The organism is Aquamicrobium soli (assembly GCF_042646345.1).
In the GTDB taxonomy this organism is placed as follows: Bacteria; Pseudomonadota; Alphaproteobacteria; order Rhizobiales; family Rhizobiaceae; genus Mesorhizobium; species Mesorhizobium soli_A.
In genome coordinates this window covers 1-110,445 of sequence record NZ_JBHRTK010000006.1, presented here as the reverse complement: position 1 = coordinate 110,445, position 110,445 = coordinate 1, and the positions used below count along the sequence as shown (strand labels likewise).

The window sequence follows — 110,445 nt, the reverse complement described above, 5'->3', positions numbered from 1 at the left end:
TCGCCGTCACGCAGGTTCCGGCTGACGGAACCCCAGCCGTCCCGGATGAAAAAGGCACGAGTTTCGTCATCGCCCTGCGCGACGATCGTTTCACCTGCCCGGTAACGCCTTAGCCCAAACCTGCCCTCGGAAATGAGCACCCGGACGCATTCTTCCTGTTCACGTCGAAGTGCCGACGCTACTGGAAAGGGGAGGAAGTCTGTAGACATCAATGCCGCCCCACTTTGAATGTACGTATCTGCCCCCGTATCGCAGATAATCAAGGTAGCCCCCCACGAATTTTCCCAAGCCTCATAGAGCAATTGCCAAATGCGCTTTTTTTATGCGGTAGGGTAATTGCTGGCCTACCTAATATGATATCAGGCCGGGATACCGCTTTTGGCGTAGCCCTGTCCGACAGGGGCGCTGGCGGTTGCGGTCGGACATACCCTTCGGCCGCTGAAAGGCGATACGCACGCAACGGCCCGAAACGTCGCCTTGCGCCTACCGCCGGCAGGCCGGTTCAAGCCGGCATCCAGCCATAAGGCGTAAGCGCGCTTCCAATCGGAGGACGCCCGTTTTGGGCTCGTTTCATCCCCCAGCAAAGCCGGTACTGGAAACGGTGCGCGGGCCAGAACTGCGCATTGACGGTTCATGGCAGCCCGGGGAGGCATTGCAGCATGCCGATCACTTCAAGCGTCATCGCTGGCGATGTCGTCATTCTCTATCCCGACCTGGTCAACATCTATGGTTGCACCATCGCCGCCGGCACGCGCGTCGGGCCCTTCGTCGAAATCCAGAAGAACAGCCGCATCGGCGCGCGCTGCAAGATTTCCTCGCACTCCTTCGTCTGCGAAGGCGTGACCATCGAAGACGAGGTCATGGTGGCGCATGGGGTGATGTTCACCAACGGGCTTTACCCGCGCGCCACCAATGAGGACGGCTCGCTGCAGCGCGACGGCGACTGGGAATGCACGCCCACGCTGGTGCGGCGGGGAGCGGCGCTCGGCTCCAACTCGACCATCGTGTGCGGCGTCACCATCGGCGAAAACGCGCTGGTCGGCGCCGGCGCGGTGGTGACGAAGGACGTGCCCGACTTTGCCATCGTGGCCGGCGTTCCGGCGCGCGTCATCGGCGATGTCCGCGGCAAGTCCTTCGGCTCCAGCCCCAATGTCCCGCTCGCAAATGGAGAAAGCCAGTCATGCCAGGCATAGGCGTCATCGGCTACGGCTACTGGGGTCCCAATCTTGCCCGGGCCCTGGTCGAGGTCGACGCGGTCGCGCTGCGCGCGATCGCCGATTTTTCCACCGCCGCGCTGGAGCGGGCAGGGCGGCGCCATCCTTCGGCGCGTCTGTTGACCGACTGGCGCGACGTCATCGGCGACCCGGGGGTCGATGCCGTCGTCATCGCCACCCCGGTCAGCACGCATTTCGACATCGCGCTGGCGGCGCTGAAGGCCGGAAAGCACGTACTGGTCGAAAAGCCGATGACCGACAGCACCTTCAAGGCTTCGCTGCTGGTCGAGGAGGCGGCCCGCCGCTCGCTCATACTGATGGTCGACCACACCTTCATCTACACCGGCGCGGTGCAGACCATTCATGACCTGATCGAGGCCGGCCGGATCGGCGAGGTCTACTACTACGATTCGATCCGGGTGAATCTCGGCCTGTTCCAGCGCGACGTGAACGTCATCTGGGACCTGGCGGCGCACGATGTCGCCATTCTCGATTTCCTGATCAAGGCCAAGCCGGTGGCGATCACCGCCAGCGCGGCGGCCTTCCTGCCCGACCGGCCGGAGAACATGGCGCATCTGTCGGTCTATTTCGACAACGGCGCGCTGGCGCATCTCAACGTCAACTGGATGGCGCCGGTCAAGGTGCGGCAGACGCTGATCGGCGGCAGCCAGCGCATGATCATTTATGACGACATGCAGAACAGTGAGAAGGTGAAGATCTACGACCGTGGCGTCGACCTTGCCGGAAGCGCCGACAGCCTGCGCGAAAAGCTGATCTCCTACCGCATGGGCGAGATGTCGGCGCCTGCGATCTCGCCCAAGGAAGCGCTGATCACCGAGATCGAGCAGTTCCTGCGCAGTGTCGAGACGGCCGAGCGCGCGCCTTCCGACGGCGAGAGCGGGTTGCGGGTGGTGGAGATGCTGGCCGCCGCCTCACGCTCGACGGCCCTGCGCGGCCAGCCCATCGAACTCGGCTCCCTGAGAAACGCATCATGATCCCCTTTCTCGACCTGCGTGCCCAATACCGCATCATCGGCCCGCAACTGGAACACGCGGTGCTCGACGCCATGCGCGAATGCAATTTCGTGCTCGGCGACAAGGTGGCCGACTTCGAGGCGAGCTTCGCGCGCTATTGCGGCACCGGCCATGCGGTTGCCCTGAATTCCGGCACGTCGGCGCTGCACCTGGCGCTGCTTGCGGCCGGCATCGGGCCGGGCGACGAGGTGATCACTGTGCCGACGACCTTTGTCGCCACCGTGGCGGCCATTCTCTATACGGGCGCCACGCCGGTCTTCGTGGATGTCGATCCCGCGACTTGGACGATGGACCCGACGCGTATTGCCGAGAAGGTGACCGGCCGCACGAAAGCCGTCGTGCCGGTACACCTGCACGGGCGGCTGGCCGACATGACCTTCATCTGCGCGGCCGCCCGGCGCTTTGACCTCGTGGTGATCGAGGATGCCGCGCAGGCGCATGGCGCCGAGCGCGACGGCGTGCGGGCCGGCGCCTTCGGCGATATCGGCTGCTTCAGCTTCTATCCCGGCAAGAACCTCGGCGCCTGCGGCGAGGGCGGGGCCGTCACCACCGACCGGGCCGATCTCGCCGCCGCCGTGCGCTCCCTGCGCGACTGGGGGCAGGAGGGCAAGTACAACCACGTGCGGCACGGCTTCAATTTCCGCATGGATGCGGTGCAGGGCGCGGTGCTCGGCATCAAGCTCGGCTATCTCGATGGCTGGAACGCCCAGCGCCGGCGCATCGCCAACCTCTACAACGACGGATTGTTCGGGGACCTCGGGTTGCCCACCGGGCCGTTCGGGCTCGACCATGCCTGCCACGTCTATGCCGTGCAGGTGGAGGAGCGCGACCGCGTGCGCGGCCTGCTCGCCGATGCCGACGTGGCGACGAATATCCATTATCCGGTGCCGGTGCACCTGCAGCCGGCTTATTCCGGGCTCGGCTACCACGCCGGCGATTTCCCGGTCAGCGAGGCGCTGGCGCGGCACACGCTCTCGCTGCCCCTGTATCCGGAACTGGCGGACGCCAGCGTGGCCAAGGTCATCGCCGCGCTGAACGAGGCGACCGCGCAGCCGCTGGCCAGGACGGCCTGATTCCCGACGCATGGAGGTTTGCTTGACCGTTCTTCGTGGAAAACGCGTTCTGGTGACCGGCGGCGCCGGTTTCATCGGCTCGCACATCGTCGACCAGCTCGTCGCGGCCGGATGCGGCGAAATCGTCGTCATCGACAACATGGTGCGCGGCAGGGTCGCCAACCTGGCGTCGGCGCTGCCGTCGGGGCGGGTCGAACTGGTCACCGGCGACATCCGCGACCGCGCGCTGATGCGCTCGCTGGTGGCGGGCTGCGATACGGTCTTCCACCAGGCGGCCCTGCGCATCACCCACTGCGCGGCCGAGCCGGACGAGGCCATGGCAGTGATGGTCGACGCCACCTACGACCTGCTCAGGCAGTGCGTGGAGGAGAAGGTCCGCAAGGTCGTGATGGCGTCCTCGGCGTCGATCTACGGCATGGCCCAAAGCTTTCCGACCGGCGAGGATCACCACCCCTACGGCAACCGCACGCTCTACGGCGCGGCGAAGTCGTTCGGCGAGGGATTGCTGCGCTCCTTCAACGACATGTACGGGCTCGATTACGTGGCGCTGCGCTATTTCAACGTCTACGGGCCGCGCATGGACATCCACGGCCGCTATACCGAGGTGATGGTGCGTTGGATGGAGCGCATCGAGGCCGGCGAGCCGCCGCTGATCTTCGGTGACGGCTTGCAGACCATGGACCTGATCCACGTCACCGATGTGGCGCGGGCGAACATGCTGGCGGCGACCTCGTCCGCCGGCGACGCGGTCTTCAATGTCGGCTCCGGCACCGAGACCTCGCTGCTCGATTTGGCCGATACCTTTGCCCGCGCCATGGGCCGGCCCGCCCTGAAGCCGGTGCATCAGGACGCGCGGGCGATCAACCCGGTGCCGCGCCGGCTGGCGTCGGTCGAGGCGGCAAGGGACAGGCTCGGATTCGAGGCAAAGGTGGCGCCCGACGAGGGCATCGCCGATCTCGTCGGCTGGTGGCGCGGCGAGATGCGGGCGAATGCCGTGCGGGAGATGGCGTCATGATCCCGATCGCCAGGCCGTTCCTCGGGCAGGAGGAGGCGGGTGCGGCCGCCAGCGTCGTCCTGTCGGGCTGGCTGACGCAAGGCCCGCAGGTCGCCGCCTTCGAAAAGGAGTTCGCGGCGCGCGTCGGCGCCGACCATGCCTGCGCGGTCGCCAACTGTACGGTAGCGCTTCACCTGGCATTGCTGGCGCTGGGCGTCGGCGAGGGCGACGAGGTGGTGACCGTCAGCCACACCTTCATCGCTTCGGCCAACGCGATCCGCCAGTGCGGGGCAACCCCTGTATTCGTCGACATCGAGGCCGACGGCTTCAACATCGACCCCGCGCTGATCGGTGCCGCGATCACGCCGCGCACCAGGGCGATCCTGTGCGTGCACCAGATGGGCATGCCGTGCGACATGCCGGCCATCCTGCGGGTCGCGCGCGCCCACGGCATTCCCCTCATCGAGGACGCGGCCTGCGCGATCGGCTCCAAAATGCGCGTGGACGGGCGGTGGAAGCCGATCGGCACCCCGCAAGGCGACATCGCCTGCTTCTCGTTCCATCCGCGCAAGGTGCTGACCGTCGGCGACGGCGGCATGCTGACGACGAACAACCCTGAGTGGGATGCGCTGTTCCGCCTGTGGCGCCAGCATGGCATGTCGGTTTCCGACGCGGTGCGCCACGGCAGCCGCGAGGTGATCTTCGAGACCTATCCGGTGCCCGGCTTCAACTACCGCATGACCGATATCCAGGCTGCGGTCGGGCGGGAACAGCTGAAGCGGCTGGACGACATCGTTTCCCACCGCCGTGCACTGGCGGACGTCTATGCCTCGTGCATCGCCGGCATCGACGGGCTGGGCGCGCCAGTCGAGCCCGAATGGGCGCTGTCGAACTGGCAGAGCTATTGCGTCCGGCTGGGGCCGGGCATCGACCAGCGCGCCGTCATGCAGACCATGCTCGACCACGGCATCGCCACGCGGCGCGGCATCATGTGTATCCACATGGAGCCGGCCTATGCCGGGCTGCCGCTGGCGTTCGCCTTGCCGCGCTCGGAAGCGGCCCGCGATCGCTCGATCATCCTGCCGCTCTATGCGCAGATGGCGCATGAGGACCAGATGCGGGTGGTGGAAGTGCTCGCGGCCGCCGTCGCGCCGCCGCGCCGCGCGCGCAACGTGGCCTAGGATATGGCGATGCTGGAACTGGTTCGGCCCGCCGGCGACGTTCCGCAGACGATGCTGGAGAGCATCGAGCGGCGCATCCGCATCCTGGACCTGGACCTTGCCGGGCTCACCGTGGTGACGGAGGCAGCGACCGGCGCCTATGCCTCGACGGCGGTGATCGCCGCCCTTGCCGGGGCGCGGGTCCATGCCTGCGCCCGCCACACCCGCAACCATGGCAGCGCCGAGGAGGCGATCGCGGCCACCCGCCAACTGGCGCAAATGGCCGGGGTCGAGCGCCGCATCACCTTTGCCGACACCGTTTCCGCTTCATGCCTGCGGCGCTGCGATATCCTGACCAATTCCGGCCGCCTCCGACCGATCACCGGCGACATGGTGGACCGTTTGCCGCCGCAGGCCGTCATCGCGCTCATGTTCGAGGCGTGGGAGTTCCGCGGCAGCGATCTCGACCTGGCCGCCTGCCGCGAGCGCGGCGTTCGCGTCGCCGCCGTCAACGAGCGCCACGCCGATGTCGCGGTGTTTCCGTTCCTCGGCCCGCTGCTGGTATGCCTGTTGCGCGATGCCGGAATGATCGCGGCCGGCAAGCGGATCGCAGTGCTGTGCGACAATCCTTTCGCCGACTTCCTCGTCGGCGGGCTCAGCGAGGCGGGCGCCGCCGCGAGCCTCTTCCATCGGGTTGCCGACCTGCCGGGGGCGCCCTGGGACGTCGTCGTCCTTTCGCTTCAGCCGCGCGACGAACCGCTCGGCATCGCTGCCCTGAAGATAATCGCCGCCAAGGCGCCCGGGGCGCTGCTGGCGCAGTTCTGGGGCGACGTGGACCGGCCTGTGGCGCGCGCGCTCGGATGCCGAATCTGCCCGCAAGCCGAACCGGGACGCGGCCATATGGGCATCCTCCTCAACCGGCTCGGCCACGAGCCGATCGTGCGCCTGCAGGCGGGCAGCCTGAAAGCGGCCGAAATCGTGCGGCGCGGCGGCGCGCTGGAACCGGACGGCATCGCCTCGCTGCTTTGAGGCTCGACGCGGGTACGGGGCAGGCGTTGCGCGCGGTTACTGGACGAGGCTGGTCGTCGTCGGGCGCTTGGTGAAATCGCACTTGCCGGTGACGTTGTAGAAAAAGTCGGCGTTGGAAGAAGCGGCCGGAACGTCGTTGCCGCCGTCCTCCCAGGCCTGGTTGCTGGTTTCTCCGCAAGGCACCGCCGTGAAGATGTCGACGACCTTGCCCTTGATGACTTCGACCAGCTTTTCCGGATCCTTCGGGTCGCCGATATAGAGCCGGTTGGAGGTTCCGGGGTCGTTGGACTTCAAAAGGGTAGGTTGCTTTGGCGTTCTGGTGGCTGCGGCAGGCACATCCATCTGCAGGTAAAGGTCGCTCATGTTGCTGACATCGACCGACGCTCCCGTCGTCGCGGGGCAGGTCACCGAGAAATATACGGTCGGCTTCTGCGGGTCGCTGCCGTCATATCCGGAGCTCGTGTAGATTCCGGCCGCCGGCTTCGGGGCGTCAAAGGAGGCGGTTGTCGTGCATGTCTGCTGGCCGACTTTCGTGGCGGTGCTGCCGTTGTAGGTATAGATGGTGGACGTCCCGTAGCCCTTCGGCTCGTTGACTGAATAATTTTTCTTCTTGTTTCCCGTGCCGACAGAATAAGTGAATTTGAATTCCCTGTATGCGTACTCGATTTTCATGAGCGGGCTGGCGGTCGTGCTTCCGATCGGTGTTCCGTAAAGGGTCATGGTCTTTCCCCAGTACCCGGAAACATGATCGATGTTGAACTCGGCGTTCACCAGTCCCGGCTTCTTCCTGACGGAGGTGGCGACGTCGATCCTCACGTTGTTGATGTTGGCGAGGCTCATGAAATTGGTCGGCATGGCGTAGCTGGCCGATGTGCTGGCGTGCATCGTGTTGTCGGCGTCGAAGCTGACGGATTCCAGCCTGGCCGTGCCGCGGCCGCCATTGGCCGTGTAGACCTTCTGCAAACTGACCTGCCGCTCGGCGTCGGTGGCGCTCCGATCCATCGTGGTGATCGAGATGATCGCCGAGTCGAGTGCGTTCTGCATGCGCGCGCGGTCCGTCGTTGCCGAGGTGTAGTCCACCGCGATCCCCAGTGCCAGCAGCAGCGGCATCACGCTGAGCGCGAACGCCGGCACGAACGAGCCTTCGTCGGAACGGAGGAACTTGCGGCAGATAGGCATAAAGACCCCTGGTCGGAGATAACCGAGTGGGCGCTCTATACCGTCGAGAAACGAAGGCCCCGCTAAGCGGATCGTTAAATTTCTAGCGGCCGGTATCGGCTGCCCGAAGGCGGGGATTGGAACGGAACTTCACCGATCGCGCCCTCACCGTCATCGCCCTGTCACGCAGGCGTGATCAACAGCCTTGGCATGACAGGCACGCTTCATCCAGATTCGAACGGCGGGGAACGCCGCTACCGCACGCTCTTTCTTTCGGACGTGCATCTCGGCACCAAGGGCTGCCAGGCCGAGGCGCTGCTGGAATTCCTCAGGCATCATGACGCCGACACCATCTACCTGATCGGCGACATCGTCGACGGCTGGCGGCTGCGTTCGGGCTGGTACTGGCCGCAGAGCCACAACGACGTGGTGCAGAAGCTGCTGCGCAAGGCGCGCAAGGGCAGCCGCGTCGTCTACGTGCCTGGCAACCACGACGAGTTCCTGCGCGAGTTCTACGGCACGCATTTCGGCGGGATCGAGGTCTGCGAGACGGCGCTGCATGTCGCCGCCGACGACAAGCGCTATCTCATCATCCATGGCGATGTGTTCGACGTGGTAGTGCGCCATGCGCGCTGGCTGGCCTTCTTCGGCGACTGGGCCTATGTGACGGCGCTGGCGCTGTCGACGCGCATCAACGCTGTTCGCCGCTTCTTCGGGCTTACCTACTGGTCGCTGTCGGCCTGGGCCAAGCACAAGGTCAAGAACGCCGTCAGCTTCATCGGCCGTTTCGAGGAGACGCTGGCTGCGGAAGCGCGGCGCCGCGGCGTCGACGGCGTGGTCTGCGGCCATATCCACAGCGCCGCGCAGCGCGACATAGACGGGCTCGCCTATCTCAACACCGGCGACTGGGTCGAAAGCTGCACGGCGATCGTCGAGCATGACGACGGCCATATGGAACTCGTCCACTGGGCCGACCGAAGCGAGAAGCTCAACACCGGGCCAGTTCCGCTGCCGCTGCCATGGCGCAGGAGGGCGGCATGACGGCGGGCGCCCGCGTGCTCATCGTCACCGATGCCTGGCATCCGCAGGTCAACGGCGTGGTGCGCACCTTGTCCAAGCTTGCCGAAATGCTGGCCGGCCTCGGCATCGAGGTGACATTCATCACGCCGGACGGGTTCCACTCCTTCCCCATGCCGTTCTACCCGGATATCCGCCTGGCGCTGGCGACGCCGCGGCAGGTTGCCCGGCAGATCGCCGAGGCTGCGCCCGATTTCATCCATATCGCGACGGAAGGGCCGCTCGGCCAACTGGCGCGCCGGGCCTGCCTGGCGCAGGGCCTTGCCTTCACCACCAGCTACCACACCAAGTTCCCGGAATATCTCAGCGCGCGCCTGCCGTTCCCGGAGCGCTGGACCTATCGCAAGCTGCGCGAGTTCCACAATTCCGGACAGGGCGTCATGGTGGCGACCGCCTCGCTCGGCGACGATCTCGCGCGCCGGGGTTTCCGCAACATCCGGCCGTGGACGCGCGGCGTCGATGCCGAGCTGTTCAACCCCGGGCGGCGTCGCGAACTCGACCTGCCGCGCCCGATTTTCCTCAGCGTCGGCCGGGTGGCGGTGGAAAAGAACCTGCCGGCCTTCCTCGACCTCGACCTGCCGGGAAGCAAGGTGGTGGTCGGCGACGGCCCGGAACTGCCGGCCCTCAGGAACCGCTATCCGGGCGCGTATTTCCTGGGCGCGCTGCCCACCGGGGAACTGGCGCAGATCTATGCCTCGGTCGACGTGTTCGTGTTCCCGAGCCTCACCGACACGTTCGGCAACGTCGTGCTGGAGGCGCTGGCCAGCGGTTGCCCGGTCGCGGCCTTCCCCGTCACCGGCCCCAAGGACATCGTCGGCAGCGGCGGCGTGCTGGCGGCGGACCTGCACACTGCGGCGCTGGCGGCGCTCGAGGTGCCGCGCGAGGCGGCGCGCGCCACTGCGCTGGCCTTCAGCTGGGCTGCCTGCACGCAGCAGTTCCTCGACAATCTCCGGCCGGCCGGAACCGTCGGCTGCCCTGCCGGGGTAAGCACCGTGGCGGCGGCCATGCCCTGACGCGGCTCAAATCAGGTCTTTTCCATCAGGAGCATGCCGATGTCGGCACTGGAAGCGGAAGTCGAAGTCCCATCATCCCGCAAGCTCGCACGCCGGCGCCTGCTCGGTGCGGTGCGCCGCCACCGGACCTTGTCGGCGGCGGGCCTTTCCGAGCGGCTGTTCGCCCGCCTGTTCACCGGTCTGGTCTACCCGCAGATATGGGAAGACCCGGAAGTGGACATGGCCGCGCTCGAAATCCGGCCGGGCGACCGCATCGTCACCATCGCTTCGGGCGGCTGCAACGCGCTGTCCTACCTCCTTGCCGACCCGGCCGTGGTCGAGGCCGTCGATCTCAACCGGGCGCATGTCGCCTTCAACCGGCTGAAGCTTGCGGCGCTCGCCCACCTGCCGGACCATGAGCGCTTCTACCGCTTCTTCGGCCATGCGGGCCTGCGCGACAATGTCGATGCCTATGAGCGCTTCCTGAAGCCGCATCTCGACCGCGACACGCGCGCCTATTGGGAAAAGCGCGAGCTGTCGGGGCGCCGCCGCATCTCGATCTTCTCGCGCAACCTCTACCGCCATGGCCTGCTGGGCAACTTCATCGGCATGGGCCATCGCGTCGCGCGCCTTTACGGCATCGATCCGCGCGGCCTGCTCGCCACCGCCACGCCGGAGGACCAGCGCCGCTTCTTCGACAGCGAGATCGCGCCGCTGTTCGAGAAGCGCGCCGTGCGCTGGGCGCTGAAACGCAAGTCCTCGCTGTTCGGCCTCGGCATCCCGCCGCAGCAATATGACGCCCTGGCCGGCCACGGCGACATGGCGTCGGTGCTGAGGCAACGGCTGGAAAAGCTCGCCTGTGGCTTTCCGCTTTGCGACAATTATTTCGCCTGGCAGGCGTTCGGGCGCGGCTACGACCCGGCGGGCAACGGGCCGCTGCCGCCCTATCTGTCGCGCGCCAATTTCGACACGATCCGAGCGCGCGTGGCACGCCTGGCGGTGAGCAACGCTTCCTATGTCGAATTTCTCGCCGCCAAGCCGCCAGCGTCGGTCGACCGCTTCGTCCTGCTCGACGCGCAGGACTGGATGAGCGATGCCCAGTTGAATGAACTCTGGCGCGAGATCACCCGCACGGCCGCACCTGGCGCGCGCGTCATCTTCCGCACGGCGGCTCCCGAAAGCCTGCTGCCGGGCCGGGTCGACCCGGCGGTGCTGGCGAACTGGGCCTACCGCGAGGAACAGTCCAGGGCGCTGCATGACCGAGACCGCTCGTCGATCTATGGCGGGTTCCACCTTTACATGCTGGCGGGCCGGCGATGACCGTCCTCGACCATGGCGGGCTGATGGACCGGGTGTACCGGCACCAGCGACACTTCTACGACGCGACGCGGAAATACTACCTGCTCGGCCGCGACCCGATGATCGCGGGCCTGAAGCCGCCGCCCCGCGCGGCCGTGCTGGAGATCGGCTGCGGCACCGGCCGCAACCTCGTGCAGGCGGCGCGGCAGTACCCGCACTCGCATTTCTTCGGCATCGATATTTCGCAGGAGATGCTGGAGACGGCAGGCAGGGCGGTGGTCAGGGCCGGGCTGCAAGGGCGCGTGCGCCTTGCCTTCGCCGATGCCGAGCGCTTCGACCCGCAGCGGGTCTTCGGGCGGTCCGATTTCGACCGCATCTTCATCTCCTATGCGGTGTCGATGATTCCCTCCTGGCAGGCGGTGATGGCGCAGGCCTTCACCCATCTGGCGCCGGGGGGTGAACTGCACGTCGTCGATTTCGGCGCCCAGCGCGGCTTGCCGGCGTGGTTCCGCCACGGCCTGCGCACCTGGCTTCGCTGGTACCATGTGACGCCGCGGGCCGACCTTCCTGCGGTTGCCGGCCGCATCGCTTCGGCGGGCGGCGGCACCTGCGCCCACAGCCGCCTTTATCGCGATTTCGCCGCGCTGGTCGTGGTCGCCCGGGCGGCCTGACCGTTTACGTGCCTTTAAACCGCCGCAACTACTGTCCAACCGGGGATAAAACGGGGGACTGAAGTCGCAGCGGATGGCGAAACGCACGAACACACGCATCGAGCCCAGCTTTGAAGGGCCGTCCAGGGCGCGTTCGGCGAACGGCTTTTCGGTCAGCGAGGAGGATCGCGTCGTGCCGTCTGGCCGCAGGAATTCCCGGGGAAAAGCGAAAGCGAAATCCGGCCGCCGCCGTGCGAGAGGCGGGCGCGGCCTGTTCGGCGTCTTCGGCCGGCTCGTCTACTGGTGCTTCGTGCTGGCGATCTGGGGCGGCATCGCCGCTGCAGGCGTCGTCGTCTATTACGGCGCCAAGATGCCGGCCGCTACCACCTGGGCCATCCCCGACCGGGCGCCCAACATCAAGATCATGTCGGTGGACGACAAGCTGATCGCCAATCGCGGCATGAGCGGCGGCGAGGCGGTCGGCCTGCACGAAATGTCGCCCTATATCCCCGAGGCCGTCATCGCCATCGAGGACCGCCGTTTCTATTCGCATTTCGGCATCGACCCGATCGGGCTTGGCCGCGCCATGGTCACCAATGTGCTCGGCGGGCGCTTCAGCCAGGGCGGCTCGACGCTGACCCAGCAGCTCGCCAAGAACCTGTTCCTGACGCCCGACCGGACGCTGGAGCGCAAGGTGCAGGAGGTGCTGCTGGCGCTGTGGCTGGAGCACAAGCACAGCAAGGACCAGATCCTCGAAATGTACCTCAACCGGGTCTATTTCGGCTCCGGCGCCTATGGCGTCGAGGCGGCTTCGCGTCGCTATTTCGGCAAGAGCGCACGCGACGTGACGTTGTCGGAGGCGGCCCTCCTGGCCGGGCTGCTCAAGGCGCCGTCGCGGCTGTCGCCCGCGCGCGATCCGCGGGCGGCGGAAGAGCGCGCGCAGCTGGTGCTGGCGGCGATGCGCGACGAGGGCATGATCAACGACAAGCAACAGGCCGGAGCGCTCAGCGCACCCGCGACGCGCGCGCCCTCCTATTGGACCGGCTCGGAAAACTACGTCGCCGACACCGTCATGGAGGAACTGCCCGACCTGATCGGCGACGTGCGCGGCGACATCGTGGTCCAGACCACCGTCGACCTGACGCTGCAGAAGCTGGCGGAAAAGTCGATCCGCCGCCTGATCGACGAGAGCGGCCGGAAACTCGACGTCAGCCAGGGCGCGCTGGTTTCCATCGACAATTCGGGTGCGGTGCGTGCGATGGTCGGGGGCTACGACTATTCGACCAGCCAGTTCGACCGCGCCTCGGAAGCGCGGCGCCAGCCCGGCTCGGCCTTCAAGCCGTTCGTCTACATGGCGGCGCTGGAAGCCGGGCGCACGCCCGACAGCGTGCGTAACGACGCGCCGATCCGGATCGGCAAATGGACGCCGGACAATTACGGCGGCAAATATTACGGCAAGGTGACGCTGGCCACCGCGCTCGCCAAGTCGCTGAACTCGGTCGCGGCGCAGCTTACCATGGAAGTCGGCCCGAAGGCCGTCGTCGAGGCGGCGCATCGCATGGGCATCGATTCCGACCTGCGGAGCGACACCTCGATCGCGCTCGGCACCTCGGAGGTAACGCCGCTGGAACTCACCTCCGCCTATGTGCCGTTCGCCAATGGCGGCTTCCGGCCGGACGTTCATTTCATCAGCAAGGTCACCGACGCCAAGGGCAAGGTACTCTATCAGAGCAAGGGCGGCGGCGCGCCGCGCGTGGTGAGCGCCGATGTCGTCGGCATGATGAACTCGATGATGGCCGGCACCGTCGCAACCGGCACCGCCCGCAAGGCCGCCTTCGCCTGGCCTTCCGCCGGCAAGACCGGCACCAGCCAGAACTCGCGCGACGCCTGGTTCATCGGCTACACCGCCAATCTGACGACCGGCGTTTGGTTCGGCAACGACGACGGCAAGCCGATGAAGAAAGTCACCGGCGGCTCGCTGCCGGCGCAGGCCTGGCACGAATTCATGGTCGCCGCGCATGAAGGCGTGCCTGTCCGGCCACTGCCGGGGACGTGGAAATCCGCACCGTCGAACACAATCGTGCCGGACGACGTGCCGTCGGCCGCCGTGCCCAATGCGCCTGTATCGGACGCGCCTTCCGCCAAGCCCGTGCCGCCCGCTTCGGTCGGGCAGCAGCCCGTTGCGGCCGCGCCTGCGCCAGCGCGCCGTGTCCAGGCTGCCGAGACGATGCCGGACAAAAAGAGGGTACGCGATGCCGACTCCACCGCTTCCATCCGGCGGCCGGTGCCGCCGGGCGATGTCGGCGGGCCGCTGAAGACGAAGAACATCTCCATCCTCGATATCCTGACCGGCGGTTAGGTCGCGGGGCATCGTCCGGGAAGGGCCTCGCAACCGGCTCCGCCTTCGGCTACATGTGCCGGCGGAGACCGAGACATGGCCGAGACCGATACCAGGAAAACCATCGTGCTGACGGGAGCGAGCCGGGGCATCGGCCACGCCACCGTGAAGCGCTTCTCCAGCGAGGGATGGCGCGTCATTACCTGTTCGCGCCAGCCGTTCGCCGAGGACTGTCCGTGGCCGGCGGGCCCGGAAGACCATATCCAGGTCGACCTTGCCGACCAGGAGGACGTCGGCATCGCCATAGCCGAAATCCGCCACCGCCTCGAAGCGCAGGGCGGCCAGTTGCATGCGCTGGTCAACAACGCCGCCATTTCGCCCAAGCTCGCCGACGGCAAGCGGATGAACTCGATCGATACGCCCATGCATGCCTGGCGCGACGTATTCCAGGTCAACTTCTTCGCCCCGATCATGCTGGCGCGGGGCCTGTTCAAGGAACTGGCCACCGCCAAGGGGTCGATCGTCAACGTGACGTCGATCGCCGGGACGCGGGTGCACCCGTTCGCCGGCACCGCCTATGCGACGTCGAAGGCGGCGCTGGGCTCGCTGACGCGGGAAATGGCGCATGACTTCGGCCCGCACGGCATCCGCGTCAACGCCATCGCGCCGGGCGAGATCGACACTTCCATCCTGTCGCCCGGCACGGAGAAGATCGTCGAGGCGATCCCGCTGAGGCGGCTCGGCGCCACGGCCGAGGTGGCCGACATCATCTTCTTCCTGTGCTCCGGGCAAGCGTCCTATGTCACCGGGTCCGAAATCCACATCAACGGCGGCCAGCACGTCTGACGGGGCGATTTCGCCGCCGGGGAATAGTTTTCCCGCGGCTTTGTCCGTTTCAGAAAAGCGATTGCCTGCCGCGATGCACGGCGCGAGCCCGTTTCTTCTGGTTTTTCGGGCGCGCGGCTAAAAATCCTGCCTGTTCAGGATTTCGCCGCATGCTGTACGCCAAGCCAAAGCTCAATGCCTTTCCCGTGTTTTTCCGCACCGAGGGAAAGTCCGTGGTCATCGTCGGCAACGGCGAGGAAGCGCTGGCCAAGGCGCGGCTGATCGACCATTCGAGCGCGGTCCTGCGCATCGTGGCCGATGCTCCCGAGGCGCGCCTTGCCGCATGGATCGCCGGCAATGCGGCGGTCCATATCGAAGATTCCTATCGGCCCGAACATCTTTATGGCGCGGCCCTGGTGTTTGCCGCGACCGGCGACGAGGCGCTGGACCGCCGCATCGTCGCCGACGCGCGCCGGCTTGGCCTGCCGGCCAATGCCGTCGACCGGCCGGAGCTCTGCGACTTCTTCACGCCGGCGCTGGTCAACCGTGCGCCGGTGGCGGTGGCCATCGGCACGGAAGGGGCAGGGCCGGTGCTGGCGCAACTGATCCGCGCGCGCATCGACCAGTTGCTGGCGCCCTCATTGGGGCCGCTTGCGACTCTGGCGGCCTCGCTGCGCGATGCGGCCGAGGCGGCGCTGCCCAAGGGCGACGCCCGCCGCCGCTTCTGGCGTTCCTTCTTTTCCGGCGCGCCGGCCCGGGCGCTCGCCAGGGGAGACGCCGCGCGGGCAAGAGACGCCGCGGCCGAATTGCTGCGCGAGGGCGCGCACGCTGGCGGCCATGTCGCGCTGGTCGGCGCGGGACCGGGCGCGGAGGATCTTTTGACGCTTCGCGCGCAGCGGCTTCTGATGGAGGCCGACATCATCCTCTACGACGCGCTGGTCCCGGAGGCGGTCGTCGCCATGGGGCGCCGCGACGCCGAGCGGCTGCCGGTCGGCAAGCGCAAGGGCTGCCATTCCCGCACACAGGCCGAGATCAATGCGCTGCTGGTCGAGCTCGGCCGAAAGGGCAAGCGGGTCGTGCGGCTGAAGAGCGGCGATCCGCTGGTGTTCGGCCGTGCCGGCGAAGAGATGGCGGCGTTGCGCGAGGCCGGCATCTCCTACGAGGTGGTGCCCGGCGTCACCGCCGCCTTTGCCGCCGCTGCCGATTTCGATCTGCCGCTGACGCTGCGCGGCGTCAGCTCGTCCATGGTGTTCACCACCGGCCACGACCTCAAGGGCGATGTGCTACCGGACTGGGCGCGGCTTGCCATCTCCGGCGCGACGGTCGCCGTCTATATGGGCCGCTCGGTCGCGGCCGACGTTGCCGGCAGGCTGATCGGCGCCGGCCTTTCCCCCGATACCGCGGTGGCAGTGGTGGAGAATGCCAGCCTCGAGAACAGCCGGCGCTTTCACGGCACGCTGGCCGACCTGCCTTCGCTGGAAGGCCGGCACGATCTCGAAGGCCCGGTCATGACCCTTATCGGCGACGCCGTTGCCGGCGCCAACTTCGCCGGCTCCGAGCCTTTGGCGCGGCGTCGCGCCGCCCCGGCCGCCGCCAGGGGAAAACACTCATTCGCGCCGGCTTTGGCGCACAAATCCGCCTGAGGGCGAGCATACGGGAAGAAACTGGCCCAGCGCACCCGGCAGGGTGCTTTCGAGGGACGACCATGTACCGTGACGATATATTCGAGCCTGCCTCGATCGAGGCCCGCCTCGCCGAGTTCAGCGACCAGATCGAGCGGCGACTTGCCGGCGAACTGACCGAGGCCGAGTTCGAGCCGCTCAGGCTGAGGAACGGCGTCCACCTGCAGCCGCATTCCTACATGCTGAACATCGCCGTTGCGCACGGCACGCTCGATGCGCGCCAGTTGCGGACGCTGGCCCATGTCGCGCGCACCTATGACAGGGGCTACGGCCATTTCACCGCATCTGGCGACATCCAGTTCCAGTGGCCCAGCCTGAGCGACGTGCCGGCCATGTTGGCCGACCTCGCCACGGTCGGGCTGTACGCCAGAGACCTTGATGAAACGCGCACCGACGGGGTCGCCCGCGAGAACGCTACGATCCGGTGGCCCCCGGACCAGGTGCCGGTGACGATTACGCTCAAAACTGTCGGCGGGACCTCCGGCGATATCAGCGATGGCCAGATGGAGGCGGTCGCGGAACTGGCCGAGCGCTACGGCTCCAGCGAGATACGCATCACCGGCGACCAGGCGCTCGTGCTGCCGCATATCGCGCGCGCCGACCTCGAGGTTGTCCATGAAACCCTTGCCGAAATCGGGCTGGAGGCGGCGGATGCCAGCCTGGTCCCCGGCTTCGACCCGGAACAGATAGTGGCGGTCGACGCCGTCATCGAAACCTACCTTTCCATTCGCAACGATCATTCGGAACGCTTCCTCGACGTCTATCGCCGGGTCGGGCCGGCACCGTTCAAGGAGGCGCTTCATGGAACAGAAACCAGGGTCGCTTGACCAGGTATCCGGGGTCGAGGCCGGGGCGGCGGCCGATGCCGCCGGGCTCGACGCGCTCTATGGCCACCTGCCGGCCGCCGGCATCATCGAGCGCTCGGTAACGGAGCTTTTTGCCGGCGGGATCGCTGGTGTTTCGTCTTTCGGGGCGGATTCGGCGGTGCTGCTGCACCTGATCGCGCAGGTCGACCGTCACCTGCCGATCGTCTTTCTCGATACCGGCAAGCATTTCGAGGAGACGCTTTCCTATCGCGACGCGCTCGCCGCCGATTTCGGACTGACCGATATCCGCGTCGTCGAGCCGGATGCGGCGGCGCTGGCGCGCATCGACCCCGACGGGCGGCTGCACGAGACGGACGTGGACGCCTGCTGCGACCTGCGCAAGGTCGAGCCGATGGCCAGGGGCATCGCGCCCTTTCGCGCCTGGTTCACCGGTCGCAAGCGCTTCCAGGCGGCGACCCGCGCCGAACTTCCCGTCTTCGAGGCGGTGGGGCCGCGCATCCGCATCAACCCCTTGGCGCGATGGACCACCGCCGACCAGGCCGACTACATGCGCACGCACCGGCTGCGCGAGAACCCGCTGGTCGCCTATGGCTACCTGTCGATCGGCTGCTTTCCCTGCACGAAGCCGGTGGCACCAGGCGAGGATGCGCGCAGCGGCCGCTGGGCCGGACAGGCCAAGACCGAGTGCGGCATCCATCTTTCAGGCCTGGAAAAGTCGCTGACCGACGCTTCGCTGTAGTGTCTTGCGCGCCTGCTTCCGGTGCGTTCAGGAACCGCCGTTCCCGTCCCGCTCGGCCTCTTCTAGGCGCTTGAGCAGTTCGTCCAGGTGATCCGGCAGTTCGTGGACGACCCGGAAGGTTGGCAAGGTGCGCAGGAAACGGGTCGTAGAGCGGTCCCCGAACGGATGCCGTTTCGGGCCGCTGTGACGTTCTCGCCTTTTTGCATTTTGCTGGGTCGTCATCTCAAAATCCTTGATTGGCTTCGAAACTCTCCCAAGCACGGAATGGTTCCTCTCTCGCCGGCCGTTTGCAACGGCTGTTCGCATTTACGGTAAAATTTGAATTAAAGTCGAAGTAACGGTCGGCCGGGCAAAGCCAGCCAAACCCCTTGATTTTTAGGTGCCGAACCTCGATATCGGCTGCAAATCCGACCCATGCGAATACAGGGAAGTGGCGATGAACGACCAGCCGAAAGACGAACGCGCGCCCGACGAGATCGAAGTCGAGGATGTAGCCGCCGAGCGGTCCGAGGGCGGCGTCGACGGCGACTATGAGGCGCTGGTGCGCCTGCTCAAGGAAAACGAGGAACTGAAGGACCGTGCGCTGCGGGCGGCGGCCGAAATGGAGAACCTGCGCCGCCGCACCGCGCGCGACGTGGTCGATGCGCGTACCTACGCGGTCGCCAATTTCGCGCGCGACATGCTGCAGGTGGCCGACAACCTGCAACGCGGGCTCGACGCCATCCCGGCCGAGGCCAAGGCCTCCGGCGACGTCGGCTTCAAGGCGCTGATCGACGGCGTCGAGATCACGCTGCGCGGCATGCTGGCGGCGCTGGAACGGCACGGCGTGAAGAAGCTGGCGCCGGAAGGCGAGAAGTTCGACCCGAACTTCCACCAGGCGATGTTCGAGGTTCCCAATCCCGATATCGCCACCGGCACCGTGGTGCAGGTCGTGCAGCCGGGCTATTCGATCGGCGAGCGGGTGCTGCGCCCGGCCATGGTCGGCGTGTCGAAGGGCGGGCCGAAGGCCAGCCCCGCCGAGACGCCCGCCGAACCCGGCCCGGTCAACGAGCAGGCCGAAAAGGACGCGTAAGAGCTGGCGCGGAACAGCGCCGGCGAATACGAGGATGGATAAGCGCTGAAAAGTCCGGAGAGGGCTTTTCATGCGCCCCGCGTCGGGTAACCTAGGCGCTTTCACCGTTCACCGGCGGGTCCATGAACGCCATCACGCTTCTCGACTATGCCGGTGTCACCGTTTTTGCGGCCACCGGGGCGCTGGCTGCCTCGCGCAAGCAACTCGACATCATCGGCTACCTGTTTCTGGCCAGCGTCACCGGCATCGGCGGCGGCACGTTCCGCGACCTCATTCTCGGCGTGCCGGTATTCTGGGTCGGCAACCGCGTCTATGTGCTGATCTGCGCGCTCGTCGCCGTCCTGGTGTTCTTCACCGCCTACCGCATCGAGTCCCGCTACAAGCTGCTTTTGTGGCTGGATGCCGTCGGCCTTGCCGCCTTCTCGGTAATGGGGGCGGCCAAGGGCCTGGCCATTACCGGCTCGCCGGTGGTGGCGATCGTGACCGGCGTGCTGACAGCCACCTTCGGCGGCATCCTGCGCGATCTTCTGGCGGGCGAGCCCTCGGTGCTGCTCAAGCCCGAAATCTATGTGAGCGCCGCCCTTGCCGGCGCGGCGGTCTTTACGCTCGGCGCGCTTGTCGGGCTGCCGCCTTATGCGGCCGACCTTGCCGGGTTCGTGGCGGCTTTTGCCGTGCGCGGCGGGGCGTTGAGGTTCGGCTGGGCCTTTCCGTCCTATAAGAGCCGGCCCGGCCGCAAGCCCGAGGACATTCCCTGAAGCTTCCCGCGATATTGCCCGCTCAGGCCGCGAAGCGCTGGGCCTCGGCGCCGTAGTAGCTCACATAGCGCTCGGCGATCTGCTTGACCGGCAGGACGACGAAGACGTCGACCGTCGAGAACTCATGGTCGATGACGCAGCCGTCGCCGATACGCGCGCCGACCCGCAGATAGCCCTTGATCAGCGGCGGCATGGCGCCGATCGCCGCCTTGGCGTTGACGTCGTTGGCAGGCACCAGGTCCATCGCGTGGTAGCGGCCGGCAACCGCCCGCACGTCCCACGCTTCCTCGGTACGGCAATGGTGCGCGAGATAGGCCAGCGCCTCGGCATGGGCGGCGGGCGCGGTTCCGTGGAAGGAGGCGCAGCCGGTCATCACGCCGATGTCGTAGTGGTTGACATAGGCCCATATGCCTTGCCACAGCACTTCGATGGTGCGCCGGGAGCGGTAGGCGGGCAGCACGCAGGAGCGCCCGAGTTCGAGGAAGCGCTTGTCCGGGTGGCGCGCCACCAGCCCCGGCAACTCGAACTCGCTCTCCGAATAGAAGCCACCGGAAGCGACCGCCTGTTCCTGCCGCAGCAGCCGATAGGTGCCGACGATGCGGCGATGTGCGGCGCCCGGCAGGCTGGTGTCGAGCACAATCAAATGGTCGCAGATGTGGTCGAATCGGTCGGCATCGCTGCATTCGGTCTGCGAGGCATCCTTCCTCGCGCCGAGTTCCTCGTAGAAGACGCGGTAGCGCACCTCCTGGGCGGCGGCGACTTCCTTGTCGCTGCTGGCGAGGCGGACCTCGAGATTGCCGATTCGGCCAAGAGGGCGGCCCATGGCGACGGCGTCGAGCTTGTTTGCGTCGATCAAGCCGTTCCCGACCTTCGCGTAAGCCTCGCCTTCCGATGTTGCTGCCTGCACGGGCGATTCTCCTTCGAGCCATCCCTTTGGCACGGGGATACGAGTGTGGTGCAACAAGATTGTGACGGCAAGGTTATAAAGCGTGAGGCAGGTTGCAAATACAACCCTGGGTTACTTCTGGGTGATCGTCAGGCGGCGACCTGCTGCTCGACGGCCAGGACCAGCGCCTCGGGGTCCAGCGGCTTGGTGAGGAAACCGCTGGCGCCGTGGGCCAGCACCCGGTGGCGGGTGTTTTCCTGGCTGTCGGCCGACAGCACCATGATGGGCAGCGGCGGCAGGCCGCGGTCCTCCTCGTGCCGGCGCACGATGGAGATGGCGTCGAGGCCGTCGAGCAGCGGCATGTGCAGGTCCATCAGCACCACGTCGTAGCGGTTCTTTGCGCTGGCGTTGACGATCGCGTCCACGGCGGCCGTGCCATTGCCGACGACCTCGACCCGATGCCCGGCCTTCAGCAGCGTGGCGCGAGCGAGCATGGCGTTGATCTCGTTGTCCTCGGCGATGAGGATGGACAGGCCGGGCTGCCGGCTCGCCGGCCTGGCGGTTGCCGCCCGGCTGCCCGGGGCGGGTGCGCTCGGCGTGGCCGCGCCGCCGCTCACCAGCACGCGCAGCAGCGTTTCGCCGCGTATCGGCCGTGCCAGGAAGGTGGAGTAGCCGTTTATGCGCAACTCTCCCAGCAGGGCGCGGTCGGTCGGCGCAATCAGCGTGATCGCCTCGCAGGCCGGAAAGGCGGTCTGGCGCAGGTGTCTTAGCAGGCGGGCGTCGCTGGATTCCAGCGCCGCGTCGATCAGGATCGCGCTGCAGCCGGCGGCAAGCGTCGCCGCCTGCGCGGCGGTGACGGCGATCTCGGCCGTGCCGCCGTGGGCCTCCACCGTCCTGGCGACGGCGGTGGCCTCGACGGCGTTTTCCGAAAGAATGACCACGCGCTTGCCCGCAAGCATGGCCTGGCGGCTTTCCAGGGTTTCGCCCGGCGCGGCGGCGGGTATCTCGAACGTGAATTCGGACCCCTTGCCAAGCCTGCTCGACACGGACATCGAGCCGCCCATGGCGGCGATCAGCCGCTTGGAGATCGCCAGCCCCAGCCCGGCGCCGCCATGGGTGCGGGTGGAGGTGCCGTCGGCCTGCTCGAACTCCTCGAAGATGCGTTCCCGGTCGTCCTCGCGCAGGCCAGGCCCGGTGTCGGCGACGGTGAAGCGGATGCGATCACTGCTTTCGCTGGTGATGCGCTCGATCGATACCAGCACGCCGCCTGCCTCGGTGAACTTGATGGCGTTGCCGATCAGGTTCAGCAGCACCTGGCGGATGCGGCCGGGATCGGCGACGATGGTGCGCGGGACATTGGGTGCCGCGTAGCAGGCGAGGCCGATATCCTTGCCGTAGGCGCGGGCAGCCAGCAATTCGACGATGCCGTCGCCGATCTCGCGCGGCGACATGGTCTGCGGCTCGGGCTTGAAGCGGCCGGCTTCGATCTTGGAATAGTCGAGCAGGTCCTCGATCAGCGCCAGAAGCGCGCTGGCCGAGGTCGAGACGGCGCTGACATAGGTGCGCTGCTCGGGTGTCAGGTCGGTATCGGCCAGCAGCTTGGCCATGCCCATGATGCCGTTCATGGGCGTGCGGATCTCGTGGCTGACGGTCGCCAGGAAGCGCGATTTGGCCTGGTTTGCGAATTCGGCGCGCTCGCGGGCGTTGATGAGCGAGGATTCGGCGCGCTTGCGCGCGGTGATGTCGCGGGCGATGGCCCGGTGCGAGACGGCGCCGCTTTCCTTGTCGCGGACGGAAAGCTCGATCCAGGAGAACCAGCGCGGCCCGGCCGGGGTCTGGACCACGACATCCGTAGAACTCAGGCATTCGTGGTCGCAGAAGGCGGCGTCGGGAACGACGCCGATGTCGATGCCGAGGTCGCCCAGCGTCTTTTCGGGCAATTCCGCCGGATCGACGCCCAGAAGGTCGGTGAAGACCTTGTTGGCGTAGACGATGTAGCCGGCACGGTCGCGGTGGACGACGAGGTCGCCGAGCGCATCGATCAGCCCGTGGAAGCGTTCCTCGCTCTCCTGCAATTCCCACATGCGGTCGGCAAGGGTCTCGATTTCCGTCCGGTCCTTGCGCGCGCTGTCGCCCAGTCGCGCAAAAGCCCGGTTCAGGGCGGCGAGGGCAGCGAAGCCGCAGGCGCCGATGACGAGCAGGGCGATGCTGACGAAAAGCGGTGCACCGGTGAGGTAGGCGAGGCCGGCGACGGCGAAAATGGCGCCGAGCGTCAGGAACGGCAGGAGGTCGCGGTCGGCAAGCGCGAGGTCCGGCTCCAGCGGCGGCGCCTCGATGCGCAGCCGCGCGATCGCCGCTTCGTCGGTGGCGGTGTCGGGCAGCGGCGTAGGGGCGCGTCGATCGGATTGCGCAGTCATGCGGCAATCCATGCCAGACAGAGATTATGGAAGCTTGTGGCGGATCGTTCGCATTTTAGCGAACGGCCGGTCTTGCCTTACATATCAACCACGATGCGGCCGCGCACCTTGCCGTCGACGATGGCGTGGGCGGCCTCGACGATGCCGTCGAATCCGATGGTGGTCGAGAGCGCGGCGAGCTTGGCGGGGTCGAGGTCGGCGCCGATGCGCCGCCAGGCCTCCAGCCGGATTTTCTTCGGCGCCATGACCGAATCGACGCCGAGCAGCGACACCCCGCGCAGGATGAAGGGGGCCACGGTTGCCGGCAGGTCCATGCCGCCGGCGAGCCCGCAGGCGGCCACCGCGCCGCCATAGGCGGTCATCGACAGCACGTTGGCGAGCGTGGCGGAGCCGACCGTGTCGACGCCGCCGGCCCAGCGCTCCTTGCCGAGCGGCTTGCCGGGCTGCGAAAGTTCCTCGCGCGCGATCACTTCGGCCGCGCCCAGTTCGGCGAGATAGCCGCTTTCCGCGCTGCGCCCGGTGGAGGCGACGACATGGTAGCCGAGGCCGGAGAGCAGCGCGACGGCGACCGAGCCAACGCCGCCCGCAGCCCCTGTCACCACCACCGGGCCGCGATCCGGCGTAATGCCGTGGCGTTCCAGCGCCATCACGCACAGCATCGCCGTGTAGCCGGCGGTGCCGATCGCCATGGCGTCATGCGCGCTCATGCCTTCGGGCAGCGGCACCAGCCAGTCGCCGTTGACGCGGGCGCGCCCGGCGAAGGCGCCGTAATGGGTCTCGCCCACGCCCCAGCCGTTCAGCACGACCCGGTCGCCCTTGCGCCAGTCGGGATGGTCGGAGGAAAGCACGGTTCCGGCGAAGTCGATGCCGGGCACGAGCGGCCAGCGGCGCACCACCGGAGCCTTGCCGGTGATGGCGAGGCCATCCTTGTAGTTGATCGTCGTCGCCTCGACGGCGACCGTCACGTCGCCGTCCATCAGGTCGGCCTCGGTCATTTCCTCCACCGTCACCGACTGCTTCTTGTCGGCGTCGCGGGAAACGAGAATGGCTTTGAAGCTTTCCGGCATTTTTCTGTCCTCCGTCCCCAATGTGCGGCGGCGGCCAGGCGGAATCAATCGCCCGAAGGCGGTTGTTGTTTGCGCCAGGCGATGAATTCGTCGAACACCACCATCACGGCGCCCACGGTGATGAAGGCATCGGCGAGATTGAAGACCGCGAACGACCAGACGGGCGTGTGGAACAGGATGTAGTCGATGACGTGACCATAAACGGTGCGGTCGATCAGGTTGCCGAGCGCGCCGCCGACGATCAGCGCGAAGCCGATGCGGGCCAGGACCTGCCCAGGTGCCGTCTTGGCGGCGAGGTAGAGCACGAAGGCAACGACGACGACGGATACGGCGATCAGGCCGGTGTCGCCGAAGGAATCCAGCATCGAGAAGGCGATGCCGGTATTGTAGGTGCGGAAAAGCGCCAGGAAGGGCAGGATATCGACCGGCTGGTGCATGTCGAGGCCGGTTTCGACCAGGTACTTTATCCACTGGTCCAGCGCGATGGCGACGATCGCCAGCAGGCCGTAGGGCAGCAGGCGTTTCACGATTGCGCCCCTTCCGGATCGAGTTTCAGGGCGTCGCGGCGGATTTCGAACAGCATGACGGCGGTGGCGACCGCAAGGTTGAGCGAATCGGCGCGCCCCGCCTGCGGGATGCGCAGCAGCTTGTCGCAGCTTTCGGCGAGCAGGTCGGGCAGGCCCTGCTGTTCGTTGCCCATCAGAAGCAGCGTCGGTCCCTTCGAGAAATCGACCGAGCGGTAATCGACCGCGCCTTTCAGGTGGGTGCCGGCGACCAGCCCCGGAAAGCCCCTGCGCCAGGCGAGAAACGCCTCGGGCGTCGCCCTGGCGACCGGCACGGCGAAGACCGAACCCATGGTGGCGCGCACGGTTTCGACCGAAAACGGGTCCGTGGTGTCGCCGACGAGAATGACGCCCCGGGCGCCGACCGCGTCCACGGTGCGGATGACGGTGCCGAGATTGCCGGGGTCGCGCACGCGGTCGAGCGCCACCCAGACGTCGCCCGGGCGGGGGTGGATATCCTTGAGGGCGACGAACTGCTGGGCAAAGACGCCGACCACCATTTGCGGATTGTCGCGGCGGGTGATCGCCGACAGTACCTTTTCCGACACTTCCAGCACCGTGCCGCCCGCCGCTACGGTGCGCGCGGCGACCTTTTCGACGGCCGGATTGCCGCGCCCGGCCTTGGCGAAGACCAGCGTGTGGATTTTCCAGCCGAGGTCGAGCGCGTCGATGACCAGTTTCAGCCCCTCGGCCATGAAGGCGTGCTGCTGGTCGCGGAATTTCTTCAGCGCCAGCGCCTTGATGTCCTTGACCAGCGGATTGGCGAGGCTGGTGACCTCCTTCACCTGTCCGACTGCGCGGTGCCCGTCACTCGTCATGATTTTTCCTTGCGCAGGATCTTGCCCGAGAACCGGGGCCGTTTTTCGGGATCATGCGTGTACCCACCTGGAGAACAGCGAGGTCGAAAGCGCGCGGCCGGCCGATTTTTCGCGGATGACCAGTTCGCCCGATTCGACCGTGCCGCCCATGCCGGCGAAGGTGTCGCGCATCAGCGCATGGATGGCGAAGAAGGAGGCGCGGATCGAATAGGCGGTCAGCACCACCGCCAGCGGCTTCGGCGTCAGGATGGCGCGGCACAAATCCGCCAGCGCCGGCAGGTCCTCGAACAGTTGCCAGACCTCGCCCTTGGGACCACGGCCATAGGCCGGCGGGTCGAACAGGACGATGTCGTAGCGGCTGCCGCGGCGCTCCTCGCGCTCGGCGAATTTCACCGCGTCGTCGACGATCCAGCGGATCGGCTTGTCGGACAGCCGTGCGATTTCCTGGTTCTCGCGCGCCCAGCCGATCGCCTTCTTGGAGGCATCGACATGTGTCACCTCGGCCCCGGCGCGTGCCGCGACCAGCGAGGCCAGGCCCGTATAGCCGAACAGGTTCAGCACCTTCACCGGGCGTTTCGCCCGTTCGATCAGGCCGGCCATATGGTCCCAGTGCGAGGCCTGCTCGGGAAAGACGCCGACATGGCGGAAGGAGGTAAAGCGGCCGAGATAGTCGATGCCGTCGTGCTTCATCGGCCAGGTTTCGCCGAGCGGCGCTTTGGGAAAGCGCCAGCGGCCCATGCCTTCCTCGTCGGTATCGCCGGTGAAGACGGCGTCGGCGCGCTCCCACTCCTTCGCTGGCCATGCCGGCTGCCAGATTGCCTGGCCTTCAGGGCGCACGATGCGATAGGGGCCATATTGCTCGAGTTTGCGGCCGGCGCCGCTGTCGAGCAGCGCATAGTCGTCGTTGGGGGCGACTTCGAGGATCAGCGGCAGCTTTTCGGCCGGCAACGCGCCGTCGCGGCGGGCGATGACGCGCGGGCCGGATTTGGCTTCCTCGCGCGGCCCGGCAGGCTGCCCCGGCCGTTCCGCGGGTTTCGGGCCGTGCTGGCGCGCCTTTGCGTTGCCGCCTTCCGCAGGCCTGTGGGAGCGGTTGTCGCGGCGTTGATCGCGAAAGGATTTCAAGAAGGCTCACTCCGGGCGGATGGCCGCTTCTGCCACAGCAGGTGCCGGCGTGCAAGAAATGGCGGCGTCAGCCTTTCAGGGCACGGTAAACCGCGATTCCCGCCGCAAGGTCCTCGAGGGCGGCGCCCACTGACTTGAACAGCGTGATTTCGTCCGCGCTTTCGCGGCCCTTCTTCTGGCCACGCGTCAGTTCGGCGAGTTCGGCGACGATGTCGTCGGTCTTGAGCACGCCCGAGGCGAGGGGCTGCACGATGTCGCCGGCTTCCTTGGTCGCGCCGGCGCGGGTATCGACGAAGACGCGGGAGCGCCTAATCGCCTCGTCGTCGCTTTCGCGCAGGTCGGGCGTGAAGCCGCCGACCAGGTCGACATGCGTGCCGGGCTTCAGCAGGACGCCCTTGACCAGCGGCGTCGGCGAAATCGTCGCCGAGGAAACGATGTCGGCCGTGGCCAGTTCGCCGTCGAGGTCGCTCGCGGCGGCGGCGTCGAAGCCCTCGGCGCGCAGTTCCGCTGCCAGTTTCTCGGCATTGGCCGGGGTGCGGTTCCAGATGCTGATCTTCTGGATCGGGCGTACCGCGGCATGGGCGCGCGCCAGGAACGGCGCCATGGCGCCGGCGCCGATCACCAGCAGGTGCGAGGCGTCCTCGCGCGCCAGATAGGTGGCGGCAAGGGCGGAGGCGCAGGCCGTGCGCCATTGGGTCAGGCGCTGGCCGTCGATCAGCGCCTCGGGCTCGCCGGTCACGCCGTTGAGCAGGAGGTACACCCCCATCACCGCCGGCTTGCCGAGGGCGTTGTTGCCGGGCGAGACCGTGACGATCTTGACGCCCATGTGGCCCTTGGCGGAGGAGCCGGAGGCCATGAAATCGCTCCATGCGGGCATCAGCAGCAGGGTCGAGGCCGGCGTATCCGGCTTTTCGACGTGATGGTGATGGCGCACCGGCTGCACCGCGCCGTCACGGAAGGCCGTGCGCAGCGTCTCCACGAGGCCGGGAAAGGTCAGGGCACGATCGACGTCGGCGGCCGAAAGGGTCAGCATGGCAGATTCCGCTTCAAAAAGGCGTTGAGTCAGGGTGTCGGCCCGGGCAGGGCGTCGTGCCGCTCGCCGCGGGGCTGCGCCGGCGGGGTCTTGATCGCCTGGCGCAGGCTTTCCGCCTCGATGCCGCGCTGGCGCGCCAGCTTGCGGTAGCGGCCCTGCCGCAACCAGGTGACGGCGCTGCCGATGATCACGCCCACGGCCAGGACCAGGAAGAAATAGATGAAGAGCGGCAGGGTCAGCGTCAGTGCCGGGTTGCCGGGGTTGAACGGGTCGAGCGTGAACGCGACGGGTTCTCGGTTGGCGACGGCCAGCGCGATCAGGATGATGGCGATCGGCACGAAGACCACGATGAGCACGATGCGATTGAACATGATGGGTGTGGCGCTTGCCTCGCAAAAGAGCCGCAGGAGGGGCGGCCCGGCCTATTTGTTTCCGTTCAGCCTCTCGCGCAGTTCCTTGCCGGTCTTGAAGAACGGCACCCACTTTTCCTCGACCTCGACGGATTCGCCTGTGCGCGGGTTGCGGCCGGTGCGGGCGGGGCGGTTCTTGACCGAAAAGGCGCCGAAGCCGCGCAGTTCGACCCGGTTTCCTTCCGCCAGCGCGTCGGTTATCTCGTCGAAGATCGCGCCGACGATGTTTTCGACATCGCGCAAAAACAGATGCGGACTGCGTGCGGCAATGATCTGAACGAGTTCGGACTTGATCATGAAGGCAACCCCGATGGCATGGTGAGACGTGGAGAAGGCACTGATTTCAATTGGTTTCGTCCGCTTTGCGCGGGAGCCTCAAGGGTGCCAGACCGAGACGAGACCGTCAAGGAACAAGCGGTCGGCCCCGAGTTCCCGCAAAAGGTCGCCGCTGGCGTCAGGCAGGCCGAGGACGCGGCTCAGCGTGCGCGTCATCGCCTTGGAGAACAGGAAGCCGCTGCGCTCGGTGCTTTTCCATTCCACCACATTCAGCTTGGCGTCCACGCCCTTGGTGGCAAGCCAGGCGACGGCCTCGTCCTCGCCGCCGACCGCGTCAACCAGCTTGTTGGTCAAGGCCTGGCGGCCGGTGAAGATCGAACCGTCGGCCAGCGCCAGCACCTGCGGCCGCGTCATCGAGCGGCGCTCGGCGACGATGCCGACGAACCAGTCGTAGCTGTCGAGGATGAGCTTGCGCACCATGGTGCGTTCTTCCTCGGTCGTCGGGTTGAAGGGCGAGGGCTCGGCCTTGAGCGGCGAGGACTTCACCTCCTCCAGCTTGATGCCGAGCTTGTCCATCAGGCCGGTGACGTCCGGGAACTGCACGAGCACGCCGATCGAGCCGACGATCGAGGATTTGCGGGCCACGATATGGTCGGCCGCGCTGGCGATCATGTAGCCGGCGGAGGCGGCGAGCGTGCCCACCTGCGCCGCCACCGGCTTTTCGGAGGCCAGCTTGCGGATTTCGTCGAAGATCATTTCACCGCCGGCGGTGGTGCCGCCGGGGGAATCGATCGCCAGGATGACGCCCTTGACATGCGGGGCCTTGCGGATCTTTTCCAGCCGCTCGACCAGTTCGTCGTCCTCGATGATGGTGCCTTCGATCCTGACCTTGGCGATGTGGTCGCCGGCTTCGCCGAGTTCCCCGCCGTAGAACCAGGACGCCAGTACGGCCACGCCGATCGCGACAAGGCCGATCGCCGCGACGCGCCAGAAGGTCAGCTTGCGCCGCAATCGGCGGCGGTCGATCAGGTCGTCGGCTCTGGATGCCATGGCTGAGTCTCGGGTTCGGCCGGATGGGTGGACCGATTGTTTCTAGAGTATGCGCCGGCCGACCGCCACCCATTTCGCGGGCTAAGGCCCGCCGACGGCCGTCGGCAGGGAACGTGGCGAGGGCGGGAAACGTTGCAAAAAGCGTGTGCCCGTGCCTTCCGCTGGATCAAATTTCAGTGTCGGTGCCGCGCCATGCGGCTGTATTTTCGCCCATAAACGTGTAACGGTCACATTTTTAGCGGTTTTTTCCAGCCTGTGCTTGCCCGATAGGACTGCCGTTCCGATCTAATGGCCGACGCCGCCCGGTAACAGGTTCGAAGAAAGCAGATGGAATTGGCACGACCAGTCGAAATAGCCGGCAGCGATGTCGGCGCCGCGATGGCGCAACCCGAACCCAATCCGGTGCGGGTGACGGCGTTCGGCCGCGCCCGCCAGCATTCGCAGCGGGTGCGGGTGCTCAAGCTGCTTCTGCCGCTGGCCGCGGTCCTGATCGCGGTCGCTTTCCCTGTCTATTCCTACTGGAGCGCGCCGCCTGCCGTCGACGTGCCGACGGACACCAGCGCCTTCTCTGACGGCAAGCTGGTCATGGCCAACCCGAAGCTCGAAGGCATGACCAGGGAGAACCTTCGCTACGCCTTGAGTGCCTTGCGCGCCGTCCAGAGCGTCGACAACGAGAACATCGTCGAGCTCGAGGATATCCATGCCAAACTGCCGGTCACGGCCGCCAACACGGCGACGATCGGCGCTTCGCACGGAATCTACGACCGCGAGAAGAACACGCTCGATCTCGACCAGGAAATCAACATATCGACGACCGACGGCGTGGTGGCGAAGCTAAAATCGGCCTTCCTCGACATGGGCAAAGGCACTATGACGACAGACGAGCCGATCGATATCACCCGCAAGGGGTCGCAGATCACGGCGGATACGATGTCGGTCAAGGACAATGGCAAGGTTCTGGTCTTCGAGAACCGCGTACGTCTCAATATCGATCCCGCCACCTTGCAGGCGGGCAAGCAACAGGGCGGAGAATGAAATGATGGCCAAGAGCGTGGCACGGTTTACCGCGACGGCGTCGCTTTTGTTGCTGACAGGCCTCTTTTCCTCCGCGATGGCGCAATCCAGCTCCACCAGCAGCATGTCCGGCCTCAAGCTGAGCGGCGACAAGCCGATCCAGATCGAGAGCGACAAGCTGGAGGTGCGCCAGAACGAAAACCTCGCGATCTTCACCGGCAATGTCAGCGTCGTGCAGGGGCCGACGCTGCTGAAGGCCGGCAGCATGAAGGTCTACTACGTCAAGAAGCCCGAAGCGGCCGGCAAGGACAAGAAGCCGGCGGAAGATGCCGGCGTTTCCCCGATCTCGGGCGGCGCCAACATCGATCATCTGGAAATCGACGGCAAGGTCTACATCAAGTCCGACGACCAGGTGGCGACCGGCGACAGCGGCACCTTCGACATGAAGAGCCAGGTCCTGGTGCTGTCGGGCAAGAAGGTGGTGCTGTCGCAGGGGCCGAACGTGCTGGTCGGCTGCAAGCTCACCGTGCAGATGCAGACCGGCCTGGCGCAGGTCGATGCCTGTGGCGGGCGGGTGATGATGTCGCTGACGCCGAATTCGAAGAATGCTCAATGACATCGATGCGACTTCCCGAACGGCCGGCTGAGAAGCTTGCCGGGCCAGCCGTCGCCAAGGCCGATCCTGCACTGTTCAAGGGCACCCTCATCGCCCGGGGCCTGTCGAAAAGCTACAAGGGCCGCAAGGTGGTGAGCGACGTGACGCTCGGCGTGCGCTCGGGCGAGGCCGTCGGCCTGCTCGGCCCCAACGGCGCCGGCAAGACCACCTGCTTTTACATGGTCACGGGCCTGGTGCCGGTCGACGAAGGCAGCATCGAGATCGACGGCTTCGACGTAACCTCCATGCCGATGTACCGGCGCGCGCGCCTCGGCATCGGCTACCTGCCGCAGGAAGCCTCGATCTTTCGTGGCTTGACCGTCGAGCAGAACATCCGCGCGGTGCTGGAAGTGGTCGAGAAAAGCCGCAAGGAGCGCGAGCGCAGCCTCGACGAACTGCTCGAGGAATTCCACATCAGCCACCTGCGCAAGGCGCCGTCGATGGCGCTGTCGGGCGGCGAGCGCCGCCGCCTCGAGATCGCGCGGGCGCTGGCGACCAAGCCGGCCTACATGCTGCTCGACGAACCTTTCGCCGGTATCGACCCGATCGCCGTCGCCGACATCCAGCAGCTCGTGCGCCACCTGACGGCGCGCGGCATCGGCGTCCTCATCACCGACCACAATGTGCGCGAGACGCTCGGCCTGATCGACCGCGCCTATATCATCCATGCCGGCCAGGTGCTGACCCATGGCCGGGCCGAGGAAGTGGTGGCCAACCCCGACGTGCGGCGGCTCTATCTCGGCGAGGGTTTTACCCTCTAGGTCCGTTATCGGCTGGCGGCCGCTTTCGGCCAGGACACGGTCGAGACGTTGTCGCCATGCTTCCTTGATCGATATGAATCTTCTAAGGAAAGCCCTCTGGGCAGTGCGTGACCGTTGAAATGGCAGCCGAAAAGAAGAAAGCAATCCGCAAGGCGCTGAAGGGCGAGACGATCCGTCAGGTCGCCGCCATCCCGTACCGGCTGGACGAGCGCGACGAGCTTCAGGTCATGCTGGTCACCTCGCGCGAGACCAAGCGGTTCATCGTGCCCAAGGGCTGGCCGATGAAGGGCAAGAGCGGCCGCAAGGCCGCCACGATCGAGGCGGAGGAGGAAGCCGGCGTCACCGGCACCGCGCTTTCGACGCCGGCCGGCACCTATTTTTACTGGAAGCGGTTGTCGAACCGGTTCGTCAGGGTCAAGGTCGTCGTCTACCTGCTGGAAGTGCGCGAAGAGCGCGCCAACTGGCGGGAGCGCAAGGCGCGCCAGCGGGCCTGGCTGTCGCCTGCCGAGGCGGCTCTTCTCATCGACGAGCCGGAACTTTCCACGCTGGTGCGCAATCTTACGGTGCCGGCGCAAGGCGAGGAATCCGACGATGGAAACCACTGATCTCGTCCTGGCCATCCTCCACCACCTGCTGGCGTTCTCGCTGGCGGGCATCATCGCCGCCGAATTCGTCCTGGTGCGCAGCGAGCCGACGGCGGCGACGATCCGGCGGCTGGCCGGCATCGACCGCCACTATGGCCTGGTGGCGATGGCGATCATCCTCGTCGGCATCGGCCGGGTGGCCTATGGCCTCAAGGGCTGGGAATTCTACGTCTACAACTGGCTTTTCTGGGCGAAAATGGGCGCGTTCGCGGTCGTCGGCCTGCTCTCGATCCGCCCGACCATGCGCTACATCGCCTGGAACCGGGGCGCATCCGATCCCGGCTACCGGGTGCCGGCCGCCGACCTGGCCGCCGTTCGCGGCCTCGTCGTGGCGCAGGCCGTGGTCTTCCTGCTCATCCCCGTCTTTGCCGCGATGATGGCGCGCGGCTACGGATTCTGATCAGCCGGCTTCGTCGGGTTCGAGCGGCGCCAGTTCCACCAGCGGCGCCGGGATGCTGGTGGTCTTGACCGCCGCCTTGCAGATGTCGGCGATCACGCAGGCCGGGCAATCCGGCTTGCGCGCCTTGCAGACATAGCGCCCGTGCAGGATCAGCCAGTGGTGGGCATGGCGCATATATTCGTCCGGGATGATCTTCAGCAGTCCCTGCTCGACCTGTTCCGGGGTCTTGCCGGGGGCCAGCCCCAGCCGGTTGCCGATGCGGAAGATGTGGGTGTCGACCGCCATCGTGTGCTGGCCGAAAGCCATGTTGAGCACCACGTTGGCGGTCTTGCGGCCTACGCCGGGCAGCTTGACGAGCGCCTCGCGGTTGTCCGGCACCTTTCCGCCGTGGTCGCGGATCAGCGCCTGCGACAGCGCGATGACGTTCCTGGCCTTGCCGCGCCACAGGCCGATGGTGCGGATATAGTCGCCGACGCCGGCTTCGCCGAGGTCGAGCATCTTTTGCGGCGTGTCGGCAACCGCGAACAGGGGCCTGGTCGCCTTGTTGACGCCGGCATCGGTCGCCTGGGCCGACAGCACGACGGCGACCAGGAGGGTAAAGACGTTGACATGTTCCAGTTCGCCCTTCGGTTCCGGGCGCTGGACGGCGAAGCGGCGGAAAATCTCGTGCACCTCGGCCTTGCTGTAGCGCGAACGCCGGCGCGGCCCGGCGCCGGGACTGCCGTTCTTGCGGGCCGGGGCATCAATTTCGGGAGAGCGGTGATCTTTGGACTTGGGAGTTGCCATTGCCTTCCTATAATATCCGTTCATGACTGACACAAATGCGGCCCTGCCGGGCGCTCCGTTCCCGGCCGACGAACCATTTTTCGAAGCCCTGCTGACCCCTCATCGATCGCTCGGCCACACCGGCTTCATGCTCATCATGGGCGCGCTGCTGTTCAGTTGGGCCGTCACCGGCGCGATCTTCCTTTCCTACGGTGCGTGGCCGGTATTCGGCTTCTTCGGGCTCGACGTCATCGGCCTCTATATCGCGTTTCGCCTCAATTACCGCGCCGCGCGCGCTCGCGAGGAAGTGTCGGTTTCGCGCACCGCCCTCGATATCCGCAAGGTGGCGCCGTCCGGCAAGGCGGAAGCCCATCATTTCAACCCGTTCTGGGCGCGGTTTTCGGTCGCGCGGCACAGCGAGATCGGCATCACCGGAATGGAAGTCGAAGGGCAGGGGGACCGCGTGGCGATCGGCTCCTTCCTCAACCCCGACGATCGCGAAAGCTTCGCCGCGGCCTTTTCCCGCGCGCTTTCCAAGGCGAAGAACCGCTGAGTAAATCTCGGCAAGTTTCGGGTGGCACCCCGCGGCGCGAATGGCGATATTCGCGCCCAAGGAGATATTGCTATGAACACCCACGCGCTGATGAATGAGCCGATGGCGCTGAAGCCGACCGCCGTCCTGGAACGGGACATCACGCCCGAGGGCAGCGACTACGAGGTCGTGCGCCGGGCAATCGAGAAGATCAGCCTCGACTATCGCGACCAGCCGTCGCTGGAAGCGCTGGCAGAGGCGGTCGGGGAGACGCCGACAGGCCTGCAAAAGCTGTTCACCCGCTGGGCCGGCTTGTCGCCGAAAGCTTTCCTGCAAGCGGTGACGCTCGACCATGCGCGCAGGCTGCTCGATTCCGGCATGCCGCTGCTCGAAACATCTTTCGAACTCGGCATGTCCGGTCCCGGCCGCCTGCACGACCTGTTCGTCACCCATGAGGCGATGTCGCCGGGCGACTACAAGACCCGCGGCGCCGGCCTCACCATCCGCTACGGCTATCACATCTCGCCCTTCGGCATCGCGCTGATCATGGTGACGGATCGCGGGTTGGCCGGACTGTCCTTCAACGATCCGGGCGAGGAGCGCGCCGCCTTCGCCGATATGTCCGGCCGCTGGCCGAATGCGACCTATGTCGAGGACATGGCCGCCACGACGCCCTATGCGGCGCGCATCTTCGACCCCGCGAACTGGCGCGCCGACCAGCCCCTGCGCGTCGTCATGATCGGCACCGACTTCCAGGTGCGCGTCTGGGAGGCGCTGCTGCGGATTCCGCTGGGCAAGGCCCGCACCTATTCCGCCATCGCGGCCGAGATCGGCGCGCCGAAGGCCTCGCGCGCCGTCGGCGCCGCCTGCGGGGCCAACCCGATTTCCTTCGTCGTGCCCTGTCACCGGGCGCTCGCCCGGTCCGGCGCGCTTACCGGCTATCACTGGGGGCTGACGCGCAAGCGCGCCATCCTCGGCTGGGAGGCGGGGCAGGTCTCTGCCTGACCCGCTTTTTGCCGCCCGGCGCTCTGGAAAGAATGCGTCCGACAAGCTAGCCTCCGGCCATCGTCCCGGAGGTTTTTTCTTTCATGATCGTCGTCATCGGCTCCATCAATCTCGACATGATTACCCGGGTCGATCGCCTGCCCGCGCCGGGCGAGACGGTGCGGGGCTCCGGCTTCTCCACGGCCGCCGGCGGCAAGGGAGCCAACCAGGCGCTTGCCGCGGCCCGCGCCGGCGCGAAGGTGCGCATGATCGGCGCGGTCGGCAAGGACGGGTTCGCCGTTGAGGCGCTTTCCTGCCTGCGGGAAGAAAAGGTCGATCTTTCCGGCGTGGCGGAAACCCATGCGGCGACCGGCATCGCCGCCATCCTGGTGGACGAGGCCGGCGAGAACGTCATCGCGGTCGCCCCCGGCGCCAACGATTCGGTGCTGCCGGGCGACCTCGCCAAGGCGTTGCTGAAGCGAGGCGACGTCGTGCTGCTGCAGCAGGAAATCCCGCTGCCGACGCTCGAGGCCGCGCTGGATGCCGCGGCGGCGGCTGGCGCGGCCAGCGTGCTCAACACCGCCCCGTTCCGGCCCGAAACGGCCGGCTTCATCGGCAAGGCCGACTATGCCATCGCCAACGAGACGGAATTCGATCTTTACAGCCGGGCGCTCGGGCTGGAAGGCGGCGACCGCCCGGCGCGCATGCGCGCCTATGCTGCTAAGACCGGCCGCACCATCGTCGTCACGCTTGGCGGGGATGGCGTTCTGGCCGCCACCCCGGACGATTTCCTGCAAGCGGCGGCGCTGAAGATCACGCCCGTGGACACGGTCGGTGCCGGCGACACCTTTTGCGGCTATTTCGGTGCGGCGCTGTCTGCGGGCTTGCCGCTGGCGGCAGCCCTGGAGCGCGCCGCCGCCGCCGGTTCGCTGGCCTGCCTGAAGCCCGGCGCGCAGCCGGCCATTCCCCGCGCCGCGGACGTGGACGTCGCTCTCCCCAAGAAGACCTAGAGCCGCCCGAGGCGCTGCGTCAGCAGCTCGAAAAAGCCGTCGGCGTCGATGTCGCGCATGACCAGCGCGTTTGCCGGCCGGTTGGTGACGCCCCACCAGTCGACCACGGTCATGCCCATGGTAAGCTCCGAGGCCGTTTCCACCGTGACGTTGCAATTGCGGCCGGCAAACAGGTCCGGCCTGAGCAGATAGGCGATGACGCAGGGGTCGTGCAGCGGCCCGCCGTCGGTGCCGTATTTCTCCTCGTCGAAGCGTTCGAAGAATTCCAGCATCGCGGCCACCGCGTCGCCGACCCCGGTGCCGAGGTTGCGGATCGCATCTATGCGTTGTGCCGTGGTCAGCGCCTTGTGGGTGACGTCGAGCGGCATCATGACGATGGGGACGCCGGACCTGAAGACGATGTCGGCGGCGTGCGGGTCGACATGGATGTTGAACTCGGCGGCGGGCGTGACGTTGCCGCCCTCGAAGAAGCCACCGCCCATCAGCACGATCTCGCGGATGCGCGGCGCGATCCTCGGCTCGCGGACCAGCGCCAGCGCGATATTGGTGAGCGACCCCAGCGCGCACAGCGTGATCGAGCCGCTTTCCTCGCGCATCAGCGTTTCGACCAGGAAATCGACGGCATGCCGGTCCTGCAAGGGCATGTCCGGCTCCGGCAGTTGCGGGCCGTTCAGTCCGGTCTGGCCGTGGACCTCCTCGGCCGTCACCAGCGCGCGCATCAGCGGCCGGACCGCGCCGGCGAAGACCTTGATGTCGGGGCGCCCGGCCAGTTCGCAGATCTTGCGCGCGTTCTTCTCCGTCAGGGCGAGCGGCACGTTGCCGGCGACGGCGGTGATGCCCGCCACCTCGAGCTCGGCGCTGCCCAGCGCCAGCAGGATGGCCACCGCGTCGTCCTGACCGGGGTCCGTATCGATGATGATGCGGCGTGGATAAGGCATTCAGGCTCCTTGTCGAAAGGGTCGTTCCGGTACACGCTGGCGCTTGAACTTGGCCGCGCGGCAGACCATATCAACACCAACAGGAAAAATGCCAATCGGGTTTTTCCACTTGGTCGCTCTTAAGAGGACACGAGGACGATGTCGAGAATGACGCCCTTTTCCAGCCCGCTGCTGCTTGGCTTCGACGCCATGGAAAAAACGCTGGAGCGGCTCGCCAAGAACGGCGACGGTTATCCCCCCTATAATATCGAGCGCCTGCGGGGAACCGAAGGCTGTGTCGAACGGTTGAGGATAACCCTGGCGGTGGCCGGCTTCGCCGATGAAGACCTCGACGTGACGGTGGAAGAGAACCAGTTGGTCGTGCGCGGCCGCCAGAACGACGATACCGAGCGCGAATACCTTCATCGCGGCATTGCCGCCCGTCAGTTCCAGCGCTGCTTCGTGCTGGCCGACGGCATGCGCGTGGTGGCGGCCGAACTGAAGAACGGGCTTCTGTCGATCGAACTCGACCGCCCGGAAGCCCAAAGGTTGGTACGGAAAATAAACATATCGGTGAAAGACTGATCTTTACCGATGGCTCTCATGCAGAATGGCCCAGAGCGGCATCCAGGCGCAAAGGAGGCTGAAAATGTCCAGAACCCAGGAAAAGACCGTTAGCAAGACCCTCGACCACAAGACCGCCGTCATGAGCAGTGTTGAACTCGCCCATCTCGGCCAGGGCTCGGTTGCCTATCTGCGCAGGGTATCGAGCGACGATTTGCGTCAGCGCTTCCCCGGCATGGACGAAATCAGCCCCGGCCTGGAACTGTGGACGCTGTTTTCGGCGAACGGCCAGCCGATCCTGCTTTCCGACGCGCGCGACCGCGCGCTGGCGGGTGCGATCGAAAACGATCTGGTGACCGTCGCCATCCACTGAAATCTTTCAGGGAAGAATGGAAAGGGCCGCCCGACATGAGCGTCGGGCGGCCCTTTGTCATTGAGGTGCGCCGGCGCTTCAGGCCGCGTGCGAGGCCTGGGTCTCCGACAACAGCGCGTGGATGGCGGCGGCATCGTGCGTGCCCCTGATCTTGGCGACGGTGTCGCCATCGCGCAGCACGCGCGCGATGCGCGACAGCGCCTTCAGGTGGTCGGCTCCCGCGCCCTCGGGCGCCAGAAGCAGGAACACCAGATCGACCGGCTGGTCGTCCAGCGCGTCGAAATCCACCGGCGTTTCCAGCCGGGCGAATACGCCGGTGATATGCCTGACGCCGACGATCTTGCCATGCGGAATGGCGATGCCGTTGCCGACGCCGGTCGAGCCCAGCCGCTCGCGCTGCAGGATGGTCTCGAAAATTTCCCGCTCCGGAATCCCCGAAATAGCGGCCGCTCTCTCAGAAAGCAGTTGCAGTAACTGCTTCTTCGAGTTGGCCTTGAGCGCCGGCATGATCGCCTTCACGTCGATCAGATCGGTCAAATCCATAGGTATGATCCTTGTGCTTCACCGCCGCAGCCACTCCCCACTCTGGCGTGCGGAGGTGCCTTATCCCTGCGCGAGCTTGGTCGTCGAGGGGTCGATCCAGCCGATGTTTCCGTCCGGCCGGCGATAGACGATGTTGAGATGCTCGTTTCCGGCGTTGCGGAAGACAAAGACAGGGCTGTCCTTGGTGTCGAGTTCGATCACCGCGGATGCCACCGACATGGTTTGAAGCGCCATGGATGATTCGGCGACGACGGCCGGCGCGAAATTGTCCGCGATCTCCTCGTCGTCGTCGGTGAGCGGTTCCATCACCGCATAGGCCATCTGCACGGCGTCGGCGCTGCTGCCGACATTGTTGGGATAGTGCGACTTCAGCCGGCGCTTGTAGCGGCGCAGGCGCTTTTCCAGGCGCTCGGCCGCCGCTTCGAAGGCCTGGACGGGGTCCTGGGCCTCGCCGGCCGCCTGCAGGGAAGCGCCGGAATCGAGCCGGACCATGCAGTCGGCCGAATAGCGGGAGCCCGCCTTGAGCACCGTCACCTGCCCCGAGAAGCCGCGGTCGAAGTATTTTTCGATCGCTTCGCCGATCCGTTCCGTGATGCGTGTGCGAAACGCATCGCCGATGTCCATGTGTTTGCCCGATATGCGCAGCGTCATCTGGAATTCGACCTTCCTGTTAGCTTCACACTTGCCCGAGTTTATACTCATGGGCGGTGCAAACAAGCTTCCCGGCGTTTCCCTCGCCGTTTTTACGCCTGAACTCTCAGATTGTTCCGAGATCGCCTTTTGCGTATCGTTTCGGCCGATCTTTGCGCGCGGAGCCTGCCTCCGCCCTCATGGGGGCGGGCTTCTAGCTACTTCCCCGCGCCTTGTCAAATCGGGTTGAAAATGCGTTAATTTGCCTGGTTTTAGCGCCCTGCGCCGGCCAGCGCGCGCTTTTCGCGGCGCCGTTGCACCGAAGACGGGATGGCCATCGCCTCGCGGTACTTGGCGACGGTGCGCCGGGCGATGTCGATGCCGCCGGCCTTCAGCATATCGACGATGGCATCGTCGGAAAGGACGTCGGCCGCCGTCTCCTCGTCGACCAATTGCCGGATGCGGTCGCGAACGGCCTCCGACGAATGGGCCTCGCCTCCTTCGGAAGAGGCGATGGCGGCGGTGAAGAAGTAGCGCAGTTCGAACACGCCGCGCGGCGTCAGCATGTATTTGTTCGCCGTGACGCGGCTGACCGTCGATTCGTGCATGCCGATCGCGTCGGCCACTGCCTTCAGGTTGAGCGGCTTGAGGTGACGCACGCCATGGACGAGAAACGCATCCTGCCGGCGCACGATCTCGGACGCCACCTTGAGGATGGTCTTCGCCCGCTGGTCGAGGCTGCGCACCAGCCAGTTGGCGCTTTGCAGGCATTCAGCCAGGAAATCCTTGTCGGCCTGCTGTTTCGCGGTGGCCGAAACATGGGTGAAATAGCTCTGGTCGACCAGGACGCGCGGCAGCGTTTCGGGGTTGAGCTCGACGGCCCAGGTGCCGTCCGCGGCGGCCCGTACCTCGATGTCGGCGATCACCGGCTCGCTGCCGCCATCGGAAAAGACCATGCCGGGGCGGGGGTCGAGCGCCCTGATTTCCGCCAGCATGTCGAGCAGGTCTTCCTCGTCGACGCCGCACAGGCGTTTCAGCGACTGGAAATTGCGCTTCGCCAGAAGATCGAGATGCGCGACCAGCGCCTGCATCGCCGGGTCGAAGCGGTCGCGCGCGACAAGCTGCAGCGCCAGGCACTCGCCGAGGTCGCGGGCAAAGATGCCGGTCGGCTCGAAGGTCTGGCAGACGGCCAAAGCCTTCGCCATCGCGGCCCGGTCGGCGCCGAGGCGTTCGGCGATTTCAGCCATGTCGGCCTGGAGATAGCCGGCATTGTCGAGATTGTCGGCGAGTTCGGCTGCGATCAGCCGCAGCGCCGGGTCGTGGAAGGCCAGCGCGATCTGCTCGCCGACATGGTCGCGCAAGGTGGTGGCGGCGGCCGCCATCGCCTCCATATCGTATCCCTGCGGCATCGCGGCCGAGCCGTTGCCGGGCGACGACGTCCACGAGTCGGTCCACTGGTCGGCCAGGCCGGGGCCGGGGGCTTCCGTGGTTCCCGGATCGTCCGGGAAGAGGTTTTCGAGCGACGTGTCCAGCCGATCCGACATGGTCTCGGCGCTTGCCGGGGCGTCCGTCTCGAACCAGTCTTCCGAGGCTGGCGTTTCGCGCTCGTCCGGTTCCTTGCGTGGCGGCTCGCCGGCGGCGTCTTCCGGCGGCTCGGCGCGCTCCAGGAAGGGGTTGCGCTCGATTTCCTCGTCGATGAACCGTTCCAGTTCGAGATGGGTAAGCTGCAAAAGCCGGATCGACTGCATCAGTTGCGGTGTCATCACCAGCGACTGGGACTGTCTGAGCTGTAGTTTCGCGGCCAGCGCCATGGTTAGTGTTCGTCGCCTCGGGGCAGCGGAAAGGGTTTCCGGCACCCCATGGAACTGGCCCGGCTTTTGCTTGTCAAGGCATGTCAGGAATGCGTGGGACAGGAGCCTGCGTCAGCGGCAGCTTCGCAGGTAGCTGTTGCCGAAAACCTGCGTCTGGCAGGTCGGCTTGACCTTGGGGACGTCGAGCACCGGCGGCGGCGCGACGCGCCTGTCCTGCTCGCGGTTAAACTGTTGCTGCTGCTGGAACTGCTGCCGCTGGATCTGGTTGCGCAAGGTCTGCAGATCGGCATCGCGCATCTGGCCGATGACGGCGGCGTTGCCGGCCGGGTTGCCGATCTCGATGGCGGATGCCGCTCCCGTCAGCGCCGACAGGACGGCAAGCCCGGTCACGGCGAATGCGGCACACTTTCCAAGCTTGTCCATCTGGCACTCCTTGTCGCCATGCGGCGCTCATCTTCCATATAGGGTCGCCGGCCGGCTTCTGCCATTGTCCCGATGGGAGGATTGTCGCGGAAGTTTTGCAAGCTAGCCGGCGGCGCCGTCCGTGAGGTGTGAAAGGACGTTCAAGTCGGCGCGCAGGCGGTTTGCGTCCGGCAGCGTCGCCTCGATCTCGGCGTGGACCTGCTTCCAGATCGGCGTCGCCTCCGACAAGACGGCCCTGCCGGCCGCCGTCAGGCGCAGCAGCCGTGCGCGCCGGTCGCCGGGATCGGCGGTCGTCTCCACCAGGCCGCGGCGTTCCAGCGGCTTGAGGTTGGCCGTCAGTGTGGTCCTGTCCATGGCCAGAAGCGTCGCCACGCTGCCGAGATTGGGCGGCTGCGGGCGGTTGAGCGACATCAGCAGCGAGAACTGCCCGCTGGTGATGCCGACCGGCTTCAGCGCGACGTCGAAGCGGCGCGCCAGCGCCCGCGCCGCGCGTTGCGTGTGCAGGCACAGGCAGGTGTCGCGCACCAGAAGCGTGGTTTCGAAGGCGATGGTGGCAGGAGCGTTCATTCGAGGGGTTGACATCGATTCTCTTTTTACGTTGATATCAACATAGATAGGGAAACGTCAACCGGCATCGGTGATCGGTCCTGCGCTGCGGCAGGCGGTCACGGCCTGGCCGGTGGGCTGTGCCGGTCAGGTGCGGCACCGACGTTTCCCGACAAGTCCGCTACCGCCTGATATGCCCAAGCTTCGATCAGATAAGGAGACGACCATGAAGATCGTGACCAGCCTGAGTTTCAGGGGACAATGCCGCGAGGCGTTCGAGTTCTACGCCAAGGTTCTGGGCGGCAGGATCACCGCCGCGATGCCTTATGGCGACGCGCCGCCGGACATGCCGATCAGCGACGAGAAGTACAAGGACTGGTTGATGCATTGCTGGCTCGAGGTCGGCGACCAGGCGCTGATGGGAGCCGACATGGATGTCGGCTGGGCGCCCAACATCGACAAGCCGAAGAACGGCTTCGACGTTACCCTGCATTCCTCCGACAAGGCGGAAGCCCAGCGCTGGTTCGATCAGCTTTCACAGGGCGGCCGCGCGGTCATGCCGTTCGGCGAAACCTTCTGGTCGCCCGGTTTCGGTGCCCTGGTCGACAGGTTCGGTATCCCGTGGATGATCAACGTCGTGCCGTCCGCCGAGTGGAAGCCGAAGCAGGCCTGATCCGTATCGTTGCGAGAAGCCGGAGCGCCAACCGTCATGGACAACCATTCCTACCGCTGGGTGATCGTGGCGGCCGGCGGCCTGCTGGGCTGCGTCGCCATCGGCGCCATGTTCTCGCTTCCCGTCTTCCTGCGGCCGATGGCTGAGGAGACCGGCTGGTCCATCACCGGCATATCCACGGCGATGACCTTCGGCTTCCTTGCCATGGCCGTGGCCAGCATGGCGTGGGGCAACCTTTCCGACCGTTTCGGGCCGCGCCCGGTGGTGCTGACCGGATCGGTGGTGCTGGCGGCAAGCTTGGCGTTGGCGAGCAGGGCGCAGGCACTGGTCGAGTTCCAACTCCTGTTCGGCGTGCTGGTGGGGGCTGCGACCGCCGCCGTCTTCGCGCCGATGATGGCGGCCGTGATGGGCTGGTTCGACACCCAGCGCGGCCTTGCCGTCTCGCTGGTCTCGGCCGGCATGGGCATGGCGCCGATGACCATGGCGCCGCTGGCCGCCTGGCTGGAGACGGGCTATGGCTGGCGCGCCGCCATGCTGATCGTCGCCGGGGTCGCGGCGGCGCTGATGATCCCGGCTTCGCTGCTCATACGCCGGCCGCCGGCGCTGGAGGCGACCCAGTCGGGGATCGCGGCAGATGATGCGATGCCGCAGATGACGGTCGCGCAGGCGGTGCGCTCGCCGCAATTCATCACCCTGATGCTGGCGAATTTCTTCTGCTGCGCCACCCATTCCGGCCCGATCTTCCACACGGTGAGCTATGCGGTGACCTGCGGCATCCCGATGATCGCGGCGGTGTCGATCTACAGCGTCGAGGGACTGGCGGGCATGTTCGGCCGCATCGGCTTCGGCCTCGCCGGCGACCGGTTCGGCGCGCAGCGCGTGCTGGTCCTCGGGCTCCTGGCGCAGGCTTTCGGCGTGCTCGCCTATGTGTTCGTCAGCCAGCTTGGCGGCTTCTATGCCGTGGCCGCTGTGGTCGGCTTCATCTATGCCGGCACGATGCCGCTTTACGCGGTCATCATCCGAGAGAATTTCCCGCTCAGGATGATGGGCACGATCATTGGCGGCACGGCCATGGCCGGCAGCCTCGGCATGTCCACGGGACCGCTGCTCGGGGGGCTGATCTACGACCGCTTCGACTCTTACGCGCTCATGTATATCGGCTCGTGGGGCATGGGGTTGGCGGCGATGCTGATCCTGCTGGCTTTCCGGCCGTTCCCGGCGCGGCAGGCGCCGCAGATGGCCGCGGCCTGAGCGTCGCGCCGTCCGGCTTGCCGGAAAACATGCCGCCGCCGGCCGATCACTGCGGAAATGGGGTCCCTCTCGGGCGCCGCATGGTCTAGGGTCTGCCCGGTTCAGTTTTCGAGGCGGCAGGGCATGGCGATCTACATCGATTATCTCAACGGGCTCGACATCGAGGCGCTCGCGATGAGCGACGACGAAATCATCGACGCGATCGAAGCCGGGCTGATCGCGCAGGGCAGGGGCGAGACGGTGATCGAGCCGCGCGTGCATCTGGAGCCCGACCCCGCCTTTCGCGGCCATTTCAACGTGCTTCGCGGCTATGTCGCGCCGCTGGACGCCGCCGGCGTGAAGATCGTCGGCGACTATGTCGACAACTACAAGCTCGGCCTGCCGTCGGAATTCGGCATCCTCAACCTGTTCGATCCGCGCACCGGCACGCCGCGCGCCATGCTCGACGCCACCGCCATCACCGACATGCGCACCGGCGCCGTCACGGCGCTGGGCGGCAAGTACCTGGCCCGCAAGGGATCGAAGGTCCTCGGCCATGTCGGATCGCGCGGCACCGCCTACTGGAACGTGCGGCTGCTCGATCATCTGTTCGATTTCGACGAGATCCGCGTGCATTCGCGCCGTCCCGAAAGCCGCAACGGCTTTGCCGAGAGGCTTTCCGCCGACCTCGGCAAGCCGGTCAAGGCGGTCGACGACTGGCAGGCCTGCGTCGAGGGCGCCGATATCGTGGTGGAGGCCTCGCGCCTGCCCGAGCCGCAACCTCTATTAAAGACCGAATGGATCAAGCCCGGCGCGCTGGTGATGCCCTATGGCACGATGAGCGCCGTCGAACTGTCGCTGACCGACATCATGGACAAGATGGTCGTCGACGATTGGGGCCAGTGCAAGGGCGGCAAGCTCGGCTCGCTGCGCGCCCATGTCGAGAGCGGCCGCCTCAGCGAACAGACGCTCCACGCCGAACTCGGCCAGGTCGCTGCCGGGCTGAAGCCCGGGCGCGAGAGCGACGACGAGACCATCCTGTTCTGGCATCGCGGCCTGTCGCTGTCCGACATCGCGCTCGGTAAGGCGATGCTGACCAAGGCGCAGGAAAAGGGCATCGGCCAACGGCTGCGCTTCGCATGAAAACGGTCGTGCTTTCCGGCTCCGGCGTCACCGTTGAGGATGTCGTGGCGGTGGCCCGTCACGGGGCGAAGGTGGAAGCCGGGCCGGCGCTCGCCGGGAAGCTGGAAGAAGCGCGCCGGGTGCTCGACCGCGTGGCGGCTTCGGGCCAGAAGATTTACGGGCTGAACACCGGGCTCGGCGCCAATCTCGGCACCGAAATCAGCGGCGATGCCGCTGCCTTCCAGCGGCAACTGGTCGAAGGGCGCAGCGGCGCGGTGGGCGAACCGTTGCCGGCCGAGATCGTGCGGGCGACCATGTTTACCCGCGCGGCGACGCTGGCGGTCGGCGGTTCCGGCATCTCGCCGCATGTGTTTTCGGCGCTGCTCGCCGCGCTCGATGCCGGGGTGCATCCGGTGATGCCCTCGCTCGGCTCCATCGGCGCCAGCGATCTGCTGGTGATGACGGCGCTGGCGCGGCTCCTGATCGGCGAAGGCGAGGCCGACCTTTCGGGCGAGCGGCTGCCGGCCGGCGAGGCCTTGCGGCGGGCCGGGCTCAAGCCGGTGGCGCTGGCGCCCAAGGACGGGTTGTCGCTGGTCAGTTCCTCGGCGGTATCGGTCGGACAGGGGGCACTGGCGGTCGCGGATGGGCTGGCGGTTTTCACCCAGCAGCAGCAGGCCGGCGCGCTGACCATCGAGGGGATCGGCGCCAACAGCAACAGCCTCGATGTGCGCTCGCAAGCGGCGCGTCCGGCTTTCGGGCAGGAGCAGGCGGCCGAAGGTCTGCGCGCCCTGCTGGCCGGTGAAGCGCCGGGACCGAGGACCTTGCAGGCGCCGTTGTCGATCCGCTGCATGGCGTCCATCCACGGCGCGCTGCTTCATGCCATCGGGCAGGCAAGGCAGGCGGTCGAGATCGAGCTGAATTCGGCGGCCGACAACCCGCTGGTGCTGGCCAGGGACGGCGTCGTGCTATCCACCGGCAATTTCCATACGGCGGCGCTGGCGCTCGCCTTCGAGGGGCTGGGGCTGGCCATGGCGCAGGCAGCGGCGGCGAGCGCCGCCCGCTTCGTCCAGCTTACCGGCCCAGGCCGCAACGGATTGCCGAAATACCTGTCGCCGGTCGGCGGCGCTTCGGCCGGTTTCGTGCCCTTGCAGAAGGCCGTGAGCGCAATCCTGGCCGCGATCCGCCACAAGGCCAACCCGGTGGTGCTCGATTTCCTGCCCGTTTCGGAAGGGGTTGAGGATCACGCCACGCAGGCGCCGCTGGCGGTCGCCAAATGCGCCGACATGGTCGCGTTGTGGCGACGGCTGGTCGCGTTCGAACTGATGGCGGCGGCGCAGGCGGTCGACCTCAGGGACGGCCTCCGGCTTGCGCCGGGCACGGCGGCCGTGCATGCGCGGGTATGCGGCGTGGTCCGACCGCTGCATGAGGACCGGCCGCTGGGCGAGGACGCCGACAGGCTCTACGACGCGCTTTCCAGCGGGAAGTGGCAGGCGTAGCGGACGCCGTTCCCCGCCGGGGTCAGCTGCGGCTCCTCGGTCCGGCAGCGGGCCTGCGCGCGCGGGCAGCGCGTATGGAAGCGGCAGCCCGAAGGCGGGTTGGAGGGGCTCGGGATCTCGCCTGCCAGCACCAGCTTTTCGCGTTTGTGCTCGGGGTCGATGACCGGGTTGGCCGACAAAAGCGCCGCCGTATAGGGATGGCGCGGGCCGCCGAACACGCGGCGCGTCGGCCCTTCCTCCATCACCTTGCCGAGATACATGATGGCGACGCGGTCGGTGACGCGGCCGATGACGTTGAGGTTGTGGCTCACCATGAGGATGCCGAGCGAAAAGCGCTTTTGCAGGTCGGCGAGCAGGTTGAGCAGTTCCCCCTGCACCGAGACATCCAGCCCCGCCGTCGGCTCGTCAGCGATGAGGAAGGACGGCTCGCACACCAACGCACGCGCGATCGCCACGCGGCGCGCCTGGCCGCCGCTGATCTGGTGCGGGAATTTTCCGAGCTGCGCCTGGGCAAGACCGAGGCGAGCCATCAGGTCCAGCACCTTCGGCCAGCGTTCCGCCTTGTCGAGGCCGTGAATGACGATCGGCTCGGCAAGCAGTTTTCGCACGGTGAGGCGCGGCGACAGCGACGACAGCGAATCCTGGAAGATCATCTGCACGCGCCGCCGCAGCCACAGCCGGTCGGCGCGCGTGAGCGCGGTGAGGTCGCGCCCCTCGAAGCGAACCCGGCCCGAGGTCGGGCGGCTGAGGCCGATAAGCGCCTTGGCGAGCGTGGTCTTGCCGCTGCCGCTCTCGCCGACGAGGCCGAGCGTTTCACCGACGGTCAGCGACAGGTCGATGCCGGCGACCGCCTGCACGCCGCCTGAAAAGGTGACGCGAAGGTCCTCGATCTCGATGGTGTCCGGCTCAGCCATCACGGCACCAGCCAGCAGGCGGCGGCGTGGCCGGGGGCGACTGGGCGCGGCGGCGGCTCCTCTCCGCATTTGGCAAAGCGCGAGGGGCAGCGGTCAGCGAAGATGCAGCCGGATGGCACGTTGACGAGGTCGGGCAGGCCGCCCGGAATGGTCACCAGCCGCTCGCCGGGCGCATCGGCCGGGTCGATCTCGCAGGCGAGCAATGCCTGCGTATAAGGATGGCTCGGCCGGGAAAACAGGCTGCCGACCGGGCCGCTTTCCACGATCTTGCCCGCATACATGACCGCCACCTCGTCGCAGATTTCCGAAATCAGCCCGAGGCTGTGCGATACGAAGACGATGGAGCCGTGGAACTCGGCGTGCAACTCCTTCAACAGCCGCACGATCTGCGCCTCGATGGTAACGTCGAGCGCCGTGGTTGGCTCGTCGGCGATGAGGATGTCGGGCTCGCACAACAGCGCCATGGCGATCATGACGCGCTGGCGCATGCCGCCGGAGAACTGGTGGGGATAGGCCCACAGCCGCTTCTCGGGGTCCGAGATGCCGACGCGGGCGAGCATGCGGGCCGCCCGCGCCAGCAATTCGCGGCGGCCAAGCTCGGGATGGCGGCTGCGCTGCGCATCGACCAGTTGGGTGCCCAGCGTGAATACCGGGTTGAGCGCCGTCATCGGGTCCTGGAAGATCATGGCGATGCGGGTGCCGCGCAGGCGCCGCAATTCGCCGGGGTCGAGCGCAAGGAGGTTCTTGCCGCCGAAGGCGATTTCGCCGGAAATGCGCTGGGTATTGTCGGGCAGCAGGCCGAGCAGCGCCAGCGCCAGCGTCGACTTGCCGCTGCCGCTTTCGCCCACCAGCCCGATGACGCTGTGCCGGCCGATGCTTAGGGAGACATCGCGCAGCGCATGCACCGTGCCATTGTCGGTGGCAAAATCGACGTTGAGGCCGCGGATTTCGACCAGGCTGGTGTCGTCCATTTCTAGCGCCTCAGCTTGGGGTCGATGGCGTCGCGCAACGCCTCGCCGAACAGCGTGAAGCCGAGGGTGGCGAGCGTCAGCATGCCGCCCGCGACCAGGACTGGCCAGACCGACTGGTTGAGGTAGGTGAAGCCGTCGAACAGCATCGAGCCCCAGCTTGCCAACGGCGGGCGGATGCCGACGCCGAGAAAGGAAAGGCCCGCTTCCAGCGTGATCACCACCGGCACGTTCATCGAGGCCAGCACGACGATCGGCCCGATGATGTTGGGCAGCACATGGACCAGCATGATGCGCGGCCCGGAAGCGCCCAGCGCGCGCTCGGCTTCCAGGAAGGGCCGCTCCTTCACCGTCAATGTCTGCGCGCGCGCCACGCGCCCGAATTGCGGGATGAACACCACGGTGACCAGAAGGATGATGTTCAACAGGCCGGGGCCGAGCACCGCCACCAGCGCCAGCGCCAGGATCAGGCTCGGGAAGGAACTGACGATATCGAAGCAGGCGAGGATGGCCCGCTCGATGGCCGGCGGCGCGTAGGCGGCGGTGACGCCGAGCAGCACGCCCAGCACGAGCGCGGTCGCCGTCACCGCCAGCGCCACGCTGACGGCGATGCGGGTACCGTAGAGGCTACGCGAATAGAGGTCGCGCCCGAGATGGTCGGTGCCGAACCAGTGGCTCGCCGAGGGCGGCGTCAGCCTTGCCGCGACATCGATCTGGTTGGGCATGTGGGTGGCGATCAGCGGCGCGGCGATGCCGCTGAGAACGACGATCAGCGCGGCGATCAGGCCCAGCCGCCCGCTCGGGCTTTTCCAGACGCGCCACAGCACCTCCCGCATCAGCTTCCGTCCCCGGTGCGGGCCTTGCCGAGATTTTCGCGCACGCGCGGATCTAGCCAGGCATAGGAAAGGTCGACGAGAAGGTTGGCGAGGACGAAGATCGCCACCACCACGAGGATGCCGCCCTGCACGATCGGGTAGTTGCGGTTCTTGATGGCGTCGAAGATCAGCGAGCCGAGGCCCGGCCGGTTGAAGATGATCTCGACGAAAACCGCTCCGCCCATCAGTTCGCCGATGCCGACGCCGAGGATGGCGACGGTCGGGATGCAGGCAAGCTTGAGCGCATATTTCATGACCACGCGCCGTTCCGGCTGGCCATAGGCGCGCGCGGTGCGGATGAAGGGCTCGCCCAGCACCTCGAGCAGCGAGGAGCGCACCAGCCGCGCGATATAGCCGATCCAGCCGACGGCGAGCGCCAGCGCTGGCAGCACCAGATGATGCAGCTGGTCGATGAAATTGCCCGGCGTGCCGGCGCCGAGCACCGGGAACCAGCCGAGTTTCAGCGAGAAGAAGTAAAGCAGCAGGATGGCCACGACATAGCTCGGCGTGGCGACCAGGCTGACGCTGAGCACCGCCAATGCCTGGTCGAGAAGGCTGCCGGGGCGCACCGCGGCATAGCAGCCGATCGGGACGCCGATCAGCACCGCCAGCCCGATCGCCGAAAGCGCCAGAAGCAGCGTGTTGGGCAGCGCCGCCATCACCAGTCCGGCCACCGGCCGGCTGGTCAGCACGTCGACGCCGAGGTCGCCGCGTAGCGCGCGCAGGAAGAACACGAACACGCGCTCATAAAGCGGCAGGTTCAGCCCCATCTGCTCGCGAAAGAGCGCCACCGTCTGCGGGGTGGCGCGCGGCCCGAGCAGGATCGTCGCCGGATCGCCGGGAACGATCAGGGTCAGCGCGCACAAAAGCGCCATCGAGCCGATCAGCACCAGCACCGCCGTGGCAAGGCGGATGGTGCCATAGCGGGCGAGGCTGTTGCGGCCCCAGAGGCCCTCCCTCACGCCTTTCGCCAACAGCCGTCAGGCCTGCTGCTTGAAGGCCGCGTACTGCATCTGGCTGCCGTTGGGGAGGATGCCGGGCTGGAGCGTGTCCTTGAAGGCGTAGGTGTAGGCGTTGTGGGTGATCCACCAGAAGGCGGCGGATTCGTCCATCAGCTTCTGCGCGTCGATGTAGATCTGCTCGCGTTTCTTGGGATCGGATTCGACGCCGCCCTTCTTGTGCAGTTCGTCGAAATCCTTGTTCGACCAGCGCTGCCAGTTCCAGGTGCCGATCTGGTCGGAGGTGAACCACTGCGTCTGGAAGCCGGGGTCGAACTTGCCGTGATATTCCACGAGCACCAGTTCGAGGTCCTTGCTGGTGTCGTTTTCGCCATAGGCCCAGTAGGCGCCCGGATCGAGCGCGTCGATCTGCACGTCGATGCCGATCTCCGCCAGGTTGGCCTGCACCACTGCCGCCGTCGCCTGCGACACCGCCTTGTTGAGCACCGTCAGCCTAGTCGAGAAGCCGCTGCCCTGGCCCGCTTCGTCGAGCAGTTTCTTGGCGGCCTCGACGTCGCGCGCGTATTTCGGCGCATCCGCCCAGAAGCCGAGGATGCCGGGCGCCTCCAGCGCGTAGGCGGGCTCGACCGAGCCGTTATAGGCGGCGGCGATAATCGCCGGCACGTCGAGCGCCAGCCGGACCGCCTGGCGCACGCGCACGTCGTCGAACGGCTTCTTCTCGATGTTGGGGCCGATCCAGACATAGTCGATGGCCGAAATCTTCTCCACCTTGATGCCGGACGTCGAGGCGATGTCGGTGGCGACCGCCGGGTCGATGCGGCCGAAGTCGATCTCGCCGGCCTGCAGGGCGATCTGAGCGGTCTTGTCGTCGGAAATCGGCTTGCCGACGATTTCGGTGAAGGTCGGCTTGTCGCCGAGATAGTTGGGGTTGGCCACGAGTGTGAAGTGGTCGCGCGGCACCCACTCCTTCAGCATGTAGGGGCCGGAGCCGATCGGGGTCGTCTTGAACTTGTCGCCCAGCGCCTCGAACGCCTTCTTCGAGATGATGGCGCCGGAGCCGTCCGCCAGCGCGATCAGCCAGACGGCCGGCGAGGGGTGCTTGAGATGGATTCTGCCGGTCAGCGGTCCGGTGACCTCGACCGAATCCAGCGCCGCCCAGTCGTCGGCATAATCGACCTTGGTGCCGTCCGCCGCCGGCTTGAAGCGCTCGAAGGAGAACTTCACGTCCTCGGCGGTGAGGTCGCCATAGCCGCCGGTGAACTTCAGACCCTCCTTGAGCTTGAACTCGATCAGCGTGTCGTTGACCTGCTTGATCTCTTCCGCGGCGTCGTTCTCCCATTCGGTCGAGCCCGGCTTGAACTTCACCAGGCCCTGGTTGACGGCGAGGATGACGTTGACCTCGATGGTGCCGGTGCGGTTGGCCGGATCGAGGTTCTTCAGGTCTTCCTCGACGCGCACGACGATGCGCCCGTCGGCGGCTTGGACCACGTTCGACCAAGGCATGCCCAGCACCGTGACCCCGGCGGTGGCGGCGCCTGCGAGAAAGCCCCTGCGCGTCAGTTCGTAACCCATAGCCTGCATCTCCTCCGGGCCGCCCATGTTGGCGGCCGTTTCCGTCCTGCGTCTTCGTCCTGCGGCCCGTTCACGCGGAAAGGATCGTACGAAGGCCGCATATGGTTCACAAGAAAACGGCAACGGCAAGCCGCAATCCCGGGCGAATGAAGTTTCTTGCCGATTGTGCTGCGTGGAAAAGGGTTCCGGGGCCAATTTTCCGACATGCGGAGTCGGCAGGCTTGCTTTCGCCCCGCGCGCTCGGGCAATGTCCGCGCGGGCAGGCGGGAGGCCTGCGGCAGGGAGCATGCCGAGTGAGCATCAGGACGGTTACCGATTTTCCGCGGCGCGTGCGCACCATCGACACCGAGTGGATCGAGCTTGGCGACGGGACGCGGCTGGCGGCGAAGATCTGGTTGCCTGAGGACGCGGAGGCCTCGCCGGTGCCGGCGATCCTCGAATACCTGCCCTACCGCCGCCGCGACGGCACCGTCCTGCGCGATAGGCAGATGCATGCCTATTTCGCCGGCCACGGCTATGCCTCGGTGCGCGTCGACATGCGCGGCTCGGGCGATTCGGACGGCCTGCTTCTGGACGAGTACCTGCCGCAGGAGCAGGGGGATGCGGTGGAGGTGATCGCCTGGCTGGCCGCGCAGCCATGGTGCAGCGGCACCGTCGGCATGATGGGCATCTCCTGGGGCGGCTTCAATTCGCTGCAGGTGGCGAGCCAACGCCCGCCGGCGCTGAAAGCCATCATCACCGCCTGTTCCACCGACGACCGCTATGCCGACGACTGCCACTATATGGGCGGCTGCCTGCTCAACAATTCGATCGCTTGGGCCTCGACCATGTTCGCTTTCGGCGCGCAGCCGCCGGACCCGGCCGTGGTCGGCGAGCGCTGGCGCGCGATGTGGCTGAAACGGCTGGAAAACAACCCGCTGATGGCGGCTTCCTGGATCGAGCACCAGCACCGCGACTCCTTCTGGAAGCAGGGCTCGGTATGCGAGGACTATTCGCGCGTCACGGCGGCGGTCTATGCCGTCGGCGGCTGGGCCGACGGTTATTCCAACGCCATCCCGCGCATGCTCTCCGGCCTGCCGGGACCGAAGAAGGGGCTGATCGGCCCGTGGGCGCATGCCTATCCGCATGACGCCAATCCTGGCCCGCGGATCGGCTTCCTGCAGGAAGCGCTGCGCTGGTGGGATTTCTGGCTGAAAGGAAAAGACACCGGCATCATGGACGAGCCGATGCTGCGCGCCTGGATGCAGGAAAGCGTGCCGCCCGCCACGACCTACCCGGAGCGCCCGGGCCGCTGGATCGCCGAGGCGGCCTGGCCGCCGGCTGGGCGCCAGCCGCGAATCCTGCATCTCGACGACCGCCGCCTGAGCGACCGGCCGGGGAAGGGCGGTTCCGTCATCGTCGCGTCGAGCCTGTCCACGGGCGTCACCTTCGGCGAATGGTGCCCCTACGGGCTGGCCGGCGAACTGCCTTCCGACCAGAGGCCGGACGACGGCCGTTCCGTCTGCTTCGATACCGAACCGCTCGCTGAGCACGTCGAGATTTTCGGGGCGCCGGTGGTCGAACTGGAACTTGCGTCGCAGAAGCCGGCGGCGATGATCGCGGTGCGGCTGGAGGACGTGGGCCCGGACGGCGCCTCGACGCTGGTCACCTACGGGCTGCTCAACCTTGCCCATCGCGACAGCCACGAGCATCCGCAGGCGCTGGTGCCGGGGCAGACCTATCGCATAAAGGTGACGCTCAACGATGTCGCGCAGGCGTTTCCGGTGGGGCACCGCATCCGCCTGGCGCTGGCCACTTCGCACTGGCCGATCGCCTGGCCGTCGCCGGAGACGGGCGCACTCACGGTTTTCACGCAGGCGAGCACGCTGGCGCTGCCGGTGCGCGCGCCGTTGCCGGGGGATGCCGACCTTCGGGCCTTTGCCGAGCCGGAACAGGCGGAGACCGAACCGCATGCCATCCGCAAGCTCGGCGGGCGCAACCGGTCGATCACCGAAGACCCGATGACCGGCGACGTTACCGTGACGGTGTTCCGCGAGCGCGCTTCCTATCACCTGCCGGCGATCGACCTAAATTTCGATGCCGACACGCGCGAGCACTACCGTATCAACGACGCCGATCCTTCGGCAGCCAGCGCCGAGACCCGCTCGACCTGGCGGCTGGCGCGCGGCGACTGGCGCATCCGCACCGAAACCGCGACGCGGGTAAGCTGCACGCCTGCCGAATTCGTCATCCACGCTACCCTCGACGCTTTCGAAGGCGAAGAAAAAGTGGCCGGCCGGGTCTGGGAGAAGAAAATTCCGCGCCGGCTGGTTTGAGCCGGCACCATTCGTCCTCTCGAGCGTCCAGGTCACGCTGGCGAGCTAGCTAGTTAGCGGGAACGAGGCATCCGAGGGGACCACGTCCGCCAACATGTTTAATGCATTGCTAAAATCTTGTTTTCGCTGTTGTTTGGTCAGGTTCCCGCAAGCTTTTCCGTGTAACGTGTGCAGGCGGCGGGCATGACGGGGACAAGCTATCGCTGCGGCTTGCCGCATGCGTGATCCAACATCCCTGACAGGATGCTCGTATCAGACCAGCGATCCGGGCACCGTTCACGCGGCTCCGGGAAGGAGCAGCTATGTCAGTTCTTCCATTGAATTTTCCCGACAAGGCTAATGTCACTAAGCGTCGGCTGCTGGCCTCCGCCGCCCCCCTGGTATTGGCGCTTTCGGTTTCCGCCGCTCCGCATGCCGCAGCCCAAACGGTGACACTCAGCGGCGATACCGATCCTGCGACCGCTGCGGAAATTCTTCCCGACACCAATCTGACGATCGGCGTTTCCACAGCAGGCTCGATGACCATCACGGATGGCGGCCAAGTCAGCAATGCGGACGGCATGCTTGGTGCGGAAGGTGGAGGCGAGGCCCTGGTTTCCGGAGCGGGATCGACCTGGAAAAACTCTGGAAGGCTGACCATCGGCGCCTATGGCGGCGGGTCGTTGCGCATCGAAGACGGGGGTCGTGTCGAGAATGGTCTTGGCATCGTCGGCAGCGGCGCGCGCGGCGACGTGGTGGTGACCGGTGCGAACACAACATGGGCCAACGGGGACTCTCTCGCCGTCGGCAACCATAACGTCGGTACGTTGCTTGTCGAGGATGGCGCGACCGTCACCAGCAGCCAGGGCTTCGTCGGCGGCGGGGGGCCAACCACCGCAAGCGCAACAATCGGTAGCGTCACCGTGACGGGGGCGGGGTCGAGCTGGTCCACGCTCCTTAACATCAGCATCGGAAATTACGGCACCGGCACACTGATCGTCGAAGACGGGGCTCTCGTTCGCGCAGTCGGCGGCATTTACCTTGCACCATCCGCGGCAGAAGACAGTGGTACCCTGGTCGTGCAAGGCACGGATGCCGCTCGCGCCGTTCTCGAAACCAGCCGAATCAGCCGCGGCAGCGGGACCGCGAGCGTAACCATCGACGGCGGTATCGTGCGTGCGACGCAGAACAATGCCGCCTTCATCAACAATTTCGGCAGCGATGAATTCGTTATCGGCTCAGGCGGCGGCATCTTCGATAGCAATGGCTTCGAGATCGGCATTGGTGCCGACATCGGGGGAGCGGGCACCCTCGTCAAGACGGGACTGGGCGTTCTCACGCTGTCCGGCAACAATGCCTATACCGGCGGCACCGCCATCGAGGGCGGAACGGTGCGGATTTCCTCGGACGCCAATCTCGGTAGTGCGGCAGGGCGCCTGTCTTTCGACGGGGGCACGCTCAACACCACGGCCGACGTCATCACAGGCCGCGGCGTCGACCTGATCGGAGCCGGCACCTTCCTGACGGACGCCGGGACGACGGCCACCCTGACCGGCACTGTCGGCGGCGCGGGCTCCCTCACCAAGGATGGCGGCGGGACCCTCGTCATCGCCGGCGCGGCGACGCATTCCGGGGCCACGACGGTCGCCGCAGGCACGCTTGCCGCCGGCGCGACGAATACGTTCAGCGCGGCTTCGGCGACCGCGATTCTCGGCGGAGGGACGCTGGCGCTCAACGGTTTCGACCAGACCATCGCGGCGCTCGACAATGCCGGCCTCGTCAGTTTCGGAGGCGCGCCGGGCACGACGCTGACGGTCAGCGGCAACTATGTCGGCAGCGGCGGAACGCTTTTTTTCAACACGACGCTCGGCGGCAATGCCTCGCCCACCGATCGGCTGGTGGTGAACGGCGATACGTCAGGCACCAGCAATGTGCGGGTGACCAATATCGGTGGGGCCGGCGCGCCTACGGCGGACGGCATCAAGCTTATCGAGATCGACGGCCTCTCCAACGGCGATTTCAACCTGCTGGGGGACTACGTCCTCAACGGGGAACAGGCTGTTATCGCGGGAGCTTACGGCTATGCGCTACGCAAGAACGGCGTCAGCACCCCGGCCGATGGCGACTGGTACCTACGTTCGACGGGCCTGGCGCCGACCTTGCCGGTTTACGAGAACTACCCGCAGGTGCTGCTCGGCATGGTCGACCTGCCCACCCTGCAGCAGCGCGTCGGCACCCGCTACTGGACGGCGCTCGACGGCGCCGCACCGGCCGGCGGCGCGACCCCGTACGCCATATGGGCGCGCATCGAGGGCGCACATGGGCGCGTCAAGTCGGCCGGCTCGGTCAGCGGCGGTGCCCGCTTCGACCACGACAGCTCGCTCGTGCAGGTCGGCCTGGACGGCCAGCTCGCCGCCAATGCCTCGGGCATGTGGGTGGGCGGGCTGACCGCGCAATATGGCCGCGCCAGCGCCGACATCCATTCCGGTCTCGGCGACGGCTTCAACACCACCACCAGCTACGGCATCGGCGCGACGCTGACCTGGTACGGCGAGAACGGCCTTTATATCGACGGCCAGGCGCAGCTTGCCGCGCTGCGCAGCAACCTTTCCGCCGCCGACATCGGCAGCATCGGCAATCGTCTCCATGGCAGCGGCCATGCGCTGAGCCTGGAGGCCGGCCGCAAGACCCAGCTTGGCGGCGGCTGGTCGCTGACGCCGCAGGTGCAAATCGCCTATGCCTCGGTCGACTTCGACCGCTTCACCGACAGGTTCGGCGCCGAGGTGTCGCTCAGGAAGGGCGACAGCCTGAAAGGCCGGCTCGGCATCGCGGCCGACTACGAGCCCGGCGCCGGCAAGCATGTCTACGGCATCGGCAACCTGACCTACGAGTTCCTCGACGGTACGGCAGTGGCGGTGTCAGGCGTTGACCTCGCCATCAAGCCGCAGCGCTTCGGCGCCGAACTCGGCCTCGGCGGCAGCTACGGCTGGAACGGCGGCAAATACGCGCTGCACGGCGAGATGCTGGCCGCCACCAGCTTTGCGGGCAGCCGCAGCCTCAAGGGAACCGTCGGCTTCACCATGGGCTTCTAACAACGGGTGGTCTCCAGCCACCTCGGCCGGTGCGCAAGACCCTTGGCGGGCCGGTTGAGTCTCGACAGGGGGCGATTGCCCAGGAAAGCGAAACACCAGCGTCCTTGGATGAGAGGACGAGGTGGCGGCGGTCGGCCTGACTGCCCCCAACCGGTCATGCCCGGCCAGACGTGAGCGGGCTATGGGGCATGACCGGCGATTGCGACGAAGCGCTATCCTACACGATAGAGCGTGCGCAACCCCGGCCCGAAGCCCGACTGGTCAGAAGGTGCTATCTATTTGATAACAATAGATATGTCTGGATTATTTGTGCGGGGACCTGCGGTGATGGCGGAGGGGATGGGCCTGAAAGACAACCTTCTCCATATTAAGTTATTGATTTTATTATCGTCAATCAGGCGATCCCTTTGACTTCTCCGACCTGGCGAACTGCGGCGCCATCGGGTGGGGCTTCCATAAACTTCGTCTCCGTCGAGCGGCATATCGTGAATGACTATTAACGCTTGTATCGTTGATTGCCGATGCATATGTATCGGTAATCAACGATACATAGGGCGTTCGAGATGCTGGACCGAAACACTGTGGCGCTGTCGCCTTCGATCGAGGCGGACCGGATCGCCGCGATCGCCAAGGCGCTGGCGCATCCGGCACGGGTCAGGATCATCGCCTTTCTGCTGTCGAAGCCCGGCTGCATCGGCGGGGACATCGTGGACCAGGTCGGACTGGCGCAGTCGACGGTCTCCGAACATCTGCGGATCCTCAAGGACGCAGGGATCGTGACCGGCACTATCGACTATCCCCGTATTTGCTACGCGCTCGACTCCACGGCGCTCGCGCCGATCCGGGATTTGATCGAGGCCATCGCCGCGCGCCCGCCGGAAAGCGAGGCTGCCTGTTGCTTTACCCCGCAAGGATGCGTTCCCAAGGAGACCGTCACATGACGACCATCACCGTTTACGACCCTGCCATGTGCTGCTCGACCGGCATCTGCGGCACCGATGTCGATCAGCGCCTTGTCGATCTGGCCGCGGACCTGGACTGGCTGAAGGCGCAAGGCGTCCGCGTTCAGCGCTTTGGGTTGAGCCGGGAGCCTGCCGAGTTCGCGGCCAATGACACGATACGTCAGGTCATGCGGGACAGCGAGGGCGACGACCTGCCGGTCTTCATGGTCGATGGCGCGCTCAAGGCAAAGGCGCGCTATCCCGGCCGGGCGGAATTGGCCGAGTGGGCGGGCATGGACGCAGCGAAGCTCAAGATAGCCGAGCAGGCTCCCGAGCGTGGCCCATCGACCGAACAGGCCGCTGCGGCAACCGCCTGTTGTGGCGGCGTCACAAGATCAGCCTCGGCAAAGCAGACCGCAGGCAACTGCTGCTGACGATGCTCCGCGCCTGAATTGATTCGACGCCGCGCGCCCCTAGTGGTGCGCGCATCAAGCAACGACCGCCCGCCACGGGTGGCGAAAGGAGACGTCATGTTCAACGATCTGCCAAAATTCGTCTTCCTCACCGGCAAGGGCGGCGTGGGTAAGACCTCGCTCGCCTGTGCCACGGCGGTCGGCCTTGCCGATGCGGGGAAAAAGGTGCTGCTGGTCTCGACGGACCCGGCCTCGAATGTCGGCCACGTCTTCGTGATCGAGATTGGCAACAGGATCACGCCGATCACCGCCGTCCCGGGTCTGGACGCGATCGAGATCGACCCCGAGGGCGCCGCTGCCGAATACCGCGAGCGGATCGTCGGGCCGATGCGCGGGGTGTTGCCGGAAAAGGCGCTGAAAGGGATCGAGGAACAGCTTTCGGGCGCCTGCACGACCGAGATCGCGGCTTTTGACGAATTCACCGCATTGTTGACCGACGATACCGTGACCGGCGCCTACGATCATATCATCTTCGACACTGCGCCTACCGGCCACACGATCCGGATGCTCAAGCTGCCTGGCGCCTGGAGCGGGTTTCTGGAAACCGGGGGCGATGCGTCCTGCCTCGGGCCGCTGGCAGGGTTGGAGAAACAGCGCGCCCGCTACGCGGCGGCGGTGGACAGCCTGTCGGATGCCGCCCGCACGCGTTTGATCCTGGTGACCCGCCCCCGCGTCAGCTCGCTCACCGAGGCCGCGCGCACGAGCCGGGAGCTGGCGGATATCGGCATCGGCAATCAGCATCTGGCCATCAACGGGCTGATGCCGGAGGAAGATCTGGGCGATGCGTTGGCCGCGAGCCTGATCGCGCGCGACCACGCAGCGCTGGACGGTATGGACGCGCAGCTTGCCGCACTCCCGCAATCCCGCTTCGCACTGCGTCCCGAAAATCTGGTCGGGCTGGGTGCCCTGCGCCGGATGAATGCGCCGGTGGACCTTGCCAAGGTGGCGGCGCGGAAGACCGAGACCGATCTGCCGCCACTCGCAGCACTGATCGACGGCATCGAAGCCGCCGGCAAGGGGCTGGTGATGACCATGGGCAAGGGCGGCGTCGGAAAGACGACCATTGCCGCCGCCGTGGCGGTGGAACTGGCCGCGCGCGGACATGAGGTGCTTCTGACCACCACGGACCCGGCCGCCCATCTCACGGAGACGCTTGCAGGCGACGTGCCGCACCTGACCGTCAGCCGGATCGACCCCGAGGTAGCGACGCGGGGCTACCGCGACCACATCATGGCGACGAAAGGCGCGGGCCTCGACGCGCAGGGCCGCGCGATGCTGGAGGAGGACCTGCGCTCTCCCTGCACCGAGGAAATCGCGGTCTTTCAGGCATTTTCCAGGGTGATCCGCGAGGCGGGACGCATGTTCGTCGTGATGGATACCGCGCCCACCGGCCACACGCTGCTGCTGCTGGATGCCACCGGGTCCTACCATCGCGACGTGCTGCGGCACGCGGGCGAGAATGCCGGCCATATGACCACGCCGATGATGCGGCTGCAGGACCCCGACAAGACCAAGATCCTGATCGTGACCCTGGCCGAGACCACGCCTGTGCTGGAGGCCGCGCGGTTGCAGGAGGATCTGAAGCGCGCCGGGATCACGCCCTACGCTTGGGTCATCAACGCAAGCCTCGCCGCGACCGGAACCACGCACCCGGTCCTCGCGGCCCGTGCCGCGACGGAGGGACCGGAGATCGCCAAGGTTCGGAACGGGCTGGCGATCAGGCACGCCGCAGTGCCGATGCTGGCCGAAGACCCGGTCGGCGCCGAGCGCCTGCGTGCACTGGTCGGCCGCGCACCCGCAATCGCCTGAATCCAAAAGGACGCCATCGCCCATGTCTGCATTTGAACGTTATCTTTCGCTCTGGGTCGCCCTGGCCATCGTCACCGGCCTGGCGCTTGGCCAGATCGCGCCGGGGTTGATGAACTTCCTCGCCTCGCTGGAATACGGCTCGGTCAATTTCGTCGTCGCCGTGCTGATCTGGGCGATGGTCTATCCGATGATGGTGGCGGTGGATTTCCGCGCGCTGGCGCGGATCCATGAACGGCCCAAGGGTCTGATCATCACGCTGACGGTGAACTGGCTGATCAAGCCCTTCACCATGGCAGCACTCGGCGTATTGTTCTTCGACTGGATCTTTGCGCCGTTCATCGAGCCCGGCACATCGGGCCAGTACATCGCGGGTCTGATCCTGCTGGGCGCGGCACCCTGCACGGCGATGGTGTTCGTCTGGTCGCAGATGACCAGGGGCGATCCGAACTATACGCTGGCGCAGGTGTCGCTGAACGACGCGATCATGGTCTTTGCCTATGCGCCGATCGTGGCCTTGCTGCTGGGTGTCACTGACATCACCGTGCCCTGGGAGACGCTGATCCTGTCCGTCGGCCTGTACATCGTAATCCCGCTGGCGGCCGGTATCGTGACGCGGATGCTGATGACGCGCGGCGCCGCCAATCCGGCGGCTGCCGAAGCCGCCGTAGGCGCGTTCACAGCCAAGGTGAAGCCGTTCTCGGTTGTCGGCCTGCTCGCGACCGTCGTGCTGCTGTTCGGCTTTCAGGGCGCGGTGATCCTGAGCCAGCCATTGGTCATCGTGATGATTGCGATCCCGCTGCTGATCCAGTCCTACGGGATCTTCGCACTTTCATACTGGGCGGCAAAAGCCTGGCGTGTCCCGCATAACGTCGCCGCTCCCTGCGCGATGATCGGCACGTCGAACTTCTTCGAACTGGCCGTCGCGGTGGCCATCGGCCTGTTCGGCCTGAACTCCATCGCCGCCCTTGTCACTGTGGTCGGCGTGCTGGTCGAGGTGCCGGTCATGCTGTCGCTGGTCTGGTTTGCCAATCGCACCACCCATTGGTTCCCGGCTGAGGAAACCGCCATCCGCGCGCCCAGAACAAGGGAGCAGAACTGATGCTTAGAACAGCACTGATCTCGCTCGATCACTTTGCCGCCCAAGGCTCCCTGCTCGACTGCCTGGCGGACGTGCGCGAGAAGGGCATCGCTCGAGTGAGCCCGACCCACGTCGTGAAGCTGGGCCACGGCCAAGTGGCTTCCTGCGTGAACAAGGACGCGCTGGAAAACGGGCTGCGGGATCATGTGGCGCGGCTGCTGCGCGTCTTCGGCGCCGCGCCCGCCTCTTCGATCCCTCGGACATGCGGTTCAGTCCGCGGTGATGCGGACATCCAGAACCGGAGACAACCATGACGATCACGATCTACCACAATCCCGACTGCGGCACGTCCCGCAACACGCTCGTCATGATCCGCCAGTCCGGCGAGGAGCCGGAGGTGATCGAATACCTGAAGACACCTCCGTCCCGGCAGACGCTCATCGAGTTGATCGCGGCGATGGCAATCAGCCCGCGCGACCTCCTGCGCGAAAAGCGAACGCCCTATGCCGAACTCGGACTCGGCGATCCGAAATGGAGCGATGACGACCTGATCGACTTCATGATGGCCCATCCCATTCTGATCAACCGCCCGATCGTGGTCACACCGCTCGGCACGATGCTCTGCCGCCCGTCCGAGACCGTGCTGAACATCCTGCCGAATCCGGACATCGGACCGTTCACGAAGGACGACGGCGAGGTCGTCATCGACAGCGAGGGCCGTCGCGTCAGATGAACGCGATCCGGCCGGCCCCGACCACCTGCCGGCCCCAAACAGGCGCTTCCGAGCGCCCGGCGGCCGGAACTGGACACGAGGACCACTAAGCGCACATCCTGCCGCTCTCTACGGATCGCTGCGGGCCCTCGTCGTGGTGGAGCCGACCGTGCGGCGCGGGCTGGAAAGCGTGATCCTCGAGGGCCTGGGCTGAACCCGATGCCGTTGCCGACAGGGGGGCGGTGCAGATGAAAAGCCTGATCCTGATTGCTGGAATTTGCGTCCCGGTGGCAGTTGCGGCGCTCTGGTTCTGGCACCTGTCCGACATTCGGGCCGAACGGCGGGTCGCTGTCGCGCTGTCGGCGATGCAGCCCGCCCGCCTTCCGGTGCAGAAGGGCGGTGACGCTTTCGCCCAGCGTCAGCGGAGTCAACTGGCCGGAGTAGAAGTCGCCGGGGAGCTTTCTGACCACGATCTCGATGAAGCCATCACCGGAGCGGGTATGCTTGGTCCTGCGCCAGGCGGTTATCGGAAAATCAACCACGAAGCGCGCGCTGGTGCGGGAATGCGCCTTCCGTGAGCCAGGCGACCTCGGCCGGGGTCGATGTCCGGCCGAGGATGGCGTTGCGGTGAGGGTGGCGGCTAAAGCCGGCAATCACCGCGCGCACCTCGCCGGCCTGTGCGACAAGCGAGTGATAGAGCGGTTGCAAGGGCGTCGGTGACCGGGCGGCGATGTCTTTGCGCAGGGCGATCAGGCGGTCGATGCGTTCCAGATGGTCGGGCCCCTCAGCATGGCCCAGCGGCTGGGTGAAGGCGATCTGGAACCATGGCGCGGGCTGCGCCGCGTAGTGGCCGTTTTCCAGCCCCGCCAGCGTCAGTGCCAGCGCGGCCCCGTCCTGCGCATAGGCGCGCGGCGTTCCCCGCCAGAGCGAGCGCGGGAACTGGTCAAGGACGACGATCAGCGCCAACCGCCCCTCGGGCGTCACGGCCCAGTGGTCAAGCGCGCCCTCGACCGCCCTTGCCGTCAGATCTGCAAAGCGCGCCGTGATCGCCTCGTCTGCACCGCCATGCAGCCGCCAGCGCCAGTGCTCAGTATGGCGTTCCGGGTCGATACCCGGTGCACTACCCTCGGGGAACCAGAAGGCCAGAACCTCGTGCCATGGTCTTGCGTCATCGTTGTCAATCATCGTGGTTCCTCCGGGTTGAAGCGAAGGCCCCCGCGCGGACGCACGGGGGCCTTTGCCGATCTGGCGCAGGGCGTCATGCGGTGGCGGGCGCGAGGGCGCCGTCCGCCGGCACCGGCCTGCCCTTGCCGCCGCCGGGTCGGCGCGGGGTGCGCAGCAGGCGCATGGCGTTGGCGATCACGACCAGCACCGAAAGCTGGTGGATCAGCATGCCCGAGGCCATGTGCACATCGCCGCTGAACACGCCCGCCAGCAGCCCGACCACGGTCAGCAGCGCGATCGCGAGGTTCTGGCGCATGTTGCGCAGCGTCGCGCGCGAGATCGCCACCGCTTCGGGCAGCTTTTCCAGATCATCGGCCATCAGCGCGATATCGGCGGTCTCGATCGCCACGTCCGAGCCGGCGGCGCCCATGGCGATGCTGGTATCGGCGGCGGCCAGCGCCGGGGCGTCGTTGATGCCGTCACCGATCATTGCCACATGGCGGCCATCGGCCTGAAAGGCGCGGATCAGGGCCAGCTTGTCCTCGGGCATCAGCCCGGCATGGACCTCGTCGATGCCCAGCTCAGCGGCGATGGCGCGGGCGGGTTGGGGCTGGTCGCCGGTCAGCATGGCGATGCGGCTCACCCCGATCTCGCGCAGCCGCGCCATCGCCGGCGCCGCCGAGGCGCGCGGCTGATCGGAAAGGCCGAGGATACCCGCGATCTGCCCGTCCAGCGCCACGATGATCGGCGTGCGCCCGCGTTCCAGAACCCCGTCCAGCGCGGCCTCGGCAGCGGCGTCGAAGGTGATGTCCAGCGTGTCGAAGAGGCGACGGTTGCCCGCCGCGATTTCACGCCCGGCGTGGCGCACCACCAGCCCCATGCCGGCGAGTTCCTCGACCGCTTCCGGGGTCGGGATCTCCCCCTCGGCCCGGTCGGCGGCGACAATGGGCCGGCCCAGCGGGTGGTCCGAGCCGGATTCGGCGATGGCCGCCCAGTGCAGCAGCTCCGCGCGCTTGGTGCCGGCCAGCGGCAGCACCTCGACGAGGCTCGGTTTGCCCTCGGTCAGCGTGCCGGTCTTGTCGAGCGCGAGCATGTCGATGCGCCCGGCATTCTCCAGATGCTGGCCGCCCTTGATCAGGATGCCCGAGCGCGCGGCGCGCCCGATCCCGGCCACGATGGAAACCGGCGTCGAGATCACCAGCGCGCCGGGGCAGGCCACCACCAGCAGCGTCAGCGCCAGGCGCAGATCCTGCGTGACCGCCCAAGCGCCCAGTGCCAGCACCATGATGGCGGGCGTGTACCATTGCGCGAAACGCTCGATCATGCGCTGGCTGGGGGCGCGTTCCTCCTGGGCCTCCTCGACGCGGCGGATGATGCGGGCCAGCGTGGTGTCAGAACCGATGCCCGTGGCGCGGATGCGCAGCACGCCGTTTTCCGCGATGGTGCCGGCATGGACATGGCTGCCCGGTGCTTTCTCGGCCGGGATCGGCTCGCCGGTAATGGCGGCCTCGGAGACGGCGGCGTTGCCCTCGGTCACCTCGCCATCGACGGGGATGCGGCTGCCGGCGCGCACCAGCACCGTCTCGCCCAGCTGGACCGAGGCGGCGGGCAGGTCGACGGGCTGGCCGTCGCGGATCACGGTCGCGGTCTCGGGCGCGGCCTTCAGCAGATCGGCCAGCGCGCCGCGGGTCTGGCGCAGGGTGCGGGCCTCCAGCCAAGCGCCGAGGCTGAACAGGAAGGTGACGGCGGCGGATTCCCAGTATTCGCCGATGAACAGCGCGCCGATGGCGGCGACGGTCACCAGCAGCTCAATGGAGAAATGCCGGATGCGCAGTGCCTGCACCGCGCGCCAGGCGATGTCGGAGCCGGCGACAAAGGCCGCCGCCAGCATCGCCCCCGCCCAGAGCCCGCGCAGGCCGAACCCGTAAAGGGCGATCAGGCCAAGCACGATCAACGCGCCGCTGGTGAGGGTCAACCATTTGCGCCGCGTCGCGGGGTTTTGCAGCGGGGCGAGGATCGGGGGGGTCATGTCGGATACTCCCTTGCAGAAAGGACGGCCCGCCACCGGGGCGGCGGGCAGAGTTGCGGGATGATCGCCAAGGGGCGGCGGCGTCAGAACGCGGCCGGGCTGGCGCCGTAGCCTGCGGATTTCACCGCCGAGACCAGGGCTTCGACCGGGGCGGCGGCGGGATCATGGGCGACCTCGATGCGGCCAGTGTTGAAATGCACCTTGGCCTCGGCGACGCCGGGCAGCGCCTTGAGCGCCTTTTCGATCTTGACCACGCAGGAGGGGCAGGAAAACTCGTCGCTGCGCAGGATGGTGTTGAGGGGGGCGGACATGGCGTTTCTCCTTTGGCTGTCCGGTCCGGGATCAGACTGGACCTTGCTTGCATCCTCAAGATAGGGTGTCCGCAGGCGCACGGGTATTGGCCGTCAGCGCAAAGGATGCTTGCATGGATGCACAGGACCAGAACTGGGACGATTACCGCCTGTTCCTGGCCATCGCCCAGACCGGCACGCTGTCGGGGGCGGCGCGGCTCTTGGGCGTCACCCATTCGACGGTGTTCCGCCGGCTGGCGGGTTTCGAGGACCGCCTCGGCGTGCGCCTGTTCGAGCGCCTGCCCTCGGGCTACGCCCTGACCGCCGCCGGCGAGGCCATGCAGCAGACCGCCACCCGCATCGACGATGAAATCGCCGCCATCCGCCGCCAGGTCACCGGCCAGGACCAGCGGCTGAGCGGACAGGTCCGCATCACCGCCACCGACATGCTGGCCATCGGGTTGCTGCCGCCGCATCTGGCGGCGTTCCGGCGCGCATGGCCGGGGATTGATCTGGAACTGCTGGTCTCGGACATGCGGCTCGACCTGACCCGGCGCGAGGCCGATGTGGCGCTGCGGCTTGGCAATCCCGTGCAGGAAACGCTGGTCGGGCGGCGGGTCGGGCGGCTGGCCTTCGGCGTCTATGCCTCTGTTGGCCGCCACCGCGCCGGGATCGCCGAGGATCTGGCGCATAACGACTGGATCGGCTTTGGCAGCGGCCATGCGCCATTGCGGCAAGTGCTGGCCGACTGGCTGCCGGGCCTGCGCCCGCAATTCCGCACCAATTCGATCTCGGCGGCGGTTGCGGCGGCGCGCGCCGGCATCGGCCTTGCGCCGCTGCCCTGCGCCATCGCCGATCCCGACCCCGACCTGGTGCGGGTGGCGGCGTTTCCGGGCGATTTCCGCCTCGACCTGTGGTTGCTGACGCATGAGGATCTGCGCCAAACCGCCCGTATCCGCGCCTTCGTCGATTTCATCGCCGAGGCGCTGGCGGAACAGACCGACCTCCTGGAAGGCCGTCGTCCGGGTGACAAAAAACCGGCCGAGGCGTGAGGCCCCGGCCGGCCCGGTCTTTCGGGCGTGGCTTCAGTTGATCATCTGCCAGCCCGGATGCTCGAAATGCTCACCATAGGCATTCAGCGCCTGAACGATGGTCACCGCGCCGGGCTCCACCTCGCCTGCCTCCAGCGCCGAGATGCCGGTCATCACCTCTCCGAGGATGATATGGAACTGCTCGTCGACCTCGGGTGCCAGCACGCAGTTCTCGACCATGAAATCGACCTGCTTCTGCACGTCGGCGGCAATCCCGCTGGCGACATCCGCCGGCAGGCTGCCCGCGTGGATCGCGTCCAGATTCGCGGTCATGGTGGCGTGGATCGCACTCATGCCGGTGAGCATGTTCTGATCGCCCTGCCACTTGGCGCCATCGTTCAGCACGATCTCCAGCGCGGAGGCGGCATGGCCATCATGGGCAGCGGTCTGCGCGCTGGCGAGGCCGGGTGCCGCCAAGGCGAAGGCCACGGCGAGGACGGTGAGGGGTTTGAGGGTCTGCATGGTCTTCTCCTGGGTTGCTTTTCGGGTCGGGCCGCAACGGATGTTCGAGGGTGCCGTTGCGCGTGGTTTGAAGATAGGCTGCCCGTCTGCACACAGGGATTGGCGAAATCCGCAAGCTGTCCTTGCGCAGATAGGCAGGCCCTCAGGCAAAGTCGAAATGCTCGAAGCGGACCTGGCGCGGGTTCTGGCCAAGGCGGTCAAGCCCCCTGAGCACAGCGCGCCGCAACCCTGCAGGACCGCAGAACCACAGATCGGCCGTGCCGGGCGGGAACGGCGCCGACCGCACCAGCCGCTCGGCTGTCAGCCGGCCATCGCGCCCCGTTGCCACCAGTTCGAAGCTGAATCGCGGGTTGCGCGCGGCGGCGGCCCGCAGGGTTTCCAGCCCGATCGCGTCCTCGGGTGTGCGGACGCTGTGGACAAGGTGGATATGATGGGGGTCGGTCGCGGTCAGGCTGTCGGCCCATGCAAGGAAAGGCGTGATGCCGGCGCCACCCGCCAGCCAGATCTGCCGCGCGCCGCCCCTGCGGAAATCGAAGCGGCCATGAGGGCCCTCGACGCGCACCGTCATCCCTTCGCGAAGGGCATCCGGCAGGCGCCGTGTCCAGCCGCCAAGCGCCCGGATGGCAAGGGTCATGCGACCGTCAGGCGCCGGGGCGCTGGCGATGGTGAAGGGATGCGGCTCGGCAAGGCCGGCCTCCGGCGCGCTGAAAAAGGCGAACTGGCCGGGCCGCCAGCGCATGGCCCGCCCCTTGGGCAGCAGCGTCACCGTGGTGGTATCGCCGTGGCGGCTGACCTGCTCGACCGTGAATGTGCGCCGCCGCAGGCGCGGGGCAATGAACTCGGTCACGATCCAGGCGACCAGCCCGGCGATGGCAAAGCCGTTCAGAAGCACGGCAAGCGACGGATCCGCCCCGGCCGGCATGTCGACGAAGAGCTGGTGAAAGGCGACGATGGCGAACAGGGCGCCCATGAAGCGGTGGCTGAAGCGCCAGAGCTGATAGGGAATCTGGAACCGGGTGAACGGCAGCCGCCGGAACCAGCTGAGCGCGATCAGCACCAGAAGGGCGTTGAAGGCCAGCTCCCCAACATCGCTCGCGGTCTTGCCAAGGCTGGTCTCGCGCACCGCGCGGTCGAAGTCGGGCTGGATCAGGTCGTGCAGGATCATCAGGATGAGCGCCGAGATGCCCAGCCATTTGTGGGCGCGATACATGCGGTCAAGGCCGCCGAACAGCGGCTCCAGCAGGCGCGGGCGCGCAGCGAGGATCAGCGCCTCGCTCATGGCGACGAAACCGGCCGCCCCGACCGCGATGCCGATGGCCGCGTCGGAGCCATGGGATGCGTAGGTGATCAGGCCGAGGCCGGCCGCCAGAACCACCGGCAGCGCCACGAGCAGGACGCCAGCCAGACCCTGGACGCCGCCGTCGATGGCGAATGCGGGCAAGGACAGCCTGCCGCGCATCCGGTGAAACTTGCCAAGAGTTCCTGCTGTATCCGTCATTGCCTCACCCCTCCGAGCCCGATTCCAAGCCTGTATGTTCCGAACTCTGGGAGACAAAGCTGACGGAGGACTGACGCAAGTGGCCTTGGCGCGTCAGCTTTGCGTCAGCAGCGTGATCGGCGGTAAGAAGCCGGTGGCCGCGTTACTTACGTGGGATACATGAAGTGCACGGAGCAGCAGACAGGCTCGCGGCGACGCTGCCTTCCTCGGCACTTTCCGAGGTATCGACGCGCCCTGGTGGACAAGCCAAGGTACGACAGTGCCCGTCGCGCCCATCGCGTCGAAATGGAATGGCTCGGCTGTTCGATGTTGGTAACGCGAAGATATCGACCATCGAGCGGCCCGTCGCCACGATGCATGGCAGCGAACTCAGCCCTGACGCATGATGCACAATTGTGCCCATTTCGGCGCGGGACAGGCGCGGTATCCCGTGCCACCATCCCCGCGCAGCGAATCCCCTGCCGCTCTTTGAAACTGTGAATCTGTGAAACGGGCCGGGCGTGTCGCTCCGGTCGAGGCGTCTGGCGCTTCCCGAAATGGCGCTGCCCGGCCCGGTAATTGCACCGGCGGTTTCCATGAGGCCGGATCAGTAATCCGTCTCGACATAGACCCCGGCACAGTCGCAGGCGACCGCGGCCGCCGTGGCGCCATTGTTCATGTAGAGGCGCGGTGTCAGGAACTGCGACGCAGCGGGGAGGTCTGCACTAATCTCCTGCTCGAATATCGCCCCCGACACCTCGTCCACGACCCGCACCCAGACCGATGATCCGTTCGGTGGGGCCGCGATGAACAAGGTCAGCACGCCACCGGTCGCAATCGCGAACGAGGCGCCCATATCGGTCACGGCCGGAGCACCGGATGCATCATTGGCAACCAGCTGCCAGCGGCTGTGGGTGCCGCGCTGGAAGCCGATGCCGATGCAGTTGACGGCAGTGGCGAGGGTCAGCGTGGTGGCCAGCGCGGTGGTCGACCCGTAGAGTCCGAAGAACCCCATGCCGGTCGCCTGCAATGTCGTGAGCGACAGCCGCGTGACGAAGGTCCAGCCGCCAAGCCCTGCCGCGTTGCCGCGCCAGCAGGCCCAGCCTGCAGAGCGCTGGTCGGCAGCCGAATCCACCACCGCCGCCGAGGCCAGGCGCCAGCGGCGCATGGATGTGGCAAGGTTCGTCGCGGCAAGGGTCGGGTGCGAGACGGTGCCGACCGAAGTGATGGGCAGGCCCTCGGTGTTGATCGTGGTGCCGGTCGAGGGCGACCAGTTGGCGATCCGGTTCACCCCGAAGTGGGGCTGGAGCGGGAAGTCGCGACCCGAGGGGCGCATCACATCGATCCACGGCGCGCCGGCGCGGTTGCGGGCATAGACCGAGGCCTTGCCCGCGGGCGGCGGGGGCGGCGCCGCACTGAGCCCCGGCAGTATCGTGGGCTGCGGCAGCTCCACCTGGCCGCTGGTGCGGTCGATCCTGATGGCCTCGTAGAAGGCCGAGCCATCCGGGCTGACCTTGAAGCTGAAGTCGTCCTTGCCGAGAAGTCCGATCAGCGCGCGGGCCGACCAGTTGGTCTTAAAGGCGAAGGCCGCGTCGTTCGCCGGGGCGGCCTTGTTCACCGTCGCCTCGATGCCCGCGCCGGCGTTGTTCAGAAGCACCGCGGGGGTGTTCACGGACAGCCGGTTATAGCTGTCGGCCGTCGCGCCGCCGAGGCCCAGAAGCTGGGCAGTCAGGTTGGCCTGCGGCATGCCGACCTGCGTGACCTGTTGATTTCCGCCGAGAGCTGACCCGGGATTGAGGGATTTTTCCATTGAGAAGTGACCCATGTTTGAACCCACCCCTGCTGGTTGATTGCAGGGGACTTTGGAGTGATAGACATGGCGTTACTGAGCGTTATCCGACGCTGGCATCTGCGAGATGGACATTCGATCCGGGAGATTGCACGGCGCACGGGACTGTCGCGGAATACGATCCGCAAATACCTGCGATCAGGTGAGGTCGAGCCCCGCTTCAAGGCGCCGGAGCGGCCGAGCTTTGTCCTTACCGTTCGCTGACCTCCTCACACGCCGACGATCCGCGCGCGGCGGTCGCCGACAAGGGCTACGCCAGCATGGCTAACCGGAAGGCGGCGCGGGTGCGCGGTATCATTCCTGTTATTCCGCACAAGGCCAACGAGAAGAACAAACCCGGCTTCTCTGCAAAGGCCATCTACAGGGGCTAGTCTCGTTGTCGTTGTTCCGCGTTGTTCCGTAGGAGTTGACGAGTCCTGATCCTAGTGATACGCCTTCCGGGAACAACGGAGAACAACGGGATGTCAGAGCGGAAATTCACTGCCTCAAAGTCACGATCAAACCGACCAGGTTGGAGCGTAACATTCCGACACCCGGTTCGCACGGACAGTCGCGGCGAGTGGGGCCTCAAGGTTCGGAAAGGATTAGGGACTTCGGACGATGCAGCAGCCGACCTCCTGGTGGGGCAATTGAATGAACTCCTTCAAGATGAGAGTTGGTGGAGCGGTGACCGGCGCAAAGATGCGGAATGCCGCTTCGATCCAGTTGTAGTCTCTGCGTTCTTCGACGGGATCGAGGCCGTGACAGATGACGCCGAAGCGAGGCGGTCAGGCGTCATCCCACTGCCTGATCGAGATGACGGCTACGGGACCGTCCTTTTTCTGGGCACAACCGGAGCCGGGAAAACTACGCTTCTGCGCCATATCATCGGCTCAGATCCTGAAAGAGATCGCTTCCCGTCGACATCAACTGCCAAGACCACAACCGCAGACATCGAAATCGTTGCGGCACCGGGGAGTTTCTCCGCAGCCGTCACTTTCATGCCCGAACATGAGGTCCGAGCGCACATCGACGAATGCCTCGAAGAGGCATGCCTCGAAGCTATTCAAGGTAAGTCGGATGCGAAGATCGCAGCTGCGCTTCTTGAGCACCGCGAACAGCGCTTTCGCCTGTCGTATGTCCTTGGCGCCTGGAATACACCAGTCGGTGATGCAGAGGATGACTTCGAGTTCGTGGATGACTCCAGTCCCGAGGCAGAGATTGATGATGAAGAGGCCGTCACTTCGGAAGAAATTGAACAGCAGCAACAACGTCTTCAGAGCTTCGTTACCGCCATCAAGAATCTCAGCGCCGAGACCGCCACAGCTTTCGAAGCCAAACTAGGCAAGTTCTCCGAGCAGAAGACGGCGGATGATAGGGCGAGCTGGCTTGAACTTTTTGGGGTCGAGGCCTTTCGACATGCGAAGTTCTCGACCTTGGCACTGGATCTCATGGACGAGGTAGCGGATCGGTTCTCTCGCGTCGATGTCGGCGAGACACAACGGTCTGCGACCGACTGGCCAAGCATCTGGACATATGAGTGCGAGGACAGAGATGAGTTCCTTGCCGCAGTACGCTGGTTCTCAAGCAACCACCACAAGCAGTTTGGCCGACTTCTGACGCCACTCGTGGACGGAATAAGGGTTCGCGGACCGCTCTATCCGGACCTTGGGAGCGAGTTCGAAAGCCTCAAGCTAGTTCTTCTCGATGGACAGGGGCTCGGACATACCGCCACTAGCGTCTCCTCAGTTTCAACCCGCGTCACGAACAAGTTCTCGAAGGTCGATATGATCTTGTTAGTCGACAACGCCCAACAGCCGATGCAAGCGGCACCCCTCGCTCTTCTTCGGGCGGTAGGTAGCGCTGGCTTCGCCGACAAGCTGGCAATAGCCTTCACACATTTTGATCAGGTCAAGGGAGCCAACCTGGGCTCCTTCGACCAGAAGCGCGGCCATGTACTGAGCTCTGTCGGAAACGCCGTAGCAAGCCTGCGCAACATCGTGGGTGTCGGCGTGGCCGGCGCCATTGAGCGCCAAGTTGATGGGCATTCAGTGTTCCTAGGTGGGCTGGACAAACCTACGTCAAAGCTCCCGGTCGGCTTCAGGCGACAACTAATTCAGTTGATCGAGATGATGCAGGAAGCTGCCTCACCAGCGGACGAAACCGATTGCATGCCCATCTATGACCTAAAGGGGCTGGAAATCGCTATGCACGATGCCATCGACGCTTTCCGCGATCCCTGGCGTGCTCGGCTCGGGCTCTCGTATCACGACGGCATCGCCAAGGAACATTGGACAAGGATCAAGGCGCTCAGCCGGCGGCTTGCTTGGCGCTGGTCAGACGAGTACGACAATCTCACGCCAGTCGCCGACCTCCTTTCAAGGCTCCAAGAAGAGGCGTCAAAATGGTTGGATCGCCCGTCTGAATGGACCCGCCTCCCGCAAGATGACGAGGAACGTGAGCTCGCACTGGACCGCATTAGAAGGGCTGTGTTCGCCCGTCTCTACGATCTCACAAAGACGCGTCTGACAGATGACCAGGTTGCTAGCTGGCGAGATGCGTATGATCATAGTGGACCCGGCTCAGCGACGCTTCGTGCTCGCACAATCGAGACGATCCATGAAATGGCGGCGCCAAGGATTAGCGCTGCGATGAGTATAGACGCTCGCCAGTTCCTTGAACGACTGCATGACATTCTGCAGGACGCCATTATGGATGCCGGTGGCCGGATCTCGGCTGCACCCGGTAAGCGAGTGGCCTAAGTCCCCACGATTAGACCTGTTATGGGAGGCGAGGCGATGTCCACCCATCCAGTAACAGGTTCGGACGATTCTACAGCACCTACTCTTCGGCCGTGAGCTGTCCATGGCCTTCGTTCACTCACGTTCGGCGGACCCTCCGCAAGAAAAAGAGATCGCAATGACAGGCGCACTACTACCCTTGAGCCCAGATCCGTGGCGTAAATTGTATTGCGGCGCGAGAGCTGGCCCGGCTGGTGAGCCTGGATCACTTCCATTCCAAGCCACCCTCGATTGCGTAGCGGGCCGCGTTCAGGAAGTCGCGATCCTCTTCGGAAAGGGTGCTAAAAAATATTGAGACGTTGGCGAGCAGTTGCTCCATCTGCGCCCTTTCCTCGTCCGAGGCCTGGTGTCTGCCTTCGCGCAACCCGCTTTCCAAGTCGTCAAGACGTGCCTTTATCCTATCCTTGATGTTCACGTCGTCAATCCTCGCCTGGCCAATCGAGAAGGTTGAGATTGTCGGTTGAAAGCACTGGCTCGCCGCCCCAATGATAGACACAGGGAGAGAGTGGGTAGTCCAGACTCGCCACGCGCGGATGTTCTAGCTTCGGCTCGCCCGCCATCTTGTAATGACCGACGAAGACCGGAGGGGCCGCGTTCGGATAGGCGGCCGGCGCAATACCCTGCGAGATCTCGCCGTCTGGCAAGGTCGCATCGGCAGGCACCGACAGTGCCATCTCGCGCCAGCTCCGTCCGTCCCCCCACCATCGCAGCCGCACATGGTTACGCATATTTCCGGCACCATCCATAAAATGGAACCCGTTGGGTAGCCCTACCTCTGCGCCCGAGACCAACCGCTCCACGGCTTTGGCGAAGTCGGTCGTCTTGTTGGCGACTTCAGGTAAGTCTTCGGGGCGCAAGCGGCCGTCGGGGCGGCGTGCGCGGACAAGTTCGATCTCGGGGTCGGACCAGCAGGCGTGAACCAGGCGGAAGCCGTCCCCTTCGTGCCAGAGCGGTAGGGCCTCAAGGAACCAGTCGGTCCAGTAGCGGGCATCGTCAGTTCCTGCTCCGAAGGCGTTAACGAAGCTCCTGTGCTGTTTGGCATTGGGCGCGCTGTGGGCACGCAAAGGCGTGCCGCCGGAGCCTTTGCGGTGGTAGAGGATGGCGTTCAACTCGTGATTGCCCAAGACCGCTGTTGCAGTATCAGCGTCGATCTGCTTGCGGACGCGTTGCAGAACCTCCCGGTCGGCGGCATCGCCGGTGAGAACCTTTCCTGCGTCGATGAAATCGCCAAGATAGGCTGGGCGGGCGCCGCGCAATTCTGCAAGCCTGAGGCTTATCCCCAGCCTGTTCAGATCGGCGTGAATGTCTGGAATAATTGTGATCGTCATCCCCACCAACTATTTGTCGCCATTCACCGCTTGCGTCTCGTTCTCGCGCTGGAGGTCAAACTTTCGCTTTGTGAGCAGATAGAATGCCCATTCCCCGAAGAAGCCGCTCGGCTTCCGTTCTGCCGAGGCCTTCTCCGTCGCAACGAACTCCGCAAGCTCCGTATCGTAATCAGACATAGGACCTCCGCCCGCTCCACGGATCTATTCTTGAACCGAAACTACAACCATTTTGTAGGAAAGAAAGCGAGATGCACGCAATTTACTAGATTTCGGCCGCAACGAGCCTTGAGATCGCTTCTCCTCTGCAGCGATCTTCGCAAGTATTTGTTCAATGGATCCTTCATGCCTCACCGCTGTGATCGTGGCCGGCGACGCACCGTCGCCGAATCTCACCGTGACCCCCGACGCCTCTAGCTCGATGGCGCCAGCTCGTCGCCGTGGCACTCGCCGCTTCGCGCGGCTTCTGTCCCTTCTTCTCTACGGTTTCGGGCGCGACCAAAACCGCCGGCACGAAGGCGGGCACCGCCTCAGCTTCCATTCGCTTGCGCGCCTCGCCACCGCAGCCCTCGGTAACATTGATCGGTGAGGCAATAGGAGGGGTCAAATCCTCGCTTCGCTTCATATAGAGAGCAGACGCAATTGGACAATTCGATTGAGCACGAAGCGCTCATACTTGGCCGGATCTTGTTGATCGGCTCCCAATACAGTATGAACTTCCAAGGGGTGTGAAATGGAAGATGATATCTGGGACGGGGCCTTCTACGATGATGGAGAGTGGGTTTCCTGGTCCGACGTCGAAGAACAGTTTCGATACCAGGAATGGCGAGCAAAGTATCCTAATGCGATAAGAACTTTGATTCCGTATTTTGAGGATCTCTTGTCGCTGGCAGAAAGCTACCACCTTGAGACAGGTCGCCACCTCAATGTGTACGGAGACATTGGGGAGCTCTTTGGTGCCATCACCTACGGAATAAAGCTGAACAAGAACTATGCGCAGGGTGCTGATGGTAGGCTTGGCAATGATCATGTTGAGATCAAGACCATCACCCCGTTCAAATCCAAGGACCAGGTTGCCGTGAAGGTGTCAGGTAACTTCAACAAGTTGCTCGTCGTGAAGATCAACGCGGATTTTGAAGTCTCATCCAGGATGGTCGATCGCTCGAAGCTTCGCAAAACCGCGAAGCCTTTCCTCAGGATAAGGTGGGAGGATCTACACGTGGCCAAATGACGGGCTTCGTTCGCGTCGCAGCCTTTCCACGCGCCAGCCGTGGGTGACTGCTTGCCACCCATTGCTGCCCATCGTGTAGGCTACACCACACTCGTAAAATCTCGCACCCGCTCGATGACATGGCGGCGGGAGCGGTTCTTCGGCACCGGCTGGCGGTTCAGTTTCATAGCGATGATACACAGCGCGTAGAGCCAACGCTCATTGGTTGCGGAACGCTGCAGGCCGACGCGCCAGCAGATCGCCATCGAGTGAGGCCGTGACGCCCGAATTCTTCATCACGTCACTCCATCCAGCGGCTGCGGCGGATCCTTCTTGTTCTCAGCCAAGGTTCGCGGGTTTGGGAGCGGATGTGTTGGGGCTTCGAAGCCGAGGTCGGTGGCGGGGCCGTGGCTGCGGCTGGTGTTCCGGGCTTAAGGGCAACGACGCTCTCGCCGAACTGCGCCTCAAGGTCGCGCCAGATTGATTCCGGCCAGCGATCGGCGCCGATGATCCAGGCGGCGGCGCGGGCATAGACGCGGCAGTCGAGCGCTTCGTTGCGCTCCCTCAGCTTTTGCCATTCCAACCGCGAGAACCCGCGCCGGGTGCGCACGGTGATCAGCTGCTCGCCGACCAGCTGCTTGCACCATTCGCTGTCGACCCACGTGGGGAGGTGGACGGTTCCGGGTGGATGGTGGGTGCCAGCGTCCAACTCCTCTTCACTCGGCCGCGGCAGGCGCAGGAAGCGATAGGTTTCGGCCTTGAAGGTGGAACCGGCGACCGTCCACAGCTTGGCGCCGCGGCGGATACGCCGGCCAAGCGATGTCGCATCGACGAAGGTGGGGCCGGTGACCGGACTTGCCCGATTGAAGCCCTCCACACCCTTGACCGGAGCAACATGGGCCGAGCCTGCCCGTCGCGCCCAGCCGTAGACGGCGGGCGCTTCATAGCCGGTGTCGATCGCCAGGCGGGTGATGCGCATCATGTTGCCGGAGGCGCCTGGAAAGGCGCGGCCGAGAACGCCGTCGAGCGCCTTCCAGCAGGCTTCGTCACCCGGGCCGCCATCCAGAACCAGGTGGTCGATCAGCCAGCTTTCCAACCCGCGACCCCAGGCCCAGATGTCGACCTCGATGCGGTCCTTCTGGACGTCGGCGCCGGCGGTGAGGAACAGGCCGCCCCGCGGAACGGTGCCCGCAGCCCAGCTTTCGCGGCGCTCATGCAGGCGCTGCCAGTCCGGCGACTCGCCGGTCTCGATCCAGGTCTCGCCCAGAATGGTGTTACGAAACGCCTTGATCGCTTCGTCCGACCCTTGCGCGGCCTCGAAGGCCCGGGCGATTGCCTCCCATGACAGCCAGCCGGCCGGCGAATAGAGGGCCGACAGGTGGAAGCCCGCCGTGGCAGGATCTGCCGGCGCTGCGGTCGCCCGCCACTGGCCCGCCTGCAGCATGGCGGTCTTGCTATGCTCGCCGATTGCCGCCTCGCAGGCCTCGCAGTGATAGCAGGCGGTCTGGGGCTTTCCCTTGTCCCAGCGCAGCCGCTCGAACTTCAGCCACTGCATCGCGCCACAGTCGGGGCAGGGCACATGATAGCGGCGCTGGTCGGACGTCTCATATTCCCGCTCGATCCGCGACAGGCCTCTGATGGTCGGGGTGGAGGCCAAAAACACCTTGCGGCGATGCGAGAAGGTCAGCGAGCGGGCTTCGGCAAGCGTGACCGGATCACCCTCGTCATCGGCGGACGCCGGATAGGCATCGACCTCGTCGAGGAAGATGTAGCGGGCCGGGGTCGAGCGCAGGCCGACGGCCGAGTTGGCTCCGGTCATGATCAGGATGCCGCCGTTGAACTCCTTCGACAGCATGGTGTTGCCGGCATCGCGCGAGCGGGCCGGCTTGACCCGGTCACGCAGGGCCGGGCTTTCCTCGATCAGCGGGTCGATCCGGTGGCGGGAGTTGCGCTTGGCAAGCTCGACCGTCGGCTGAACCGCCAGCATCGGTCCCGGCGCCTGATCGATGACGAAGCCGATCCAGTTGTTGCCCGCCTCGGTGGCGCCGACCTGGGCCGCCTTCATGAACACCACCCGCTGCACGGCCGAGCCGGGCGACAGCGCATCCATGATCTCGCGCATATAGGGCGTGCGGCTGGTGCGGTAGCGCCCGGGTTCGGCAGAAGCGCGCGCCGCCAGCATGCGGTGCTTGTCGGCCCATTGCGACACGGTCAGGAATGGATCGGGTGTCAGGCCATCGCGCCAGGATGCCGTCAGCGCAGCGACACCGTCAAAGCTGAACAGGCTTTCGGCCGGCGATTCATTCGAAGTCGGTGCGGACATCGGCCAGTTCCCCAAGATGGGCCCGCACCTGGCTTTCCAGCGCCCGGTGCATGACAGCTGCATCCACGCCCAGTTCCGCCGCCATGAGGGCTGCGACCCGACCCGGCCAGTTCACCCAGGCATCGCGCTCTTCCCGCGCCAGCCGGAACAGGAGCGCCTTGGCGCGGTCGCGCGCGACAAGCTCGCCCTTCATCTTCTGCAGCTTCAGCCGGCGCTCCTGCGCCTTCAGCACCTCGTTGGCGGTGCGGGCCTGCAGGAAGGTGGTGGAGCCGCCGACAGCGGGTGCCGACAGCCCCTGTTCGCGCAGTGTCTCGCCGACTGCGGCAACGGCTGCCTCCGGCACCGGCTTCAGCTTCGGTCGGACGGGTGAGGGGGGCTGCCGGGCCGGATCGGTCAGTGCCGCCCGGCGAACATCCGAGCCGGCGGCTTCGATCGAGCCGTCGCCATAAAGCGCCAGCCGGCCGGCAAGCTTTGCCTTCTGCACCGCGCCGCGGGAGACGCCGGCATGGGCGGCATATTGGCGCTCGCTCATTCCCTGCATGTGCTTGCCCCTTTCCACAGCGACGATGCTCGGCGTCGGACACCCTCACGGCATCGGTCAGGCCGGGTGGCGCACGGCCTGTCTGCCGGTAAACGTCTGCCACCGCTCGACAGCGACATCGCAATAGCGGGGGTCGAGCTCCATGGCGAAACAGGCGCGCCCGGTGGTCTCGGCGGCAATCAGCGTGGAGCCGCTGCCCGAGAATGGCTCATAGACCAAGGCGCCAGTAGAACTGTTGTTCAGCATTGGCCGGCGCATGCACTCCACCGGCTTTTGGGTGCCGTGAACGGTGGCGTTATCCTCGGCCTCGTCGCCACTGCCGATCGCCCAGATGGTGGTCTGGTCGCGGGCTCCCTGCCAATGGCCGGTGGCGCCCGCGCGCACGGCATACCAGCACGGCTCGTGCTGCCAATGATAGTGGCCCCGGCTCAGCACCAGTCGCGGCTTGGCCCAGATAATCTGCGAGCGGATGGTAAAACCGCACGCATCGAGACTGTCGGCCACCGTCGCGGCATGGACGCCGGCGTGCCAGACATAGGCGACATCACCGGGAAACAGCGCCCAGGCCTCGCGCCAGTCCGCCCGGTCGTCATTTGCCACCCGGCCTGTCCTGAAGGTTGTCGAGACGCCGGCTTCATTGCGCCATTGCGGATCGTAATCCACGCCGTAAGGGGGATCGGTCACCATCAGATGTGGCACTTTTCCGTCAAGCAGCCGCTCGACATCGCTGGCGACCGTGGCATCGCCACACAGCAGTCGGTGGCGTCCAAGGATCCACAGGTCGCCTCGACGCGTGACCGGATCAACCGGCGGCTCGGGAACCGCGTTCTCGGCGGCGTCAGTTCCGGCCTCATCGGCAAGCTCGCCCATGAGCCGGTCGAGCTCGGCCTCGTCCAGCCCGGTGAGGCTGAGATCGAATCCGTCGCCATTGAGCGCATGAAGTTCCTGGGCCAGCAGTTCGTCGTCCCAGCCGCCGAGCTCCGTCAGCTTGTTGTCGGCAATCCTGTAGGCGCGCCGCTGCGCCTCGCTGAGATGATCCAGGATGATCACCGGAACCTCAGGCAACCCCAGTTCTCCCGCCGCCAGGATGCGGCCATGGCCGGCAATCACTTCGCCTTCGGCCGAAACCAGCACCGGCACCGTCCAGCCGAATTCGGCCATGCTGGCGGCAATTTTAGCCACCTGCTTCGGAGCATGGGTCTTGGCGTTCCTGGCATAGGGCTTCAAGCGGTCGATCGGCCAGTGCTCGATGGCTTCCGGTGCGTACTGGATGGTCATGCTTTCCCCTTGACAATCGAACTGGCTTTCGAACTGAACCTCTGGATCCCGATGCCGGACCCTTTCTGGATCCGAACTGGACTCCGGGTCCACCAGGGGTCCACCTGGAAACCAGCAACTCTGCACGCTAAATCAAAGGCTTACGCGACTCAGGCTCTGGCCTGGACTCCGGGGTGGCTTCCCAAAAAATCTGTCTGACGCTGGCGAACCCCGGCGCTGCGCCCCCCCGCATTGATTCATCGGCCCGGAAGGACCCGTGGCAGGGGGAGGCATTGGCCCTTTCTCGATCACTCAAATCTCGCGTAGAACACTATATCACGACCGCAAGTCATTGTAAGTGCGTGACTTCTACGCTGTAGTTCCTTTGTTTGCGCAGCACCACGATCAATATGTTTGACGCTGTTCGTAGATCGCACTGAGGCCGTCACCGCATACAAACCACACCGCAGTCTTGCGATATTAGCTGCGGTTAAGGAGATCCGGAGTAATCCGCGTATCCTTGGTCCCGATCGGTGCAACCTCCAGGTACGACTTCCGGTCAGAAATCCTCATGGGGATTGATCGGCGATGACGTATAACTGATGCCAAACCGAAGTACGCCGAGAATGTGCCCTCATTCGGCCTCATGGCCAACGCCAGCCAAGCCGGAGTCGCGTCAAAGCGCTGCGCCAACACATCAACTTCCTTCCATAGCATCGCGGTTATATCGGCTTCGGATTTCCCGCCAGCCTCAAGCTGCCTGCGCTTGGCATCGCCTATTAACACAGCGTTGTAGCAAGGATTGATTTTGCCGCTACTTTGAAACTCGTTTCTTGACTTCACACCGACTAGGAACCGCTGGCCGGAACGAGTGGCGAGTAAATCGGCATACGGAAAATTAATTCCTTGATTCAAATTCTGAACGGTCTCGAACCCCGCTGCTCGCAAACGCTCCTCCGCAAGCTTCTCTCCAAGGTGACCGAGTTTCGAAATGCGCTCTACGTGCAAAAACGACACCTGCATTGTGCTCCCCCTTCGATAGTACCCAGTCTATCCGGCTAAGTACCACTGAACGAAATTCCCCATTGCGCGACAGGCCTCCGAGGCAATCTTCTCATCGAAACCCGACCCCTGCCGCATTTCGGGGAGTGGCATCGAGATCTGCATACCCTTGCCCTTCGAGAATAGGGTCGTGATGGCGTCGTCGGGTCTCTCAATACGAAATCGCTCGTGCTCAGCCGCATCTGTAGTCTTGGCAATCAGATCTATCTGTCCCGCTGGTGCCTTCACCGACGTCCAAAGCCGGTGACGCAGCCAGACATGGTCCGGCAGGCTCGAATGGCGAATGGGGCCTATCCAGGAATCGCCATCGTAGTAGCTACCGCGGAGAGGCGGGAAGCTGAGCGCCAGGTCCTCCACCGCGCACCACTCGGCCACGAATTGCAAGTAGTCTGATTTCATCCGGTGCAATGCGAGGTCGGGGACTTTGACGCCGGATGTTGCGCGTTTCGTCAGTGCGCGCTCGATAATAGCGCGGCGATACGCCACCCGTTTGAGGTCCGGCGATCGAAGCAGCCTCGCCACTGTCTCCAAATCGATGCTGGCATCGTATTCTCCATGCTCGCCACGATAGGACGCTGGCGCGGCCAGGATGCACCAGACCTGGTCCCAACCCATCCCACGCATCCGTTCAGCACATGCCAGATACCGTTTAGCCTGTCGCACGCCAGGGCTGGCTGTAATCTTGTCCTCGATTAGGAGCGCGACCCGCAATTCACCCGCTTCGCCCTCGACGAGAAAATCCCCGAAACCTTCACCGCCGAGGCTCGGCTCGGGGACCGCCATAGACGCTCGAAAGTTCGGGCAGAATAGTTGAGGTTGGCAGGCTGACAGAAATCGCCCTGCGAAAGTGGGATCGCAACAGAACTCCTCGGCCAGCAAGTGGTCAATCTCCACTTCCTGCGCCGATTTCCGCAGACCTTCCATGCCCCTATCCGTGCCCTTTTGCACCCCGATCACCCAGCTCATCCCCGCGAGGTGAGGTTCCCCGTTGCATCAAAAATGATAGTTCAAGCCGGTACGGAGGAGATGCATATCGGCCTTGCCATCGAATGATGTCTGCAGAATGTACTTCATGCCCGCCCCCCACGTCCAAATTGGAGAAAATTCAACTCTCGATAGAAATAGGAGTCAATGATAGAATTAAGGTGGCAGCCAGGCCAACCGAACAAGAATCTTTGGGCGAGCAGGCACGAACTCGGTTGGCAAAGATGACGGCGGTTCATGGCGATGGCGCAGAGCGCGTGAAGCCAGCGCTCATTGGCGGCGGACCGTTGCAGGCGGACCTTCCAGCAGATCGCCTTCCAAGGTGCATTGTTGGCGGGCAGCCAGACGATCCTGCCGTTGATCGGATCGAGCCCAAATGCCCAAGTTTGCGTTCCTCCATGCGGGAGATGGCTGCGGGCGAAGGTTGCAGCCGCATCGGCTTCGGCTTCTGGCCAACCAGATCCGCGAACTCGTAGAAATAATCCGGCCATGTGTGGAAATAACCCTGCCGGCGTGGCTCCGGCAGACGCTTGAGCACGGCAGCCGCTTCGGCCAGCCGCTCCTCCACCAGCTTTGGGGGCCAGATCGGATCGGTCACGGTCGTACCTTCCCCGGCTTGCGCCGACCATACAGTTTTTCGCCGAGTTGGCGGATCATCTCGCGCTCGGGCCAGGTCAGCCGCTCGTCGTCGATGGTCACGGCCAGCACGCCGAGTTCCCGCCAACCCTGCTGCTTGATTCTGTCGGCCGAGTGCCGCTCACCGCCATAGCCACGAGGCGTCCATCTCATTCATAATCTCCAGGGTTCGGGTTCGTGAGGAAGGCGTCGTCGATCAGTGCGTGACGCGTCGGTGACGCACTAGTGACGCATGAATGACGGCTAAGTATTTGATTGTGCTCGCGTGACGCACTTGACCCCCAACCATTTCCCATGTGCGCGGGCACGCGCGTATAGGAAAGTTTTGCCTGGTTGGTGCGACACGCGAGCACAATCAATGAGTTAGATCTGTTTTGTGCATCATTCATGCGTCACGCTCGCGTCACGGTCATAGGGATTGGCGCCCCAGGCGGCGGTCAGCACCATGCCGACGAAGAAGCGGCCGTCGCGGAAACGGCGGTATTCGATGCCGGCGGCATTGGCGGTGATGCGCTGGACGAAGGCATTAATGGAGGGGAGTGTTCGGTCGGAGAATCCCTCTGCGAGCGCCCATTCTCTGAAGTGCTCATAGGCGATACGGGTGGCGATCCGCGGTTCTTGGTCGATGATCTGACGACTGTGAACGCGCTCGGCGACCCAGGCCAGAACCGGGTCAGCGCCGAACAACCAGTCGTTCATGACGATCTTGCTGGTGGAAGGTGTGGTAAATCCCTTCTGGCGGATCAGGCGGGAAGCGCCGTCCACCGCCCAACCGAGGAGAAGATCCGGCTCTTCCTGGCCGATACGCTGACCGATCGCTTCGATGCGCTCCTCGGGCGGGATCACCCGATTGAAGCTGACGACGAGAAGGCGACGCTGGACGCCTCGGTCCATGCCGCCCTGGAACACGGGCAGCGTGTTGGTGGCGAACAGGTGTTGGGCCTGTGGCCGGAACTCCACTCGGGATTTGTAAACATCGCGACCCTGCACCGGTTCGCCGGTGACGATCGCCTTGAAGGTGTCGGAGGCGATGGCAGATGACGGCGACAACTCGTCGCTGGCGTTGAGCAACTTGCCGACCAGCCCGACGATGTGGCGCTCGTCGCCCATGCGGCCGGCAGTTACGGACGCGATTGCCGAGCCCGGCAACATGCCGCGCACGAGATCGAGGATCTGGCTCTTTCCGTTCTCGGCGGTCTCGCCCTTCAGGATGACTGCGCGCGGTTGGCGCAACTTCGTCGCGTAGCCGAGCGCGGCGGAGCCTGCGACCTCAGCGATCAGCCGCACCTTATCGTCGGCATCGAGATCTCCGGCAAAGACGCCGTCGACCAGACGGGCAAGCAGCGATCGCTTTGGCGGTTCCGCAACCGACCCTGCGCTCCAATTCCCCCTGAGTGTATGCCGGCAGCGATGGTTACGATGATGCGGCTCGATGTGAGGAACGCCATCGGCGTCGAAACGAATGAAGCCGCTCGCACAGTTGATCCCGACCGTTGTCTCGGTGAAGTAGTCAGGCGTCGCCACAAGCGCGGCCATCTCGTTGAGGATGGAATCGATGCGGGACTTGGAGAGCTTGACTCGCGCCGGCTCGCCAGCGGCTGTGCTGAACTCTGCACCATCATAGGCATGGGCCACAAGCCTGAGTTCGTGCTCTGGGATCGGTCGCCAGCAGGTTTTCTCGTAGCGCCAGAACTGGCCTTCGGCATGGACGATTTCGCCGAAAGAGCGCTCCATGTCCTCGCGCATCCTGCCGGCGATCTCCACGTCGGAGCCGATATCGAGCCGGGGCGCGTCCGACGAGGTCGCGCCGGGACGGTTCAGGGCAGCGAGCCTGTCGAGCGGATCAGTCAGCATGGCGGTACCCCCGGCGGGCGACCTCTCGCGCGGCGATGCTGCGCACGGTGACCACCACCTCCTCGTCATCAAGTGGCGGCGCGCAATGCTCCTTGTTCCAGGAGGCGAGCAGCGACAGGCAGACGCGGGGATCGACACGGGCGCGCAGGAGATGGCCGGCGAGGCGCACGATCGCATCGTTGCGCGCTCCTTCCGCATAGCGCCGGACTACATGTGCCCGCCAATCACGAGGCCGGGCCTTGGCGCCGTCCTTCCTGCGCGCCGGCGTGCCCAGCAACTCCGACAGCCAGGACGGCAGATCGGAGAGCGGAACCTCGTCGAGGTGATGATCGACCGAAATCGCATAGGAGCGTCCGCAGATATGGAGTGAGGGCGGGGCAACGATGTAGCCACCATCACCACGCAGATCGATCCCGCGCCCGAGTGCGCCGGCGCTGTTGGCGATCTTCCGGTCTTTCGGGTGACGAAACAGGATATGCTCGCCTCCGCCACCGGTCAGGAACCGCCAGGTGACGGGCAGCTGCCCGTACTTCTCCTCTAGTCTCGCCAGTGCCTCGTCCCCAGCGTGCCGTGGGTCGATATCGAGAGCGACGATGCCGCTGATCGACCCTGTGGCGATGCCGATGTTGTATCTGCCGGCCGAGAACCAGCCATCGACCGTCGTAGGATCCTTGCTGGCATTCTTCAGACCATGGGGGACGAGCCGTGCGACGGGGTGCTTGCCCGGCTGACGACAATCGGCCTTGCCGCAGGAGCAACGCGTGCCGCCTGCCAACACGACGGGCGCGTGCACGGGCAACACCGCCATGCCGAGCGATAGGTAGAGCCTGGCGAAATTGCGCGGATCGTCGGTCACGAGCGCGATTCCGATCCACGGCGGTCATGTATCCCACCGCCTCTATCGCGCCGTTTCTGCCGACGCTTTATCGCGAGATAGGCGAACCGGCCGGGACCGAGACGGCGCTGGAGGAGATGCACCGTGCCCTTGTCACTTGCCCAACGGGCGTGACTGGCGACGTCGGCAAGCTCCGTGCGCAAGGCCGCCGAAAACCTAGCGCCGACCACCATCGTGTCGAGCGCAAGAAAGCCGTCGTGGTATTGCAGGATGGCGCCGGTCTCGGCGGAGGCGAGCCACAGGCCGAACTCCGTCCTGGTGATGAAGGGGCGATTGGTGGAATGATAGAAATTCGTGCTCATGAGGATCGGCTAGCTCCTTGTGCAAAGCTGATCGGCCGGGCCACGAGTTGCGCGAAACCCGTCGATCGATGGTCTGTGCAAAAGGTAGTCGGAGCGGAAAGGTCACGCTTTACGAACGACTTCGCGTCGTTGCGTTGACGTGGCGACGCGAACCCCAGCGCAAACAAAGTGACTGACACGAAGGTAAACGTGCCAGCGCGAAGGCGTCCGGACGCCATCAGACGGCATCCTCGCCCAACATGCCGACGAGGCCAGCGATCATCGTCCGCTCGCTCTGTTCGGCGGCCTTCAAAATGGCGAACTGATCTTCAGGAAGATGATGTTCTATCGCGACACGTACGAGTTCGCGCAGATCGTCCGGTGCGATCGCGTCGAGTTCGACGGAGATGTCGCCAAACTTCTTTGCCCGGCTGTCGCTCGCCTTGGTCGGCCGTGTCGGCAGGTCCCACTCCGTGATCTGCGCGGGCGTGACACCAATCCGCGCGAAATGGATCTCCGCCCCGGGCGCCATCGCCCGTAGCGTCTCCTCGATCTTCTCGCCGGCATTGACGCCCGAAGGATCGTAATCGCCGAGATGATAGATGTAGGCGGGGACATCGAGGCCGGCGATGTGCTCGGCCGCACCATGCAGGAAGGAGAGACTGGCATAACCGCGTGCTACCATCAGCGGCACGTCATAGAGACTGGTCACCGGCAGAATGACACCGGCGAGCGCGTCCTTCTCCAACCAGATCTCGACATAGGCGTCCACCTCGGTCCAGAGCGCCTTGCGATAGAATTGTGCCGTTTCACGAAGGGCTTCTTCGACGCTGGTGAACGTCGTGGGCTTTCTCTGCCATCGGGTGTTGTCGGCGAGCCAGGCATAGGGCAACGTACCGGAGCGGCGCATCTGGACGAGGTCGGTTTGGACTTTGGCGTAACCGGCCTCGCTCTTGTCGATCAGGCCGCGTACGCTCGCCTGATAGAAGACCTGTCTGACCGTCATCGGGCGCATGGCCGCGATGATGGCAATGAGGCTCTCGCGGCGGTTGGCGACCTCGGCCTTGGTGGCGCGGTGACGTTTTATGTGACTGGCCTGATAAACATGATCGCCGGCATGCGGATCGGCGGCGACCATCACCGAGACTCCGCATCATGCAGCTGCGCGATCTCGTAGGCCTCGATGTCTTCCAGCCTGTAGACGACGCGGCCACCGACCTTCAGGTAGCGCGGCCCCTGGCCGAGCCAGCGCCAGCGTTCAAGTGTGCGCGGGCTGAGCTTCCAGCGGCGCGAAAGCTCTACCTGGTTTAGATGATTGATCAGGCGATCAGGAGAGAAAGACGACGAAGCGGAAGATTTGGAAAGCATGACTTGTCACCATCATCTGCGCACCGCATTTCCGCTGGTGCCTTGAACGATGGGGCAAGGATCGACCACGAGGTTGTTGAAGTATGTGGACGCGCCCGATTATAGTCGTGACGAGGGCGCGCAAAAAATGCGCATGAAATCAATGCGTATCAATCGAATGCGTGACACCTACCGACGTTTTGCGTGACATTTTCCGGCTGCTTTGGATCTGACCGGGACTGACCAGTATGACGTACGGGTTGATTCGATAGCCATTCCAGCGGTTGCTCTCAACGACATCATTTTGATCTGGAGTGTATCCGAGAGAGGCGGAGAACTGCTTTTCGATTTCGGAGCGGATGCGATAAACCCGCCGCCTCAATGAAGGCTCCTCGATCTTCAGTTCTTTGCACAATGACGTGGTCATGATGAATTCGTAATCGTCAGCAGGCAATTCCTCCGCGATCTCCCGCCGGCGTAAATCAACCATCTTCACGATCAATTCATAGCTCTTGCCCGCGAGGCTTGCGCCACCGGATAGCAGGATGCGCTTTTTCTTGGCGTCCACCGCCAGCATGAACTGGTGATGCTTCACCGGGGTCCGATCAAGTGCGGCCTCGGCCGAAGGCTTGGGAGCGTTTTTGATTGGATCACGGGTCTCGAAGTCGATGCTCATCGAAGATTGGACCATCGCCAACAATGACGTCGGCGGAAGATCGAGCAAGCCATCCAGGTCGGAATGTTCGCGCAGCTGCTTGTTTAGCACCTCGATAGCCGCTGCTCCATGTCGACGATGCAGATCATAGATGGCACCGGCATTCTGGTCGGGCGGTCCAGGCAAATAGGGCAAGGCTCGAAATACCTCTCCATATTCCGCGAGAAAGGCGTCCCTGGAGATCGAGGCGAAACGCCGGCTGCGTAGCACGTACTGCTCGGCATAGGTTACATCGTGTCGGCGCTTGTGCGCCCCGATGAACGGATCAACCTCGTAATCGTCTGGGGATTCGCAGCCGTCGAGACCAGCTGCAAGGATCGAAAAGCGTCGCTCGACGCACTGGGAGCACACGCCACACGGCTTTCCGCTCATCGACAGATTTCGGACGCTGGCACAGCTGGTCGACTGAGGGATCAGGTCAGCACAATCGTTCTCGGCGATCGAGGTTACCAGCTCATACTTGGTATGCCAAAGGTTGCGATTTACGATCTTCGCCGGGCGCTCCAGAATCAACGAAAATAACTCCGAGAATTGCGCGAGCACTCGAGGATGTGTGGTCCGGCTGGCGCGCGATCCGAGAACATTCTCGGCGATCGGAATGTTGAAGGTCGTCACACCATTCTCGGCGACATTGAGCGTGTCGATGTCGTGCATTCGCGCGACCGCCATGCCCAAGGTGTAAAAGAGAAATGATCGCGTACGCTGGGTGAATTCCACCGGTTCGGCATCGCCTTTGTGGACCCGGAGGCTGACATGGTCGAGGCTGCGGGGCGCCGTCCGATTCCGAAGTTCCTGAACAAGCTCTGTCTGATGCTTTGCCACGTGGGTTGCGCTGCGGTGCGACACGAGAATCAGTTTCTTGTGCTTGCCAATCAGTCCGGCAACCGCGCCGGCGAGCGAGTCCAGCCCTCCGGAAAAAAGCAAGACCTCGTCCGGGATGATCTTGCGCGCGGCTGGATCGCTGTATCCCAGATAAAGCTGCAGGCCGCTTGTATCGCGGCCAGCAACGAACTCGAAGGAGAAATCATCTTCCGACAGAAAACCTAAGGCCCTGGTAAGCGACGAACAAACTTCATCCGTCTGCCAAATATCGGGACGTCTGACCGGAATCTTGAAATGCAGGTCTCGTCGCCATGCTTCACCCATCCTTGATTGCGTGCTGTTGCCGCGCCTGACAAGGCGATCGGCCGAATAAACGTAGGCGGCGATCTCAAGCGCGTCTGCAAGAACTGCCGGTAAATCGTCGACCAGCGGTTGAATGATGTCAAGGAGTTCGAAGTGTATCCGGCTGCCGGGGCGGGCCCTTTCTCCGATGTCGAGATAGAAGATTGGCGCCCCGGCCCGGCGGACCGGCGGAGGAACCCCACCGCAGACGATGAAGTTTCTAGGCATCAAGGCCGCGCCTTCGACGCAGCTCGGCGCGGATTTTCTTGGCCGCTACATTAACAAAGCGCCCCGCCTTGCTGGGGTCAATGCCGCCCTCATAGTTCTGCTTGGAATACCACTCGCCGGAGAACTCTTTGATAATCCGAGAAGTCTCGGCGCAGTGAAGAGTGATCGCGTCATTGAAGGCGGCATGATCGCGTAGGCTAGTGAACCGCTGGTCAGATCCTACGTGCGCCGAGAGCTCACGACTGAGATAATAATCGAGATGCCGTCGGGTCAGGCGAGAAAAGAACTCGCGCGAAAGGACCGCGAACTGCTTCACCGTAGCAAGCCCGGCGATCGCCGATTTGACCTCGCCACCAGTGACGCCGAAGAGGCCTGGAAGTTCTCTGGCTACCACCACATGGATCGCCTCGATGGCGGAAAGCTGAGCCATCTCGCCAAAGTCGCTGCGTGCCCGCGAAAGTTCGACGTGGCGGTCGATGGCGGACATGAAAGCGCTGGTGATCTCAATGAGCGTCGGGTCAGGGCCCACCTTGACGCCAAGTTCAGTCAGCTGCTTCGAAAACTCGTTGCCGCGGGCTGCGAGCGGCAGCTGTGTCAACAACCAGAATGCATGCTGGACGCCGACATCGTTGCTCGCGTCGATCATGCTGCATTCGGCGGCTTCCGAGACCGCACCGGCAATCGCTTCGGCATTTGCTCCGCCAGAGATCAGACCAACGACCTGTTTCCAGACCTTCGACCGCGGCAGCACGAGCAGATGCTGATGACCCATTGCCCCTCCCCCTCGAATATAGGGTCGACGGAGGCAATTGAGAAAATGTTAATCGCCCAGATAAAGGTGATCACAGCCAGTAAAATTGTTCGCTATCTTTGCGCCCGACGCCATCCTGCTTTCTGGGCTTCTTCCTCACTGCAAAACCAGCGCTCGCCCTCGCTTTCACTGATCCTGGTCTTGTTGTAGTCGACCATACCGGGGACATGGTAGATGCGCGCGCCGCTGCGGCTTATGTTGCCCTTGATCCTGCAGTCGGTAACGGAACTGGCCGATGCCGGAAGGGCGGGCAGCAGATGTTGGTGAGCGTCGATGGGGACGGAGAAGGCCCCGAGGATTTCCGTCTGGGGACCGCGATGACGCCAGTCCCACGGCGCGATGAAGGCGCCTGACCAGAGGCCCGTCTGCTTTTGGCGGGCTGCCTGCTCCTGCGGCACGTAGATTGTTGAATAGCGCCTGAAGGCAAGTGCCCACCCGTTTTTGACCATTGCCGCGTTGATGTCGGTTCCGCCAACAATGCAGGTCATGATGCGTCGGTGATAACGGTCGACCTGGTCACCGGTACAAGAGACGGGGCGATTGGCGATCAGCTTGCCAAGTGCCGACCGCGCCGCGATCCCACAACGGTAATCGGCGCCGTTTCTATCGAGGCAAACCTGGTCGGTCTCCGGCGCATCGATGCCGTTCAGCCGGATTCTTGTTCCTCTGATCTTGATCGTGTCGCCATCCGTTACGCGTGCCGAGCCCGTCAATGCTGCGGCCGGAGCATATTGTGGGATTGCAAGGAGTGCGGCGGCGGCGAAGATGACAGCGAGGATCGGGCGTGGGGTCATGGATATGCTCTCCATCATTACAGGATGGATTGAAAGGCGACGCAGGTTAAGACGACTCTACCAGGACGACGCCAGCCTTCTTGTCGGGCGCGATCCCGTTACCGCCTACTACGATGAGCAGCAGGCAGCAGCCCGCGCGCGCTTTGCCGGCGATGGTGTCTCTTTCCATCACTGGCAAAGGTAGCAGCTGAGGTTGCTCGAATCAGCAATGCGCCGATGGACTTCGAGATTGTCAAAGCGATTGTGAAAGAGGAAGAAGAACGGGCCGGATCAGACTGGTCCGCATTTCGCATTCGTTCGCGTTCCTGCTTTTGTTCGCGGGGCCCTTCGCCAAGCAACTGTTTTTGCTGTCGTTCTTCCACTTACCGTGATTGCCTCGGGTCCAAATCGAAACCCGAGTACGGTAATGAATCCGCTTCCTCCCAACCAGATGAGTGCTGATGAACGGTTGGACGAACTCTTCAGCATTTTGGCTGTCGGCTTCGTCCGGCTGAAGGCGCGCCAGTCAAGCAAATTATCTGGACAGCCGGAGCAACGTTGCGTGGACTTCCTGCACGACCAGAGCGGTCATGAAACTCCAACTCACTGGAGACCCGCATGACGATCCCGAATCCCGATCCGATCCCAGCACGCCTGGTGGCGCTGAAAACCACGCCGACGCTCGAATTGAAGAAGCAATGGCGCTACCTGTTCGACAGCGAGCCGCCAGCGTTCAACCGGCGTTACCTGGAGAGCCGACTGGCCTACCGCATTCAGGAACTGGCCTGTGGCGGATTGAAGCCGTCGACAATCGAGCGCCTGGAAGTTTTGGGCGAGCAGCTTGACGGCGGCAACATGGTGGTGCGCCGCAACTGGGCCGATGACCGGCCGATTGTCGGCACCCGGCTGATCCGCGAATGGCAGGGTGTCGAGCATACCGTCACCGTGCTGGCCGATGGTTATGAATGGCAGGGGCGGCCCTACAAGAGCCTGTCCTCGGTTGCTCGCGCGATCACCGGCACGCGCTGGAATGGCTGGATCTTCTTTGGCCTGAAAAACCACCGGAGCCGGACATGAACAAGCCCGTCACCAGAAAACTCCGCTGCGCCATCTATACCCGGAAATCCTCCGAGGAGGGTCTGGAGCAGGAGTTTAACAGCCTGCATGCCCAGCGCGAGGCCTGCGAAGCTTACATTGCCAGCCAACGCTCCGAGGGCTGGGTGCTGGTCCGTGACCAGTATGACGATGGTGGCATCTCGGGCGGCACGCTGGAGCGTCCCGCGCTGAAACAGCTGTTGGCCGACATCGAGGATGGGCTGGTCGACGTGGTCGTCGTCTACAAGATCGATCGGCTGTCGCGCTCGTTGATGGATTTTTCGAAGCTGGTCGAAGTGTTCGATCGAAATGGGGTCACCTTCGTCTCCGTGACGCAGTCGTTCAACACCACCACCTCGATGGGACGGCTGACGCTCAACATCCTGCTGTCGTTCGCCCAGTTCGAGCGGGAAGTTACGGCCGAGCGTATTCGAGACAAGATCCGTGCCTCGCGCCAGAAGGGCATGTGGATGGGCGGCATCGTGCCGCTCGGCTATCGGGTCGATAACCGCAAGCTGGTGATCGAGGAAACCGAGGCCGCGACGGTCAAGATGATTTTCGAGCGCTTTGTCAGCATCGGCTCTGCCACGGTGCTGGCCAAAACCCTTGCCGCCGAGAATGTCCGCACCCGTCGCGGCAAACTGATCGACAAGGGCTTTCTCTACAAGCTCCTGAACAACCGGGTCTATATCGGCGAGGCGGTGCACAAGGGCGAAAGCTACCCCGGCGAGCACCAGGCGATCATCGACCGTTCCTTGTGGGACAAGGTCCATGCCATCCTGGCTGAAAGCCCGCGCCGGCGCGCCAGCAACACGCGGGCGCAGACGCCGGCGCTGCTGAAGGGCCTGATCTTCGGCCCCGATGGTGCTGCCTTCTCGCCGACCCACACGAAAAAGGGCGGCAAGCTTTATCGCTATTATGTCAGCCAGTCGGTGCTGAAGCGCGGTGCTAATGCCTGTCCCATCGCCCGCGTGCCGGCTGCCGAGGTCGAGATGGCCGTCATCGACCAACTACGCGGGCTTCTGCGTACGCCGGAAATCATCGTCGGCACCTGGCGCGCCGCGCGGCCCGAAATCGAAGACCTGCCGGAAGCCGATGTCCGCGAGGCGCTGGAACGGCTCGATCCGATCTGGGACGAGCTGTTCCCGGCCGAACAGGCCCGCATCGTGCAACTTCTGGTCGAGCGGGTGGATATTTCCACCAGCGATCTTGCCATCCGGTTGCGCACGCAGGGGCTGGCAAACCTCGTTACTGATCTCGGCGCCATCGGCCCCGACCGGAACACCACCGACGAGAGGAAGGCAGCCTGATCATGACCGTGCCCGTCACCAGCAATCCCGACGCCATCACCGTGCATGTGCCGCTGACCTTCACCAGGCGTGGCGGGCGCAAGCAGGTTGTCCTGCCCGGTGGCGCGTCATCATGGACGCCGCCCCGCGCCCGTGTCGACAATACCATGGTGAAAGCCATCGCCCGTGGTTTCCGTTGGCGCAAGCTGCTGGAGACCGGTGTTCATGCTACCGTCGAGGACATTGCCACCGCCGAGAAGATCAACCCATCCTATGTCAGCCGCGTCTTGCGCTTGACGCTGCTGGCGCCCGCTATCGTCGAGGCCATTCTCGATGGGAGGCAGGGACCAGAGATCACACTCGCCGCGTTGATGAAGCCGTTTCCGGTGGAGTGGGAGAGGCAATGCTGGTAGCACCGGTCCCGATCTCATAATGTTGACGAGGCGGAATAGACGTCTTCGGCTCGCAGGTAATGGTTGCGAAACACTACATCATGGGCAAGATTGATCCTTGAAGGGGAATCCTCGCGGAAGAAATCATGTTTCTACATCAGGAGCGGTAATGCTACCTGATACGAGGGGTCGAAAAGTCGCGTCGTAAGGTTTCTGCTGAAACATTCCGTCGCAGCGGTGAGGGGCGCGATGGATAAATACTCGCTCAGCGAGCGCGACATCTGTACAAAATTCATCACGCCTGCGCTGCGCAACGCAGGGTGGGATGAGATGGTGCAAATCCGTGAAGAATTCAGCTTCACGAAAGGGCGCATCATCGTGCGTGGCAAGCTCGTCACGCGCGGACAGGCCAAGCGCGCAGACTACATTCTCGACTATAAACCGAATCTGCCGATCGCGTTGATCGAGGCAAAGGACAACAACCACAGCGTTGGCGACGGCATGCAGCAGGCGCTTGGGTATGCCGAGGCGCTTGATATTCCCTTTGTTTTCTCCTCCAACGGCGATGGCTTCCTGTTCCATGACCGGACAGGCGCGAGCAATCCGCGTGAGGTAAACCTCGGTCTCGACGCGTTTCCCTCGCCCGCCGATCTGTGGACGCGCTATCGCGCCTGGAAGAGCCTCGACACGGAAGCCGAGCAGATCGTGCTTCAGGACTATTTCGACGACGGTAGCGGCAAGACCCCACGATACTATCAGGTCAACGCCATCAACGCGGCGATCGAGGCGATCGCTAAAGGTCGTGATCGCATTCTGCTCGTCATGGCGACGGGCACCGGCAAAACCTACACTGCTTTCCAGATCATCTGGCGGCTTTGGAAGGCTGGCCGCAAGAAACGTATTTTGTTCCTGGCTGATCGCAACGTTCTGATCGACCAGACGATGGTGAATGACTTTCGCCCCTTCGGCGCGACCATGGCCAAGCTCTCGACCAAGGCCAAGACTATTGAGCGCCACGACGGTACGTCCGTCGATCTGGCGCTGGCGCTCGACGGGAAGCGTCGGATCGACACAGCCTTCGAGGTTTATCTCGGACTTTACCAGGCGATAACTGGCCCCGAAGAACGCCAGAAGCTCTATCGCGAATTCTCTCCCGGGTTCTTTGACCTAATCGTGATCGACGAATGCCATCGCGGCAGCGCGGCGGAGGACTCGGCGTGGCGAGAAATCCTGGACTATTTTTCCTCGGCCACGCAGATTGGCCTGACCGCGACGCCGAAGGAAACCGAATACGTCTCCAATATCGCCTATTTCGGCGATCCGGTTTACTCGTATTCGCTGCGCCAGGGCATCAGTGACGGTTTTCTGGCGCCCTATAAGGTCATCAAGGTTCACATTGACCGCGACGTGTCGGGTTACCGGCCGGAAAAGGGTCAGCTCGATCGCGATGGTGAAGAAGTCGAGGACCGTATCTACAACGTCAAGGATTTCGATCGCACGTTGGTGATCGATGACCGCACCAAGCTGGTGGCGCAGAAAGTTACTGAGTTTTTGAAAGAAAGCGGCGACCGCTTTCAAAAGACCATTGTGTTCTGTGTTGATCAGGAACATGCAGCTCGTATGCGCCAGGCTCTCATCAACGAAAATGCAGACCTGGTTGCAGAAAACCACCGCTACGTGATGCGTATCACCGGCGGCGATGCAGAGGGCCAAGCGGAGCTTGGCAACTTCATCGACTCGGAATCCAAATATCCGGTGCTCGTTACCACCTCGCGTCTGCTTTCCACCGGCGTCGATGCGCAGACCTGCCGCCTGATCGTGCTCGACCGAGAAGTCGGCTCCCTGACCGAGTTCAAGCAGATCGTGGGACGCGGCACCCGCGTTCATGAAGACACCAGCAAGTATTATTTCACGCTGTTGGATTTTCGTGGCGCCAGTAGCCATTTCGCCGATCCCGATTTCGACGGCGAACCAGTTCAGATCTATACACCGGGGCCAGGTGAACCAATTTTACCGCCGTCCGAGGGAGGTGATGATCCGTCATCTGGCCTCGATGGGGACGAAATAGTCCTCATCAACCCCGTCGATCCGTCAGGCCCAACCAGCGGTGGTGAGCGGCAGCGCAAGGTTTATGTCGATGGCATCGGCGCGACCATCGTGGCAGAACGTGTCGAATATCTCGACGAGAGCGGCAAACTTGTTACCGAGAGTTTGCACGACTTCACCAAGAAGGCGTTGCAGAAACGTTTCGCCAGCCTCGACGATTTCCTCAAGCGCTGGAAGTCGGCCGAGCGTAAGCAGGCGATTATCGAAGAATTAGCAGATGAGGGGCTGCCGCTCGACCTCATCTCCAAGGAACTCGGCAAAAACCTTGACCCGTTCGATCTGATTTGCCACGTCGCCTTTGATAGGAAGCCGCTGACGCGCCGTGAGCGCGCGGAGAACGTGAAGAAGCGCGACGTGTTCACGAGGTATGGGCCGCAGGCCCGCGCAGTGCTCGATGCGCTTCTGGAAAAATATCGCGACGAGGGCGTGCTCAACCTCGACGACGCAAATGTGCTGAAGGTGACGCCGTTCACCGCGATGGGTAGCGTCGTGCAACTCATCAACGCGTTCGGCGGCAAGCAGGGCTTTGACCAAGCTGTCCGCGAAATGCAGGACGCGATATATCAGGAGACCGCATAGCCGATGATCGTCCGCACCACTGTCAAATCCATTCAGGACATCATGCGCCAGGACGTGGGCGTCGATGGCGATGCTCAGCGCATCAGCCAGCTTACCTGGCTCTTCTTCCTCAAGATCATCGACGACCAAGATCAGGAACTCGAACTGACAAAAGACGGCTACCAATCGCCGATCCCAGAAAAATTCCAGTGGCGCAACTGGGCGGCGGACCCGGAGGGCATCACCGGCCAGGCACTTCTCGATTTCGTCAATGATGAGCTGTTCCTCGCGCTCAAGGATCTAAAACTCACCGGCAAACCGGGTGATCGCCGCCGCGTCGTGCGCGACGTGTTCGAGGACGCCTACAATTACATGAAATCCGGCCAGTTGCTGCGGCAGGTGATCAACAAGATCGATGAGGTCGATTTCAACAATCTCGACGAGCGGCGGCACTTTGGTGAATTCTACGAGCAGTTGCTCAACGACCTGCAATCAGCCGGCAATGCTGGCGAATATTACACGCCGCGCGCTGTCACCGCCTTCATGGTCGATCGCATCGACCCGCGCCCGGGCGAAACACTCTTCGATCCCGCCTGCGGCACCGGCGGCTTTCTCACCTGCGCCATCCGCCACATGGAGAAGAAATACGTCCGCACGCCACAACAGCGCGAGAAAATGGAAGGCAGCCTGCGCGCGGTTGAGAAAAAGCAGCTTCCGCACATGTTGTGCGTCACCAACATGCTGCTGCATGGCATTGAAGACCCATCCTTCGTGCGTCACGATAACACGCTGGCCCGGCCGCTGATTTCGTGGGGCAAGGACCAGCGCGTCGATATCGTCGTCACCAATCCGCCCTTTGGAGGGCGCGAGGAAGACGGCATCGAAAGCAACTTTCCTGCACATTTCCGCACCAAGGAAACCGCCGACCTGTTCCTGGCGCTGATCGTGCGGCTGCTCAAGAAGGACGGCCGCGCCGCTGTGGTGCTCCCCGATGGCACGCTGTTCGGCGAGGGCGTCAAGACGCGGTTGAAGGAACACCTGATGGAGGAATGCAACCTCCACACCATCGTCCGCCTGCCCAATTCGGTGTTCAAGCCCTATGCCTCGATCGGCACCAATCTGCTGTTTTTCGAGAAGGGCACGCCGACACAAGACATCTGGTTCTACGAGCACCGGGTGCCGGAGGGCCAGAAAGCCTATTCGATGACCAGGCCAATCCGGCTGGAGCATTTCCAAGGCTGTATCGACTGGTGGGGCGGCAAGGAGCGCCAGGGACGTGAGGAGACCCCGCAGGCGTGGTGCGTCACCGCCGAGGAGGTTAAGGCGCGCGCCTACAATCTCGACTTCAAGAACCCCCACACAGTGGAGGAGGATCACGGCGACCCGGAGACGCTGCTCACCGACCTCGCTCGCGCCGACGTCGAGACGGCGGGCTTGCGCGAGCAGTTGAAGGCGATCCTCGCCGAGGCGCTGCTGCGATGAACGCCGACCCGATGACTGCCAAACGCCTGTTGCAGCACTATGAGCAGATCGCCGACGCGCCGGACGCGATCGCCCGCCTGCGCCGCTTCATCCTCGATCTGGCCGTGCGCGGCAAACTCGTGCCGCAAGACCCGAACGACGAACCGGCGTCGGAATTGCTGAAGCGGATTGCCGCCGAGAAGGCGCGGCTGGTGAAGGCGGGGGAGGTCAGGAAGCCGCCAACGCTTCACCCGATCACAGATGCGGAAGCGCTTTACGCATTACCGAGGCCTTGGGCTTTGGTGCGTGTCGGCGACATCTTCGACTACGATGCCGGGACAAAGCGCGACCCGAAGGAGTTGGATCAATCGCGATGGCTTTTGGAACTTGAAGACATCGAGAAAGACACGTCGAGGATTGTCGAACGGCTGCGTGTCAGCGATCGTGACTCGCAAAGCACGAAATCCGAATTTAAACCCGGTGACATTCTTTACGGCAAACTGCGCCCCTATCTGAACAAGGTGGTGGTCGCCGATGAGCCTGGCTATTCGACAACAGAGATTGTCGCGATCCGCCCTTTCCTGCGGCTGTGCCCGGAATATTGCGCCCTCGCATTTCGTCGGCCCGATTTCGTGGCCTATGTCGAGCGATCGGGACGCGGCACCAAAATGCCGCGCCTTCGGACACCCGATGCAATCGTCGCTCCCTTTCCCCTCCCACCGCTTGCCGAGCAGCACCGCATCGTCGCCAAGGTCGATGAGTTGATGAGCCTATGCGACCGTCTGGAGTCGGCGCGGGCGGACCGCGAGGCGACGCGCGACCGGCTGGCGGCGGCGAGCCTCGCCCGCCTCAACGCGCCCGACCCCGAAACCTTCCAGGCCGACGCCCGCTTCGCCCTCGAAATCCTGCCCGCGCTGACCACGCGCCCCGACCAGATCAAGACCCTGCGCCAGACCATCCTCAATCTCGCTGTTCGCGGCAAGCTCGTCCCGCAGGATGCAAAGGACGAACCGGTGAACTTGAAAACAGTAGACTGCGACGAGAGGCCCGAGGCCATTCCCTCAACGTGGCTCTACACGCGCTTGGTCAATCTGTTGGCGGAAGACACCCGAAACGGTTATTCGCGCAAACCGGATGAAGCACTGAACGGAATCCCCATCCTAAGGATCAGCGCTGGCACTGTTCGGCGCGACGGCGTTGTCGCCGAGGAGGAGCATAAACTAATCAGTGGCATCGACCCCAATTCGCGCATTCAATACGGATTGAGGCCTGGCGATCTTCTCGCATGCCGATTTAACGGCAACAAATCGTTCGTCGGGAGGCTCACGATCTTTAAGGATTATCTCGGCCTCCAGCCGATCTATCCCGACAAACTGATCCGCGTTCGCATTTCGCCCGAACTCGCCACAGCCGAGTTCTTGAGACTTGCCGGCGACACGGACCTTGTTCGAGCCGAGATCGAGGCCGCGTGCGCCACTACGGTTGGCAATTGGGGAATTAGCGCTTCGAACCTCAAAGAAATTCGGTTTCCCCTCCCACCGCTTGCCGAACAACATCGCATCGTCACCAAGGTCGATGAGCTGATGGCGATGTGCGATCGGCTGGAGGCGAGCCTCACCGCTACCGCCGCCAACCGCCACCGTTTGCTCGACGCGCTACTCGCCGAAGCGCTAGCACCGGCCGATGATCGCGAACTAGAGGCAGCGGAATAGATGGGGATCAACCTCGTCATCGCCGTCACGGATGGCGACTGGTTCGACATGCTGCGACAGCAGCCGAACCTTGGCGAGGTCAATTTCTGGGCGCCCTCCGCCGCCAACTTTCGTGCGCTGCAACCGGGCGAACTGTTCCTGTTCAAGCTCCACGCGCCGCGCAACGTGATCGTCGGCGGCGGCATCTTCGCCTATGCTAACGCCCTGCCGTGCTCGCTGGCCTGGGAGGCATTCCGCGAAGCGAACGGCGCGCGATCGGCCCAAGAAATGCGCGCCCGGATTGCGCGTTACAGACGGGCCGATCCGGCCGATCGGAGCGATTTCGAGATCGGCTGCCGTATCCTCACGCAACCATTCTTCTTCGCCGAGGCCGACTGGATTTCCGTTCCGGCGAGCTGGGCGCCGAACATCGTTTCCTTCAAGACCTATAATACCGGCGATGCGGACGGGATCGCGCTTTGGGAGGCGGTGAACGACCGGCTGAATCGGCCAAGTCCCTCCGGCAGGGGCGAAGCACAGGCACGGTTCGGTGAGCCGCAGCTCATCAGACCGCGCCTTGGGCAAGGCGCATTCCGGGTGCTGGTGACGGACATCTACAATCGCCGCTGCGCTATCACAGGTGAGCGGACCCTGCCGGCGCTCGAGGCCGCCCATATCCGGCCCTACGGCGACGGCGGTGAACACGAGGCCCGAAACGGACTCCTGCTTCGGCGCGATATCCATAGTCTGTTCGATGCGGGCTATGTCACCGTTGCGCCCGATCTTCGCTTCGAAGTGAGCCGCCGCATCAAGGAGGAGTTCGATAACGGGCGGCACTACTACGAACTGCACGGGAAGCCGATCTTCGCGCCGGAGGACATATTGCGGCGCCCTGATCCCGAGGCGCTGCGCTGGCACAATGAACACGCGTTTCGAGGGTGATTGCGTGATGCACGATGACGCTCACGACACTTCGATGCGCCTGGCAGCTTTCGAGCACGTGCGAAGGCTCAGCGAAGTCCACGACCACCTGACCGCGAACGAGTTGAGGCCGGGTTTTGAGTTCAATGGCGAGCGCATTCCCCTCATCAATCCGCAGCGCGGTATCTTCAAACCGCAACAAATGCGTTTCTTGCTTTCGATCAAGACCGTTTTCCCCAAGCCGGGCGGCAAGGTCTGGTACGACGACCAACGCGAGGTGCATCGGCAGATTTTCGAGGGCGATGAAGCGATCGACTACGCCTTCATGGGCCAGAACCCGGATGCAGCCGACAATCGGTGGCTCCGTGAGGCGTTCGAGAACGGGATTCCGATTATCTACTTCCTCGGAATAGCACCCGGCCGTTATCAATCGATTGTTCCTGCCTTCGTATCGGGCTGGGACGCCACTGCGTTGAAAGCGCGTGTTGCTTTCGGGATGCCTGACCAAGAGGCGTTCTCGCCTCCCGAGACTGTATTGGAACGGCGCTACGCGCTGCGTGCAGTTAAGCAGCGGCTGCATCAGGCGTCGTTCCGCGAAGCTGTTATTACCGCCTACAATGGCCGCTGCGCTTTGTCCGGTTTGCCTGAACCGCTCTTGCTGGATGCCGCCCATATCGTTGCCGACAAGGACGAGCGGTTTGGCCAGCCAACTGTGCCTAACGGCATCCCACTCTCCAAGATTCATCATGCCGCGTTCGACGCGCATCTGATTGGCATCGACCCAGATTATAGGCTGCACGTGTCCGAACGACTTCTCGGCCAAAACGACGGCCCGATGCTTGAGGCGCTGAAGCGACTTAACGGTGGCACGATCTATCTGCCAAACCGTGACAAGGACCAACCCGACCGTGATCGGCTTGCCTTGCGATTCGAACGTTTCAAGGCGGCGGCCTGAATGCCCGTCTACGTCCGCACCATCTGCATCGACTATTCGGTGCCGAACCGCCGACCGCAAGCCTCAAGGGCCTGCGTGTCTTTCTGCCCGAGGGCGATGGGCAGCCGATGAAAGTTACCCAAAAAGTTCGATCCGAGATTCTATCTCCCACCGCTCTGCCGCACAAAAGTACGGCCATTTCGAAGAAAATAGCTCTGCATTTACAGTGGCTTGAAACTCCGTACCAAATCCGCGCAGTCAGGAGGTTTGGAGAATGTCGGCCGAGAGAGAACGAAATCGGCGTTTTGGCCAAGCAGCGTAGTCAACAGCTTTGGCCCGAAAACCCGCAGTTCCGCGCCGTTTCGGGCGGTGAAACTGGCAATAGAGAATGGTTTCAAAGGGTTAACTGGCGGAGAGAGCGGGATTCGAACCCGCGATACGGTTCCCCGTATACACACTTTCCAGGCGTGCGCCTTCAACCACTCGGCCACCTCTCCGTCCTTGGCGCAACGTCGCGGCCGGTTTCGCCGCGCGGGTCGGGACATGCGCCATGTCCTTGCAAAGCAGGCGTGGTGTTTTCCACGCCCCGGTTGCCACCGACCAGCGGCATCCTCGCGCATCCAAGCCGACAAAGCATGGGATGCGGGGCTCATCTAGTCGATCCGGAGCCGAATGCCAAGCCATAAGGCATTGCTTTTTGGCGATCTCGCCGGCTTTGTCCGAATGGGCGTGAGGGCAGGGCCGTTTCGTGCGGCGGCTTTCGCACGGTCATTGCGCGGCAGGCGGCCGCGTCCTATCAGTGATGCGTAAAGAGAACCGCTGAAGGGTCCGCATGCTCCGCTTCCTTTTCCGGCTTGCCGCCATGGTCGCCCTGTCGGTCGCCGTCATCATGGCGGTGCTGGACACGACCCGCACCGTGGCGGCCTCGGCGCTGGTGATGACGCCCTTGAAGGCAAGCTGGCTTTCCGTCTCGCCGGATACGCTGGCCGCATTCGAGGCCTTCGTGCGGGAGAAGATCGGCCCCGCGGCCTGGGACATGGCCATCGCGCATGTGCTCGAGCTTCCGGGTTTTGCCGTCTTTGCGGGACTGGCGCTGTTGCTTTACGCGATCGGCTACCGGCGCAGGCCGCGCGACCCGCGCTTCCCGCCGGCGTCGTGACGGGCCGGACAAGCACCGATGTTTTTTCTCGCGGACATGCTCAACAAGAAGCTGCATTTGCCCAGGCCGGAGGAGGCCCTGCCGGGGCGCGGCAAGCCGCTTCGCACCGCCGCGCGCCATCACGTCTCCAAGCGCCCGCTGAAGGGGCCGTATCCCGAGGGGGCGGAAAGCATGGTCTTCGCCATGGGCGATTTCCATGCGGCCGAGCGCCTGTTCTGGCCGCTGGAGGGCGTGTGGGTGACCGCGGCCGGCTTTTGCGGCGGCACGACGCCCAATCCGACCTATCAGGAGGTCGGAACCGGCCTTACCGGACATGCGCAGGCCGTGCTCGTCGTCTTCGACCCGGCGATCGTTTCCCTGCCCGAGTTGCTGAAACTCTTCTGGGAAGCGCATGACCCGACGCAGGGCATGCGCCAGGGCAGCGATCTCGGCACCTTGTACCGGTCGGGGATCTATCCGCGCGACGCCGGGCAGAACCGGGTGACGCTTGCCTCGCGGGACGCCTACCAGGCCGCGCTGCATGGCGCGGGGCTTGGTGCCATCACGACCGAGATCGTGCCGGAGGCGCCGTTCTATTTCGCCGAGGCCGATCATCAGCAGTATCTTGCCAGGAACAGGAGCGGCGGCGCCGGCCTGACGGGCACCGGTGTCGTGTTTCCCGATTCGGCCCGGGCCTGAGGCGGGTTCGGGCGGCTCAAGATTCCGGGTGAATTTTGCGGCAGGCCATGCCAGATTGCCCTCGGCTTCAAGCGGAGGAGCTTGTGCTGACGGCCGCGCCGGCCGACCGGGCGGCGGGCAACGCTACGATGAGACGAACCGACAGGGTGGATTTTATGAAACGTATTGTGCTTGGCCTTCTGGCCGCGACTGCAATGTCGCTTCCGGCCTTCGCCGCGGATATACAGCCCGCGCTGCTTTATGATCTCGGCGGCAAGTTCGACAAGTCCTTCAACGAGGCCGCCTATAACGGCGCCGAGAAATTCAAGGCCGAAACGGGCGTCGCCTATGTCGAGTTCGAGGTGTCGAACGCCTCGCAGCGCGAGCAGGCCCTGCGCCGCTTTGCCGAAGACGGCCGCAACCCGATCGTCATGGCCGGTTTTTCCTGGGTCGAATCGCTGCAGAAGGTGGCGGCCGAATATCCGGAACTGAACTTCGCCATCATCGACGACCAGGTCGACCTGCCCAATGTGCGCTCGCTCAAGTTCAAGGACAATGAAGGTTCCTATATCGTCGGCGTGCTGGCGGCGATGGCCTCCAAGACCAAGAAGGTCGGCTTCATCGGTGGCATGGACGTGCCGCTCATCCGCAATTTCGAATGCGGCTATGTCGGCGGCGCCAAGGCGGCGGGCGCGACCGAGGTCATCCAGAACATGACCGGCGACACGCCGGCGGCGTGGAACGACCCGGCCAAGGGCGGCGAGATCGCCAAGACGCAGATCGACCAGGGCGCCGACGTCATCTATGCGGCGGCAGGCGGCACCGGCGTCGGCGTGCTGCAGGCGGCGGCGGACACCGGCAAGCTCGGCATCGGCGTCGATTCTAACCAGAACGGCCTGCAGCCGGGCCATGTGCTGACCTCGATGCTGAAGCGCGTCGACGTGGCCGTCTACAGCGCCTTCATGGATGGCAAGAACGGCACCTTCAAGGGTGGCCTCAACGATCTCGGCCTCAAGGAGGGCGGCGTCGACTACGCCATGGACGAGAACAACAAGGACCTGGTCACGCCCGAGATGAAGGCCGCGGCCGACAAGGCCAAGGAAGACATCATCTCCGGCAAGATCCAGGTGCACGACTACAACACGGACAATAAGTGCCCCTATTGACCGGGAACTTTGCTGTTTCCTAAGGATCGCCGGGCTTGTCCCGGCGATTTTCGTAAGGAGGGTGGATGACCGTCACCGTCGAACCCATGACCGGAGATGATGTCGAGCCGGCAGCGCGGTTGCGGATGGCCGCGTTCTTTTCCGGCAGCGACCGCACCCTCGAACAGGATATGGCCGGCTTGCGCGGGCTTGTCGCCGAAGCCGGCGGTTTCCAGGTTTCCCTGGTTGCCTGCATGGGTGACGAACTGGCGGGGTCGGTCCTATTGGTGCGAGACGAGCTGGATGCCCGGCATGACGTTGGCCCCTGGCTCGCCGGGCTGGTGGTGGCGCCGCAGGCGCGGCAGCGCGGGATAGGGTCCGTCTTGGTGAAGGCGGTAGAGGCCCATGCAGGCGCGCACGGGATCGAAAGGCTTTACCTTTATACGTGGGAGGCCCGGCGGTTCTATGCGCTGCTCGGCTGGCGCGCGGTCGAGACCTTTGACGACGGCGGCGAGCCGGCAATGCTGATTTCGCGCCGCCTGTCCTAGCCTGCCCACCGGAGCGGGTGCGCCGACGCTGCTGCCACCTACCAGTGCGGCGGCTTGGTCACCGGGATTTCCGGAGCCGCCTGTTCCTCCAGCAGCAGGAAGCGCTCGGTCAGCGCGTCCAGCTTGTGCTGGAGACGGTCGATCACCTTCCATTGCTCGGCGAGTTGGCCGGAAAGTTCGTCGATGACCTTTTCCTGTTCCGCCACGCGCATTTCCAGCGTCGTTACTCGATCGGGATCGATCGCCATCGGGTATTCTCCATTTGCTGCCGGGGGCTTGCCTGCCGTACTGCGGCAGCTTTGCGGCCAATGATTTCAGCCTCGCGCGAAATTGGCAAGCGTGCCGCTCGCAGCCGCCCGCCGGCCGGCGCGAGGCCGATTGGCAGCGCGCGGGCACCATGCTAGCAAAGATAAAAGAATGGGAAGCGTTGCATGGCTGAGGCCGCGATCGAGCTGATCGGCATCAACAAGAGCTTCGGTGCCGTCCATGCCAATCGCGACATCAACCTCGAGGTCGCGCGCGGCAGCATCCACGGCATCGTCGGCGAGAACGGTGCCGGAAAATCGACGCTGATGTCGATCCTCTACGGCTTCTACCAGGCCGACAGCGGCGAAATCCGCGTCAACGGGCAGGCAAGGGCGATCCGGGCTTCCAACGAAGCCATCGCCGCCGGCATCGGCATGGTGCATCAGCATTTCATGCTGGTCGACAATTTCACCGTGCTGGAAAATGTCATTCTGGGCGCGGAGAACGATCCGCTGCTGAAGAAAAGCATCGCTCGGGCGCGCTCGGAACTGGTGCGCCTGGAGCGCGAATACGGCTTGCAGGTCGATCCCGACGCGCTGATCGAGGAACTGCCGGTCGGCCTGCAACAGCGGGTCGAAATCCTCAAGGCGCTCTATCGCGGCGCCGAAATCCTCATCCTCGACGAGCCGACCGGGGTGCTGACGCCGGCCGAGGCCGACCACCTGTTCCGCATCCTGCGACAGCTCAAGGAGCAGGGAAAGACGGTGGTGCTGATCACGCACAAGCTGCGCGAGATCATGGCGATCACCGACACGGTATCGGTGATGCGGCAGGGCACCATGGTGGCCACCCGCGAGACGGCGAAGACCACGGTGGAGGAACTGGCGGAGCTGATGGTCGGGCGGCGCGTGCTTTTGCGCGTCGAGAAGGGCGAGGCGCGACCCGGCGCGGTCAAGCTCGCCGTCAGCGACCTGACGGTCAGGGACGGGCGTGGCGTCACCATGGTCGATCAGGTCTCCTTCGAGGTGCGCGCCGGCGAAATCGTCGGCATCGCGGGCGTGGCCGGCAACGGCCAGTCCGAGTTGATCGAGGCGATCGCCGGCATCCGCAGCGCCGTTTCGGGCAGCGTGATGCTCGATGGCAGGCCGATCGACGTGACCGGGGCCGCCGATCCCGGCGAACTGCGCGAGCGCGGGCTGGCGCATGTGCCGGAGGACCGCCACCATGTCGGGCTGGTGCTGGCCTTCGAGGAAAACGAGAACTCGATCCTCGGCTATCACGACCACGAGCGCTACGCCAAGGGCGTGTTCCTCGACATCGATGCCATCCGCGACGCGGCGCAGGAGAAGATCGAGAAATACGATATCCGCCCGCCCGACTGCCGGCTGAAGACCGCCAATTTTTCCGGCGGCAACCAGCAGAAGATCGTTCTGTCGCGCGAGATGGAACAGGATCCGGGCGTGCTCGTCGTCGGCCAGCCGACGCGCGGCGTCGACGTCGGGGCCATCGAGTTCATCCACAAGCGACTGATCGCCATGCGCGACGCCGGCAAGGCGGTGGTGGTGGTTTCGGTCGAGCTGGACGAGATCCGTTCCCTGTCGGACCGCATCCTGGTGATGTTCGAGGGCCGCATCGTCGGCGAAAGGGGACCGGAGGCGAGCGAGGGCGAACTCGGCCTGCTGATGGCCGGCGTCGAGCGGAGGCAGGCGGCCGAATGAGCACCCCCTATGCCAAGCTGCCCGCATGGGCCGATTACGGGCTGATCCCGCTGCTCAACCTCGTGGTTGCCTTCTTCGTCGCCGGCCTCGTCGTGCTCCTGGTCGGCGAAAGCCCGTTCCGCGCCGCCGCCATCCTGATCGAGGGGGCGTTCGGGCGCGGGCAGGGCATCGCCTATACGCTCTATTACGCCACGACCTTCATCTTCACCGGCCTGTCGGTGGCGGTCGCGGTGCATTGCGGCCTGTTCAACATCGGCACCGAGGGGCAGGCCTATATGGGCGGGCTCGGGGTTGCGCTCACCTGCCTTGCCTTCGATAGCGTTCTGCCATGGTGGCTGACGTTCCCGCTCGCCATCCTCGCCTCGGCCGGCGTCGGCGCGATGTGGGCGCTGATTCCTGCCTATCTGCAGGCGCGGCGCGGTTCGCACATCGTCATCACCACCATCATGTTCAACTTCATCGCCGCCTCGATCATGGTCTACCTGCTGGTCGGGCCGCTGAAGCCGCTGGCTTCGCAGGCGCCCCAGACCCGGCTGTTCCTCGAAGGCGGGCAACTGCCCAAGCTCAACTGGCTGATCGAGCTGTTCGGGGGCAGGGTGCGTTCCGCGCCCTTCAACGTGTCCTTCCTGCTGGCGCTCGCCATGGCGTTCTTCATGTGGGTGCTGGTGTGGCGCACGCGCTTCGGCTACGAAATGCGCACCTACGGCTTTTCGCCGAAGGCCGCCCGCTATGCCGGTATTTCGGAAACCCGCATCATCATCCTGACCATGATGATTTCCGGCGCCTTCGCCGGCATGATGGCGCTCAACCCGACCATGGGCGACCAGCACAACGTCGCCATCGACTTCGTCGGCGGGGCGGGCTTCGTCGGCATCGCGGTGGCGCTGATGGGCCGCTCGCATCCGGTCGGCATCGTGCTGGCGGCGATCCTGTTCGGCATGCTCTATCAGGGCGGCGCGGAACTCGCCTTCGAGATGCCGGCGATCTCGCGCGACATGATCGTCATCATCCAGGGGTTGGTGATCCTGTTCGCGGGTGCGCTGGAACACATGCTGCGGCCGCAGGTGCAGGCGCTGTTCGCCGTGTTCAGCCCGCGCTCGGTCGGCATCGCGGCTGCGGCAAAGGACGGCTGAGATGGATATCTTCGACGCCTCCCTGCAGGTCCTCAACTCTACCATCCGGCTTTCGGTGCCGCTGCTTCTCGCCTGCCTGGCGGGTCTCTACTCGGAGCGCTCCGGCATTTTCGACATCGGGCTGGAGGGCAAGATGCTGGCCGGCGCCTTTGCCGGGGCGGCGGCGGCCGCCGTGTTCCAGTCCGCGCTGATCGGCATCGGCATGGCGATCCTGATCTCGGTCGGGTTTGCGCTGGTGCACGGCTTCGCCTCGATCACGCATCGCGGCAACCAGATCGTCTCCGGCGTCGCCATCAACTTCATCGCCGCCGGTTCCACCATTATCCTCGGCCAGGCCTGGTTCCAGCAAGGCGGGCGCACGCCGGCGCTGGGGGCAGGCGAGCGGTTTTCCTCGATTACCCTGCCGGGCGCCGATGCGGTCAGGGACGTTCCGGTGCTCGGCTCGCTCTATTCGGGGCTTTTGTCCGGCCACTCAGTGCTGGTCTATCTCGCCTTCGCCATGGTGCCGGTAACCTGGTGGGTACTCTACCGGACCCGCTTCGGCCTGCGCCTGCGCGCGGTGGGAGAAAACCCGGCGGCGGTCGATACGGCCGGCATTTCCGTCACCTGGCTTCGCTACCGGGCGCTGATCTGCACCGGCGTGCTGACCGGCATCGCGGGTGCCTATCTGTCGATGGCGCAGAACGGCGGCTTCGTGAAGGACATGACCGCCGGCAAGGGCTATATCGCGCTGGCGGCCTTGATCTTCGCCAAGTGGAAGCCGGTCAACGCCATGTTCGCCTGCCTGTTGTTCGGCTTCCTCGACGCCCTGTCGATCCGCCTGCAAGGCACGCCGCTGCCGCTGGTCGGCAAGGTGCCGGTGCAGTTCATGCAGGCGCTGCCCTATGTGTTGACGGTGGTGCTGCTTGCCGGTTTCATCGGCAAGGCGATCCCGCCCAAGGCAGGCGGCGTGCCCTATGTGAAGGAGCGGTGAGCATGGCGGATTCCATGTCGCATGACCTCTACCTTGCCGCGAAGGCCGCCATGGCCAAGGCCCATGCGCCCTATTCGAAGTTCCCGGTAGGGGCGGCGCTGCGGACCGAGGACGGCCGGGTATTTTCCGGCGCCAACATCGAGGTCGCCTCGTTCCCTGAGGGCTGGTGCGCCGAGACGACCGCGCTCGGCCACTATGTCATGGGCGGCGGCGGCCGCATCGCCGAAATCGCCGTCGTTGCCGAGCGCATGGCCCGTTGCACGCCCTGCGGCGGCTGCCGCCAGCGGCTGGCGGAGTTCTGCGGGCCTGAGACGAAGCTTTATCTGTGCGACGAAACCGGCGTGGTCGAAACCGTCACCATGGCCGACATGCTGCCTTACGGTTTTCGGGGCGAGATCCTGAAATGAAGCAGGCGATCGACAGCCTGGTCAAGCGGCTGGACGGGCTGGCGCCGTCGGTTGCGCTGGTGCTGGGCTCCGGCCTTGGCGGGCTGGTCGACAGCGTCGAGGATGCGGTGCGCATTGCCTATGCCGACCTGCCGGGTTTCCCGGCAAGCGGTGTCAGCGGCCATGCCGGCGAGGTCGTGGCCGGCCGCCTCGGCGGGCGGCCTGTGCTGATGCTGGCGGGGCGCGCCCACTACTACGAGCGGGGCGAGGCGGCGGCCATGCGTCCGGTGCTGGAGACACTTGCCGGCATCGGCGTGACCAGGCTGATCGTCACCAACGCCGCCGGATCGCTGCTTCCCGAAATGCTGCCGGGCTCGGTGATGCTGGTCACCGACCACATCAACTTTTCCGGCACCAATCCGCTGATCGGCGAGGCGAGCGATGGCCGTTTCGTCGGGCTGACGCAAGCCTATGACCCCGGCCTGCGCGCCGCCATCGAACGGGCGGCGAAGGCGACCGACACCGTGCTGCACAAAGGCGTGTACATGTGGTTTTCCGGGCCGTCCTTCGAAACGCCGGCCGAAATCCGCATGGCGCGCGTCTTCGGGGCCGATGCGGTCGGCATGTCGACCGTGCCCGAGGTGATCCTCGCCCGCTTCCTCGGCCTGAAGGTGGCTGCCTGCTCCGTCATCACCAATCTAGCCGCCGGCATGACCGGGGCGGAACTGTCGCATCAGGAAACCAGGGACATGGCCCCGGTCGGCGGCGCCCGGCTGGCCACCATCCTTGCCCATGTGTTTCGGGAAGGGCTGCTGGATGCGTAGAACCGGTTATGCCGTTCATGTTGGTTTCCCTTTTGGCCAGCCAGGAAGGGTAATTGAATATGCTGCGGCAGACCCCCACTCCACCTCGCTTCGCTCGGCACCTCTCCCCCTCAAAAGGGGCAGTGTTTACATCAGACTTAGTTTGGATTCTTCTTCGGCTGTTTGGTCGGTTTGCCGAGGAGAAGCCCATTGGAGTGTCCCCGTTGCCACAGTGAGGAGCTTCGCAAGACGGGCCTCAAGGCCGGGGCTCAGCGCTATTGCGGCCGCTACTGCACCGACAGGCCGCGCCGGTTCAGCGCCGAGACCAAGGCCAAGGCTGTC

The 110,445-nt window shown here is 64.8% G+C and carries 112 protein-coding genes, 1 tRNA gene and 3 pseudogenes (1 of these 116 only partly in view); 64 read left to right on the top strand and 52 right to left on the bottom strand.

The genetic code is table 11. The annotated features are described in order from the left end of the window. Positions 1–209, bottom strand: the 5' portion of a protein-coding gene (locus tag ACFOHJ_RS05770; protein ID WP_378219418.1) for a Crp/Fnr family transcriptional regulator. 577 nt of this gene lie to the left of the window's left edge; 209 of the gene's 786 nt are visible here — the first part of the coding sequence; the start codon lies at positions 207–209; its stop codon lies beyond the left edge, outside the window. 450 nt (positions 210–659) lie between these two features. Between ACFOHJ_RS05770 and ACFOHJ_RS05765 the strand changes: the two genes are divergently transcribed. Genes ACFOHJ_RS05765 through ACFOHJ_RS05740 form a run of 6 tightly spaced genes read left to right on the top strand, consistent with a single transcriptional unit; the run spans position 660 to position 6,504 of the window. After that, positions 660–1,193 (top strand): acyltransferase, encoded by a 534-nt coding sequence (locus ACFOHJ_RS05765; protein ID WP_378219416.1) that lies wholly within the window; start codon positions 660–662, stop codon positions 1,191–1,193. Further along, positions 1,181–2,209 carry a Gfo/Idh/MocA family protein gene (locus ACFOHJ_RS05760; protein ID WP_378219414.1) on the top strand — a complete coding sequence of 343 codons (1,029 nt, stop codon included), beginning with the start codon at positions 1,181–1,183 and terminating at the stop codon, positions 2,207–2,209. The genes ACFOHJ_RS05765 and ACFOHJ_RS05760 overlap by 13 nt, the downstream gene beginning before the upstream one ends. Continuing rightward, a complete protein-coding gene (locus ACFOHJ_RS05755) occupies positions 2,206–3,321 on the top strand; it encodes a DegT/DnrJ/EryC1/StrS family aminotransferase (RefSeq protein ID WP_378219412.1) in 1,116 nt (371 codons plus the stop codon). The genes ACFOHJ_RS05760 and ACFOHJ_RS05755 overlap by 4 nt, the downstream gene beginning before the upstream one ends. Positions 3,322–3,331: 10 nt before the next feature. Then, a complete protein-coding gene (locus ACFOHJ_RS05750; protein ID WP_378219410.1) occupies positions 3,332–4,336 on the top strand; it encodes an SDR family NAD(P)-dependent oxidoreductase in 1,005 nt (334 codons plus the stop codon). Beyond that, entirely contained in the window at positions 4,333–5,496 is a 1,164-nt protein-coding gene (locus ACFOHJ_RS05745; RefSeq protein WP_378219408.1) for a DegT/DnrJ/EryC1/StrS family aminotransferase, read from the top strand. The genes ACFOHJ_RS05750 and ACFOHJ_RS05745 overlap by 4 nt, the downstream gene beginning before the upstream one ends. 9 nt (positions 5,497–5,505) lie before the next feature. Then, on the top strand, positions 5,506–6,504 hold the full coding sequence (locus tag ACFOHJ_RS05740) for a hypothetical protein (protein ID WP_378219406.1): 999 nt from the start codon (positions 5,506–5,508) through the stop codon (positions 6,502–6,504). A 36-nt stretch (positions 6,505–6,540) separates the two neighbouring features. On the opposite strand, the gene ACFOHJ_RS05735 is transcribed toward ACFOHJ_RS05740, so the two are convergent. Continuing rightward, complete coding sequence (locus ACFOHJ_RS05735; RefSeq protein ID WP_378219404.1) at positions 6,541–7,683, bottom strand: TadE/TadG family type IV pilus assembly protein; 1,143 nt, start codon at positions 7,681–7,683, stop codon at positions 6,541–6,543. A gap of 189 nt (positions 7,684–7,872) precedes the next feature. Here ACFOHJ_RS05735 and ACFOHJ_RS05730 point away from each other — a divergent pair, with 189 nt between their 5' ends. The 10 genes and pseudogenes from ACFOHJ_RS05730 (at position 7,873) to ACFOHJ_RS05690 (ending at position 18,091) form a co-directional block, all read left to right on the top strand. Then, complete coding sequence (locus ACFOHJ_RS05730; RefSeq protein WP_378219402.1) at positions 7,873–8,703, top strand: UDP-2,3-diacylglucosamine diphosphatase; 831 nt, start codon at positions 7,873–7,875, stop codon at positions 8,701–8,703. Then, positions 8,700–9,752 (top strand): glycosyltransferase family 4 protein, encoded by a 1,053-nt coding sequence (locus tag ACFOHJ_RS05725; RefSeq protein ID WP_378219400.1) that lies wholly within the window; start codon positions 8,700–8,702, stop codon positions 9,750–9,752. Before ACFOHJ_RS05730 ends, ACFOHJ_RS05725 begins: the two co-directional genes overlap by 4 nt. Before the next feature lie 33 nt (positions 9,753–9,785). Further along, entirely contained in the window at positions 9,786–11,051 is a 1,266-nt protein-coding gene (locus ACFOHJ_RS05720) for a DUF3419 family protein (protein ID WP_378219398.1), read from the top strand. Continuing rightward, positions 11,048–11,701: a class I SAM-dependent methyltransferase gene (locus ACFOHJ_RS05715; protein WP_378219396.1), complete on the top strand. Its 654-nt coding sequence runs from the start codon at positions 11,048–11,050 to the stop codon at positions 11,699–11,701. The genes ACFOHJ_RS05720 and ACFOHJ_RS05715 overlap by 4 nt, the downstream gene beginning before the upstream one ends. A 73-nt stretch (positions 11,702–11,774) precedes the next feature. Then, the gene (locus ACFOHJ_RS05710; RefSeq protein WP_378219394.1) at positions 11,775–14,039 is read left to right on the top strand and encodes a transglycosylase domain-containing protein; all 2,265 of its coding nucleotides are present in this window, start codon (positions 11,775–11,777) and stop codon (positions 14,037–14,039) included. A gap of 75 nt (positions 14,040–14,114) precedes the next feature. Next, the gene (locus tag ACFOHJ_RS05705; protein ID WP_378219392.1) at positions 14,115–14,864 is read left to right on the top strand and encodes an SDR family NAD(P)-dependent oxidoreductase; all 750 of its coding nucleotides are present in this window, start codon (positions 14,115–14,117) and stop codon (positions 14,862–14,864) included. A gap of 149 nt (positions 14,865–15,013) precedes the next feature. After that, positions 15,014–16,486: a siroheme synthase CysG gene (cysG, locus tag ACFOHJ_RS05700; protein WP_378219390.1), complete on the top strand. Its 1,473-nt coding sequence runs from the start codon at positions 15,014–15,016 to the stop codon at positions 16,484–16,486. 62 nt (positions 16,487–16,548) lie between these two features. Further along, positions 16,549–16,893, top strand: a pseudogene (locus ACFOHJ_RS24915) (nitrite/sulfite reductase); the annotation flags it as partial. A gap of 72 nt (positions 16,894–16,965) precedes the next feature. Further along, on the top strand, positions 16,966–17,352 hold the full coding sequence (locus ACFOHJ_RS24910) for a hypothetical protein (protein WP_449224162.1): 387 nt from the start codon (positions 16,966–16,968) through the stop codon (positions 17,350–17,352). Beyond that, positions 17,327–18,091 (top strand): phosphoadenylyl-sulfate reductase, encoded by a 765-nt coding sequence (locus tag ACFOHJ_RS05690; protein ID WP_378219386.1) that lies wholly within the window; start codon positions 17,327–17,329, stop codon positions 18,089–18,091. The genes ACFOHJ_RS24910 and ACFOHJ_RS05690 overlap by 26 nt, the downstream gene beginning before the upstream one ends. Before the next feature lie 27 nt (positions 18,092–18,118). Here ACFOHJ_RS05690 and ACFOHJ_RS05685 read toward each other — a convergent pair whose 3' ends face one another. Beyond that, positions 18,119–18,313 (bottom strand): hypothetical protein, encoded by a 195-nt coding sequence (locus tag ACFOHJ_RS05685; RefSeq protein WP_378219384.1) that lies wholly within the window; start codon positions 18,311–18,313, stop codon positions 18,119–18,121. A 214-nt stretch (positions 18,314–18,527) separates the two neighbouring features. On the opposite strand from ACFOHJ_RS05685, the gene grpE reads away from it, so the two are divergent. Beyond that, positions 18,528–19,163 carry a nucleotide exchange factor GrpE gene (gene grpE, locus ACFOHJ_RS05680; RefSeq protein WP_378219382.1) on the top strand — a complete coding sequence of 212 codons (636 nt, stop codon included), beginning with the start codon at positions 18,528–18,530 and terminating at the stop codon, positions 19,161–19,163. A gap of 122 nt (positions 19,164–19,285) precedes the next feature. Further along, positions 19,286–19,918, top strand: a complete 633-nt coding sequence (locus tag ACFOHJ_RS05675; protein WP_378219380.1) for a trimeric intracellular cation channel family protein — start codon at positions 19,286–19,288, stop codon at positions 19,916–19,918. A gap of 22 nt (positions 19,919–19,940) precedes the next feature. Here the strand turns inward: ACFOHJ_RS05675 and ACFOHJ_RS05670 are convergent, their stop codons facing one another. The 10 genes from ACFOHJ_RS05670 to sppA all read right to left on the bottom strand — a co-directional run bounded on the left by ACFOHJ_RS05670 (position 19,941) and on the right by sppA (position 29,560). Next, positions 19,941–20,741, bottom strand: coding sequence for a GNAT family N-acetyltransferase (locus ACFOHJ_RS05670; protein WP_378219610.1), 801 nt, complete (start codon positions 20,739–20,741; stop codon positions 19,941–19,943). A 212-nt stretch (positions 20,742–20,953) separates the two neighbouring features. Next, positions 20,954–23,221, bottom strand: coding sequence for an ATP-binding protein (locus ACFOHJ_RS05665; protein ID WP_378219378.1), 2,268 nt, complete (start codon positions 23,219–23,221; stop codon positions 20,954–20,956). 77 nt (positions 23,222–23,298) lie between these two features. Beyond that, a complete protein-coding gene (gene acuI, locus ACFOHJ_RS05660) occupies positions 23,299–24,288 on the bottom strand; it encodes an acrylyl-CoA reductase (NADPH) (RefSeq protein ID WP_378219376.1) in 990 nt (329 codons plus the stop codon). Between the two features lie 44 nt (positions 24,289–24,332). Beyond that, positions 24,333–24,815 carry a signal peptidase II gene (lspA, locus tag ACFOHJ_RS05655; protein ID WP_378219375.1) on the bottom strand — a complete coding sequence of 161 codons (483 nt, stop codon included), beginning with the start codon at positions 24,813–24,815 and terminating at the stop codon, positions 24,333–24,335. Beyond that, positions 24,812–25,669, bottom strand: a complete 858-nt coding sequence (locus tag ACFOHJ_RS05650; protein WP_378219373.1) for a TrmH family RNA methyltransferase — start codon at positions 25,667–25,669, stop codon at positions 24,812–24,814. The genes lspA and ACFOHJ_RS05650 overlap by 4 nt, the downstream gene beginning before the upstream one ends. 51 nt (positions 25,670–25,720) lie before the next feature. Then, a complete protein-coding gene (locus tag ACFOHJ_RS05645) occupies positions 25,721–26,791 on the bottom strand; it encodes an RsmD family RNA methyltransferase (RefSeq protein WP_378219371.1) in 1,071 nt (356 codons plus the stop codon). A gap of 67 nt (positions 26,792–26,858) precedes the next feature. After that, on the bottom strand, positions 26,859–27,824 hold the full coding sequence (locus ACFOHJ_RS05640) for an ornithine cyclodeaminase family protein (protein WP_378219369.1): 966 nt from the start codon (positions 27,822–27,824) through the stop codon (positions 26,859–26,861). Between the two features lie 29 nt (positions 27,825–27,853). Then, a complete protein-coding gene (locus ACFOHJ_RS05635; protein WP_378219367.1) occupies positions 27,854–28,195 on the bottom strand; it encodes a DUF1049 domain-containing protein in 342 nt (113 codons plus the stop codon). Between the two features lie 51 nt (positions 28,196–28,246). Next, a complete protein-coding gene (locus ACFOHJ_RS05630; RefSeq protein WP_378219366.1) occupies positions 28,247–28,531 on the bottom strand; it encodes an integration host factor subunit beta in 285 nt (94 codons plus the stop codon). A 78-nt stretch (positions 28,532–28,609) separates the two neighbouring features. Further along, positions 28,610–29,560 carry a signal peptide peptidase SppA gene (gene sppA, locus ACFOHJ_RS05625; RefSeq protein WP_378219365.1) on the bottom strand — a complete coding sequence of 317 codons (951 nt, stop codon included), beginning with the start codon at positions 29,558–29,560 and terminating at the stop codon, positions 28,610–28,612. 327 nt (positions 29,561–29,887) lie between these two features. Here sppA and lptC point away from each other — a divergent pair, with 327 nt between their 5' ends. From lptC to ACFOHJ_RS05600, 5 genes are all read left to right on the top strand, one after another. After that, positions 29,888–30,595 (top strand): LPS export ABC transporter periplasmic protein LptC, encoded by a 708-nt coding sequence (gene lptC, locus ACFOHJ_RS05620; protein WP_378219363.1) that lies wholly within the window; start codon positions 29,888–29,890, stop codon positions 30,593–30,595. A 1-nt stretch (position 30,596) separates the two neighbouring features. Beyond that, on the top strand, positions 30,597–31,190 hold the full coding sequence (locus tag ACFOHJ_RS05615) for an LptA/OstA family protein (protein WP_378219362.1): 594 nt from the start codon (positions 30,597–30,599) through the stop codon (positions 31,188–31,190). 5 nt (positions 31,191–31,195) lie between these two features. Beyond that, on the top strand, positions 31,196–31,990 hold the full coding sequence (gene lptB / locus ACFOHJ_RS05610) for an LPS export ABC transporter ATP-binding protein (protein ID WP_378219608.1): 795 nt from the start codon (positions 31,196–31,198) through the stop codon (positions 31,988–31,990). A gap of 119 nt (positions 31,991–32,109) precedes the next feature. Next, positions 32,110–32,595 (top strand): NUDIX hydrolase, encoded by a 486-nt coding sequence (locus ACFOHJ_RS05605; RefSeq protein WP_378219360.1) that lies wholly within the window; start codon positions 32,110–32,112, stop codon positions 32,593–32,595. After that, the gene (locus tag ACFOHJ_RS05600) at positions 32,582–33,034 is read left to right on the top strand and encodes a DUF2214 family protein (RefSeq protein ID WP_378219358.1); all 453 of its coding nucleotides are present in this window, start codon (positions 32,582–32,584) and stop codon (positions 33,032–33,034) included. Before ACFOHJ_RS05605 ends, ACFOHJ_RS05600 begins: the two co-directional genes overlap by 14 nt. Here the strand turns inward: ACFOHJ_RS05600 and nth are convergent, their stop codons facing one another. Then, on the bottom strand, positions 33,035–33,820 hold the full coding sequence (gene nth / locus ACFOHJ_RS05595; RefSeq protein WP_378219356.1) for an endonuclease III: 786 nt from the start codon (positions 33,818–33,820) through the stop codon (positions 33,035–33,037). A 22-nt stretch (positions 33,821–33,842) separates the two neighbouring features. Here nth and ACFOHJ_RS05590 point away from each other — a divergent pair, with 22 nt between their 5' ends. The 3 genes from ACFOHJ_RS05590 (at position 33,843) to ACFOHJ_RS05580 (ending at position 36,325) form a co-directional block, all read left to right on the top strand. Beyond that, positions 33,843–34,352, top strand: a complete 510-nt coding sequence (locus tag ACFOHJ_RS05590; RefSeq protein ID WP_378219354.1) for a DUF2244 domain-containing protein — start codon at positions 33,843–33,845, stop codon at positions 34,350–34,352. 90 nt (positions 34,353–34,442) lie between these two features. Beyond that, positions 34,443–35,336: a methylated-DNA--[protein]-cysteine S-methyltransferase gene (locus ACFOHJ_RS05585; RefSeq protein ID WP_378219606.1), complete on the top strand. Its 894-nt coding sequence runs from the start codon at positions 34,443–34,445 to the stop codon at positions 35,334–35,336. A gap of 83 nt (positions 35,337–35,419) precedes the next feature. Beyond that, positions 35,420–36,325 carry a ribokinase gene (locus ACFOHJ_RS05580; protein ID WP_378219352.1) on the top strand — a complete coding sequence of 302 codons (906 nt, stop codon included), beginning with the start codon at positions 35,420–35,422 and terminating at the stop codon, positions 36,323–36,325. On the opposite strand, the gene ACFOHJ_RS05575 is transcribed toward ACFOHJ_RS05580, so the two are convergent. Continuing rightward, positions 36,322–37,263, bottom strand: coding sequence for a nucleoside hydrolase (locus ACFOHJ_RS05575; protein ID WP_378219350.1), 942 nt, complete (start codon positions 37,261–37,263; stop codon positions 36,322–36,324). The two genes, ACFOHJ_RS05580 and ACFOHJ_RS05575, sit on opposite strands and share 4 nt — an antisense overlap. Before the next feature lie 138 nt (positions 37,264–37,401). Between ACFOHJ_RS05575 and ACFOHJ_RS05570 the strand changes: the two genes are divergently transcribed. Then, positions 37,402–37,827, top strand: a complete 426-nt coding sequence (locus ACFOHJ_RS05570; RefSeq protein ID WP_378219348.1) for an Hsp20 family protein — start codon at positions 37,402–37,404, stop codon at positions 37,825–37,827. A gap of 121 nt (positions 37,828–37,948) precedes the next feature. Then, positions 37,949–38,179: a BQ00720 family protein gene (locus ACFOHJ_RS05565; RefSeq protein ID WP_378219604.1), complete on the top strand. Its 231-nt coding sequence runs from the start codon at positions 37,949–37,951 to the stop codon at positions 38,177–38,179. A 78-nt stretch (positions 38,180–38,257) separates the two neighbouring features. On the opposite strand, the gene ptsN is transcribed toward ACFOHJ_RS05565, so the two are convergent. The 5 genes from ptsN to ACFOHJ_RS05540 form a co-directional block, all read right to left on the bottom strand. Continuing rightward, positions 38,258–38,722: a PTS IIA-like nitrogen regulatory protein PtsN gene (ptsN, locus tag ACFOHJ_RS05560; RefSeq protein WP_378219346.1), complete on the bottom strand. Its 465-nt coding sequence runs from the start codon at positions 38,720–38,722 to the stop codon at positions 38,258–38,260. Between the two features lie 60 nt (positions 38,723–38,782). Beyond that, positions 38,783–39,373, bottom strand: coding sequence for a ribosome hibernation-promoting factor, HPF/YfiA family (gene hpf / locus ACFOHJ_RS05555; RefSeq protein WP_378219344.1), 591 nt, complete (start codon positions 39,371–39,373; stop codon positions 38,783–38,785). 251 nt (positions 39,374–39,624) lie between these two features. Further along, complete coding sequence (gene rpoN, locus ACFOHJ_RS05550) at positions 39,625–41,163, bottom strand: RNA polymerase factor sigma-54 (RefSeq protein WP_378219342.1); 1,539 nt, start codon at positions 41,161–41,163, stop codon at positions 39,625–39,627. 111 nt (positions 41,164–41,274) lie between these two features. Continuing rightward, the gene (locus ACFOHJ_RS05545; RefSeq protein WP_378219341.1) at positions 41,275–41,586 is read right to left on the bottom strand and encodes a hypothetical protein; all 312 of its coding nucleotides are present in this window, start codon (positions 41,584–41,586) and stop codon (positions 41,275–41,277) included. Positions 41,587–41,688: 102 nt separating this feature from the next. Beyond that, positions 41,689–42,153 carry a MarR family winged helix-turn-helix transcriptional regulator gene (locus ACFOHJ_RS05540; RefSeq protein ID WP_378219602.1) on the bottom strand — a complete coding sequence of 155 codons (465 nt, stop codon included), beginning with the start codon at positions 42,151–42,153 and terminating at the stop codon, positions 41,689–41,691. A gap of 205 nt (positions 42,154–42,358) precedes the next feature. Here ACFOHJ_RS05540 and ACFOHJ_RS05535 point away from each other — a divergent pair, with 205 nt between their 5' ends. The 4 genes from ACFOHJ_RS05535 (at position 42,359) to ACFOHJ_RS05520 (ending at position 46,653) form a co-directional block, all read left to right on the top strand. After that, the gene (locus ACFOHJ_RS05535; protein ID WP_378219340.1) at positions 42,359–42,805 is read left to right on the top strand and encodes a VOC family protein; all 447 of its coding nucleotides are present in this window, start codon (positions 42,359–42,361) and stop codon (positions 42,803–42,805) included. Positions 42,806–42,841: 36 nt separating this feature from the next. Further along, entirely contained in the window at positions 42,842–44,056 is a 1,215-nt protein-coding gene (locus ACFOHJ_RS05530; RefSeq protein WP_378219338.1) for an MFS transporter, read from the top strand. A gap of 123 nt (positions 44,057–44,179) precedes the next feature. After that, positions 44,180–45,178 (top strand): ornithine cyclodeaminase family protein, encoded by a 999-nt coding sequence (locus ACFOHJ_RS05525; RefSeq protein ID WP_378219336.1) that lies wholly within the window; start codon positions 44,180–44,182, stop codon positions 45,176–45,178. Next, entirely contained in the window at positions 45,175–46,653 is a 1,479-nt protein-coding gene (locus ACFOHJ_RS05520; RefSeq protein WP_378219334.1) for an HAL/PAL/TAL family ammonia-lyase, read from the top strand. Before ACFOHJ_RS05525 ends, ACFOHJ_RS05520 begins: the two co-directional genes overlap by 4 nt. On the opposite strand, the gene ACFOHJ_RS05515 is transcribed toward ACFOHJ_RS05520, so the two are convergent. From ACFOHJ_RS05515 to ACFOHJ_RS05495, 5 genes are read right to left on the bottom strand one after another with little or no spacing between them, the layout of a single operon-like run. Further along, entirely contained in the window at positions 46,617–47,567 is a 951-nt protein-coding gene (locus tag ACFOHJ_RS05515) for an ABC transporter ATP-binding protein (protein WP_378219332.1), read from the bottom strand. The genes ACFOHJ_RS05520 and ACFOHJ_RS05515 overlap by 37 nt on opposite strands. Next, positions 47,567–48,538: an ABC transporter ATP-binding protein gene (locus tag ACFOHJ_RS05510; protein ID WP_378219330.1), complete on the bottom strand. Its 972-nt coding sequence runs from the start codon at positions 48,536–48,538 to the stop codon at positions 47,567–47,569. The genes ACFOHJ_RS05515 and ACFOHJ_RS05510 overlap by 1 nt, the downstream gene beginning before the upstream one ends. Before the next feature lie 2 nt (positions 48,539–48,540). Beyond that, positions 48,541–49,371, bottom strand: a complete 831-nt coding sequence (locus ACFOHJ_RS05505; RefSeq protein ID WP_378219328.1) for an ABC transporter permease — start codon at positions 49,369–49,371, stop codon at positions 48,541–48,543. Further along, positions 49,371–50,372 (bottom strand): ABC transporter permease, encoded by a 1,002-nt coding sequence (locus ACFOHJ_RS05500; protein WP_378219326.1) that lies wholly within the window; start codon positions 50,370–50,372, stop codon positions 49,371–49,373. Before ACFOHJ_RS05500 ends, ACFOHJ_RS05505 begins: the two co-directional genes overlap by 1 nt. An 18-nt stretch (positions 50,373–50,390) precedes the next feature. Then, entirely contained in the window at positions 50,391–51,941 is a 1,551-nt protein-coding gene (locus tag ACFOHJ_RS05495) for an ABC transporter substrate-binding protein (RefSeq protein ID WP_378219324.1), read from the bottom strand. A 293-nt stretch (positions 51,942–52,234) separates the two neighbouring features. On the opposite strand from ACFOHJ_RS05495, the gene ACFOHJ_RS05490 reads away from it, so the two are divergent. The 9 genes from ACFOHJ_RS05490 to ACFOHJ_RS05450 all read left to right on the top strand — a co-directional run bounded on the left by ACFOHJ_RS05490 (position 52,235) and on the right by ACFOHJ_RS05450 (position 62,918). Next, complete coding sequence (locus tag ACFOHJ_RS05490; RefSeq protein ID WP_378219323.1) at positions 52,235–54,256, top strand: CocE/NonD family hydrolase; 2,022 nt, start codon at positions 52,235–52,237, stop codon at positions 54,254–54,256. A gap of 302 nt (positions 54,257–54,558) precedes the next feature. After that, positions 54,559–57,327: an autotransporter family protein gene (locus ACFOHJ_RS05485; protein WP_378219321.1), complete on the top strand. Its 2,769-nt coding sequence runs from the start codon at positions 54,559–54,561 to the stop codon at positions 57,325–57,327. Between the two features lie 563 nt (positions 57,328–57,890). Further along, a complete protein-coding gene (locus ACFOHJ_RS05480) occupies positions 57,891–58,268 on the top strand; it encodes an ArsR/SmtB family transcription factor (protein WP_378219319.1) in 378 nt (125 codons plus the stop codon). Next, complete coding sequence (gene arsD / locus ACFOHJ_RS05475; protein WP_378219317.1) at positions 58,265–58,702, top strand: arsenite efflux transporter metallochaperone ArsD; 438 nt, start codon at positions 58,265–58,267, stop codon at positions 58,700–58,702. The genes ACFOHJ_RS05480 and arsD overlap by 4 nt, the downstream gene beginning before the upstream one ends. Before the next feature lie 96 nt (positions 58,703–58,798). After that, positions 58,799–60,550: an arsenical pump-driving ATPase gene (arsA, locus tag ACFOHJ_RS05470; RefSeq protein WP_378219315.1), complete on the top strand. Its 1,752-nt coding sequence runs from the start codon at positions 58,799–58,801 to the stop codon at positions 60,548–60,550. 22 nt (positions 60,551–60,572) lie between these two features. Next, complete coding sequence (arsB, locus tag ACFOHJ_RS05465) at positions 60,573–61,649, top strand: ACR3 family arsenite efflux transporter (RefSeq protein WP_378219313.1); 1,077 nt, start codon at positions 60,573–60,575, stop codon at positions 61,647–61,649. Continuing rightward, positions 61,649–61,942 (top strand): hypothetical protein, encoded by a 294-nt coding sequence (locus ACFOHJ_RS05460; protein ID WP_378219311.1) that lies wholly within the window; start codon positions 61,649–61,651, stop codon positions 61,940–61,942. The genes arsB and ACFOHJ_RS05460 overlap by 1 nt, the downstream gene beginning before the upstream one ends. Continuing rightward, a complete protein-coding gene (arsC, locus tag ACFOHJ_RS05455; protein WP_378219309.1) occupies positions 61,939–62,361 on the top strand; it encodes an arsenate reductase (glutaredoxin) in 423 nt (140 codons plus the stop codon). The genes ACFOHJ_RS05460 and arsC overlap by 4 nt, the downstream gene beginning before the upstream one ends. Positions 62,362–62,588: 227 nt before the next feature. Beyond that, complete coding sequence (locus ACFOHJ_RS05450; protein WP_378219307.1) at positions 62,589–62,918, top strand: hypothetical protein; 330 nt, start codon at positions 62,589–62,591, stop codon at positions 62,916–62,918. On the opposite strand, the gene ACFOHJ_RS05445 is transcribed toward ACFOHJ_RS05450, so the two are convergent. The 3 genes from ACFOHJ_RS05445 to ACFOHJ_RS05435 all read right to left on the bottom strand — a co-directional run bounded on the left by ACFOHJ_RS05445 (position 62,875) and on the right by ACFOHJ_RS05435 (position 65,844). Further along, positions 62,875–63,525, bottom strand: coding sequence for a DUF924 family protein (locus tag ACFOHJ_RS05445; protein WP_378219305.1), 651 nt, complete (start codon positions 63,523–63,525; stop codon positions 62,875–62,877). The two genes, ACFOHJ_RS05450 and ACFOHJ_RS05445, sit on opposite strands and share 44 nt — an antisense overlap. Positions 63,526–63,598: 73 nt before the next feature. Then, positions 63,599–65,533 (bottom strand): heavy metal translocating P-type ATPase, encoded by a 1,935-nt coding sequence (locus tag ACFOHJ_RS05440; RefSeq protein WP_378219303.1) that lies wholly within the window; start codon positions 65,531–65,533, stop codon positions 63,599–63,601. Between the two features lie 83 nt (positions 65,534–65,616). Continuing rightward, on the bottom strand, positions 65,617–65,844 hold the full coding sequence (locus tag ACFOHJ_RS05435) for a heavy-metal-associated domain-containing protein (RefSeq protein ID WP_378219301.1): 228 nt from the start codon (positions 65,842–65,844) through the stop codon (positions 65,617–65,619). Positions 65,845–65,957: 113 nt separating this feature from the next. On the opposite strand from ACFOHJ_RS05435, the gene ACFOHJ_RS05430 reads away from it, so the two are divergent. Further along, complete coding sequence (locus ACFOHJ_RS05430) at positions 65,958–66,875, top strand: LysR family transcriptional regulator (RefSeq protein ID WP_378219299.1); 918 nt, start codon at positions 65,958–65,960, stop codon at positions 66,873–66,875. A gap of 33 nt (positions 66,876–66,908) precedes the next feature. Here the strand turns inward: ACFOHJ_RS05430 and ACFOHJ_RS05425 are convergent, their stop codons facing one another. From ACFOHJ_RS05425 to ACFOHJ_RS05415, 3 genes are all read right to left on the bottom strand, one after another. Next, the gene (locus tag ACFOHJ_RS05425) at positions 66,909–67,376 is read right to left on the bottom strand and encodes a hypothetical protein (protein ID WP_378219297.1); all 468 of its coding nucleotides are present in this window, start codon (positions 67,374–67,376) and stop codon (positions 66,909–66,911) included. 142 nt (positions 67,377–67,518) lie between these two features. Then, positions 67,519–68,874, bottom strand: a complete 1,356-nt coding sequence (locus ACFOHJ_RS05420) for a ferredoxin reductase family protein (RefSeq protein ID WP_378219295.1) — start codon at positions 68,872–68,874, stop codon at positions 67,519–67,521. 586 nt (positions 68,875–69,460) lie between these two features. Next, entirely contained in the window at positions 69,461–70,663 is a 1,203-nt protein-coding gene (locus ACFOHJ_RS05415) for a hypothetical protein (protein ID WP_378219293.1), read from the bottom strand. Between the two features lie 66 nt (positions 70,664–70,729). Here ACFOHJ_RS05415 and ACFOHJ_RS05410 point away from each other — a divergent pair. Both ACFOHJ_RS05410 and ACFOHJ_RS24905 read left to right on the top strand, forming a co-directional pair. After that, positions 70,730–70,885, top strand: a pseudogene (locus ACFOHJ_RS05410) (helix-turn-helix domain-containing protein); the annotation flags it as partial. Positions 70,886–71,331: 446 nt separating this feature from the next. Next, positions 71,332–73,443, top strand: a complete 2,112-nt coding sequence (locus tag ACFOHJ_RS24905; RefSeq protein WP_449224161.1) for an ATP-binding protein — start codon at positions 71,332–71,334, stop codon at positions 73,441–73,443. A gap of 244 nt (positions 73,444–73,687) precedes the next feature. Here ACFOHJ_RS24905 and ACFOHJ_RS05390 read toward each other — a convergent pair whose 3' ends face one another. The 3 genes from ACFOHJ_RS05390 to ACFOHJ_RS05380 are packed head-to-tail and all read right to left on the bottom strand — an operon-like array spanning position 73,688 to position 74,987. Continuing rightward, positions 73,688–73,897 carry a hypothetical protein gene (locus ACFOHJ_RS05390; protein ID WP_378219285.1) on the bottom strand — a complete coding sequence of 70 codons (210 nt, stop codon included), beginning with the start codon at positions 73,895–73,897 and terminating at the stop codon, positions 73,688–73,690. Between the two features lie 4 nt (positions 73,898–73,901). Then, the gene (locus tag ACFOHJ_RS05385) at positions 73,902–74,810 is read right to left on the bottom strand and encodes a metallophosphoesterase (protein ID WP_378219283.1); all 909 of its coding nucleotides are present in this window, start codon (positions 74,808–74,810) and stop codon (positions 73,902–73,904) included. Between the two features lie 9 nt (positions 74,811–74,819). Beyond that, positions 74,820–74,987 (bottom strand): hypothetical protein, encoded by a 168-nt coding sequence (locus tag ACFOHJ_RS05380; protein WP_378219282.1) that lies wholly within the window; start codon positions 74,985–74,987, stop codon positions 74,820–74,822. Between the two features lie 553 nt (positions 74,988–75,540). Between ACFOHJ_RS05380 and ACFOHJ_RS05375 the strand changes: the two genes are divergently transcribed. Then, complete coding sequence (locus ACFOHJ_RS05375) at positions 75,541–76,038, top strand: DUF6998 domain-containing protein (RefSeq protein WP_378219280.1); 498 nt, start codon at positions 75,541–75,543, stop codon at positions 76,036–76,038. A gap of 80 nt (positions 76,039–76,118) precedes the next feature. Here ACFOHJ_RS05375 and ACFOHJ_RS05370 read toward each other — a convergent pair whose 3' ends face one another. From ACFOHJ_RS05370 to ACFOHJ_RS05295, 16 genes and pseudogenes are all read right to left on the bottom strand, one after another. Continuing rightward, entirely contained in the window at positions 76,119–76,283 is a 165-nt protein-coding gene (locus ACFOHJ_RS05370; RefSeq protein WP_378219278.1) for a hypothetical protein, read from the bottom strand. A 35-nt stretch (positions 76,284–76,318) separates the two neighbouring features. Beyond that, positions 76,319–78,340: a phage terminase large subunit family protein gene (locus ACFOHJ_RS05365; protein WP_378219276.1), complete on the bottom strand. Its 2,022-nt coding sequence runs from the start codon at positions 78,338–78,340 to the stop codon at positions 76,319–76,321. After that, positions 78,318–78,872 (bottom strand): hypothetical protein, encoded by a 555-nt coding sequence (locus ACFOHJ_RS05360; protein ID WP_378219274.1) that lies wholly within the window; start codon positions 78,870–78,872, stop codon positions 78,318–78,320. The genes ACFOHJ_RS05365 and ACFOHJ_RS05360 overlap by 23 nt, the downstream gene beginning before the upstream one ends. 66 nt (positions 78,873–78,938) lie before the next feature. Further along, positions 78,939–80,252 (bottom strand): site-specific DNA-methyltransferase, encoded by a 1,314-nt coding sequence (locus tag ACFOHJ_RS05355; RefSeq protein ID WP_378219273.1) that lies wholly within the window; start codon positions 80,250–80,252, stop codon positions 78,939–78,941. A gap of 366 nt (positions 80,253–80,618) precedes the next feature. Then, positions 80,619–81,161 (bottom strand): hypothetical protein, encoded by a 543-nt coding sequence (locus tag ACFOHJ_RS05350; protein WP_378219271.1) that lies wholly within the window; start codon positions 81,159–81,161, stop codon positions 80,619–80,621. Positions 81,162–81,188: 27 nt separating this feature from the next. Further along, positions 81,189–82,166, bottom strand: coding sequence for a hypothetical protein (locus ACFOHJ_RS05345; protein WP_378219269.1), 978 nt, complete (start codon positions 82,164–82,166; stop codon positions 81,189–81,191). A 104-nt stretch (positions 82,167–82,270) separates the two neighbouring features. Further along, positions 82,271–82,722: pseudogene (locus tag ACFOHJ_RS05340) on the bottom strand (DUF6362 family protein). A gap of 56 nt (positions 82,723–82,778) precedes the next feature. After that, complete coding sequence (locus tag ACFOHJ_RS05335; protein ID WP_378219267.1) at positions 82,779–82,973, bottom strand: hypothetical protein; 195 nt, start codon at positions 82,971–82,973, stop codon at positions 82,779–82,781. Positions 82,974–83,201: 228 nt separating this feature from the next. Further along, complete coding sequence (locus tag ACFOHJ_RS05330) at positions 83,202–84,674, bottom strand: DNA primase family protein (protein ID WP_378219265.1); 1,473 nt, start codon at positions 84,672–84,674, stop codon at positions 83,202–83,204. After that, positions 84,664–85,530 (bottom strand): bifunctional DNA primase/polymerase, encoded by an 867-nt coding sequence (locus tag ACFOHJ_RS05325; protein WP_378219263.1) that lies wholly within the window; start codon positions 85,528–85,530, stop codon positions 84,664–84,666. Before ACFOHJ_RS05325 ends, ACFOHJ_RS05330 begins: the two co-directional genes overlap by 11 nt. Beyond that, complete coding sequence (locus ACFOHJ_RS05320) at positions 85,527–85,871, bottom strand: hypothetical protein (RefSeq protein WP_378219261.1); 345 nt, start codon at positions 85,869–85,871, stop codon at positions 85,527–85,529. The genes ACFOHJ_RS05325 and ACFOHJ_RS05320 overlap by 4 nt, the downstream gene beginning before the upstream one ends. Before the next feature lie 217 nt (positions 85,872–86,088). Next, positions 86,089–86,988: a hypothetical protein gene (locus ACFOHJ_RS05315; RefSeq protein WP_378219259.1), complete on the bottom strand. Its 900-nt coding sequence runs from the start codon at positions 86,986–86,988 to the stop codon at positions 86,089–86,091. Then, a complete protein-coding gene (locus ACFOHJ_RS05310; RefSeq protein ID WP_378219257.1) occupies positions 86,988–87,218 on the bottom strand; it encodes a helix-turn-helix transcriptional regulator in 231 nt (76 codons plus the stop codon). Before ACFOHJ_RS05310 ends, ACFOHJ_RS05315 begins: the two co-directional genes overlap by 1 nt. A gap of 139 nt (positions 87,219–87,357) precedes the next feature. Continuing rightward, entirely contained in the window at positions 87,358–89,304 is a 1,947-nt protein-coding gene (locus ACFOHJ_RS05305) for a hypothetical protein (RefSeq protein WP_378219255.1), read from the bottom strand. Beyond that, positions 89,297–90,076, bottom strand: a complete 780-nt coding sequence (locus ACFOHJ_RS05300) for a hypothetical protein (RefSeq protein ID WP_378219253.1) — start codon at positions 90,074–90,076, stop codon at positions 89,297–89,299. Before ACFOHJ_RS05300 ends, ACFOHJ_RS05305 begins: the two co-directional genes overlap by 8 nt. Before the next feature lie 92 nt (positions 90,077–90,168). Next, positions 90,169–90,909, bottom strand: a complete 741-nt coding sequence (locus ACFOHJ_RS05295) for a thermonuclease family protein (protein WP_378219252.1) — start codon at positions 90,907–90,909, stop codon at positions 90,169–90,171. On the opposite strand from ACFOHJ_RS05295, the gene ACFOHJ_RS05290 reads away from it, so the two are divergent. From ACFOHJ_RS05290 to ACFOHJ_RS05245, 10 genes are all read left to right on the top strand, one after another. Further along, positions 90,908–91,093 carry a hypothetical protein gene (locus tag ACFOHJ_RS05290; protein WP_378219250.1) on the top strand — a complete coding sequence of 62 codons (186 nt, stop codon included), beginning with the start codon at positions 90,908–90,910 and terminating at the stop codon, positions 91,091–91,093. The genes ACFOHJ_RS05295 and ACFOHJ_RS05290 overlap by 2 nt on opposite strands. Before the next feature lie 222 nt (positions 91,094–91,315). Beyond that, a complete protein-coding gene (locus tag ACFOHJ_RS05285) occupies positions 91,316–91,510 on the top strand; it encodes a hypothetical protein (RefSeq protein WP_378219248.1) in 195 nt (64 codons plus the stop codon). Next, a complete protein-coding gene (locus ACFOHJ_RS05280; RefSeq protein ID WP_378219246.1) occupies positions 91,507–91,965 on the top strand; it encodes a DUF2924 domain-containing protein in 459 nt (152 codons plus the stop codon). Before ACFOHJ_RS05285 ends, ACFOHJ_RS05280 begins: the two co-directional genes overlap by 4 nt. Next, complete coding sequence (locus tag ACFOHJ_RS05275; protein ID WP_378219244.1) at positions 91,962–93,293, top strand: recombinase family protein; 1,332 nt, start codon at positions 91,962–91,964, stop codon at positions 93,291–93,293. The genes ACFOHJ_RS05280 and ACFOHJ_RS05275 overlap by 4 nt, the downstream gene beginning before the upstream one ends. A 2-nt stretch (positions 93,294–93,295) precedes the next feature. Further along, on the top strand, positions 93,296–93,685 hold the full coding sequence (locus ACFOHJ_RS05270; RefSeq protein WP_378219242.1) for a hypothetical protein: 390 nt from the start codon (positions 93,296–93,298) through the stop codon (positions 93,683–93,685). A gap of 228 nt (positions 93,686–93,913) precedes the next feature. Then, positions 93,914–96,349, top strand: a complete 2,436-nt coding sequence (hsdR, locus tag ACFOHJ_RS05265; protein ID WP_378219241.1) for an EcoAI/FtnUII family type I restriction enzme subunit R — start codon at positions 93,914–93,916, stop codon at positions 96,347–96,349. 3 nt (positions 96,350–96,352) lie between these two features. After that, positions 96,353–97,810, top strand: a complete 1,458-nt coding sequence (locus ACFOHJ_RS05260; protein WP_378219239.1) for a type I restriction-modification system subunit M — start codon at positions 96,353–96,355, stop codon at positions 97,808–97,810. 11 nt (positions 97,811–97,821) lie between these two features. Continuing rightward, a complete protein-coding gene (locus ACFOHJ_RS05255) occupies positions 97,822–99,501 on the top strand; it encodes a restriction endonuclease subunit S (protein ID WP_378219600.1) in 1,680 nt (559 codons plus the stop codon). Then, the gene (locus ACFOHJ_RS05250; RefSeq protein ID WP_378219237.1) at positions 99,502–100,422 is read left to right on the top strand and encodes an HNH endonuclease; all 921 of its coding nucleotides are present in this window, start codon (positions 99,502–99,504) and stop codon (positions 100,420–100,422) included. After that, positions 100,400–101,356, top strand: a complete 957-nt coding sequence (locus ACFOHJ_RS05245; protein WP_378219235.1) for an HNH endonuclease — start codon at positions 100,400–100,402, stop codon at positions 101,354–101,356. Before ACFOHJ_RS05250 ends, ACFOHJ_RS05245 begins: the two co-directional genes overlap by 23 nt. 386 nt (positions 101,357–101,742) lie before the next feature. Here ACFOHJ_RS05245 and ACFOHJ_RS05240 read toward each other — a convergent pair. Next, positions 101,743–101,832: transfer RNA gene (locus tag ACFOHJ_RS05240), tRNA-Ser, on the bottom strand. A 335-nt stretch (positions 101,833–102,167) separates the two neighbouring features. Between ACFOHJ_RS05240 and ACFOHJ_RS05235 the strand changes: the two genes are divergently transcribed. The 4 genes from ACFOHJ_RS05235 to ACFOHJ_RS05220 all read left to right on the top strand — a co-directional run bounded on the left by ACFOHJ_RS05235 (position 102,168) and on the right by ACFOHJ_RS05220 (position 104,844). Next, positions 102,168–102,494: a hypothetical protein gene (locus tag ACFOHJ_RS05235; RefSeq protein WP_378219233.1), complete on the top strand. Its 327-nt coding sequence runs from the start codon at positions 102,168–102,170 to the stop codon at positions 102,492–102,494. Between the two features lie 18 nt (positions 102,495–102,512). Continuing rightward, complete coding sequence (msrA, locus tag ACFOHJ_RS05230; RefSeq protein WP_378219232.1) at positions 102,513–103,172, top strand: peptide-methionine (S)-S-oxide reductase MsrA; 660 nt, start codon at positions 102,513–102,515, stop codon at positions 103,170–103,172. Positions 103,173–103,327: 155 nt separating this feature from the next. After that, positions 103,328–104,317, top strand: coding sequence for a BMP family lipoprotein (locus ACFOHJ_RS05225; protein ID WP_378219230.1), 990 nt, complete (start codon positions 103,328–103,330; stop codon positions 104,315–104,317). Between the two features lie 65 nt (positions 104,318–104,382). Then, positions 104,383–104,844 carry a GNAT family N-acetyltransferase gene (locus ACFOHJ_RS05220; RefSeq protein ID WP_378219228.1) on the top strand — a complete coding sequence of 154 codons (462 nt, stop codon included), beginning with the start codon at positions 104,383–104,385 and terminating at the stop codon, positions 104,842–104,844. A 38-nt stretch (positions 104,845–104,882) separates the two neighbouring features. Here ACFOHJ_RS05220 and ACFOHJ_RS05215 read toward each other — a convergent pair whose 3' ends face one another. Further along, positions 104,883–105,092: a SlyX family protein gene (locus ACFOHJ_RS05215; protein WP_378219226.1), complete on the bottom strand. Its 210-nt coding sequence runs from the start codon at positions 105,090–105,092 to the stop codon at positions 104,883–104,885. Positions 105,093–105,275: 183 nt separating this feature from the next. Here ACFOHJ_RS05215 and ACFOHJ_RS05210 point away from each other — a divergent pair, with 183 nt between their 5' ends. From ACFOHJ_RS05210 to ACFOHJ_RS05190, 5 genes are read left to right on the top strand one after another with little or no spacing between them, the layout of a single operon-like run. After that, positions 105,276–106,808, top strand: a complete 1,533-nt coding sequence (locus ACFOHJ_RS05210) for an ABC transporter ATP-binding protein (protein ID WP_378219224.1) — start codon at positions 105,276–105,278, stop codon at positions 106,806–106,808. Then, on the top strand, positions 106,805–107,941 hold the full coding sequence (locus ACFOHJ_RS05205) for an ABC transporter permease (RefSeq protein ID WP_378219222.1): 1,137 nt from the start codon (positions 106,805–106,807) through the stop codon (positions 107,939–107,941). Before ACFOHJ_RS05210 ends, ACFOHJ_RS05205 begins: the two co-directional genes overlap by 4 nt. Before the next feature lies 1 nt (position 107,942). Beyond that, complete coding sequence (locus ACFOHJ_RS05200; RefSeq protein WP_378219220.1) at positions 107,943–108,914, top strand: ABC transporter permease; 972 nt, start codon at positions 107,943–107,945, stop codon at positions 108,912–108,914. 14 nt (positions 108,915–108,928) lie between these two features. Then, the gene (gene cdd / locus ACFOHJ_RS05195) at positions 108,929–109,321 is read left to right on the top strand and encodes a cytidine deaminase (protein ID WP_378219598.1); all 393 of its coding nucleotides are present in this window, start codon (positions 108,929–108,931) and stop codon (positions 109,319–109,321) included. Continuing rightward, positions 109,318–110,124: a purine-nucleoside phosphorylase gene (locus ACFOHJ_RS05190; RefSeq protein ID WP_378219218.1), complete on the top strand. Its 807-nt coding sequence runs from the start codon at positions 109,318–109,320 to the stop codon at positions 110,122–110,124. Before cdd ends, ACFOHJ_RS05190 begins: the two co-directional genes overlap by 4 nt. Positions 110,125–110,445 lie beyond the last annotated feature (321 nt).

Bases quoted from the DNA above. Each gene is read 5' to 3' on its own strand.
- ACFOHJ_RS05575 (WP_378219350.1), bottom strand. From the start codon at position 37,263: ATGCCTTATCCACGCCGCATCATCATCGATACGGACCCCGGTCAGGAC.
- ACFOHJ_RS05360 (WP_378219274.1), bottom strand. From the start codon at position 78,872: ATGAGCGAGCGCCAATATGCCGCCCATGCCGGCGTCTCCCGCGGCGCG.
- ACFOHJ_RS05630 (WP_378219366.1), bottom strand. From the start codon at position 28,531: ATGATCAAGTCCGAACTCGTTCAGATCATTGCCGCACGCAGTCCGCAT.
- ACFOHJ_RS05710 (WP_378219394.1), top strand. From the start codon at position 11,775: ATGGCGAAACGCACGAACACACGCATCGAGCCCAGCTTTGAAGGGCCG.
- ACFOHJ_RS05515 (WP_378219332.1), bottom strand. From the start codon at position 47,567: ATGGCTGAGCCGGACACCATCGAGATCGAGGACCTTCGCGTCACCTTT.
- ACFOHJ_RS05215 (WP_378219226.1), bottom strand. From the start codon at position 105,092: ATGGCGATCGATCCCGATCGAGTAACGACGCTGGAAATGCGCGTGGCG.
- ACFOHJ_RS05270 (WP_378219242.1), top strand. From the start codon at position 93,296: ATGACCGTGCCCGTCACCAGCAATCCCGACGCCATCACCGTGCATGTG.
- ACFOHJ_RS05430 (WP_378219299.1), top strand. From the start codon at position 65,958: ATGGATGCACAGGACCAGAACTGGGACGATTACCGCCTGTTCCTGGCC.
- nth (WP_378219356.1), bottom strand. From the start codon at position 33,820: ATGGCAACTCCCAAGTCCAAAGATCACCGCTCTCCCGAAATTGATGCC.
- cdd (WP_378219598.1), top strand. From the start codon at position 108,929: ATGTCGCATGACCTCTACCTTGCCGCGAAGGCCGCCATGGCCAAGGCC.
- ACFOHJ_RS05330 (WP_378219265.1), bottom strand. From the start codon at position 84,674: ATGCTGACTGATCCGCTCGACAGGCTCGCTGCCCTGAACCGTCCCGGC.
- ACFOHJ_RS05535 (WP_378219340.1), top strand. From the start codon at position 42,359: ATGAAGATCGTGACCAGCCTGAGTTTCAGGGGACAATGCCGCGAGGCG.
- lptC (WP_378219363.1), top strand. From the start codon at position 29,888: ATGGAATTGGCACGACCAGTCGAAATAGCCGGCAGCGATGTCGGCGCC.
- lptB (WP_378219608.1), top strand. From the start codon at position 31,196: ATGCGACTTCCCGAACGGCCGGCTGAGAAGCTTGCCGGGCCAGCCGTC.
- hpf (WP_378219344.1), bottom strand. From the start codon at position 39,373: ATGACGCTGCGCATATCGGGCAAACACATGGACATCGGCGATGCGTTT.
- ACFOHJ_RS05715 (WP_378219396.1), top strand. From the start codon at position 11,048: ATGACCGTCCTCGACCATGGCGGGCTGATGGACCGGGTGTACCGGCAC.
- ACFOHJ_RS05295 (WP_378219252.1), bottom strand. From the start codon at position 90,909: ATGACCCCACGCCCGATCCTCGCTGTCATCTTCGCCGCCGCCGCACTC.
- ACFOHJ_RS05540 (WP_378219602.1), bottom strand. From the start codon at position 42,153: ATGAACGCTCCTGCCACCATCGCCTTCGAAACCACGCTTCTGGTGCGC.
- ACFOHJ_RS05420 (WP_378219295.1), bottom strand. From the start codon at position 68,874: ATGACGGATACAGCAGGAACTCTTGGCAAGTTTCACCGGATGCGCGGC.
- ACFOHJ_RS05205 (WP_378219222.1), top strand. From the start codon at position 106,805: ATGAGCACCCCCTATGCCAAGCTGCCCGCATGGGCCGATTACGGGCTG.
- acuI (WP_378219376.1), bottom strand. From the start codon at position 24,288: ATGCCGGAAAGCTTCAAAGCCATTCTCGTTTCCCGCGACGCCGACAAG.
- ACFOHJ_RS05670 (WP_378219610.1), bottom strand. From the start codon at position 20,741: ATGGGCCGCCCTCTTGGCCGAATCGGCAATCTCGAGGTCCGCCTCGCC.
- ACFOHJ_RS05705 (WP_378219392.1), top strand. From the start codon at position 14,115: ATGGCCGAGACCGATACCAGGAAAACCATCGTGCTGACGGGAGCGAGC.
- ACFOHJ_RS05290 (WP_378219250.1), top strand. From the start codon at position 90,908: ATGGATATGCTCTCCATCATTACAGGATGGATTGAAAGGCGACGCAGG.
- ACFOHJ_RS05450 (WP_378219307.1), top strand. From the start codon at position 62,589: ATGAAAAGCCTGATCCTGATTGCTGGAATTTGCGTCCCGGTGGCAGTT.
- ACFOHJ_RS05255 (WP_378219600.1), top strand. From the start codon at position 97,822: ATGACTGCCAAACGCCTGTTGCAGCACTATGAGCAGATCGCCGACGCG.
- ACFOHJ_RS05590 (WP_378219354.1), top strand. From the start codon at position 33,843: ATGACTGACACAAATGCGGCCCTGCCGGGCGCTCCGTTCCCGGCCGAC.
- ACFOHJ_RS05460 (WP_378219311.1), top strand. From the start codon at position 61,649: ATGCTTAGAACAGCACTGATCTCGCTCGATCACTTTGCCGCCCAAGGC.
- ACFOHJ_RS05585 (WP_378219606.1), top strand. From the start codon at position 34,443: ATGAATGAGCCGATGGCGCTGAAGCCGACCGCCGTCCTGGAACGGGAC.
- ACFOHJ_RS05315 (WP_378219259.1), bottom strand. From the start codon at position 86,988: ATGGTCGCCGCCGATCCGCATGCCGGCGATCATGTTTATCAGGCCAGT.
- ACFOHJ_RS05565 (WP_378219604.1), top strand. From the start codon at position 37,949: ATGAGCAGTGTTGAACTCGCCCATCTCGGCCAGGGCTCGGTTGCCTAT.
- ACFOHJ_RS05335 (WP_378219267.1), bottom strand. From the start codon at position 82,973: ATGAGATGGACGCCTCGTGGCTATGGCGGTGAGCGGCACTCGGCCGAC.
- ACFOHJ_RS05530 (WP_378219338.1), top strand. From the start codon at position 42,842: ATGGACAACCATTCCTACCGCTGGGTGATCGTGGCGGCCGGCGGCCTG.
- ACFOHJ_RS05615 (WP_378219362.1), top strand. From the start codon at position 30,597: ATGATGGCCAAGAGCGTGGCACGGTTTACCGCGACGGCGTCGCTTTTG.
- ACFOHJ_RS05320 (WP_378219261.1), bottom strand. From the start codon at position 85,871: ATGAGCACGAATTTCTATCATTCCACCAATCGCCCCTTCATCACCAGG.
- ACFOHJ_RS05220 (WP_378219228.1), top strand. From the start codon at position 104,383: ATGACCGTCACCGTCGAACCCATGACCGGAGATGATGTCGAGCCGGCA.
- grpE (WP_378219382.1), top strand. From the start codon at position 18,528: ATGAACGACCAGCCGAAAGACGAACGCGCGCCCGACGAGATCGAAGTC.
- ACFOHJ_RS05425 (WP_378219297.1), bottom strand. From the start codon at position 67,376: ATGCAGACCCTCAAACCCCTCACCGTCCTCGCCGTGGCCTTCGCCTTG.
- arsA (WP_378219315.1), top strand. From the start codon at position 58,799: ATGTTCAACGATCTGCCAAAATTCGTCTTCCTCACCGGCAAGGGCGGC.
- hsdR (WP_378219241.1), top strand. From the start codon at position 93,914: ATGGATAAATACTCGCTCAGCGAGCGCGACATCTGTACAAAATTCATC.
- ACFOHJ_RS05580 (WP_378219352.1), top strand. From the start codon at position 35,420: ATGATCGTCGTCATCGGCTCCATCAATCTCGACATGATTACCCGGGTC.
- ACFOHJ_RS05375 (WP_378219280.1), top strand. From the start codon at position 75,541: ATGGAAGATGATATCTGGGACGGGGCCTTCTACGATGATGGAGAGTGG.
- ACFOHJ_RS05675 (WP_378219380.1), top strand. From the start codon at position 19,286: ATGAACGCCATCACGCTTCTCGACTATGCCGGTGTCACCGTTTTTGCG.
- ACFOHJ_RS05485 (WP_378219321.1), top strand. From the start codon at position 54,559: ATGTCAGTTCTTCCATTGAATTTTCCCGACAAGGCTAATGTCACTAAG.
- ACFOHJ_RS05385 (WP_378219283.1), bottom strand. From the start codon at position 74,810: ATGACGATCACAATTATTCCAGACATTCACGCCGATCTGAACAGGCTG.
- arsB (WP_378219313.1), top strand. From the start codon at position 60,573: ATGTCTGCATTTGAACGTTATCTTTCGCTCTGGGTCGCCCTGGCCATC.
- ACFOHJ_RS05480 (WP_378219319.1), top strand. From the start codon at position 57,891: ATGCTGGACCGAAACACTGTGGCGCTGTCGCCTTCGATCGAGGCGGAC.
- ACFOHJ_RS05250 (WP_378219237.1), top strand. From the start codon at position 99,502: ATGGGGATCAACCTCGTCATCGCCGTCACGGATGGCGACTGGTTCGAC.
- ACFOHJ_RS05365 (WP_378219276.1), bottom strand. From the start codon at position 78,340: ATGTCCGCACCGACTTCGAATGAATCGCCGGCCGAAAGCCTGTTCAGC.
- ACFOHJ_RS05650 (WP_378219373.1), bottom strand. From the start codon at position 25,669: ATGACGAGTGACGGGCACCGCGCAGTCGGACAGGTGAAGGAGGTCACC.
- ACFOHJ_RS05305 (WP_378219255.1), bottom strand. From the start codon at position 89,304: ATGCCTAGAAACTTCATCGTCTGCGGTGGGGTTCCTCCGCCGGTCCGC.
- ACFOHJ_RS05350 (WP_378219271.1), bottom strand. From the start codon at position 81,161: ATGCAGGTGTCGTTTTTGCACGTAGAGCGCATTTCGAAACTCGGTCAC.
- ACFOHJ_RS05435 (WP_378219301.1), bottom strand. From the start codon at position 65,844: ATGTCCGCCCCCCTCAACACCATCCTGCGCAGCGACGAGTTTTCCTGC.
- ACFOHJ_RS05495 (WP_378219324.1), bottom strand. From the start codon at position 51,941: ATGGGTTACGAACTGACGCGCAGGGGCTTTCTCGCAGGCGCCGCCACC.
- ACFOHJ_RS05750 (WP_378219410.1), top strand. From the start codon at position 3,332: ATGGAGGTTTGCTTGACCGTTCTTCGTGGAAAACGCGTTCTGGTGACC.
- ACFOHJ_RS05600 (WP_378219358.1), top strand. From the start codon at position 32,582: ATGGAAACCACTGATCTCGTCCTGGCCATCCTCCACCACCTGCTGGCG.
- rpoN (WP_378219342.1), bottom strand. From the start codon at position 41,163: ATGGCGCTGGCCGCGAAACTACAGCTCAGACAGTCCCAGTCGCTGGTG.
- ACFOHJ_RS05640 (WP_378219369.1), bottom strand. From the start codon at position 27,824: ATGCTGACCCTTTCGGCCGCCGACGTCGATCGTGCCCTGACCTTTCCC.
- ACFOHJ_RS05440 (WP_378219303.1), bottom strand. From the start codon at position 65,533: ATGACCCCCCCGATCCTCGCCCCGCTGCAAAACCCCGCGACGCGGCGC.
- ACFOHJ_RS05280 (WP_378219246.1), top strand. From the start codon at position 91,507: ATGACGATCCCGAATCCCGATCCGATCCCAGCACGCCTGGTGGCGCTG.
- ACFOHJ_RS05740 (WP_378219406.1), top strand. From the start codon at position 5,506: ATGCTGGAACTGGTTCGGCCCGCCGGCGACGTTCCGCAGACGATGCTG.
- arsC (WP_378219309.1), top strand. From the start codon at position 61,939: ATGACGATCACGATCTACCACAATCCCGACTGCGGCACGTCCCGCAAC.
- ACFOHJ_RS05275 (WP_378219244.1), top strand. From the start codon at position 91,962: ATGAACAAGCCCGTCACCAGAAAACTCCGCTGCGCCATCTATACCCGG.
- ACFOHJ_RS05760 (WP_378219414.1), top strand. From the start codon at position 1,181: ATGCCAGGCATAGGCGTCATCGGCTACGGCTACTGGGGTCCCAATCTT.
- ACFOHJ_RS05605 (WP_378219360.1), top strand. From the start codon at position 32,110: ATGGCAGCCGAAAAGAAGAAAGCAATCCGCAAGGCGCTGAAGGGCGAG.
- ACFOHJ_RS05635 (WP_378219367.1), bottom strand. From the start codon at position 28,195: ATGTTCAATCGCATCGTGCTCATCGTGGTCTTCGTGCCGATCGCCATC.
- arsD (WP_378219317.1), top strand. From the start codon at position 58,265: ATGACGACCATCACCGTTTACGACCCTGCCATGTGCTGCTCGACCGGC.
- ACFOHJ_RS05510 (WP_378219330.1), bottom strand. From the start codon at position 48,538: ATGGACGACACCAGCCTGGTCGAAATCCGCGGCCTCAACGTCGATTTT.
- msrA (WP_378219232.1), top strand. From the start codon at position 102,513: ATGTTTTTTCTCGCGGACATGCTCAACAAGAAGCTGCATTTGCCCAGG.
- ACFOHJ_RS05235 (WP_378219233.1), top strand. From the start codon at position 102,168: ATGCTCCGCTTCCTTTTCCGGCTTGCCGCCATGGTCGCCCTGTCGGTC.
- ACFOHJ_RS05300 (WP_378219253.1), bottom strand. From the start codon at position 90,076: ATGGGTCATCAGCATCTGCTCGTGCTGCCGCGGTCGAAGGTCTGGAAA.
- ACFOHJ_RS05690 (WP_378219386.1), top strand. From the start codon at position 17,327: ATGGAACAGAAACCAGGGTCGCTTGACCAGGTATCCGGGGTCGAGGCC.
- sppA (WP_378219365.1), bottom strand. From the start codon at position 29,560: ATGGCATCCAGAGCCGACGACCTGATCGACCGCCGCCGATTGCGGCGC.
- ACFOHJ_RS05415 (WP_378219293.1), bottom strand. From the start codon at position 70,663: ATGGAAAAATCCCTCAATCCCGGGTCAGCTCTCGGCGGAAATCAACAG.
- ACFOHJ_RS05245 (WP_378219235.1), top strand. From the start codon at position 100,400: ATGAACACGCGTTTCGAGGGTGATTGCGTGATGCACGATGACGCTCAC.
- ACFOHJ_RS05225 (WP_378219230.1), top strand. From the start codon at position 103,328: ATGAAACGTATTGTGCTTGGCCTTCTGGCCGCGACTGCAATGTCGCTT.
- ACFOHJ_RS05725 (WP_378219400.1), top strand. From the start codon at position 8,700: ATGACGGCGGGCGCCCGCGTGCTCATCGTCACCGATGCCTGGCATCCG.
- ACFOHJ_RS05260 (WP_378219239.1), top strand. From the start codon at position 96,353: ATGATCGTCCGCACCACTGTCAAATCCATTCAGGACATCATGCGCCAG.
- ACFOHJ_RS05730 (WP_378219402.1), top strand. From the start codon at position 7,873: ATGACAGGCACGCTTCATCCAGATTCGAACGGCGGGGAACGCCGCTAC.
- ACFOHJ_RS05735 (WP_378219404.1), bottom strand. From the start codon at position 7,683: ATGCCTATCTGCCGCAAGTTCCTCCGTTCCGACGAAGGCTCGTTCGTG.
- cysG (WP_378219390.1), top strand. From the start codon at position 15,014: ATGCTGTACGCCAAGCCAAAGCTCAATGCCTTTCCCGTGTTTTTCCGC.
- ACFOHJ_RS05665 (WP_378219378.1), bottom strand. From the start codon at position 23,221: ATGACTGCGCAATCCGATCGACGCGCCCCTACGCCGCTGCCCGACACC.
- ACFOHJ_RS05755 (WP_378219412.1), top strand. From the start codon at position 2,206: ATGATCCCCTTTCTCGACCTGCGTGCCCAATACCGCATCATCGGCCCG.
- ACFOHJ_RS05210 (WP_378219224.1), top strand. From the start codon at position 105,276: ATGGCTGAGGCCGCGATCGAGCTGATCGGCATCAACAAGAGCTTCGGT.
- ACFOHJ_RS05505 (WP_378219328.1), bottom strand. From the start codon at position 49,371: ATGCGGGAGGTGCTGTGGCGCGTCTGGAAAAGCCCGAGCGGGCGGCTG.
- ACFOHJ_RS05285 (WP_378219248.1), top strand. From the start codon at position 91,316: ATGAATCCGCTTCCTCCCAACCAGATGAGTGCTGATGAACGGTTGGAC.
- ACFOHJ_RS05525 (WP_378219336.1), top strand. From the start codon at position 44,180: ATGGCGATCTACATCGATTATCTCAACGGGCTCGACATCGAGGCGCTC.
- ACFOHJ_RS05310 (WP_378219257.1), bottom strand. From the start codon at position 87,218: ATGCTTTCCAAATCTTCCGCTTCGTCGTCTTTCTCTCCTGATCGCCTG.
- ACFOHJ_RS05370 (WP_378219278.1), bottom strand. From the start codon at position 76,283: ATGGCGATCTGCTGGCGCGTCGGCCTGCAGCGTTCCGCAACCAATGAG.
- ACFOHJ_RS05345 (WP_378219269.1), bottom strand. From the start codon at position 82,166: ATGAGCTGGGTGATCGGGGTGCAAAAGGGCACGGATAGGGGCATGGAA.
- ACFOHJ_RS05190 (WP_378219218.1), top strand. From the start codon at position 109,318: ATGAAGCAGGCGATCGACAGCCTGGTCAAGCGGCTGGACGGGCTGGCG.
- ACFOHJ_RS05380 (WP_378219282.1), bottom strand. From the start codon at position 74,987: ATGTCTGATTACGATACGGAGCTTGCGGAGTTCGTTGCGACGGAGAAG.
- ACFOHJ_RS05445 (WP_378219305.1), bottom strand. From the start codon at position 63,525: ATGATTGACAACGATGACGCAAGACCATGGCACGAGGTTCTGGCCTTC.
- ptsN (WP_378219346.1), bottom strand. From the start codon at position 38,722: ATGGATTTGACCGATCTGATCGACGTGAAGGCGATCATGCCGGCGCTC.
- ACFOHJ_RS05745 (WP_378219408.1), top strand. From the start codon at position 4,333: ATGATCCCGATCGCCAGGCCGTTCCTCGGGCAGGAGGAGGCGGGTGCG.
- ACFOHJ_RS05520 (WP_378219334.1), top strand. From the start codon at position 45,175: ATGAAAACGGTCGTGCTTTCCGGCTCCGGCGTCACCGTTGAGGATGTC.
- ACFOHJ_RS05570 (WP_378219348.1), top strand. From the start codon at position 37,402: ATGTCGAGAATGACGCCCTTTTCCAGCCCGCTGCTGCTTGGCTTCGAC.
- ACFOHJ_RS05765 (WP_378219416.1), top strand. From the start codon at position 660: ATGCCGATCACTTCAAGCGTCATCGCTGGCGATGTCGTCATTCTCTAT.
- ACFOHJ_RS05545 (WP_378219341.1), bottom strand. From the start codon at position 41,586: ATGGACAAGCTTGGAAAGTGTGCCGCATTCGCCGTGACCGGGCTTGCC.
- ACFOHJ_RS05720 (WP_378219398.1), top strand. From the start codon at position 9,786: ATGCCGATGTCGGCACTGGAAGCGGAAGTCGAAGTCCCATCATCCCGC.
- ACFOHJ_RS05200 (WP_378219220.1), top strand. From the start codon at position 107,943: ATGGATATCTTCGACGCCTCCCTGCAGGTCCTCAACTCTACCATCCGG.
- ACFOHJ_RS05685 (WP_378219384.1), bottom strand. From the start codon at position 18,313: ATGACGACCCAGCAAAATGCAAAAAGGCGAGAACGTCACAGCGGCCCG.